The organism is Actinacidiphila glaucinigra (genome assembly GCF_035918135.1).
GTDB lineage: Bacteria > Actinomycetota > Actinomycetes > Streptomycetales > Streptomycetaceae > Actinacidiphila > Actinacidiphila glaucinigra.
Genome location: NZ_CP109144.1, coordinates 1761106 through 1876448, shown reverse-complemented (window position 1 = coordinate 1876448; position 115343 = coordinate 1761106). Strand labels below are relative to the sequence as shown.

General features: G+C 73.8%; 98 protein-coding genes (2 of these 98 only partly in view). 50 read left to right on the top strand and 48 right to left on the bottom strand.

Going from position 1 to position 115343, the window contains the following annotated elements; translation table 11 throughout:
* The 4 genes from OIE69_RS08295 to OIE69_RS08280 form a co-directional block, all read left to right on the top strand.
* On the top strand, positions 1-750 hold the 3' portion of the coding sequence (locus OIE69_RS08295) for an ABC transporter ATP-binding protein (RefSeq protein WP_326571300.1). Its footprint begins 24 nt before the window's first position; 750 of the gene's 774 nt are visible here — the last part of the coding sequence; its start codon lies off the left edge, out of view; it ends in the stop codon at positions 748-750.
* A gap of 5 nt (positions 751-755) precedes the next feature.
* On the top strand, positions 756-3059 hold the full coding sequence (locus OIE69_RS08290) for an FtsX-like permease family protein (protein WP_326571299.1): 2304 nt from the start codon (positions 756-758) through the stop codon (positions 3057-3059).
* 204 nt (positions 3060-3263) lie between these two features.
* A complete protein-coding gene (locus OIE69_RS08285) occupies positions 3264-4349 on the top strand; it encodes an S-(hydroxymethyl)mycothiol dehydrogenase (RefSeq protein ID WP_326571298.1) in 1086 nt (361 codons plus the stop codon).
* On the top strand, positions 4349-4978 hold the full coding sequence (locus tag OIE69_RS08280) for an MBL fold metallo-hydrolase (RefSeq protein ID WP_326571297.1): 630 nt from the start codon (positions 4349-4351) through the stop codon (positions 4976-4978). Before OIE69_RS08285 ends, OIE69_RS08280 begins: the two co-directional genes overlap by 1 nt.
* A 193-nt stretch (positions 4979-5171) precedes the next feature.
* Here OIE69_RS08280 and OIE69_RS08275 read toward each other — a convergent pair whose 3' ends face one another.
* Positions 5172-6116 carry a D-2-hydroxyacid dehydrogenase family protein gene (locus tag OIE69_RS08275; RefSeq protein WP_326571296.1) on the bottom strand — a complete coding sequence of 315 codons (945 nt, stop codon included), beginning with the start codon at positions 6114-6116 and terminating at the stop codon, positions 5172-5174.
* Positions 6117-6214: 98 nt separating this feature from the next.
* Between OIE69_RS08275 and OIE69_RS08270 the strand changes: the two genes are divergently transcribed.
* The gene (locus tag OIE69_RS08270; protein ID WP_326571295.1) at positions 6215-7639 is read left to right on the top strand and encodes a sensor histidine kinase; all 1425 of its coding nucleotides are present in this window, start codon (positions 6215-6217) and stop codon (positions 7637-7639) included.
* Here the strand turns inward: OIE69_RS08270 and OIE69_RS08265 are convergent.
* The 3 genes from OIE69_RS08265 to OIE69_RS08255 all read right to left on the bottom strand — a co-directional run bounded on the left by OIE69_RS08265 (position 7626) and on the right by OIE69_RS08255 (position 12444).
* Complete coding sequence (locus tag OIE69_RS08265; RefSeq protein WP_326571294.1) at positions 7626-8663, bottom strand: helix-turn-helix domain-containing protein; 1038 nt, start codon at positions 8661-8663, stop codon at positions 7626-7628. The genes OIE69_RS08270 and OIE69_RS08265 overlap by 14 nt on opposite strands.
* A gap of 75 nt (positions 8664-8738) precedes the next feature.
* The gene (locus tag OIE69_RS08260) at positions 8739-11660 is read right to left on the bottom strand and encodes a SpoIIE family protein phosphatase (protein WP_326571293.1); all 2922 of its coding nucleotides are present in this window, start codon (positions 11658-11660) and stop codon (positions 8739-8741) included.
* Positions 11661-11718: 58 nt separating this feature from the next.
* Positions 11719-12444 (bottom strand): response regulator transcription factor, encoded by a 726-nt coding sequence (locus tag OIE69_RS08255; protein WP_326571292.1) that lies wholly within the window; start codon positions 12442-12444, stop codon positions 11719-11721.
* 273 nt (positions 12445-12717) lie between these two features.
* Between OIE69_RS08255 and OIE69_RS08250 the strand changes: the two genes are divergently transcribed.
* The 3 genes from OIE69_RS08250 (at position 12718) to OIE69_RS08240 (ending at position 15462) form a co-directional block, all read left to right on the top strand.
* Positions 12718-13080 (top strand): bifunctional 3-phenylpropionate/cinnamic acid dioxygenase ferredoxin subunit, encoded by a 363-nt coding sequence (locus tag OIE69_RS08250; RefSeq protein ID WP_326571291.1) that lies wholly within the window; start codon positions 12718-12720, stop codon positions 13078-13080.
* Positions 13077-14246 carry an NAD(P)/FAD-dependent oxidoreductase gene (locus tag OIE69_RS08245; RefSeq protein ID WP_326571290.1) on the top strand — a complete coding sequence of 390 codons (1170 nt, stop codon included), beginning with the start codon at positions 13077-13079 and terminating at the stop codon, positions 14244-14246. The genes OIE69_RS08250 and OIE69_RS08245 overlap by 4 nt, the downstream gene beginning before the upstream one ends.
* 82 nt (positions 14247-14328) lie before the next feature.
* Positions 14329-15462 (top strand): aromatic ring-hydroxylating oxygenase subunit alpha, encoded by a 1134-nt coding sequence (locus OIE69_RS08240; RefSeq protein WP_326571289.1) that lies wholly within the window; start codon positions 14329-14331, stop codon positions 15460-15462.
* On the opposite strand, the gene OIE69_RS08235 is transcribed toward OIE69_RS08240, so the two are convergent.
* On the bottom strand, positions 15450-16247 hold the full coding sequence (locus tag OIE69_RS08235; RefSeq protein WP_326571288.1) for an IclR family transcriptional regulator: 798 nt from the start codon (positions 16245-16247) through the stop codon (positions 15450-15452). The two genes, OIE69_RS08240 and OIE69_RS08235, sit on opposite strands and share 13 nt — an antisense overlap.
* 209 nt (positions 16248-16456) lie before the next feature.
* Here OIE69_RS08235 and betA point away from each other — a divergent pair, with 209 nt between their 5' ends.
* The 13 genes from betA to OIE69_RS08170 all read left to right on the top strand — a co-directional run bounded on the left by betA (position 16457) and on the right by OIE69_RS08170 (position 35147).
* Positions 16457-18121 carry a choline dehydrogenase gene (gene betA / locus OIE69_RS08230; RefSeq protein WP_326571287.1) on the top strand — a complete coding sequence of 555 codons (1665 nt, stop codon included), beginning with the start codon at positions 16457-16459 and terminating at the stop codon, positions 18119-18121.
* 140 nt (positions 18122-18261) lie between these two features.
* The gene (locus OIE69_RS08225) at positions 18262-19731 is read left to right on the top strand and encodes an aldehyde dehydrogenase family protein (protein WP_326571286.1); all 1470 of its coding nucleotides are present in this window, start codon (positions 18262-18264) and stop codon (positions 19729-19731) included.
* A 20-nt stretch (positions 19732-19751) separates the two neighbouring features.
* Positions 19752-20852 carry a quaternary amine ABC transporter ATP-binding protein gene (locus OIE69_RS08220; protein ID WP_326571285.1) on the top strand — a complete coding sequence of 367 codons (1101 nt, stop codon included), beginning with the start codon at positions 19752-19754 and terminating at the stop codon, positions 20850-20852.
* Positions 20852-22840, top strand: a complete 1989-nt coding sequence (locus OIE69_RS08215) for an ABC transporter permease subunit (RefSeq protein ID WP_326571284.1) — start codon at positions 20852-20854, stop codon at positions 22838-22840. The genes OIE69_RS08220 and OIE69_RS08215 overlap by 1 nt, the downstream gene beginning before the upstream one ends.
* Before the next feature lie 19 nt (positions 22841-22859).
* Positions 22860-23849 carry an ABC transporter substrate-binding protein gene (locus OIE69_RS08210; RefSeq protein ID WP_326571283.1) on the top strand — a complete coding sequence of 330 codons (990 nt, stop codon included), beginning with the start codon at positions 22860-22862 and terminating at the stop codon, positions 23847-23849.
* A gap of 255 nt (positions 23850-24104) precedes the next feature.
* Positions 24105-26546 (top strand): GcvT family protein, encoded by a 2442-nt coding sequence (locus OIE69_RS08205; protein ID WP_326571282.1) that lies wholly within the window; start codon positions 24105-24107, stop codon positions 26544-26546.
* A 60-nt stretch (positions 26547-26606) separates the two neighbouring features.
* Entirely contained in the window at positions 26607-27893 is a 1287-nt protein-coding gene (gene glyA / locus OIE69_RS08200; RefSeq protein WP_326571281.1) for a serine hydroxymethyltransferase, read from the top strand.
* Positions 27890-29122 carry a sarcosine oxidase subunit beta family protein gene (locus OIE69_RS08195; protein ID WP_326571280.1) on the top strand — a complete coding sequence of 411 codons (1233 nt, stop codon included), beginning with the start codon at positions 27890-27892 and terminating at the stop codon, positions 29120-29122. Before glyA ends, OIE69_RS08195 begins: the two co-directional genes overlap by 4 nt.
* A gap of 12 nt (positions 29123-29134) precedes the next feature.
* Positions 29135-32215, top strand: coding sequence for a sarcosine oxidase subunit delta (locus tag OIE69_RS08190; protein ID WP_326571279.1), 3081 nt, complete (start codon positions 29135-29137; stop codon positions 32213-32215).
* Positions 32208-32801, top strand: coding sequence for a sarcosine oxidase subunit gamma (locus OIE69_RS08185; RefSeq protein ID WP_326571278.1), 594 nt, complete (start codon positions 32208-32210; stop codon positions 32799-32801). Before OIE69_RS08190 ends, OIE69_RS08185 begins: the two co-directional genes overlap by 8 nt.
* A gap of 61 nt (positions 32802-32862) precedes the next feature.
* Positions 32863-33312 (top strand): RrF2 family transcriptional regulator, encoded by a 450-nt coding sequence (locus OIE69_RS08180; RefSeq protein ID WP_326571277.1) that lies wholly within the window; start codon positions 32863-32865, stop codon positions 33310-33312.
* Positions 33313-33402: 90 nt separating this feature from the next.
* Positions 33403-34608 carry a globin domain-containing protein gene (locus tag OIE69_RS08175; RefSeq protein WP_326571276.1) on the top strand — a complete coding sequence of 402 codons (1206 nt, stop codon included), beginning with the start codon at positions 33403-33405 and terminating at the stop codon, positions 34606-34608.
* A 17-nt stretch (positions 34609-34625) separates the two neighbouring features.
* Complete coding sequence (locus OIE69_RS08170; protein ID WP_326571275.1) at positions 34626-35147, top strand: NUDIX domain-containing protein; 522 nt, start codon at positions 34626-34628, stop codon at positions 35145-35147.
* On the opposite strand, the gene OIE69_RS08165 is transcribed toward OIE69_RS08170, so the two are convergent.
* Positions 35126-36931 carry an AMP-dependent synthetase/ligase gene (locus OIE69_RS08165; protein ID WP_326571274.1) on the bottom strand — a complete coding sequence of 602 codons (1806 nt, stop codon included), beginning with the start codon at positions 36929-36931 and terminating at the stop codon, positions 35126-35128. The genes OIE69_RS08170 and OIE69_RS08165 overlap by 22 nt on opposite strands.
* Positions 36932-37144: 213 nt before the next feature.
* On the opposite strand from OIE69_RS08165, the gene panD reads away from it, so the two are divergent.
* Both panD and OIE69_RS08155 read left to right on the top strand, forming a co-directional pair.
* On the top strand, positions 37145-37567 hold the full coding sequence (gene panD / locus OIE69_RS08160; RefSeq protein ID WP_026251250.1) for an aspartate 1-decarboxylase: 423 nt from the start codon (positions 37145-37147) through the stop codon (positions 37565-37567).
* A 272-nt stretch (positions 37568-37839) separates the two neighbouring features.
* On the top strand, positions 37840-38952 hold the full coding sequence (locus tag OIE69_RS08155; RefSeq protein ID WP_326571273.1) for a sugar-binding protein: 1113 nt from the start codon (positions 37840-37842) through the stop codon (positions 38950-38952).
* An 81-nt stretch (positions 38953-39033) separates the two neighbouring features.
* On the opposite strand, the gene OIE69_RS08150 is transcribed toward OIE69_RS08155, so the two are convergent.
* The 3 genes from OIE69_RS08150 to OIE69_RS08140 all read right to left on the bottom strand — a co-directional run bounded on the left by OIE69_RS08150 (position 39034) and on the right by OIE69_RS08140 (position 42341).
* Positions 39034-40101 (bottom strand): hypothetical protein, encoded by a 1068-nt coding sequence (locus tag OIE69_RS08150; RefSeq protein ID WP_326571272.1) that lies wholly within the window; start codon positions 40099-40101, stop codon positions 39034-39036.
* A gap of 153 nt (positions 40102-40254) precedes the next feature.
* Positions 40255-41061 (bottom strand): 4-hydroxy-tetrahydrodipicolinate reductase, encoded by an 807-nt coding sequence (gene dapB / locus OIE69_RS08145; protein ID WP_326571271.1) that lies wholly within the window; start codon positions 41059-41061, stop codon positions 40255-40257.
* Positions 41062-41081: 20 nt separating this feature from the next.
* Positions 41082-42341, bottom strand: a complete 1260-nt coding sequence (locus OIE69_RS08140) for an FUSC family protein (protein WP_326571270.1) — start codon at positions 42339-42341, stop codon at positions 41082-41084.
* Between the two features lie 168 nt (positions 42342-42509).
* On the opposite strand from OIE69_RS08140, the gene OIE69_RS08135 reads away from it, so the two are divergent.
* Genes OIE69_RS08135 through OIE69_RS08115 form a run of 5 tightly spaced genes read left to right on the top strand, consistent with a single transcriptional unit; the run spans position 42510 to position 47360 of the window.
* Positions 42510-43781 (top strand): ABC transporter substrate-binding protein, encoded by a 1272-nt coding sequence (locus OIE69_RS08135; RefSeq protein WP_326571269.1) that lies wholly within the window; start codon positions 42510-42512, stop codon positions 43779-43781.
* Positions 43778-44662, top strand: coding sequence for a carbohydrate ABC transporter permease (locus tag OIE69_RS08130; RefSeq protein WP_326571268.1), 885 nt, complete (start codon positions 43778-43780; stop codon positions 44660-44662). Before OIE69_RS08135 ends, OIE69_RS08130 begins: the two co-directional genes overlap by 4 nt.
* Positions 44659-45498: a carbohydrate ABC transporter permease gene (locus OIE69_RS08125; RefSeq protein ID WP_326571267.1), complete on the top strand. Its 840-nt coding sequence runs from the start codon at positions 44659-44661 to the stop codon at positions 45496-45498. Before OIE69_RS08130 ends, OIE69_RS08125 begins: the two co-directional genes overlap by 4 nt.
* Before the next feature lie 10 nt (positions 45499-45508).
* Positions 45509-46708 carry an ABC transporter ATP-binding protein gene (locus OIE69_RS08120; RefSeq protein ID WP_326571266.1) on the top strand — a complete coding sequence of 400 codons (1200 nt, stop codon included), beginning with the start codon at positions 45509-45511 and terminating at the stop codon, positions 46706-46708.
* A gap of 4 nt (positions 46709-46712) precedes the next feature.
* Positions 46713-47360 (top strand): DedA family protein, encoded by a 648-nt coding sequence (locus OIE69_RS08115; protein ID WP_326571265.1) that lies wholly within the window; start codon positions 46713-46715, stop codon positions 47358-47360.
* Here the strand turns inward: OIE69_RS08115 and OIE69_RS08110 are convergent.
* The 4 genes from OIE69_RS08110 to OIE69_RS08095 all read right to left on the bottom strand — a co-directional run bounded on the left by OIE69_RS08110 (position 47357) and on the right by OIE69_RS08095 (position 51805).
* Positions 47357-49591, bottom strand: coding sequence for a xanthine dehydrogenase family protein molybdopterin-binding subunit (locus tag OIE69_RS08110; protein ID WP_326571264.1), 2235 nt, complete (start codon positions 49589-49591; stop codon positions 47357-47359). The genes OIE69_RS08115 and OIE69_RS08110 overlap by 4 nt on opposite strands.
* Positions 49588-50577 carry an FAD binding domain-containing protein gene (locus OIE69_RS08105; RefSeq protein ID WP_326571263.1) on the bottom strand — a complete coding sequence of 330 codons (990 nt, stop codon included), beginning with the start codon at positions 50575-50577 and terminating at the stop codon, positions 49588-49590. The genes OIE69_RS08110 and OIE69_RS08105 overlap by 4 nt, the downstream gene beginning before the upstream one ends.
* Positions 50578-50581: 4 nt before the next feature.
* Positions 50582-51142: a (2Fe-2S)-binding protein gene (locus OIE69_RS08100; RefSeq protein WP_392567479.1), complete on the bottom strand. Its 561-nt coding sequence runs from the start codon at positions 51140-51142 to the stop codon at positions 50582-50584.
* 150 nt (positions 51143-51292) lie between these two features.
* The gene (locus tag OIE69_RS08095; RefSeq protein WP_326571262.1) at positions 51293-51805 is read right to left on the bottom strand and encodes a CGNR zinc finger domain-containing protein; all 513 of its coding nucleotides are present in this window, start codon (positions 51803-51805) and stop codon (positions 51293-51295) included.
* Here OIE69_RS08095 and OIE69_RS08090 point away from each other — a divergent pair.
* On the top strand, positions 51786-52001 hold the full coding sequence (locus tag OIE69_RS08090; RefSeq protein WP_326571261.1) for a hypothetical protein: 216 nt from the start codon (positions 51786-51788) through the stop codon (positions 51999-52001). The two genes, OIE69_RS08095 and OIE69_RS08090, sit on opposite strands and share 20 nt — an antisense overlap.
* Here OIE69_RS08090 and OIE69_RS08085 read toward each other — a convergent pair.
* The 3 genes from OIE69_RS08085 to OIE69_RS08075 form a co-directional block, all read right to left on the bottom strand.
* Positions 51998-52705, bottom strand: a complete 708-nt coding sequence (locus tag OIE69_RS08085) for a type 1 glutamine amidotransferase domain-containing protein (protein WP_326571260.1) — start codon at positions 52703-52705, stop codon at positions 51998-52000. The two genes, OIE69_RS08090 and OIE69_RS08085, sit on opposite strands and share 4 nt — an antisense overlap.
* Before the next feature lie 128 nt (positions 52706-52833).
* Positions 52834-53283 carry a VOC family protein gene (locus OIE69_RS08080; RefSeq protein WP_326571259.1) on the bottom strand — a complete coding sequence of 150 codons (450 nt, stop codon included), beginning with the start codon at positions 53281-53283 and terminating at the stop codon, positions 52834-52836.
* A 74-nt stretch (positions 53284-53357) separates the two neighbouring features.
* On the bottom strand, positions 53358-53573 hold the full coding sequence (locus tag OIE69_RS08075; RefSeq protein ID WP_089223498.1) for a dodecin: 216 nt from the start codon (positions 53571-53573) through the stop codon (positions 53358-53360).
* A gap of 127 nt (positions 53574-53700) precedes the next feature.
* Between OIE69_RS08075 and polX the strand changes: the two genes are divergently transcribed.
* From polX to OIE69_RS08055, 4 genes are all read left to right on the top strand, one after another.
* Complete coding sequence (gene polX, locus OIE69_RS08070; protein WP_326571258.1) at positions 53701-55434, top strand: DNA polymerase/3'-5' exonuclease PolX; 1734 nt, start codon at positions 53701-53703, stop codon at positions 55432-55434.
* Positions 55435-55497: 63 nt separating this feature from the next.
* Complete coding sequence (locus OIE69_RS08065) at positions 55498-55905, top strand: hypothetical protein (protein WP_326571257.1); 408 nt, start codon at positions 55498-55500, stop codon at positions 55903-55905.
* A gap of 152 nt (positions 55906-56057) precedes the next feature.
* The gene (locus OIE69_RS08060; RefSeq protein ID WP_326571256.1) at positions 56058-56840 is read left to right on the top strand and encodes a VOC family protein; all 783 of its coding nucleotides are present in this window, start codon (positions 56058-56060) and stop codon (positions 56838-56840) included.
* Between the two features lie 91 nt (positions 56841-56931).
* Positions 56932-58362: a lipase maturation factor family protein gene (locus OIE69_RS08055; RefSeq protein WP_326571255.1), complete on the top strand. Its 1431-nt coding sequence runs from the start codon at positions 56932-56934 to the stop codon at positions 58360-58362.
* Between the two features lie 147 nt (positions 58363-58509).
* On the opposite strand, the gene OIE69_RS08050 is transcribed toward OIE69_RS08055, so the two are convergent.
* A complete protein-coding gene (locus OIE69_RS08050) occupies positions 58510-58794 on the bottom strand; it encodes an acylphosphatase (RefSeq protein WP_326571254.1) in 285 nt (94 codons plus the stop codon).
* Positions 58791-59528 carry a DUF72 domain-containing protein gene (locus OIE69_RS08045; RefSeq protein ID WP_326571253.1) on the bottom strand — a complete coding sequence of 246 codons (738 nt, stop codon included), beginning with the start codon at positions 59526-59528 and terminating at the stop codon, positions 58791-58793. Before OIE69_RS08045 ends, OIE69_RS08050 begins: the two co-directional genes overlap by 4 nt.
* Before the next feature lie 86 nt (positions 59529-59614).
* Here OIE69_RS08045 and OIE69_RS08040 point away from each other — a divergent pair, with 86 nt between their 5' ends.
* Both OIE69_RS08040 and OIE69_RS08035 read left to right on the top strand, forming a co-directional pair.
* Positions 59615-60904, top strand: a complete 1290-nt coding sequence (locus tag OIE69_RS08040) for a phosphoribosyltransferase family protein (protein ID WP_326571252.1) — start codon at positions 59615-59617, stop codon at positions 60902-60904.
* 48 nt (positions 60905-60952) lie between these two features.
* A complete protein-coding gene (locus OIE69_RS08035) occupies positions 60953-61408 on the top strand; it encodes a Crp/Fnr family transcriptional regulator (RefSeq protein WP_326571251.1) in 456 nt (151 codons plus the stop codon).
* Between the two features lie 286 nt (positions 61409-61694).
* Here the strand turns inward: OIE69_RS08035 and OIE69_RS08030 are convergent, their stop codons facing one another.
* Positions 61695-62120, bottom strand: a complete 426-nt coding sequence (locus OIE69_RS08030; protein ID WP_326581041.1) for a hypothetical protein — start codon at positions 62118-62120, stop codon at positions 61695-61697.
* Positions 62121-62243: 123 nt separating this feature from the next.
* Positions 62244-63107, bottom strand: coding sequence for a DUF6777 domain-containing protein (locus tag OIE69_RS08025; RefSeq protein ID WP_326571250.1), 864 nt, complete (start codon positions 63105-63107; stop codon positions 62244-62246).
* An 89-nt stretch (positions 63108-63196) separates the two neighbouring features.
* Between OIE69_RS08025 and OIE69_RS08020 the strand changes: the two genes are divergently transcribed.
* The gene (locus OIE69_RS08020) at positions 63197-64495 is read left to right on the top strand and encodes a streptophobe family protein (protein ID WP_326571249.1); all 1299 of its coding nucleotides are present in this window, start codon (positions 63197-63199) and stop codon (positions 64493-64495) included.
* Between the two features lie 20 nt (positions 64496-64515).
* Here OIE69_RS08020 and OIE69_RS08015 read toward each other — a convergent pair whose 3' ends face one another.
* The 4 genes from OIE69_RS08015 to OIE69_RS08000 form a co-directional block, all read right to left on the bottom strand.
* Positions 64516-65109, bottom strand: a complete 594-nt coding sequence (locus OIE69_RS08015; RefSeq protein ID WP_326571248.1) for an SH3 domain-containing protein — start codon at positions 65107-65109, stop codon at positions 64516-64518.
* 3 nt (positions 65110-65112) lie between these two features.
* Complete coding sequence (locus tag OIE69_RS08010) at positions 65113-67455, bottom strand: ABC transporter ATP-binding protein/permease (RefSeq protein ID WP_326571247.1); 2343 nt, start codon at positions 67453-67455, stop codon at positions 65113-65115.
* A 92-nt stretch (positions 67456-67547) separates the two neighbouring features.
* Complete coding sequence (locus OIE69_RS08005) at positions 67548-69023, bottom strand: SDR family NAD(P)-dependent oxidoreductase (protein ID WP_326571246.1); 1476 nt, start codon at positions 69021-69023, stop codon at positions 67548-67550.
* A gap of 163 nt (positions 69024-69186) precedes the next feature.
* Positions 69187-69429: a hypothetical protein gene (locus tag OIE69_RS08000; RefSeq protein WP_089223484.1), complete on the bottom strand. Its 243-nt coding sequence runs from the start codon at positions 69427-69429 to the stop codon at positions 69187-69189.
* Between the two features lie 145 nt (positions 69430-69574).
* On the opposite strand from OIE69_RS08000, the gene OIE69_RS07995 reads away from it, so the two are divergent.
* A complete protein-coding gene (locus OIE69_RS07995) occupies positions 69575-71398 on the top strand; it encodes an AMP-dependent synthetase/ligase (protein WP_326571245.1) in 1824 nt (607 codons plus the stop codon).
* Positions 71399-71405: 7 nt separating this feature from the next.
* Here OIE69_RS07995 and OIE69_RS07990 read toward each other — a convergent pair whose 3' ends face one another.
* The 10 genes from OIE69_RS07990 to trxA all read right to left on the bottom strand — a co-directional run bounded on the left by OIE69_RS07990 (position 71406) and on the right by trxA (position 81876).
* The gene (locus OIE69_RS07990) at positions 71406-72275 is read right to left on the bottom strand and encodes a S1 family peptidase (protein WP_326571244.1); all 870 of its coding nucleotides are present in this window, start codon (positions 72273-72275) and stop codon (positions 71406-71408) included.
* 186 nt (positions 72276-72461) lie between these two features.
* Complete coding sequence (locus tag OIE69_RS07985; protein ID WP_326571243.1) at positions 72462-73370, bottom strand: lysophospholipid acyltransferase family protein; 909 nt, start codon at positions 73368-73370, stop codon at positions 72462-72464.
* Position 73371: 1 nt separating this feature from the next.
* On the bottom strand, positions 73372-74154 hold the full coding sequence (locus tag OIE69_RS07980; RefSeq protein ID WP_326571242.1) for a GNAT family N-acetyltransferase: 783 nt from the start codon (positions 74152-74154) through the stop codon (positions 73372-73374).
* A 135-nt stretch (positions 74155-74289) separates the two neighbouring features.
* The gene (locus OIE69_RS07975) at positions 74290-74841 is read right to left on the bottom strand and encodes a MarR family winged helix-turn-helix transcriptional regulator (protein WP_326571241.1); all 552 of its coding nucleotides are present in this window, start codon (positions 74839-74841) and stop codon (positions 74290-74292) included.
* 182 nt (positions 74842-75023) lie between these two features.
* Positions 75024-75986, bottom strand: a complete 963-nt coding sequence (gene egtD, locus OIE69_RS07970; RefSeq protein ID WP_326571240.1) for an L-histidine N(alpha)-methyltransferase — start codon at positions 75984-75986, stop codon at positions 75024-75026.
* On the bottom strand, positions 75983-76738 hold the full coding sequence (gene egtC, locus OIE69_RS07965; protein WP_326571239.1) for an ergothioneine biosynthesis protein EgtC: 756 nt from the start codon (positions 76736-76738) through the stop codon (positions 75983-75985). The genes egtD and egtC overlap by 4 nt, the downstream gene beginning before the upstream one ends.
* A gap of 28 nt (positions 76739-76766) precedes the next feature.
* Positions 76767-78098 carry an ergothioneine biosynthesis protein EgtB gene (gene egtB, locus OIE69_RS07960; protein ID WP_326571238.1) on the bottom strand — a complete coding sequence of 444 codons (1332 nt, stop codon included), beginning with the start codon at positions 78096-78098 and terminating at the stop codon, positions 76767-76769.
* Positions 78095-79372, bottom strand: coding sequence for an ergothioneine biosynthesis glutamate--cysteine ligase EgtA (gene egtA, locus OIE69_RS07955; protein ID WP_326571237.1), 1278 nt, complete (start codon positions 79370-79372; stop codon positions 78095-78097). Before egtA ends, egtB begins: the two co-directional genes overlap by 4 nt.
* A gap of 416 nt (positions 79373-79788) precedes the next feature.
* Complete coding sequence (locus OIE69_RS07950) at positions 79789-81459, bottom strand: AMP-binding protein (protein WP_326571236.1); 1671 nt, start codon at positions 81457-81459, stop codon at positions 79789-79791.
* A gap of 33 nt (positions 81460-81492) precedes the next feature.
* Positions 81493-81876, bottom strand: coding sequence for a thioredoxin (gene trxA / locus OIE69_RS07945; RefSeq protein WP_326571235.1), 384 nt, complete (start codon positions 81874-81876; stop codon positions 81493-81495).
* Positions 81877-82088: 212 nt separating this feature from the next.
* Between trxA and OIE69_RS07940 the strand changes: the two genes are divergently transcribed.
* Positions 82089-83048, top strand: a complete 960-nt coding sequence (locus OIE69_RS07940) for an NADP-dependent oxidoreductase (RefSeq protein WP_326571234.1) — start codon at positions 82089-82091, stop codon at positions 83046-83048.
* A gap of 36 nt (positions 83049-83084) precedes the next feature.
* Here OIE69_RS07940 and OIE69_RS07935 read toward each other — a convergent pair whose 3' ends face one another.
* Both OIE69_RS07935 and OIE69_RS07930 read right to left on the bottom strand, forming a co-directional pair.
* The gene (locus tag OIE69_RS07935) at positions 83085-83540 is read right to left on the bottom strand and encodes a universal stress protein (protein ID WP_326571233.1); all 456 of its coding nucleotides are present in this window, start codon (positions 83538-83540) and stop codon (positions 83085-83087) included.
* Between the two features lie 9 nt (positions 83541-83549).
* Positions 83550-84029, bottom strand: coding sequence for a MarR family winged helix-turn-helix transcriptional regulator (locus tag OIE69_RS07930; RefSeq protein ID WP_326571232.1), 480 nt, complete (start codon positions 84027-84029; stop codon positions 83550-83552).
* Positions 84030-84135: 106 nt separating this feature from the next.
* Between OIE69_RS07930 and valS the strand changes: the two genes are divergently transcribed.
* A complete protein-coding gene (valS, locus tag OIE69_RS07925; protein WP_326571231.1) occupies positions 84136-86697 on the top strand; it encodes a valine--tRNA ligase in 2562 nt (853 codons plus the stop codon).
* A gap of 43 nt (positions 86698-86740) precedes the next feature.
* Here the strand turns inward: valS and OIE69_RS07920 are convergent, their stop codons facing one another.
* Both OIE69_RS07920 and OIE69_RS07915 read right to left on the bottom strand, forming a co-directional pair.
* On the bottom strand, positions 86741-90175 hold the full coding sequence (locus OIE69_RS07920; protein ID WP_326571230.1) for a hypothetical protein: 3435 nt from the start codon (positions 90173-90175) through the stop codon (positions 86741-86743).
* A 418-nt stretch (positions 90176-90593) separates the two neighbouring features.
* Positions 90594-91823, bottom strand: coding sequence for a citrate synthase (locus tag OIE69_RS07915; protein ID WP_326571229.1), 1230 nt, complete (start codon positions 91821-91823; stop codon positions 90594-90596).
* A 71-nt stretch (positions 91824-91894) separates the two neighbouring features.
* Here OIE69_RS07915 and OIE69_RS07910 point away from each other — a divergent pair, with 71 nt between their 5' ends.
* Positions 91895-93094 (top strand): citrate synthase/methylcitrate synthase, encoded by a 1200-nt coding sequence (locus OIE69_RS07910; protein WP_326571228.1) that lies wholly within the window; start codon positions 91895-91897, stop codon positions 93092-93094.
* 100 nt (positions 93095-93194) lie between these two features.
* Here the strand turns inward: OIE69_RS07910 and OIE69_RS07905 are convergent, their stop codons facing one another.
* From OIE69_RS07905 to OIE69_RS07895, 3 genes are read right to left on the bottom strand one after another with little or no spacing between them, the layout of a single operon-like run.
* Positions 93195-93470 carry a hypothetical protein gene (locus tag OIE69_RS07905; protein ID WP_326571227.1) on the bottom strand — a complete coding sequence of 92 codons (276 nt, stop codon included), beginning with the start codon at positions 93468-93470 and terminating at the stop codon, positions 93195-93197.
* 48 nt (positions 93471-93518) lie between these two features.
* Positions 93519-94610: a hypothetical protein gene (locus OIE69_RS07900; RefSeq protein ID WP_326571226.1), complete on the bottom strand. Its 1092-nt coding sequence runs from the start codon at positions 94608-94610 to the stop codon at positions 93519-93521.
* Positions 94611-94632: 22 nt separating this feature from the next.
* A complete protein-coding gene (locus OIE69_RS07895) occupies positions 94633-95532 on the bottom strand; it encodes a lysylphosphatidylglycerol synthase transmembrane domain-containing protein (protein WP_326571225.1) in 900 nt (299 codons plus the stop codon).
* Positions 95533-96146: 614 nt separating this feature from the next.
* On the opposite strand from OIE69_RS07895, the gene OIE69_RS07890 reads away from it, so the two are divergent.
* The 3 genes from OIE69_RS07890 (at position 96147) to pspAB (ending at position 98704) form a co-directional block, all read left to right on the top strand.
* Positions 96147-97109: a quinone oxidoreductase family protein gene (locus tag OIE69_RS07890; RefSeq protein WP_326571224.1), complete on the top strand. Its 963-nt coding sequence runs from the start codon at positions 96147-96149 to the stop codon at positions 97107-97109.
* Positions 97110-97217: 108 nt separating this feature from the next.
* On the top strand, positions 97218-98120 hold the full coding sequence (htpX, locus tag OIE69_RS07885) for a zinc metalloprotease HtpX (RefSeq protein ID WP_326571223.1): 903 nt from the start codon (positions 97218-97220) through the stop codon (positions 98118-98120).
* Positions 98120-98704, top strand: a complete 585-nt coding sequence (gene pspAB / locus OIE69_RS07880; RefSeq protein ID WP_326571222.1) for a PspA-associated protein PspAB — start codon at positions 98120-98122, stop codon at positions 98702-98704. The genes htpX and pspAB overlap by 1 nt, the downstream gene beginning before the upstream one ends.
* A 44-nt stretch (positions 98705-98748) precedes the next feature.
* Here pspAB and OIE69_RS07875 read toward each other — a convergent pair whose 3' ends face one another.
* Both OIE69_RS07875 and OIE69_RS07870 read right to left on the bottom strand, forming a co-directional pair.
* Positions 98749-99990 carry a phosphodiester glycosidase family protein gene (locus OIE69_RS07875; protein WP_326571221.1) on the bottom strand — a complete coding sequence of 414 codons (1242 nt, stop codon included), beginning with the start codon at positions 99988-99990 and terminating at the stop codon, positions 98749-98751.
* Between the two features lie 189 nt (positions 99991-100179).
* Positions 100180-100593 carry a PaaI family thioesterase gene (locus OIE69_RS07870; RefSeq protein ID WP_326571220.1) on the bottom strand — a complete coding sequence of 138 codons (414 nt, stop codon included), beginning with the start codon at positions 100591-100593 and terminating at the stop codon, positions 100180-100182.
* 129 nt (positions 100594-100722) lie between these two features.
* On the opposite strand from OIE69_RS07870, the gene OIE69_RS07865 reads away from it, so the two are divergent.
* Together OIE69_RS07865 and OIE69_RS07860 are read left to right on the top strand one after the other, a co-directional pair.
* The gene (locus OIE69_RS07865; RefSeq protein WP_326571219.1) at positions 100723-101046 is read left to right on the top strand and encodes an ArsR/SmtB family transcription factor; all 324 of its coding nucleotides are present in this window, start codon (positions 100723-100725) and stop codon (positions 101044-101046) included.
* On the top strand, positions 101043-101915 hold the full coding sequence (locus OIE69_RS07860) for an SRPBCC family protein (protein ID WP_326571218.1): 873 nt from the start codon (positions 101043-101045) through the stop codon (positions 101913-101915). The genes OIE69_RS07865 and OIE69_RS07860 overlap by 4 nt, the downstream gene beginning before the upstream one ends.
* A 25-nt stretch (positions 101916-101940) precedes the next feature.
* Here OIE69_RS07860 and OIE69_RS07855 read toward each other — a convergent pair whose 3' ends face one another.
* Together OIE69_RS07855 and OIE69_RS07850 are read right to left on the bottom strand one after the other, a co-directional pair.
* Positions 101941-102807, bottom strand: coding sequence for a helix-turn-helix domain-containing protein (locus OIE69_RS07855; RefSeq protein WP_326571217.1), 867 nt, complete (start codon positions 102805-102807; stop codon positions 101941-101943).
* Positions 102808-103106: 299 nt separating this feature from the next.
* Entirely contained in the window at positions 103107-104684 is a 1578-nt protein-coding gene (locus OIE69_RS07850) for an ADP-ribosylglycohydrolase family protein (protein WP_326571216.1), read from the bottom strand.
* A gap of 418 nt (positions 104685-105102) precedes the next feature.
* On the opposite strand from OIE69_RS07850, the gene OIE69_RS07845 reads away from it, so the two are divergent.
* Complete coding sequence (locus OIE69_RS07845) at positions 105103-106383, top strand: VWA domain-containing protein (RefSeq protein ID WP_326571215.1); 1281 nt, start codon at positions 105103-105105, stop codon at positions 106381-106383.
* Positions 106383-107279, top strand: coding sequence for a hypothetical protein (locus OIE69_RS07840; RefSeq protein ID WP_326571214.1), 897 nt, complete (start codon positions 106383-106385; stop codon positions 107277-107279). Before OIE69_RS07845 ends, OIE69_RS07840 begins: the two co-directional genes overlap by 1 nt.
* 62 nt (positions 107280-107341) lie before the next feature.
* On the opposite strand, the gene OIE69_RS07835 is transcribed toward OIE69_RS07840, so the two are convergent.
* From OIE69_RS07835 to OIE69_RS07825, 3 genes are all read right to left on the bottom strand, one after another.
* Positions 107342-107497: a hypothetical protein gene (locus tag OIE69_RS07835; protein ID WP_326571213.1), complete on the bottom strand. Its 156-nt coding sequence runs from the start codon at positions 107495-107497 to the stop codon at positions 107342-107344.
* A gap of 172 nt (positions 107498-107669) precedes the next feature.
* Positions 107670-108761, bottom strand: a complete 1092-nt coding sequence (locus tag OIE69_RS07830; RefSeq protein WP_392567478.1) for a WD40/YVTN/BNR-like repeat-containing protein — start codon at positions 108759-108761, stop codon at positions 107670-107672.
* 603 nt (positions 108762-109364) lie between these two features.
* Positions 109365-110714: a hypothetical protein gene (locus OIE69_RS07825; protein ID WP_326571212.1), complete on the bottom strand. Its 1350-nt coding sequence runs from the start codon at positions 110712-110714 to the stop codon at positions 109365-109367.
* Between the two features lie 251 nt (positions 110715-110965).
* Between OIE69_RS07825 and OIE69_RS07820 the strand changes: the two genes are divergently transcribed.
* From OIE69_RS07820 to OIE69_RS07810, 3 genes are all read left to right on the top strand, one after another.
* Complete coding sequence (locus OIE69_RS07820; RefSeq protein ID WP_326571211.1) at positions 110966-111928, top strand: hypothetical protein; 963 nt, start codon at positions 110966-110968, stop codon at positions 111926-111928.
* 57 nt (positions 111929-111985) lie between these two features.
* Positions 111986-113530 carry an APC family permease gene (locus tag OIE69_RS07815; RefSeq protein ID WP_326571210.1) on the top strand — a complete coding sequence of 515 codons (1545 nt, stop codon included), beginning with the start codon at positions 111986-111988 and terminating at the stop codon, positions 113528-113530.
* Between the two features lie 104 nt (positions 113531-113634).
* Positions 113635-115343: the 5' portion of a primary-amine oxidase gene (locus tag OIE69_RS07810; RefSeq protein ID WP_392567655.1), read on the top strand. Its footprint extends 250 nt past the window's final position; only the first 1709 of its 1959 coding nucleotides appear in the window; its start codon is at positions 113635-113637; its stop codon lies beyond the right edge, outside the window.

Sequence of the window (115343 nt, the reverse complement as noted above, 5' to 3'; positions counted from 1 at the left end):
GCGGCGCCGCACATGCTCCGGGTCGAGGGTCTGGTCAAGACGCACCGCGTGGACGGCGGCGAGGTCCGGGCCGTGCGCGGGGTCGACCTGGAGGTGCGGCCGGGCGAGTTCGTCGCCGTCACCGGCCCCTCCGGCGCCGGCAAGTCCACCCTGCTGCACCTGCTCGGCGGCCTCGAACGCCCCGACCAGGGGCGGATATGGCTGGACGGGCAGCGGGTCGACCAGCTCAGCGAGGCGCGCTGGGCGGTGCTGCGCCGGCGCGGCGTCGGCATCGTCTTCCAGTTCTTCAACCTCGTCTCCACCCTGACCGTCGCGGACAACATCGAGCTGCCCGCCCTGCTCGCCGGCCGCTCCCCCCGCCAGGTGCGCGCCGCCCGCCACGAGTTGCTGGCCGAACTCGGCCTGGCGGGCAAGGAGGACAGCACCCCCGCCGACCTGTCCGGCGGCGAGCAGCAGCGGGTCGCCCTCGCCCGGGCCCTGGTCAACCGCCCGGCCCTGTTGCTGGCCGACGAGCCCACCGGCAGCCTCGACAGCAAGGGCACCCGTGAGGTGCTGCGGCTGCTGACCCGCTGCCACGAACGCGGGCAGACCATCCTGCTCGTCACGCACGACGCCAAGGTGGCCAGCGCCGCGGACCGGGTGATCAGCCTCTTCGACGGCGAGGTCGTCGACGACATCACCCTCGACGCCGCGCCCTACACCTCGCGTCCCTCCCGTGCCGCCGCCGACGTCGTGAAGCTGCAGGGCTGACCGCCGTGCGCGCCACCGTCCGCTGGGCCCTCGCCGATCTGCGCACGCACCGCGGCCAGGCCCTGTCCATCGTCCTGGCCACCGCCGGCATCACCGCGGCGCTGCTGCTCTCCGTCGCCCTGCTGCTGTACGCCGCCAACCCCTGGCAGCGGATGTTCACCGCCACCGAGGGCGCCCACGTCTGGCTGCGCACGGACGGCGCCGCCGACACCACCGCCCTGTCCCGGATCGGCGGGGTGACGGTCTCCGGGCCCTTCCGCACCCTCACCGTCACCGCGCAGCACGGCCGGGAGAAGGCCGCCCTCGACCTGCGGGCCGCGGGCGCGAGCCCGCCGCAGGTGGGCCGGCCGCTCATGGACCGCGGGCGCTGGCTGCGGGGCGACGTGAACGACGGCATCGTGCTGGAGCGGTCGGTGGCGACCGCGCTGTGGGCCGAGCCGGGGGACGAGATCAGCGTGATCCGCGACGGACGGCCGAGCACCGTCCGCGTGGTCGGCGTCGCCGGGACCGCCGAACCGCTCTACGCCCCGGGAGCCACCCCGGGTGTCGCCTGGGCGTCGCCCGCCCTGGTGAGCAGCCTCGCCACCGGCCCGGCACGGGCGGGGCAGACCGTGGGGCTGAGGCTGGAGGACCCGGCGGACACCGACTTCGTCGTCCAGCGCGCCGTCGACGCCGTCGGCCCGGACCGCGTCATCGGCGTCGCCACCTGGCGGGAGGCCCGCGCCGACGCCGAGGGCGACAACCACCTTCTCGGGCTGCTGCTCGGCCTGTTCGGGCTCGCCGCGCTGCTGGCCGCCGCGATCGCGGTGACCGGGGGCATCGCCACCCGCGTGCTGGCCTACGTCCGCGACATCTCCGTCCTGAAGGCGGTGGGCTTCACCCCGGCCCAGGTGGTCCGGATGTTCCTCGTGCAGCACGCGGTGCTGGCCACCGCGGGCGTGCTGATCGGATCGGTGGCCGCGGAGACCCTCGCGCCGGGCATCCCCGGGCCGATGGGGGACGCCATGGGGCTGTGGCAGGGACTGCCGCAGCACACCTGGGCGCTCCCCGGCACGGCCGCGGCGACCGTGCTGGTCATCGCCCTGGCCACGGTGCTCGCCGCCTGGCGGGCCGGCCGGGTGCCGCCGATCCCCGCCGCGCGGGGGGCCGTTCCGGGCCGCCGCAGGATGTCCGGCGCCGTCCGGGCCGCACTGCGCCTGGGCACTCCGCCCGCGCTGGTCCTCGGCTGCCGCGGCGTGCTGCACCGCCCGGCCCGCTCCGCGGCCGCCGTGGCCCGGCTCGCGCTGCCGATCCTGATGATCACCGTGGCGCTGGGGACCTGGGCCACCCTCGACCGCTTCGAGCACCATCCGGAACAGCTCGGCCAGGCAGGCACGCTCACCGCCCGCCCCAACGGCCTCACCGACGACGCGGTCCGGCGACTGCTCGCGGACCGGACCGATATCGCCGCGGTCCACCCGGGCGTCGAACTCCCCGCGCTGGTCCCGGTCCAGTCGCAGTCCTTCACCCTGCGGGGGATCGGCACCACCGCCGACCCCTACCCCTTCGCCGTCGCCGAGGGCCGGGCTCCCGCCGGCCCCGACGAGGCCCTCGCCGGACAGGGCCTGCTCGACCTGCTCCACATCGAGGTCGGCCACTGGGTCCGGGTCACCGTCGGCGGGACCCCGCACATCCTGCACATCGTCGGCCGCAGCATCGAGACCGGGCACGGGGGACGCGTCATCTCCGCCCCGCTCGACGTCCTGCGGGCCCAGGACGCCTCCGTCCGGCCCTCGTACTACAGCCTGACGCTGCGTCCGGGCGCCGACCGCGCGGCGGTCCGCGGCGCTCTCACCGACGCGTCGCACGGCGCCCTGGAGGTGCGCGAGGTCACCGACCCCGGCGCCGAGCTCTCCCCGGTGCGCGGCGTGATCATCGGACTGGTCAGTGTGCTCGCGCTGATCGCCCTGGCCGAACTGTCCACGGCCGTCGGCAGCGGCATCCGCGACCACGCCCGCGACATGCGCGCCTACCGCGCCGTGGGCCTGACGCCCCAGCAGAGCGTGGCGACCGTCGTCACCGGCGTCGGCCTGGTCGTCCTGGCCGCCGCCGTCGTGGGCGTCACCGCGGGGGTGTTCGCCTCCGACTGGCTGATCGACCTGCAGGGCGGCTCCAGCGGTGTCGGCGCGGGCATCGCCCAGTCGCCGCCCGTGGCGGCGCTGTTCCTGATCGTCGGCGTGTGCGTCGCGGTGGCGGTGTCCGTCTCCGTCCTGCCCGCCGCCCGCGCGGCGGGGGACCGCAACCCGCGGATGCTGCTCAACGCGCAGTGAGGGGGAAGACACCGGACGCGGTGCGCCGCCGAACGGGGCCGCCGGGCATGATCCTCGGTAAGAATGAAGCACGCCGGCCGGCCCGGCTGCGCGGTCCTTGACCGCTCTGTCGGCCGTCGTCGATGCTTGCGTTGCGGCACGTGCAGAATGTGCCGTAATGAGAAACGCCCGCCTCAGGGATCCGTACCAGCCGAGGAGTACCCCATGGCCCACCAGGTCCGTGCCGTCGTCGCCCGGGAGAAGGGTTCCCCCGTCAGCCTGGAAACGATCGTCGTGCCCGACCCGGGGCCGGGGGAGGCGCTGGTGCGGATCCAGGCCTGCGGGGTCTGCCACACCGACCTGCACTACCGCGAGGGCGGCATCAACGACGACTTCCCGTTCCTCCTCGGCCACGAGGCCGCCGGCGTCGTGGAGTCGGTCGGCGAGGGCGTCACCGACGTCGCCCCCGGTGACTTCGTCGTCCTCAACTGGCGCGCCGTGTGCGGCCAGTGCCGCGCCTGTCTGCGCGGACGCCCCTGGTACTGCTTCAACACCCACAACGCCAAGCAGAAGATGACCCTGCTGGACGGCACCGAGCTCTCCCCGGCCCTCGGCATCGGGGCCTTCGCCGAGAAGACCCTCGTCCACGCCGGACAGTGCACCAAGGTGGACCCGTCCGTCTCCCCGGCCGTCGCCGGGCTGCTGGGCTGCGGTGTCATGGCGGGCATCGGCGCGGCCATCAACACCGGCAACGTCGGCCGCGGCGACTCCGTCGCCGTGATCGGCTGCGGCGGCGTCGGCGACGCGGCGATCGCCGGCTCCCGGCTGGCCGGCGCCGCGAAGATCATCGCGGTGGACATCGACCCGCGGAAGCTGGAGACGGCGAAGAAGCTCGGCGCCACGCACACCGTCAACTCCAAGGAGACCGACCCCGTCGAGGCGGTCCGCGAGCTGACCGGCGGCTTCGGCGCCGACGTCGTCATCGAGGCGGTCGGCCGCCCCGAGACATACAAGCAGGCCTTCTACGCCCGCGACCTGGCCGGCACCGTCGTCCTGGTCGGCGTGCCCACCCCCGAGATGAAGCTGGAACTGCCGCTGCTGGACGTGTTCGGCCGCGGCGGCGCGCTGAAGTCCTCCTGGTACGGCGACTGCCTGCCCTCCCGCGACTTCCCCATGCTCATCGACCTCCACCTGCAGGGCCGGCTGGACCTGGACACCTTCGTCACCGAGACCATCGCCCTGGACGAGGTGGAGAAGGCCTTCGAGCGGATGCACCACGGCGACGTGCTGCGCTCGGTGGTGGTCCTCTGATGGCCGCCCGCATCGACCACCTCGTCACCTCGGGCACCTTCGCGCTGGACGGGGGCACCTGGGACGTCGACAACAACGTCTGGATCGTCGGCGACGACACCGAGGCGATCGTCGTCGACGCCGCCCACGACGCCGATGCCATCGCCGCGGCGCTGGGCGGCCGCCGCCTGGTCGCGATCGTCAGCACCCACGCCCACAACGACCACATCGACGCCGCGCCCGCGCTCGCGGCGCGCACCGGCGCGCCGATCCTGCTGCACGGCGACGACCTGCCGCTGTGGAAGCAGACCCACCCCGAGCGCTCCCCCGACCGCGAACTGACGGACGGTCAGGTCATCACGGTGGCGGGCACCGAGCTCACGGTGCTGCACACCCCGGGTCACGCGCCGGGCGCCGTCTGCCTGTACGCGCCCGGCCTCGGCACCGTCTTCACCGGCGACACGCTCTTCCAGGGCGGCCCGGGCGCCACGGGGCGGTCCTTCTCGGACTTCCCGACCATCGTCGACTCCATCCGCGACCGGCTGCTGACCCTGCCGCCGGAGACGGTCGTCCGCACCGGCCACGGCGACAGCACCACCATCGGGGCCGAGGCCCCGCATCTGGACGAGTGGATCGCCCGCGGCCACTGAGCCCCCGTGACCGCCGCACTTGCGGGTGCGGCGGTCATCGCGGCGCGAGCCACCACACGCAGGCGTGGTTGCTCGCGGGACGAACGACGCCGCCGCCGCCGTGCCGCGTACAGCGCGAGCCACCCCGTGGCGGCACGCGGACCGGTGCCTCGCGGGTGGCGGGACGCCGGTCCCGCCGCAACGGCGCCGACCATCAGGCCGACAGCACCCGCAGCGGCGCGCCGTCGCGGAAGGCGGCGACGTCCTCCACCGCCTGCCGGTAGAAGACCTCGTACGTCGCCTCCGTGACGTAGCCCAGGTGCGGGGTGAGCAGGGTGCCGGGCAGGGTCCGCAGGACGTCCCCGGCGGGCAGCGGCTCGGTGTCGTACACGTCCAGCGCCGCACCGGCGATCCGGCGCTCGCTCAGCGCGGCGACCAGCGCCGGGGTGTCGACGAGCGGCCCGCGCGAGGTGTTGACCAGCAGCGCCGTGGGCTTCATCCAGCCCAGCTCCTCGGCACCGACCAGGCCGGTACTGCGCGCGCTGAGCTTGTAGTGCACGGTGACGACGTCCGAGCGGGAGAACAGCTCCCGCCTGCCGACCGCCCGCGCGCCGCACGCGGCGGCGTGCGCCGGGTCGAGGTTGGTGCTCCACGCGAGGACGTGCATCCCGAATGCGGTGCCGATCTCGGCGACCCGCGCGCCCAGCCGGCCCAGGCCCACCACGCCGAGCGTCCGGCCGTGCAGGTCGCCGCCGATCGTGTGCTGCCACTCCCCGCGCCGCATCCCGGCCGTCTCCCCGGGGATGTGGCGGACCAGGGACAGGATGAGGCCCCAGGTCAGCTCGGCCGTGGCGTGCGGGACGCTCTCCGTGCCGCACACCGTCACACCGTGCCGGCGGGCGGCGTCCAGGTCGACGGACGCGTTCGCCATGCCCGTGGTCACCAGCAGCCGCAGCGCCGGCAGCGCCGCGAAGCGCTCCTCGGTGAAGGGGGTGCGCTCACGCATCGCGACCACCACGTCGAAGCCGTCCAGCGCCCGCGCCAGCTCGGCCGTACCGGCGACGTGGTCGTGGAGGAACACCACCTCCGCCCCCAGCGCGTCCCAGTCGGCGAACCGGTGCGCCGCCTTCTGATAGTCGTCCAGGACGGCGATGCGCATGGTGCGGTCTCCTCGGCTCGATCGGTCGCACGGATGGGTCCGGGGCCTGTCCTAGTATCTGCTCGGAAAGCGGCCGGAACCGAACGAGGGGTGGGCACGTGGAGACACCCGGCAGACGGCGCCGGCTGCGCTGGTGGCCCCGCTCGCTGTACTGGCGCCTCGCGCTCGGCTTCCTGGCGATCACCACGATCGGCGTCGCGGCCGCGGACGTCTACGCCGCCCGTGCCCTCGCCGAAGGCCTGCGGAACCGGCTCGACCAGCAGCTCGCCTCCATACGCCAGGACCGCCTGGAAGAGCTGGAGACCAGCTCGGACCTCGAGCCCGCCGGGGCGACCGCCGTGGTGCTGCTCACCGACGCCATCGGCAGGGTCGTGCAGCGCGAGTCCGGCGCGATGGTGGAGCGGGCCGTCATCCGGCTGTCCGGCGCCGACCTGGACCGCATGGCGACCACCGGCCGGTCGGGGGCGGTCGGCCCGACCCCGATGCGGGCGGTCGTGGAGAAACTGCCCGACGGCGGCTACCTGGTGATCGCCGAGTCCACCGCGGACGACGCCGCCACCGTGCACAACCTCGTGGTCATCGAAGCCGTCTCGGGCGTGCCCCTGATCGCCGGCGTCGTGCTCGGCGCGCTCTACTTCAGCCGCCGCACCATCTCGCCGCTCAAGGAGATCACCGCCACCGCCCGCCGCTTCGCCGCCGAAGGCGCACCCTCGCAGCGGGTCTCCGCCCCGGTGTCGACGGCCGAGGTGGAGGCGCTGGCCGACGCCTTCAACGCGATGCTCGGCCGCGTCGACGAGGAGTTCAACCGCCGCCGCAAGGCCGAGGAGCAGCTGCGCGACTTCGTCGGTGCCGCCAGCCACGAACTGCGCACCCCGCTCACCGCGATCGGCGGCTACGCGCAACTGGTGCGCTTCGGCGCCCTCGACGACCCGGCCCGCCTCGACGACGCCATGCGCCGGGTGCAGAACGAGACCCGCAGGATGTCCGTCCTCGTGGACGAGCTGCTGCTGCTCGCCCGCCTCGACCAGGGCCGCCCCCTCGAATGCCGGCCCGTGGACCTGGCCGAACTCTGCGCCGACGCCGTGGCCGACACCCGCGTCACCGCCCCCGACCGGCCGGTGACCCTCGTCGTGGAACCCGGGCCCCACGTGGTGACCGGTGACCCCGACCGGCTCCGCCAAGTGGTCACCAACCTGCTGGCGAACGTCGTCGCGCACACCGCGCACGACGTCCCCGCCGAGGTACGGGTCGGCCGCGAGGGCGACGAGCAGATCGTCGACGTCATCGACGGCGGCACCGGGATACCCGAGGAACTGCGCGAGCGGGTCTTCGAGCGGTTCTTCCGCGCGAGCGGCGGCCCGGCCCGCCCCGCCCTCCGCGACGACACCCCCGCCCCCGGCAGCGGCCTCGGCCTGAGCATCGTCGCCGCGATCGCCGCGGCGCACTCGGGGTCGGTGCGGGTGGAGGCGTCGGAGTCGGGTGCGTGGTTCCGGGTGCGGTTGCCGGCGCTCACTGCCGCATGATCGCGGCGACGGCCACGGCCGTCCGCAGGACCTGCAGGTCGCGAGGGCCGTCGACGCGCCGGCCGGTCAGCTCCTCGACGCGCCGCAGCCGGCGGTCGAAGAACTTGCGGCGGAGCGTGAGCAGCTCGCACGCCAGGTCGGGGTCGCCGTCGGCGGAGATCACCGCGCTCAGCGTCTCCCGCAGCACCCGGTCGTCCAGGACCGGCTGCACCATGCCGACCAGCCGCTGCGCGATGTCGGGCGTCTGCGCGGCCGCGTACTCGACCAGGACGTCGTCCAGCTGGTAGACGCCCGGACCGAAGCCGAGCGCGTCCACCACCGCGCAGATGTCGTCCACCAGCAGCTGACCGGCCGTCACCTCGTTGTACGGCTTCCAGTGCACCGCGAGCCGGGCCGTCCCGCCGAGGTCCCGGTGGATGCGGTTCGCCAGGTCGAGGGACTCCTCGGGGCGCGGGGCGAGGGCGAGCACGTACAGCCCGCGTGTCGAGGCGAGCACGGCCGTCTCGGGGCCGCCGTGCCCGCGGGCCACCGCCTCGACGTCGCCCAGGGGACGGCCGGGCGCGCGCAGCGCCATCACGGCGTAGGCGGGCGGGGCGCAGGACGGCCCGGGCCGAGGCGGTTCCGGGACCGAGGCGGGGGCCTCCCGCCCGGGCTGGGCGAAGAAGCCCCGGTTCAGCTCGCGGGCCACCCGGCGCCCGGCGTCCGCCAGGCGCCGCGCGAACTCGTCGCGGGAGCCGTCGGCGGCGCCGGCCGCCGCGTGCCCGCCGGAGACCAGGATGTGCTCCGTCGTCTCCTGCACGGCGACCCGCAGCGCGCTCACCGGCCCGCCCCGCGCCGCCCAGGCGACCCCCTCGCCACGGATCCGCGCGGCGGTCTGCTCGCTCCACTGCCCCGAGCCGGAGACGACTTCTATGAGGGCGGCGAACAGCTCCCGGCGCAGCGAGGGCTCGCCTCCGCCGGAGTCGGTGAATCCCAGGTCAAGACAGGAATCCAGGCCCGTGGACACCGGTGCGTGGGTGGTCATGCGCGCAAGCCAAGCACCGGAGTATCAGAGTCACATCAAAGCCCGATCAGAGTTGGCGCTGGGTATCGCCGGACGTCACGACGGTTCCGGGATCGACTGCTCGGTCCAGATGCACTTGCCGCCGGGGACGTAGCGGGTGCCCCAGCGCTGGCAGAGCGCGGCCACCAGCTGCAGCCCGCGGCCGCCCTCGTCGGTGTCGCCGGCGTGCCGGATCCGGGGGGTGCTGAGGCTGCTGTCCGACACCTCGCAGACGAGGGTGCGGCTGCGGATCAGCCGCAGGCCGATGGGCCCCCGGGCGTGCCGGACCACGTTGCCGACCAGCTCGCTGGCGATCAGCTCGGTCGTCGTGACGAGTTCCTCCAGGCCCCAGGCGTCCAGCCGGCGTCGCACGTGCTCGCGCGCCTGACCCGCGGAGAGCGGGTCCTCGGGCAGGGACCAGGTGGCGACGTCGTCGGGTGCCAGGGCGTGGGTACGGGCGATGAGCAGGGCGGCGTCGTCCCCGGCGTGCTGCTGGTGGGGGTCGAGGGCCGCGGCGACCTCCTCGCACAGCCTGCCGAGCCGCTCGACCTCGCCCCGGCGGCCTTCCGCGGGCCGCGCGGGCGCCGCGGCCTGCGCGCCGGTGAGAGCCTTCGCCAGCCCGGCCATGCCGGTGTCGATGTCCCGGCGGGAGGACTCGACGAGGCCGTCCGTGTAGAGCACCAGCAGACTGCCCTCGGGGATCTCCAGCTCCACGGTCGCGAACGGCGGCGTGGCCGCGCCCAGCGGGGCGTCCGGCGAGTGACCGGCGAATTGGACGGTGCCGTCGGGCAGCACCAGCGCGGGGGGCGGGTGCCCGGCCCGGGAGAAGGAGAACGTGCGGTTGGCGGGGTCGTACACCGCGTACAGACAGGTCGCGTAGAAGTCGTCCCCGAGGTCGCTGACCAGGTCGTTGAGGTGCGCGAGCAGCTCGTCGGGAGGCAGTTCGAGACCGGCGAACGTGTGCACCGCGGTGCGCAGCCGTCCCATCGTCACGGCCTCGGAGATGCCGTGCCCCATCACGTCGCCGATGACCAGCGCGACCCGGTCGGCGGAGAGCGGGATGACGTCGTACCAGTCCCCGCCGACCGTCGTCCCCTCGACGGCGGGCAGGTAGCGCGCCGCGGCGCTGACCGCGGGCAGTTCCGGCAGGACGCGCGGCAGCAGGCCGCGCTGCAGTTCCTGCGCCCGGCCGTGCTCGGCGTCGTACAGCCGGGCCCGCTCCAGGGCCTGGGCGACCAGCCCGCTGAGCGCGGTCAGCAGGGTGCGCTCCTCCTCGCTGAACGGGCGCGGCTCGGAGAAGGAGACGACGCAGGAGCCGACCGCCTTCCCGGAGACGATCAGCGGGAGGAAGGCCCAGGCGTGCTTCTGGGACCACTCCTGGAGGCGGACGCGGTTTGGGTACGCCTCGCGGAACTCCTTCGCGGAGGTGATGTAGCGGGGCACGCGCTCGCGGATGGCGTCGGTGCTGGGGCTGCCCTCGGTGAGCCGGGTCCGGCTGAGCCGCTCCATCAGGCCCGGGGGGTAGCCGACGAAGCCGACCACGCGCAGCAGGTCGCCCTCCAGCGTGTTGATGATCAGCCCGGTGGCGTCGAACAGGGGCAGTACGCGGTCGGCGACCGCGGCGACGACGTCCCTGACGGTGACGGCCTCGGCGAGCGCGGTGGTGAGCCGGCCGATGTGCGCGGCGCGGTCGGCGGCGGTGCGGGCGGCGTCGGCGCGGGCCTCCTCCGCCAGCCGGCGCTCGGTGACGTCGGTGAGGTAGAGGGTCAGGCCGTCGGGCACCGGCATGACGCGCAGGTGGTAGCGGCGCTTGCCGCCGTCCCACTCGATGTCCGCGCTGACGGTCGCGTCACTCTCGGCCGCCCTGCGGCAGTGGGCCTCGAGCTCCGATTCGTGCACGCCGGGCAGGTCCCACAGCACCTTGCCGACCGGTGGACGCCGCGCCCCGAGCAGCCGTTCGGCCTGCGGATTGGCGAAGGCTATGCGGCCGTCGTCGTCGACCGCGAGGAAACCGTCGCTCATGTGGCGCAGGGCCCGGCCGGCGGCGTCCATCGCGACCCGGGTCTCGGTGCTGTCCCACAGCACTCCGGCCAGCCGCACGGCCTTGCCGTCCGCACCGAGCACACTGCGGCCGCGGGCCTGCACCCAGCGGAAACCCCCGTCGGGCCGCCGGACCCGGTACTCCCAGGCGAAGCCGCCGGCGGCCCGGGCGGCCTCCTCGGCGTCGGCGATCACCCAGGGCAGGTCCTCGGGGTGGACCAGCTCCACCCATGTCTCCAGGCGCCCGTCGTACATCTGCGGGGACATCCCGAAGACGGAGCGCGCGGTCTCGTCCAGGTAGGCCTCGCCGGTGCGGACGTTCCACTCCCAGGTGCCGATGCCCACGTCGGAAGGGGTCTCCCGGGGCCGGGCGCCGGAAGCGCCCTCCGCCAGGCGCCAGCGATCGCGCGACTCGACGGCCGCCGTCCGGCCCAGCCGCTCCGACACCCACGCGGCGATCGCCCGCAGCAGCTCCCACTCGCCGGGGGCCGGCGGCACGGCGGCCGCGCTCACCACCGAGAGCGCGCCGAGCGGGCCGTCGGGGCCGGGGAGCGGTACGGCGGCGAGCCCGGACCCGCCGGGCAGCGGGCCGGGGGTCGTCTCCGTGGTGGGCAGCCACACGGGTTCGCCGCCGGTCGTCGCACGGCCGGGCGCCGTGTCGTCCTGCGGGGGGAGGAAGAGCCAGCCCCGGGTGAGGTTCCGGGGCAGACCGCTGCTCGCGGCCAGGCGCAGCGGCACTCCGCCCCGGGCCTCCTGCCCGCGCAGGTGGACCAGTCCGCCCAAGCCGTTCAGCGCCGCCACGGCCTGCTGCAGCCCCAGTCGCAGCGCCTCGCGCTCGCCCTGGTCGTCGCCCGAGGAGCGGAGCAGCCCGAGCCGCTCCGCTCCTCGCTGCTCGAGCGGCGCTTCAGGCTCCTGGGCGGCGGCTTCGTTCGGGATCATGCCCTCTTCTCGTCGGCTCTTCCTCCGAAGGCCAACATAGCGCCGCGCGCGGGGACCGTCAGCGCGAAGCCGTATCGCCCGCCTGCGCTGCCCGCACCAGGTAGCCCGCCCCCCGAACGGTGCGGATGAGCGACTGGTCGGTGTCGCCGAGCTTCCGGCGCAGGTAGTAGATGTAGGTCTCCACGATCCCGGACTCGCCCTGGAAGCCGCAGCTCCACACGGCGTCGAGGATCTGCCCCCTGGAGACCACCCGGTCCGGGTTCTCCAGCAGGAAGCGCAGCAGCGCGAACTCGGTCGCCGAGACCTGGACGGGCCTGCCGTGCCGCCACACCTCGTGGGTGTCCGCGTCGAGCTCGACCCAGCCCGCGCGCAGCCGGCGTCCGGCGGGCTCGGGGACCCGGCCCCGGCGCAGCAGGGCGTTCACCCGGGCCGCGACCTCGTTGATGTCGAAGGGCTTGGTGACGTAGTCGTCGCCGCCGAGCGCCAGCCCCCTGATCTTGTCCTCCACCGCGTCCCGGGCCGTGAGGAAGAGGACGGGCGCGTCGACCCGGGCGGCGCGGAGCCTGCGGCAGACCTCGAAGCCGTCGAGGTCGGGCAGTCCCACGTCGAGCAGGATCACGTCGGCCGCGCGCTCGGCGGCCGTGCTCACCGCCTCCTCGCCGGTGCCGGCCGTGACCACGTCGAAGCCCAGGAACTGCAGCGCCATCGCGAGCATCGAGGCGATGCTCGACTCGTCCTCCACGACCAGCACACGGGGCTGCTGGGCCGAAATGGTCACGTTCATGCCGGGGGTCACTTCCTCCGGGCCGGATTCCGGCCGTTGTCGTGCACCGTTGTCGTGCAGAAGAGGAACGGATTATGTCATTCGGCTGAACCCGGACAACCCCCGTGACCGAATCGCGACGGTCCCGCCCCCGGCACCCCCGGCGGGCGGTGGATGATCCCCCGTCAGATGAGGGGTCCGGGTGTCCGGGCGACGCCTTGACAGGGGTGGGGGGCACCCCCACACTGATGTTGCGTCAACCGCAATCAGTTCCGCCATACGCACCGAGGTGTCATGATGATTCCCGTGTGCCGGCTCGCGGATCTCCCGCGTGGCGAGGCCTTCCGGCTCGAAACCGACCCGCCCGTCGCGGTGTTCCACACCGAGGAGGGCGAGCTCTACGCCATCGACGACACCTGCACCCACCAGGACGCGTCGCTCGCGGACGGCTGGCTGGAGGGGTGCGAGGTCGAGTGCCCGCTGCACGCCTCGAAGTTCGACCTGCGGACGGGCGCGGTGGACGCGCCCCCGGCCAGGCGGCCCGTACGGACGCACGAGGTCGTGGTCGAGGACGGCGTGATCCACGTACGGCCGGCGCCGGCCGCCCCCGGCCTCCCCCCGTGCGCCGCCGGCCGGCTCGCCGGGGGAGCCGGGTGAGAGCGGTCCTCGTGGTCGGTGCCTCGCTGGCGGGGCTTTCGGCGGCGCGGGCGCTGCGCGCCCGCGGGTACGACGGGCGGCTGGTGCTCGTCGGCGACGAACCGCACCGGCCGTACGACCGGCCGCCGCTGTCCAAGGAGTTCCTGGCCGGCCGGGCCGACGAGGCGGCACTGGTCCTGGAGGCGGACGGCGAGGACCTCGGCGCCGAATGGCAGCTGGGCGCACGGGCCGTGGCGCTCGACCCGGGGACCCGGAGCGTCGGGCTCGCGGACGGCCGCACCGTCACCGCCGACGGAGTCGTCATCGCCACCGGGGCCGTGGCCCGTACGCTGCCCGGCGCGGCGGCCCGGCGCGGGGTGCACACCCTGCGCACCCTGGACGACGCCCGCGCGCTGCGGGCCGACCTGGCGCGCGGCGGGCGGCTCGTCGTCATCGGCGGCGGCTTCATCGGGGCCGAGGTCGCCTCGACCGCGTACGCCCTCGGGCTGGACGTCACCGTCGTCGAGGCGGCGCCCACCCCGCTGTCGGGGCCGCTGGGCGAGACCATGGGCGGCGTCGTGTCGGGCCTCCACGCCGACCACGGCGTACGGCTGTTGTGCGGCACGGGGGTGCGGGGGACCGAGGCGGACGGCGAGGGGCGGGTGGCGGCCGTGGTCCTGGCCGACGGCCGCAGGCTGCCCGCGGACACCGTGGTCGTCGGCATCGGCGCCCGCCCGTGCGTGGACTGGCTCGCCGGGTCCGGGATCGAGATCGGCGACGGCGTCCTGTGCGGCGCCGACGGCCGGACGAGCCTGCCGGGCGTCGTCGCCGTCGGGGACTGCGCCGCCTGGTACGACCCGGCCTCCGGCGCGCACCTTCGCGTGGAGCACTGGACGGGCGCCCTGGAGCGTCCGGCCGCCGCCGTCGCCGCGCTGCTGTCCGACGGCCCGGGCGGGCAACGGGCGCCGCGCCCGCCGTACTTCTGGTCCGACCAGTACGGCGTGCGCATCCAGTTCGCGGGCCGCGCCGCGGGGGCCGACACCGTCACGGTCGAGGAGGGCGCCCCGGAGGGGCGCGACGTGCTCGCGGTCTACCGCAGGGGCGGGGTGCCGGTGGCCGTGCTGGGGATGAACCGGCCCCGGTCGTTCACCCGTTGGCGCAAGCGGCTGGCCGCCGTCACGTCTTGACAGCGCCGGGGCGGCGCCACATGCTGCAGTTGCGCAGTGCACACTCCGTTGCTCATTACACAACGTCCTGCAAGGAGTGCCCGTGACCCCGACCGGTCTGCCGGACAGCCTGATCGCCACCCTCCCCGGCTCCTACTACACGGACCCCGGGATCTTCGCCCAGGAGCAGGAGCGCATCTTCGAGGCGATGTGGTTCTGTGCGGCGCGCTCCTCCGAACTCGGCCGGCCGGGTGCCTTCAGGACCGTGGACGTCGGGCGCGAGAGCATCCTGGTCACCCGGTCCCGGGACCACGCGGTGCGCGCCTTCCACAACGTGTGCCGGCACCGCGGGGCCCGGCTGCTCACCGAGGAGGGCGGCGAGGTCAGGCGGGCGTTCCAATGCCCCTACCACGCCTGGACGTACGACCTGGACGGCAGGCTCGTGGCGGCGCCCAACCTCACCAAGATGCCCGACGTGGGCCGCACCGAGTACGGGCTCGTCCCCGTCCACGTCCGCGAATGGCTCGGCTACGTCTGGGTCTGCCTGGCCGAGGACCCGCCCTCCTTCGAGGAGCAGGTGGTCGGCGCGGTCGTCACCCGGCTCGGGGACGTGGCGTCCCTGGAGCGCTACGGCATCGAGGACCTGAGGGTCGGCCGGCGGATCGTCTACGACGTCCGGGCCAACTGGAAGCTCATCGTCGAGAACTTCATGGAGTGCTACCACTGCGCCACGATCCACCCCGAACTGACCGAGGTGCTGCCGGAGTTCGCCGACGGCTACGCCGCGCAGTACTACGTCGGCCACGGCGCCGAGTTCGGCGCGGACGTCGAGGGCTTCACGGTGGACGGCTCGCCGGGACTGAAACGCATACCGGGGGTCTCCGCGGCCCAGGACCGGCGCTACTACGCGATCACCATCAGGCCCCAGGTCTTCGTCAACCTGGTGCCGGACCACGTGATCTTCCACCGCATGTACCCGGTCGCCGCCGACCGCACGGTCGTCGAGTGCGACTGGCTCTACCTGGAGGAGGTCGTCGCCGGGGGCCGCGACGTCAGCCGCTCCGTCGAGCTCTTCGACCGGGTCAACCGCCAGGACTTCGAGGCCTGCGAGCGCTGCCAGCCCGCCATGGCCTCCCGGATCTACGCCAAGGGCGGGGTCCTGGTCCCCAGCGAGCACCACATCGCCGGCTTCCACGACTGGGTGCACGAGCGCCTCGGCACCGCTCAGCCCAGATAGCCCATGCGGTGGCTGATCTCGGCGGCCCCGGCGACCAGCAGCGGCGCGAGCTCGTGCATGCGCTCCTGGGTGAAGCGGTACGAGGGGCCGGAGGCGCTGACGGCGGCGATGACCTCGCCGTCGCGCGAGCGGACGGGGGCGGCCATCGCGTGCAGGCCGATCTCCAGCTCCTCCAGCGTCCAGGCGTACCCGCGCTCCCGGGCCCCGGCGAGGTTCTTCTCCAGCTTCGTCCGCGAGGTGAGGGTGTGCGGGGTCAGCTTCTCCAGGCCCGCGTCCATGAGGAGTTCCGCGCGCTGCCCCGCGGGAAGGTGGGCGAGCAGGATCTTGCCGCTGGAGGTCGCGTGCAGCGGGGTGAGCTGGCCGACCCAGTTGTGCGCGGTGACCGCCGCCGGTCCGCGCACCTGGTACAGGTTGATCGCGAAGTGCTTCTCCATCACCGCGATGTTGACGGTCTCGCCGATCTCCTCGGCGAGCCGCTCGCACACCGGCCGGCCCTGCTGCGTGATGTCGATGCGGCCGGTCACCGCGCCGGCCAGCCGTACGATGCCGAAGCCGAGCCGGTACTTGCCGCGCTCGCCCGCCTGCTCCACCAGCCCGCGTGCCTCCAGCGCGCCGAGCAGCCGGAACGCCGTCGACTTGTGGACCTGGATCTCGGCGGCGACCTCGCTCACGCCGGCCTCGCCGCGCTGCGCCAGGATCTCCAGCACGCTGATGGCCCGGTCCACGGACTGGACACCGCCCGGCTGTGAACCGCCTGTCTCGGTATCTGCACTGAAGTTGCTCACAGCGAAACTATACGCGCGGTAAACAACAGCGTGGCGGTCCCACCGGGCGGGGTCCGGGGGAGAGGTCAATGCGCGGCCTTGACCCTCAAGTTGCGCCGTTCGCAACCTGGTGCGCATAGCGGCACCGTACTAGCATGCTGCGCCAGTCGACCTGTAGACCGCGCGAACGAGACGAGCAAGACGAGCGAGACGAGTGAGGCGAGACTGACATGGCTCCCGAGCAGTACGACTTCGTCATCGTCGGTGGGGGCTCCGCCGGCTGCGCCCTCGCGAACCGGCTCTCCGCCGATCCGGGCAACCGTGTCCTGGTGCTGGAGGCAGGCCGCCCCGACTACCCCTGGGACGTCTTCATCCACATGCCCGCGGCGCTCACCTTCCCCATCGGCAGCCGCTTCTACGACTGGGGCTACGAGTCCGAGCCCGAACCCCACATGGGCGGACGGCGGATCTACCACGCCCGGGGCAAGGTGCTCGGCGGCTCCAGCAGCATCAACGGCATGATCTTCCAGCGCGGCAACCCCATGGACTACGAGCGCTGGGCGAAGGTCCCCGGCATGGAGCGCTGGGACTACGCCCACTGCCTGCCGTACTTCCAGCGCATGGAGAACTGCCTCGCCGCCGACGCCGACGACGAGTTCCGCGGCCACGACGGCCCGCTCGTCCTGGAGCGCGGGCCCGCTTCCAGCCCGCTCTTCCCCGCCTTCCTCAAGGCCGTCCAGGAGGCGGGCCACCCGCTCACCGACGACGTCAACGGCTACCGCCAGGAGGGCTTCGCGCCCTTCGACCGCAACGTCCACCGCGGCCGCCGGCTCTCCGCCGCCCGGGCCTACCTGGACCCCGTGCGCAGCCGCCCCAACCTGACGGTGCGGACCCGGGCCCTGGTCACCCGGGTCCTGTTCGAGGGCAAGCGCGCCGTCGGCGTGGAGTACGAACGCCGCAAGGGCGCCCGCGAGCAGGTGCGCGCCCGCGAGGTCGTGCTCTGCGGCGGCGCGATCAACTCGCCCCAGCTGCTGCAGCTGTCGGGTGTCGGCGACGCCCGGGAGCTGTCCGCGCTCGGCGTCGACGTCGTCCACGACCTGCCCGGCGTCGGCGAGAACCTCCAGGACCACCTGGAGGTGTACGTCCAGTACGCCTGCACGCAGCCGGTCTCCATGCAGCCGTACCTGGCCAAGTGGCGTTATCCGTTCATCGGCCTGCAGTGGCTGTTCCGCAAGGGCCCGGCCGCCACCAACCACTTCGAGGCCGGGGGCTTCGCGCGGAGCAACGAGGAGGTGGAGTACCCCAACCTGATGTTCCACTTTCTGCCCATCGCGGTGCGCTACGACGGCTCCGCCCCGGCCGGCGGCCACGGCTACCAGGTGCACGTGGGGCCGATGTACTCCGACGCCCGTGGCACGGTGAAGATCAGGAGCAGGGATCCCCGCGAGAAGCCCGCGCTGCGCTTCAACTACCTCTCCACCGAGCAGGACCGCCGCGAGTGGGTCGAGGCGGTGCGCGTCGCCCGCGACATCCTCGGCCGGCCCGCGCTGGCCCCCTTCAACGGCGGCGAGGTCTCGCCCGGCCCCGGTGTCGAGACCGACGAGGAGATTCTGGCGTGGGTCGCCAAGGAGGGCGAGACCGCCCTCCACCCGTCCTGCACCTGCCGGATGGGCACCGACGAGATGGCCGTGGTCGACCCGGCGAGCCTGCGGGTGCACGGCGTGGAGGGGCTCCGGGTCGTCGACGCGTCCGTCATGCCCTATGTGACCAACGGCAACATCTACGCGCCCGTGATGATGATCGCCGAGAAGGCGGCCGACCTGATCCTCGACCGTGAGCCCCTGCCGCCCTCGAAGGCGCAGTACTACCGGCATCGCGACGCCGCCGCCAACTGAGCTCGGACGGCGTTCCGTTCGCGGGGTCAAGATGTGCCGTGCAGACCGTGCGACCCCTTGACGACCGGTGGCCGGTCGGACAGGGTGTTCCACCACAAGCAATTCGATGCGCTATGTGCAACGAAGCGAGGACTCCGCGCGTGGCAGACCTGTACCTGGACGGAGAGTGGCGCGAAGCGGTGGCCGGAGGCCGCCGGGAGATCCGCTGCCCCGCCGACGGAGCCCACGTCGCGACGGTCTCCGAGGCGACCCGCGCCGACGCGCGGGCCGCGGTCGCCGCCGCCCGCGCCGCCTTCGACCACGGGCCCTGGCCACGGACTCCGGAGCGCGAACGCGGCGCCCTCCTGCTCCGCGCCGCCGGCATCGTCGAACGGGACGCCAAGGACTTCGCCCGCGCCGAATCCCTCGACACCGGCAAACGGCTCGTGGAGAGCGAGTACGACGTCGCCGACGTCGTCGCCTGCCTGCGCCACTACGGCGGCATCGCGGGCACTTCCGCCGGACGGGTCGTCGACACCGGCCGCGACGACGCCGTCAGCCGCGTCGAGTACGAGCCGGTCGGCGTCTGCGCCCTGATCACCCCCTGGAACTACCCGCTGCTGCAGGCCTCCTGGAAGGTCGCGCCCGCGCTCGTCGCGGGCAACACGTTCGTCCTCAAGCCCAGCGAGCTGACCCCCTCCACCTCCGTGCTGCTGATGCGGGCCCTGGAGGAGGCCGGACTCCCGCCGGGGGCCGGGAACCTCGTCCTCGGCGCGGGGCCCGAGGCCGGCGCCCCGCTCGCCGAGGACCCCGGCGTCGACATGGTCTCCTTCACCGGCGGCCTGGGGACCGGCAGACGCGTGATGGCCGCGGCCGCCGCCACGGTGAAGAGGGTCGCCCTCGAACTCGGCGGGAAGAACCCCAACGTGGTCTTCGCCGACGCCGACTTCGAGACGGCCGTGGACTTCGCGCTCACGGCCGTCTTCCTGCACTCCGGGCAGGTCTGCTCCGCCGGGGCCCGGCTGATCGTGCAGGACACGGTGCACGACGCCTTCGTCGACGAGGTCGTACGGCGCGCCTCGGGCATCCGCCTCGGCGGCCCCTTCGACCCCGCGGCCGAGACCGGCCCGCTGATCTCCGCCGCGCACCGCGACAAGGTCGAGGCGTACGTCGCCGCCGGGATCGCCGAGGGCGCGGTGCTGCGCTGCGGCGGCGCCCGCCCCGCGGACCCGGCCCTGCAGGGGGGCTTCTACTACCCGCCGACCGTGCTCGACGACTGCGACCAGGGCATGCGGGTCGTCCACGAGGAGTCCTTCGGGCCCGTGCTGACGGTCGAGCGGTTCACCGACGAGGACGACGCCGTCCGCATCGCCAACGACACCGAGTACGGTCTCGCCGGCGCCGTGTGGACGCGGGACGCCGGCCGCGCGCAGCGGGTCGCCCGCCGGCTGCGCCACGGCACCGTGTGGATCAACGACTACCACCCCTACGTACCGCAGGCGGAATGGGGTGGCTTCGGGCACTCGGGCGTGGGCCGGGAACTGGGACCGACCGGCCTGGACGAGTACCGCGAGCCCAAGCACATCTGGCAGAACATCCGACCCACGCCGCAGCACTGGTTCCGCGGCTGAACGCCGAAGAGAGGCCCACCGTGACCCCAGCACCGACCGATGTGCCGCAGCGGCGCGGCGCGTCGCACGACGAGGACCAGGGGCAGGACCGGGACGCGGTCATCTCCGTGCGCGGGCTGTGGAAGGTGTTCGGGCCGAAGGCCGACAGGGTGCCTGAGTCGCCGGAGCTGTGCGGGCTCGGCCGCCGCGAGCTGATGGAGCGCACCGGCTGCACCGCGGCCGTGCGCGACGTCCGCTTCGACGTCGCGCCCGGCGAGGTCTTCGTGGTGATGGGACTGTCCGGCTCCGGCAAGTCGACCCTGGTGCGCTGTCTGACCCGGCTCGTCGAACCCACCGCGGGCGAGGTCGTCCTGGAGGGCGAGGACATCCGCGCCGCCGACGCCAGGCGGCTGCGCGAGCTGCGCCGCAACCGGTTCTCCATGGTGTTCCAGCACTTCGGCCTGCTGCCGCACCGCCGGGTCGTCGACAACGTCGCGTACGGCCTGGAGATCCGCGGCATGGGCAGGGCCGAGCGCACGAAGCGGGCCCTGGAGGTCGTAGAACTGGTGGGCCTGGCGGGCTACGAGAACTCCTACCCCGACCAGCTCTCCGGCGGCATGCAGCAGCGCGTCGGCCTCGCCCGGGCACTGGCCGGGGACCCCGGCATCCTCTTCTTCGACGAGCCGTTCTCCGCGCTCGACCCGCTGATCCGCCGCGACATGCAGAACGAGGTCATCCGCCTCCACCGCGAGGTCGGCAAGACGATGGTCTTCATCACCCACGACCTGTCCGAGGCCCTCAAGCTCGGCGACCGCATCCTCATCATGCGCGACGGCAGGACGGTGCAGTGCGGCACGGGCGACGAACTGGTCGGCGCCCCCGCCGACGACTACGTGCGCGAGTTCGTCAAGGACGTGCCGCGGGCCGACGTGCTGACGCTCCGCTGGATCATGCGCGACCCCCGGCCCGACGACGCCCTCGACGGCCCCGAACTCGGCCCCGGCGTCGTCGTGCGCGAGGCGACGCGGGCCGTGCTCGCCGCCGAGAAGCCGGTCAGGGTCGTCGAGGAGGGCCGGCTGCTCGGCGTCGTCGGCGACGAGGAGATCCTCGCCGTCGTCGCGGGCGGGGAAGGCGGCGCGTGATGGCGGTCGTCGCCTCCGGGACGCGGGAACGGCCCGTACCCCTGCGGCTGCGCCGCCGGGCCGTGGTGGCGGGCATCGTCGTGCTGTGGCTGGTGCTCTTCGCGCTGCTGCGCGGCCGGCAGACGCTCGCCCTGGCGGCCGCAGACCTGACCTCGCTGCACCGCTGGTTCAACGACGTCAACGACACCATCGGAGCGGACCGCAACAGCAACCCGCTGTTCCTCTACTTCTTCAACGAGATCCGGCTGGTCATCGACACCCTGGTGACCTTCGTCCAGACGCTGATCTCGCAGCCGCCCGACGGCCGCCCGGTGCCGCAGATCGGCTGGCTCGGCGTCGTCGCGATCGCCGGCTACGCCTCCTGGGCGCTGGGCAACTGGCGGGTGGCGCTGCTGGCCGTGGCGGGCTTCACCTTCTTCGGGCTGCAGGGCCTGTGGCAGGAGAGCATGGACACCCTGGCGCTCACCCTGTCGGCGGTGCTGGTGGCGCTGCTGTTCGGCATCCCGCTGGGGGTGTGGGCCGGGATGTCGCCGCGGGTCAACCGCGTCGTGACACCCGTGCTCGACTTCATGCAGACGATGCCGACCTTCGTCTACCTGGCCCCGCTCACCCTCTTCTTCCTCATCGGGCCCGCCTCCGCCACCATCGCCACGCTGGTCTACGCGGCGCCGCCCGCCGTCCGCATCACCGCGCACGCCGTCCGCTCGGTCCCGGCGACCACCGTGGAGGCGGCGGAGTCGCTCGGTTCGACCCGGGCGCAGACCCTCACCAAGGTGCTGCTGCCGATGTCCCGGCGCACCGTGGTGATGGGCGTCAACCAGACCATCATGGCGGCCCTGTCCATGGTGACCATCGCGGCCCTCATCGACGCCCCCGGGCTCGGCAAGACCGTCGTCCAGGCACTGCAGTCGCTCGACGTGGGCATCGCGTTCAACGCCGGCCTCGCCATCGTCGTCATGGCCATCGTCCTGGACCGGGTCACCACCGCGGCCGCCGTCAGGACCGAGCGGGCGAAGCGCCCCGGCGGAGGCCCGCGGCGGTGGCGCGGACCGCTGCTCGGCGCGGGCGCGGTCGCCGCGGCGGTCGCGGTCTGGCTGTCCCACACCTACGTCTGGGCCGCGGAGTTCCCTGGCGAGGGCGGAGCGGGACGCTCCCTGGCGAGCGCCGCCGACACCGTCACCACCTGGGCGCAGGACCACCTGTCCGGCGTCACCAACGGCATCCGCGACGTGCTCACCACCACCCTGCTCAACCCCTTCCAGACCCTGCTCACCGACTCCCCGTGGTGGCTGACCGGCCTCGTGCTGGTGGCCCTGGGCGCGGTCCTCGGCGGTATCGGCGCCGGCGCCACCGCCGCGGTGTGCGTGGGGCTGCTGGTGGGCACCGGACTGTGGCAGGACGCGATGACCACGCTCGCCTCGACCGTCGTGGCGACCCTGCTGGTGATGCTGCTCGGGGTCACGGTGGGCGTGTGGATGGGCCGCAGCGCGCTCGCCGACCGGATCGTCCGGCCCGGCCTGGACGCGGCGCAGGTCATGCCGCCCTTCGTCTACCTCGTACCGTTCCTCGCGCTGTTCGGCGCGAGCCGCTTCACCGCGATCGTCGCGGCCGTCGTCTACGCCGCGCCCGTGACGATGAAGATCGTCGCCGACGGCGTACGGGGCGTGCCGGCCACGACCGTGGAGGCTGCGACGGCGGCCGGGTCCGGCACCTGGCAGCTCGTCACCAAGGTCCAGCTGCCGATGTCGCGCGGCGCCCTGGTGCTCGCGACCAACCAGGGCCTGATCTACGTGCTGTCGATGGTCGTGGTGGGCGGCCTGGTCGGCGCGGGCGCCCTCGGCTACGACGTCGTGGCCGGTTTCTCGCAGGGCGAGCTGTACGGCAAGGGGCTGGCGGCGGGACTCGCCATCGTCTTGCTCGGCGTGATGTTCGACCGGATCACCCAGGCCGCGGCCGGGCGCACCACCAGGGTGCCCGGCGGGCGCTAGAGCAGGAGGCGGAAGACACATGGCAACACACCCGACGGCGGCCGGCCGGACCGTGCGATGGCGCGCCGGGGCGGCCGGAGCGGTGGTGCTCGGGCTCGTCCTGACCGGCTGCGGCGGCGCCAAGGTCGGTGGCTCCGACGCCGGTTCCGGCGGTTCCTCCGGCAAGTGCGGCACGTTCAACCTGGCGGTCAATCCGTGGGTCGGCTACGAGGCGGACGCGGCGGTCGTGGCGTACGTCGCCGAGGAGAAGCTGGGCTGCACGGTCAAGAAGAAGGACCTCAAGGAGGAGATCGCCTGGCAGGGCTTCGGCACCGGCGAGGTCGACGCCATCGTGGAGAACTGGGGTCACGACGATCTGAAGAAGAAGTACATCGAGCAGCAGAAGACCGCCGTCGAGGCGGGCTCGACCGGCAACAAGGGCGTGATCGGCTGGTACGTGCCGCCGTGGCTGGCGAAGAAGTACCCGGACATCACGAAGTGGGAGAACCTCGACAAGTACGCCGACAAGTTCCGCACCTCCGAGTCCGGCGGCAAGGGACAGCTCCTGGACGGCGACCCGTCGTACGTCACCAACGACGCCGCCCTGGTGAAGAACCTCGAACTGGACTTCAAGGTCGTGTACGCGGGCAGCGAGACCGCGCTGATCCAGGCCTTCCGCCAGGCCGAGGCCAAGAAGGAGTGGCTGCTCGGCTACTTCTACGAGCCGCAGTGGTTCCTGTCGGAGGTCCCGCTCGCCAAGGTCGAACTGCCGCCGTACGAGGCCGGCTGCGACGCCGACGCGGAGAAGGTCGCCTGCGACTACCCCGTCTACGACCTGGACAAGATCGTCAGCAAGAAGTTCGCCGACTCCGGCAGCCCGGCCTACGACCTGGTGAAGAACTTCAACTGGACGAACGACGACCAGAACCTCGTCGCCAAGTACATCGCCGTGGACAAGATGACGCCGGAGGCCGCCGCCGAGAAGTGGGTGAAGGCGAACCCCGGCAAGGTGGACGCCTGGGTCAAGTAGTCCGCCCCCGCCCCCGCCCCCGCCCCTGCCGCCCCGCCCCGCGCCACCCCGTCCCCGTGCCCGGCGGGCTGTTCCGACAGCCCGCCGGGCACCGTCGTTCCCCGGCCGCAGCCCGGCCCTCCGGGGGCCCCGCGGCGGTCTCCGGAGGGCCTTATCCCGCCTCAGGCGGGCCTCTTGACACCCTCTCCGGCGCCCGGCACATTGAGTTGCGCAACCTGAATCATGTTGCGCTGAAAGCAACTGGGAGGTTTGGCGATGACGGGACCCCGCGTGGTCATCATCGGAGCGGGCGTCGTGGGGGCGGCACTGGCCGACGAACTGTCCTCCGCCGGCTGGACCGACGTCACGGTCGTCGACCAGGGGCCGCTCCCCGCCACCGGAGGCTCCTCGTCCCACGCGCCGGGCCTGGTCTTCCAGACCAACCCCTCCAAGACCATGACCGAACTCGCCCGCTACACCGTCGAGAAGCTCTGCTCCCTCGACGTCGACGGACAGCCCTGCTTCCTCCAGGTCGGCGGCCTGGAGGTGGCCACCACCCCCGAGCGCCTGGCCGAACTGCACCGCCGGCACGGCTGGGTGACGTCGTGGGGTGTCGAGGCCCGGGTCGTCGGACCCGAGGAGTGCGTCGAGCTCCACCCCCTGCTGGACCGCTCGCGCGTCCTCGGCGGACTGCTCGTCCCCACCGACGGCCTCGCCAAGGCCGTCCTCGCCGTAGAGGCGCAGACACGGCGCGCCGCCGAGCGCGGCGTCCGCTTCCTCGAACGCCACGAAGTCCTCGCCGTCACCCAGGACGACGGCCGTGTCACCGGGGTCGTCACCGACCGCGGCGGCGAGCTCGCGGCCGACGTCGTCGTCTGCTGCGCCGGGATCTGGGGCCCCCGGATCGCCCGGATGGCGGGCATGGAACTGCCGCTCACCCCGCTCGCCCACCAGCTCGCATGGACCGGCCCCGTCCCCGCGCTCGCGGGCCAGGCCGCCGAGGCCGTCCGCCCGATCCTGCGCCACCAGGACGCCGACCTCTACTACCGCGACCACCACGACCGGATCGGCATCGGTTCCTACGGCCACCGCCCCATGCCCGTCGCCGCCGACGACATCGCCGCGTTCGGCGAGACGGACGGGATGCCGTCCGTCCTGGCGTTCACCGAGGGCGACTTCGCCGACGCCTGGACCGAGACGCGGTCCCTGCTGCCCGCCACCCGCGACGCCAAGGTCGAGGAGGGCATCAACGGCCTGTTCTCCTTCACCACCGACGGCATGCCACTGCTCGGCGAGTCCTCGCAGGTGAAGGGGTTCTGGGTCGCCGAGGCCGTCTGGGTCACCCACTCGGCCGGCGTCGGCCGGGCGATGGCCGAATGGCTGGTGGACGGCCACTGCTCGTCCTTCGACCTCCACGAGTGCGACGTCAACCGCTTTGAGCCGCACCAGCTCGCACCCGACTACGTACTCGCCCGGGGCTGCCGCAACTTCGTCGAGGTCTACGACATCATCCACCCGCTCCAGCCCACCGGGGACCCGCGCCCCATCCGCACCAGTCCCTTCCACCCCCGCCAGGAGGAACTCGGGGCGTTCTTCCTGGAGGCGAACGGCTGGGAGCGGCCGCAGTGGTACGAGGCCAACGCCGCGCTGGTGGAGGGCCGTTCCATCCCCACCCCGAACGACTGGGCGGCCCGCTACTGGTCGCCGGTCGTCGGCGCCGAGGCCCAGGCGACCCGGGAGACCGTCGCCCTGTACGACATGACCGCGCTCAAGCGCCTGGAGGTCACCGGACGCGGCGCGGCCGCCCTCCTGCAGCGGATCACCACCGGCAATGTCGACAAGTCGGTGGGGTCGGTGACGTACACGCTGCTCCTGGACCACGACGGCGGCATCCGCAGCGACATCACGGTGGCCCGCCTCGGCCGCGACCTCTTCCAGATCGGCGTCAACGGCAACCTCGACCTCGACTGGCTCACCCGCCACCTCCCGGACGACGGCACGGTCGCGGTCCGCGACATCACCGCCGGCACCTGCTGCGTCGGCCTGTGGGGGCCGCTCGCCCGCGAGGTCCTGCAGCCGCTCGCCGACGCCGACTTCTCCGACGCCGGACTGAAGTACTTCCGCGCCAAGCGGGCGCACGTCGGGGCCGTGCCCGTCACGGCGATGCGGCTGTCCTATGTGGGCGAGCTCGGCTGGGAGCTCTACACCACGGCGGACCTCGGCCTGAAACTCTGGGACACCCTGCTGGCCGCCGCCCGGCCGCTGGGCGGCGTCCCCGCCGGGCGCGGGGCCTTCAACAGCCTGCGCCTGGAGAAGGGATACCGCTCCTTCGGCACCGACATGACCTTCGAGCACGACCCGTACGAGGCCGGCCTCGCCTTCGCCGTCAAGGAGGACAAGGACGACTTCACCGGCAAGGCCGCGCTCGCCCGGCGCCGGGAGCAGGTGCGGCGCAAACTCACCTGCCTGACCGTCGACGACCCGGGCGCCGTGGTGATGGGCAAGGAGCCGGTGTACGACGGCGGCCGGCCCGTCGGCTACGTCACCAGCGCCGCCCACGGCTACACGATCGGCAAGGGCATCGCCTATGCGTGGCTGCCGGCGGAGCTCTCCGTGCCGGGGCGGGCCCTCGACATCGGGTACTTCGACCGGCGCGTGGCGGCGCGCGTCGCCGCGGAGCCGCTGTTCGACCCGGCCATGTCCCGCCTCCGCGGCTGACACCGCGCCGACGGCACCTTGCGAGACCTCCGACGCCGCCGCTGAGAGGAAGCCCCGCGCATGAACCCGCTCACCGCCCCCCTGTCCGCGCTCGACCCCGAGGTGCACGCCGCACTGCGCGCCGAACTGGCCCGCCAGCGGTCCACCCTGGAGATGATCGCCTCGGAGAACTTCGCGCCCGCCGCCGTCATGGAGGCCCAGGGCTCCGTCCTGACCAACAAGTACGCCGAGGGCTACCCCGGCCGCCGCTACTACGGCGGCTGCGAGCACGTCGACGTCACCGAACGGCTCGCCGTCGACCGGGTCAAGGCCCTCTTCGGCGCCGCGTACGCCAACGTCCAGCCGCATTCCGGCGCCCAGGCCAACACCGCCGCCCTCTTCGCCCTGCTGCGGCCCGGCGACACCGTGCTCGGGCTCGACCTCGCGCACGGCGGCCACCTCACCCACGGGATGCGGCTCAACTACTCCGGGAAGATGCTCGACGTCGTCCCGTACCACGTCTCCGCCACCGGCCACCGGGTCGACATGGACGAGGTCGAGCGGCTCGCCAAGGAGCACCGGCCGAAGATGATCATCGCGGGCTGGTCCGCGTACCCCCGGCAGCTGGACTTCGCCGCCTTCCGGCGCATCGCCGACGAGGTCGGGGCGCTGCTCATGGTCGACATGGCGCACTTCGCGGGCCTGGTCGCCGCCGGGCTCCACCCGAACCCCGTCCCGTACGCCCACGTCACCACCACGACCACCCACAAGACGCTCGGCGGCCCGCGCGGGGGAGTGATCCTCACCGACGACGCGGACCTGGCGAAGAAGCTGAACTCGGCGGTCTTCCCCGGCATGCAGGGCGGCCCCCTGGAACACGTCATCGCCGCCAAGGCGGTCTCCTTCAAGGTCGCCGCGGGGGAGGAGTTCCGGGAGCGTCAGGCCCGCACCCTGGCCGGCGCCCGCATCCTCGCCGAGCGCCTGACCCGGGACGACGCCGCGCGGGCGGGCGTCTCCGTGCTCACCGGGGGCACCGACGTGCACCTCGTCCTCGTCGACCTGCGCGCCTCCGCGCTCGACGGCCGGCAGGCCGAGGACCTGCTGCACTCCGTCGGCATCACCGTCAACCGCAACGCCGTCCCCTTCGACCCCCGCCCGCCCATGGTCACCTCGGGGCTGCGGATCGGCACGCCCGCGCTGGCCACCCGCGGTTTCACCGAGGAGGACTTCGCCGAGGTCGCCGACGTCGTCGCGCTCGCCCTGCGCCCCGGGCCCGAGCTGTCCGCGCTGCGCGCCCGCACCGAAGCCCTCGCCGCCGCGCACCCGCTCTACCCGCACCTGCCGCAGGACGGAGACGACGCCCGATGACCCCCCGTACCCCGGGCGCCGGCCTCCCGGAGCACCCGGACTTCCTCTGGCGCACGCCCGAACCCAAGCGCAGCTACGACGTGGTCGTCGTCGGGGCGGGCGGGCACGGCCTCGCCACCGCGCACTACCTGGCGCGTGAGCACGGCATCACCGATGTGGCCGTGCTGGAGAAGGGCTGGCTGGCGGGCGGCAACATGGCCCGCAACACCACGATCATCCGCTCCAACTACCTCTGGGACGAGAGCGCCGGCATCTACGAGCACGCCCTGAAGCTGTGGGAGGGCCTGGAGGAGGAGCTGGACTACCCGATCCTCTTCTCCCAGCGCGGAGTCCTCAACCTCGCCCACAGCCTCCAGGACGTACGGGAGGGCGTCCGCCGGGTGGAGGCCAACCGGCTCAACGGAGTCGACGCCCAGTGGCTGGACCCCGGGCAGGTCAAGGAGGTCTGCCCGATCGTCAACACCTCCCCGGACGTGCGCTACCCGGTGCTGGGCGCGACCTATCAGCCGCGCGCCGGCATCGCCAAGCACGACCACGTCGCCTGGGGCCTGGCCCGCTCGGCCGACGCCGCCGGGATCGACCTCGTCCAGAACTGCGAGGTGACCGGCATCGACATCAGCGACGGCCGGGTCACCGGCGTACGCACGAACCTCGGGCCCATCGCCGCGGGCAAGGTGGCGCTCTGCGCCGCCGGCCACACCTCGGTGCTGGCGCGCATGGCCGGATTCGACCTGCCCCTGCAGAGCCACCCGCTGCAGGCGCTGGTGAGCGAGCTGCTGGAGCCCGTGCACCCCACGGTCGTCATGTCCAACGCGGTGCACGTGTACGTGAGCCAGGCCCACAAGGGCGAACTGGTCATGGGCGCGGGGATCGACGCCTACAACTCCTACACCCAGCGCGGCGCGTTCCACGTCATCGAGCGGCAGATGGCCGCCGCGCTGGAACTCTTCCCGGTCTTCGCCCGCGCCCACCTGCTGCGCACCTGGGGCGGCATCGTCGACGTCAGCCCGGACGCGTCACCGATCGTCGGACTCACCCCGGTGGGCGGCCTCTACCTCAACTGCGGCTGGGGCACGGGCGGTTTCAAGGCCACGCCCGGCGTGGGCCAGGTCTACGCGCACACCATCGCCCACGACACCCCGCACGCCCTGGCCGCGCCCTTCTCGCTCGAACGATTCACCACCGGCGCGCTCGTCGACGAGCACGGCGCGGCCGCGGTCGCCCACTGAGGAGCCCGATCGATGCTGCTCATCCCCTGCCCCTGGTGCGGGCCCCGCGACGAGGCCGAGTTCCACTACGGCGGTCAGGCGCACCTCGCCTACCCGCGGGACCCGGCGGCCCTGACGGACGAGGAGTGGGCCCGCCACCTCTTCTTCCGCGACAACCCCAAGGGCCCCTTCGCCGAGCGCTGGATGCACGCCACGGGCTGCCGCCGCTGGTTCGACGCGGTGCGCGACACCGCGACGAACCGCTTCGTCACCGGCGCCTCGGCCCCCGCGCCCGCGATGGCCCCTGCGTCCGCCCCTGATCCCGCTGCGGCCGCCGAAGAGGCGCCCCGCCCCGGTCCGTCCGCGCCCGCCGCGCCGGCCCCCGCCCTTCGCCCCGCGCGCGACCCCGCACAGCCCTTCCGGCTCGCCGAGGGCGGGCGCATCGACCGCGCCACACCCCTGACGTTCACCTTCGACGGCACCGAGTACACCGGCTACCGCGGTGACACCCTCGCCTCCGCGCTGCTCGCCAACGGGGTCATCGCCACCGGTACCGGCATCAGGCTGGGGCGCCCGCGCGGCGTCTTCTCCGCCGGAGTCGAGGAGCCCAACGCCGTGGTGCAGATCGAGGCCCCCTTCCCCGAACCGATGATGCCCGCGACGACCGTGGAGCTCTACGACGGCCTCGTCGCCACCGGCCTTCCCGGTCAGGGCAGGCTCGCCACCGGTCCCGACCCGGCCCGCTACGACGCCGTCCACGCCCACTGCGACCTGCTCATCGTCGGCGCGGGCCCCACGGGACTGGCGGCCGCCGCCACGGCGGCAGGCAGCGGGGCACGGGTGATCCTCGCCGACGACCAGCCCGAACCGGGCGGCAGCCTCCTCGGCAGCGGACGGCACCTGGACTGGGCCGCGCGGACCGAGGCCCTCCTCGCCGCGGAACCCGGGATCCGCGTCCTGCGCCGTACGACGGTTTTCGGCCACTACGACGACAACCACGTCCTCGCCCTGGAGCGCCGCACCAACCACCTCGGCGCCGCCGCCCCCGCCCATGTCGCCCGCGAACGCGTCCACCGCGTCCGCGCCCGCCGGGTCGTCCTGGCGACCGGCGCGCACGAGCGTTCCCTGGCCTTCCCCGACAACGACCGCCCCGGCGTCATGCTGGCCGGCGCGGCCCGCGCCTACGTCCGCCGGTACGGCGTCCTCCCTGGCCGCAGGGCCGTCGTGTTCACCACCAACGACAGCACCGGTGCCGTCGTCCGCGACCTGGCCGCCGCCGGCGTGGAGATCGCGGCGGTCGCCGACGCCCGCGACGGTGTGTACGTCACCGGCACCGAGGGGACGGACCGGCTGACGGCCGTGCTGCTCGGCGACCGGCGGATCGAGGCCGACCTGCTGCTGGTCTCGGGCGGCTGGAACCCCGTCGGCCACCTCTTCGGCCAGGCGGGCGGCGCCGTGCGCTACGACGAGGCCCGCGGCACCTTCGTCCCGGTGCCCGGATCGACGCACCAGGCCGTGGAGTTCGCCGCCACCCCCGCGGAGGGCGTGGCGGCCGCCGCACGGGCGCTCGCGGCCGAGGGCTTCACGCCGGTCCGGCCCCTCCTCCCGCCGGCGGAACCGGGAGACGGGCGCCCGCCGCTCACCCTCTTCGACATCCCCGTGACGGCCCCCGGCCCGCGCTTCGTCGACCTGCAGCGCGACGTCACCGTGGCCGACCTGCGGCGCGCCACGGCGGCCGGGATGCGCTCGGTCGAGCACACCAAGCGGTACACCACCGCCGGCACGGCGAACGACCAGGGGAAGACCTCGGGCGTCCTGGCCTCGGGCGTCGTCGCGGGCCTGCTCGGCGTGGAGGTGTCCGCGCTCGGCACGACGACGTACCGCCCCCCGTACGCGCCGGTGTCCTTCGCCGCGCTCGCGGGCCGTGACCGGGGCGCGCTCCACGATCCGGTCCGGGTGACCGCGCTGCACGACCTCCATGTCGCCGGCGGCGCGGTCTTCGAGGACGTGGGGCAGTGGAAACGCCCCCGGTACTACCCGCGCCCCGGCGAGGGCATGACGGCCGCCGTTCTGCGCGAGTGCCGGGCCGCCCGCGAGGACGTCGCCTTCATGGACGCCTCGACCCTCGGGAAGATCGACGTGCAGGGCCCGGACGCCGCGGAGTTCCTCGACCGGCTCTACACCAACCTGATGTCCACCCTCCGCCCGGGCATGATCCGCTACGGCGTCATGTGCCGCCAGGACGGGATGGTCTTCGACGACGGCACCGTCATCCGGCTCGCGGAGGACCGCTTCCTGGCCACGACGACCACCGGCAATGCCGCGGCCGTCCTGGACTGGATGGAGGAGTGGCTGCAGACCGAGTGGCCGGAACTGCGCGTCCACTGCACCTCGGTGACCGAGCAGTGGGCCACCGTCGCGCTTGTGGGCCCGCGCTCCCGCGAGGTGCTGGGCGCCCTCGCCCCCGGACTCGCCGTGAGCAGGGCCGAGTTCCCCTTCATGGCCTGGCGCGACGCGACGGTGGCGGGGCTGCCGGCCCGGGTGTGCCGGATCAGCTTCTCCGGGGAGCTCGCCTACGAGATCAACGTCCTGCCCTGGCGGGCGACGACCCTCTGGGAGGCGGTGCGGGCCGCCGGCGCCACCCCGTACGGCACCGAGACCATGCATGTGCTGCGCGCCGAGAAGGGGTATCCGATCGTCGGCCAGGACACCGACGGGACGGTCACGCCGCAGGACCTCGGCATGGGCTGGGTCGTGTCGAAGAAGAAGCGCGACTTCATCGGCAAGCGGTCGCACGCCCGCGCCGACACCGCTCGTCCCGATCGCAAGCACCTGGTCGGGCTGCTGCCCGAGGACCCTGGGCTGCTCCTTCCGGAGGGCACCCACCTCGTCGCGGACCCGGTGCCGCCCCGGCCCCCCGCCCCGGCGCTCGGTCACGTCAGCTCCAGCTACCGCAGCGCCGCCCTCGGCCGCACCTTCGCGCTCGCCCTGGTCAAGGGGGGCCGGGAGCGGGTGGGGGAGCGGCTCTACGCGCCCGTCGACGGACGTCTGGTGCCCGTCACCGTCGCCTCCCCCGTCCTCTACGACCCCGAGGGGGCCCGCCGCGATGGCTGACACCGACACCCGCCTCAGTCCGCTGTCGGCCGCGGCCGGCCGCCTCGCCGCCGCGACCCGGGCCTCGGGAGGCGCACTGCGCCTGGCCGAACTGCCCTTCCTCGCGCAGATAGACCTGCGCCTGGACCCCGGGGGCCCGGCCGCCGAGGCCGCCGGGCTCGCCCTGGGCGCGCCGCTTCCCCTGGAGCCGTGCACCGCCGTCCGCACCGGTGACCTGGCCGTTCTGTGGCTCGGTCCCGGCCAATGGCTCGTGGTGGGGCCGCCCGGCGCCCAGGAGGACCTGGAGGCCCGTCTGCGCAAGGCCGCGGGCGAGGCGCACGTCTCGGTCACCGACGTCTCCGCCCAGCGCACCACCCTGCTGGTCTCCGGACCCCGCGCTCGCGACCTGCTGGCGCACGGCTGCTCGCTCGACCTGCACCCGCGGGTGTTCACCCCGGGCGGCTGCGCGCAGACCGCCCTGGCCCGCGCCCAGGTGGTGCTGGTGGCCAGGGCGGAGGCGAGGGCGGGCTTCTGGGTGCTGGTCCGCTCCTCCTTCGCCGGCTACCTCGCGGACTGGCTGCTGGACGCCGCCACGGAGTACGTGTGACGTGGGCCGCACGAACCCCTCTTAACTTGAATCCGGGATTCGTATTATCTAGCCTCAAGGTATGCGCCTGACGAAGTCCACCGACCTCGCGCTCCGCGCGGTGATGGCCCTGGCCGTCAAGGACGAGCCGTCCACCGCCCGGGACGTGGCCGAGGCGATGCGGGTCCCGTACTCGCACCTGGCCAAGGTCGTGGCCCGGCTGCAGCACCTGGGGGTCGTCGAGACCCGCCGCGGCCGCGGCGGCGGCCTGGAGGTCACCCCCGCCGGACGGACGGCCTCGGTCGGCCGACTGGTGCGGGAGCTGGAGGGGGTCGGCGACGTCGTGGACTGCGAGGGCGAGACGCCCTGCCCGCTCGCCGGCGCCTGCCGGCTGCGCGGCGCGCTGCGCCGGGCGCAGGAGGCCTTCTACGCCTCCCTGGACCCGCTGACGGTCGCCGACCTGACCGCCGCGCCCACCGGGCCCGTCCTGGTGGGGCTGGTCGGCTCCGGCCCGCCCGGCCGGCGGGACTGATCCGGGCCACCCGAACCGACCACCCGACGAGGGCGGGCCTCCGTACGCCCTTTAATGCGAATATCAGATACCAAATTAGGGAGCACGTCCATGCTCAGCGAGAAGTCCGCAGCGACCGTCCGCGCCACCCTGCCCGCCGTCGGCGGCGCGATCTCCGAGATCAGCGGGCTCTTCTACGACCGGCTCTTCGCCGCCCACCCCGAGCTGCTGCGGGACCTGTTCAACCGCGGCAACCAGGCGGCCGGCACCCAGCGCGAGGCCCTCGCCGGAGCCATCGCCCACTTCGCCACCGTCCTGGTCGAGCACCCCGGGCAGCGGCCCGACGCGATGCTCTCGCGCATCGCCCACAAGCACGCCTCGCTCGGCATCAGTCCCGGCCAGTACCACATCGTGCAGAAGCACCTCTTCGCCGCCATCGCCGAAGTGCTGGGGGACGCCGTCACCGAGGAGGTCGCCGCCGCCTGGGACGAGGTCTACTGGCTGATGGCGAACGCCCTCATCGCCATCGAGCAGCGGCTGTACGCCGAGCGCGGCGTCCTGACCGGGGACGCCTGGCGCCCCTGGGAGGTCGCCGGGAAGGTGCGGGAGACCGAGGACGTCGTCTCCTTCCGGCTCCGCCCCGCGGACGGCCTGCCGCTGCCCGACTTCGGCCCCGGCCAGTACGTCTCGGTGCGCGTCGAACTCCCCGACGGCGCCCGGCAGATCCGGCAGTACAGCCTCTCCGGCGCCCCCGGCGGCGACACCACCCGGCAGATCACCGTCAAGCGCGAGCGCGGCCTCGCCGGCGACCCGGACGGCGAGGTCTCGGCCCACCTCCACGACCACGTGGGCGAGGGTGCCCGCGTCGAGCTGTCGGCCCCCTACGGCGACATCGTCCTCGCCGACGACGGCGGACCCCTGCTGCTCGCCTCGGCCGGCATCGGCTGCACCCCGATGCTCGCCATGCTGCACCGGCTCGCCGGCGACGGCTACGCCGCGCCCGTGACCGTCGTCCACGGCGACCGCACGCCGGAACACCACGCCCACGCCGCCGACCACCGCGCCCTGGCCGAGAAGCTCCCCGGCGGCAGCACCCACTTCTGGTACGAGGACCTGGGCACCGGCGCCGCCCCCGACGACCGCGCCGGCCGGGTCGACCTGTCCGGCGTCGAGCTGCCCGACGGCCTGCGGGCCTACCTGTGCGGCCCGCTGCCCTTCATGCGCGCCGTGCGCACCCAGCTGCTGGAGCGCGGTGTGCCCGCCTCGGCCGTGCACTACGAGGTCTTCGGCCCCGACCTGTGGCTCGCCCGCGACTGACCGGCCACACTGGTCGGGTGGCGGACAAGGCGGTCAGGCGCAGCGCGGGGATCCTGCTCTTCCGCGGCACCTCGGGCGACGCGCCCGAGGTGCTGCTGGCCCACATGGGCGGCCCGTTCTGGTCGTCCAAGGACGCCGGGGCGTGGACCATCCCCAAGGGCGAGTACGAGCCCGACGAGACCCCCGAGGCGGCCGCCCGGCGCGAGTTCTCGGAAGAACTGGGCCTGCCGGTGCCCGAGGGCGAGCTGCTGCCGCTCGGCGACAACCGGCAGCCCAACGGGAAGGTCGTGACCGTCTGGGCGCTGGAGGGCGACCTCGACACCGGCCTCATGGTGCCCGGCACCTTCTCCATGGAGTGGCCCCGGGGCTCCGGCCGGGTACGGGAGTTCCCCGAGGTGGACCGCGCCGCGTGGTTCCCGCTCGGCCCGGCCGCCCACGGGAAGATCCTCTCAGCGCAGCGGACGTTCCTCGACCGGCTGCGCCTGCTGCTCGACGGGGGCGGCGCGGCCGGAGCCGGTCAGGAGGCCGGAGAGGCGTAGATCGACTCGATCTGCGCCGCGTACTCGCTGACGATGCTGTTCCTGCGGAGCTTCAGGGAGGGCGTCAGCATCCCGTTCTCCACCGAGAACTCGTGCGGCAGGATGCGGAACGCCCGGATCGACTCGGCGCGCGACACCGCCGCGTTGGCCATCGACACCGCCCGCTGGACCTGTGCGTGCACGTCGGGTTCGGCCATCGCGATCCGCAGTTGGACCGTCTCCCGGTCCAGGGTGATCAGCGCCGCGACGAAAGGCCTGTTGTCGCCGACCACGATGCACTGCGAGACCAGCGGATGCGCCCGCAGCCGCTCCTCCAGCACCAGCGGCGCCACACTCTTGCCACCGCTGGTGATGATGATGTCCTTCTTCCGTCCGGTGATCGTCAGGTACCCGTCCGGGTCGAGCGAGCCCATGTCGCCGGTCGCCATCCAGCCGCCGCGGCGCCACACCTGCTGGTTCGCGACCGGGTCGGCGTGGTAGCCGGCGAAGACCGTCGCCCCCCGCACCAGCACCTCGCCGTCCGGCGCGATCCGCACCGCGCTGCCCGGCAGCGGACGGCCCACGGTGCCGAAGCGCACCTTCCCCAGCGGCTGAGCGGTCACCGCGGCCGTGGTCTCGGTGAGCCCGTACCCGTCGTGGATGGTGAGCCCGGCGCCCGCGAACAGCAGCGACAGCTCCCGGCCGAGCGGGGACCCGCCCGAGACCGTGTAGTTCACACGCCCGCCCAGCACCTCCCGGATCCGCGCGTAGACCAGCCGCTCGAACGCCGAGTGCGCCGCCCGCAGCAGTGGTCCCGGCCCCGGCCCGGAGCCCAGCGCGTGCCGCTCCACGGCCTCCGCGTAGCGCACCGCCACATCGGCGGCCCGGTCGAAGACATGGCCCTTGCCGCCGCGGGCGGCGGCGTTCCGCGCGCCCTGGATGATCTTCTCGTAGACGTACGGGACGGCGAGCAGGATCGTCGGCCGGAAGGAGCGGAACGCCGGGAGGAGTTCGCCGGGCGCCAGGTCGGGCTGGTGGCCGAGCAGCACGCCCCCGCGCACCGCGCAGGTGGTCACCATCAGTCCGTAGATGTGCGACATGGGCAGGAACGCCAGCACCGACGGCCGCACCCCCGGCGGGGCGAAGATCGAGCCGTACCCGGCCAGCAGGGTGTCGCACTCCGCGGCGAGGTTGGCGTGGGTGATCAGACACCCCCTGGGCGGTCCCGTGGTGCCCGAGGTGTAGGCGATCACCGCCACCGACTGCGGCTCGACCGCCCAGCGCAACTGGTCCAGCAGCACCGGGTGGACCTGCCGGCCGAGCGCCGCCAGCCACGGGACGCACCCCGCGTCGAGCTGCCAGATCCGGCGCAGCGCGGGCAGCGTGTCGCACACGGCGCCCACCGTCATGGCGTGGTCCTCGTGCTCGACGACGATCGCGACCGCCCCCGAGTCGGCCAGGATCCACCGCACCTGCTCGGCCGAGGACGTCGGGTACACCGGGACGATCCGGGCGCCCACCGACCACAGCGCGTAGGAGAACAGCGTCCACTCGTACCGGGTGCGGGCCATCACGGCCACCGGCTCGCCGAAGCGGATCCCCTCCGCCACCAGGCCCCGGGCCAGTTCGGCCACCTCGTCACGGAAGGCAGCGGCACCGACCTCCCGCCAACGGTCGCCCCCGTGCCCGTCGCGCCGGGCCAGGACGGCCGCGTCAGGGCGCTTGTCGGCCGTCTCGTACACCGAGTCGGCGAGTCCCCCCGACCGCAACTCCGCCGCCCGGGGCGGAAGGCTGAACTCGCGCACGGCGCCCCCTTCCGCGAGCCGGTGCCCCGCCGCAGCGAGACGGCAGGCAGGGAAGATATCCGGCGTTTGGTCCAGTTGCCTAGAGGTGGGGCGGAAACGGCAGTGACTGACGTGAACGGGTGCCTCGGGGCCTGTGGTTCGCGCCGACTACCATGGCCGTATCAGGCGCGTACCCCGCCCGGGACGCGACCCTTCGCGTCAGGAGTGTGAGCCGTGCTGCGCACCATGTTCAAGTCCAAGATCCACCGTGCCACCGTGACCGAGGCCGACCTGCACTACGTCGGGTCCGTCACCGTGGACGCGGATCTGATGGACGCCGCCGACCTGTTGCCCGGCGAGTTGGTCCACATCGTCGACATCACCAACGGCGCCCGCCTGGAGACCTATGTCATCGAGGGCCGCCGCGGTTCCGGGGTGATCGGCATCAACGGCGCCGCGGCCCATCTGGTGCACCCCGGCGACCTGGTCATCCTCATCAGCTATGCGCAGGTCGACGACGCGGAGGCCCGCGCGCTGCGGCCGCGCGTGGTGCACGTCGACGCCGGCAACCGGATCGTCGCGCTGGGTGACGACGCCTCCGAGCCGGTCCCGGGAAGCGGCACCCAGGCGAGCCCGAACGCAGTGCCGGTCGGCTGAACGTCCGTACGAGCGGCTGTGCTATTGTCCGGATCCATTCGAGGTATCCGTCCAGGTGGGGTCCGGTGATCACGGGCCTCGTCGGGACCGGGGGTGCGGCGTGCTGCCGTCGGTCCCCCACAGTACTCCTCGGGCCTGACGCATCAGCAGTTCACCGGGCTCCGGCGGATCGCTGAGCTGCCACGGACCTCCGTGACGGGCCCGGACACTGTCGCTCTCGGGGGTGGGCGATGAGAGCACACCTTTGTTCGGCCCGAAAGGAACTGAGTCCCATGCACGCTGGCGGAGCTGCCAGACTGCGCACCGTGACCCTGGCGGTCCTCACGCTCTCCCTGACGGCCGCGGCCACCGGCTGCGGCAACGATTCGGGCGGGCAGGGCGGCGAGGTCACAGTGGGCATCGCCCTCCCCACCACGAAGCAGACCCGGTGGATCGCCGACGGCAACAACATGGAAAAGCTGTTCAAGGAGCAGGGGTACAAGACCGACAAGCAGTACGCCGAGGACAGCGTCGAGAAGCAGGTCGAGCAGGTCGAGGCGATGATCGACCGGGGCGACAAGCTCCTCATCATCGGCGCGGTCGACGGCTTCGAGCTCGGTGACGCGCTCCAGAAGGCCTCCCGCGCCGGCGTCAAGGTCATCGCCTACGACCGCCTGCTGCTGGGCTCCAGCAACGTCGACTACTACGCCAGCTTCAACAACTACAAGGTCGGCGAGCTCCAGGCCCAGTACATCATCGACAAGCTCGGGCTGAAGAAGGGCGGCAACGCCGGCCCCTACAACATCGAGCTGTTCGCCGGCGATGCCAACGACAACAACGTCCGGGGCTTCTTCTCGGGTGCCATGGACACGCTGAACGAGTTCATCCAGGACGGCCAGCTGGAAGTCCCGAGCAAGCAGACCCGCCTGAGCCAGGTCACCACCTACAAGTGGCAGGCGGACATCGCCCAGGAGACGATGACGACCCGGCTCAACGACTTCTACAAGGGCAGCTCCACCGTGGACGCCGTCCTGGCCCCCAACGACGGTATCGCGCGCGGTCTCATCAAGGCGCTGAAGAAGGACGACTACGGCACCGCCGCCAAGCCGATGCCGATCGTCACGGGTCAGGACGCCGAGACCGAATCGGTGAACGAGATCATCGCCGGCGACCAGTCGATGACGGTCTACAAGGACACCCGCAAGCTCGCCGAGGTCGCCGTCAAGATGGCTCAGGACATCCTCAGCGGCAAGCGGCCCGAGACCAACAGCAACAACAGCGACAGCAACGACAACGGCAACAAGGTCGTGCCGGCGTACCTGCTCGCCCCGGTCAGCGTCGACAAGTCCAACTACAAGAAGCTGCTTGTCGACAGCGGCTACATCAAGGCCTCCGACCTCAACTGAGGCAGGAACTCACACGTACGCGGGGCCGGGAGGAACACAGCGTTCCTCCCGGCCCTCGTCGTACCCGGCGGCAGCCCCGCGTCAGATGAGCACGTTCATCAGACCGTAGTCGTACAGACCTCCGTAACCGCGGTCGAACTTGTCGCTGTAGGTGAAGCCGGAGCCCTTTCCGTAGCCGCCGTGGCCCTTGCCGAGACCGAGGGCGTGGACGCCCTTGCCGAACCCAATGCCATAGCCGTAGCTCACGCTGTACTTGTAGCTGAAGCTGAACCGGTAGCCGTGCTTGTTGCACTGCTTCTTGTGGTGCTTCTTGTGCTTCTTGCCGTGGCCCTTGTCGTGGCCCTTGCCTCCCTTGCCGCCCTTGTCGCTCTTGCCCTTGCTCCCCTTGTTGTTGCCCTTGTTGTTGCCCTTGCTGTTGCCCTGCCCGTTGTCGTCCTTGTCCTTGTAGGTCGCGTTGTCGCCGTTGTCGTCCCCACCGTTGTCGTTGTTGCCGCCGTTGCCGCCGTTGCCGTTGTTCTTGCCGCCGTTGTCGCGGCCGCCACCGCCGCCACTGCCGTTGTCGCGGCCGCCACCGCCGCCACTGCCGTTGTCGTTCCAGCCGGTACCGCCGCCGTTGCCGCCGCCGTTCCAGTTGCCCCCACCGCCGCCGTTGCCGCCGTTGTCGCGGCCGCCACCGCCGCCGTTGCCGCCGTTGTCGCGGCCGCCACCGCCGTCGTTGCCGCCGTTGTCGCGGCCGCCACCGCCGCCCCCGCCGTTGCCGCCGCCCCCGACCCCACCGCCGCGGCCGTTGTCGCCGCTGTCGTCGTTCCAGTTGCCGCCGCCGCCGCCCCCGCCGCCGCTGCCGTTGTCGCGGCCGCCACCGCCGCCCCCGCCGTTGCCGCCGCCGCCCCCACCGCCGCGGCCGTTGTCGTCCCCGCCGTTGTCGCCGTTGTCGTCGTTGCCCCCGCCGTAGCCGTTGTCCCCGCCGTCGTCGCCGTATCCGTTGTCGTCGTCGCCGTAGTCGTCGCTGCCCTTGCTGTGGGAGCTGTTCCTGCCGTCGTCGCTTCCCGGCGTGGCGACGGCGCTGCCGGTCGAGGCGGCCAGTAGACCGGTGGCGAGAAGTCCGGTCGCGACGCCGAGAGCGCTGCGGCGCATCAGCCTGGTTCGCATGAGGGTCCTTCCTTCGGACGCGTGGTGGGCGGCGGTCGCCGCCCGCCCCTGCGATCCAGTCGTACGTCCCGCGGTAAACGGCCGCCCGTCGAGCGGAGCGTCCGGGCGACAGCGTGGCCAAGGAAGTGACGCAGTGCCACGAGGTACGGAACGTCAGTCCCCGCTGAGCAAGAGGGCGTCGAGACCGCGCACCAGACCCCGGCGTGCCGCGGCCGCGCGCGTGGCGAGCAGGGTGCCCGCGACGTAGGGGGCGGGGGAGGCGCCCGCCTCGTGCCGGATCACCAGGCGCTCGTCCGGCAGCCCGAACTGCGCCTCCACGGCGAGGGTGTAGCCCGGCAGCCGCACCGAGTGGACCTGCGTGCCCGCGATCGACGCGCCGCGGGCCTCCGGGTGCCCGGCCGTGTGTTCCGGGTCCACGGCGTACTCGGGCCGCCGTACGGCGGCCAGTTGTTCGGCGAGTTCGCGTGCGGTGCCGCTGGGTGCGTCGGGCTTGGTCGCGGAGGCGTAGTCGATGATCTCCCAGTGGGGCAGATGCCTGGCCGCCAGCCGGGCGGCCGCCTGCGCCAGCGCGGCGGTCAGCGAGAAGTTCCCCGAGGCCACCACGCCGACCCCGTGCTCCTCCGCCAGCGCGGCGATCTCCTCGTAGTCGGCGCCGGACAGGCCCGACGAGCCGACCACGACACCGACCCCCCGGACCACGGCGGTGCGCACATGGCGCCCGACCGCGGTGTGCGAGGTGTAGTCGATCAGCACGTCCACATCGTCCAGCGCGTCGTCGACCGTGCTGAAGACCGGCACCCCGAGCTCGGGTCCGCCCCACACCGCCCCGAGGTCGGCGCCGGCCGCGGACCGTGCCACCGCCGTCCGCAGCCGCAGGTCCGCGGAGTCCAGGACGGCGCGCGCCACCGCCTCCCCGGTCCAGCCGGTCGCCCCGGCGACGCACACGTTCAGCAGGTCCATCCCTCCAGCATGAGGCATGATCACCGACCGTCCAGCCCGGAACCGGTCCTCCCGGGGGACCTGGGGCGCAGCCGGGCCGCGGCGGACCGGGCCTGACGGCGCATCCGGCCGGACAGCGTCGGCGGGCGCGGCGCGGCGGCGATCAGCTGCTCCGACAGCCACAGGGAGCGCTTCTCGAGGTCCAGCTCGTCCAGCAGCCGGTCGATGTCGGCCAGCAGAGCGCCGTACAGGTCCCAGCTCTCCCAGCGCCGCTCCGTCTCCGCGCGCAGCAGCACGGCGATCCGGTCCCGTTCCTCCCGGCCGCGCCGCAGGGCGTCCTCCAGCCGGGCCTCCGCCTGGTCGGCGCCCTCCGTGACCTGGGCTGCGATCAGCCGGCCGAAACTGTCGACGGCGTCGGCCATGTCGGCGAACAACTCGTCGATGCCGGCGGCGAGCTCACCGGTGAACAGCGGCTCCCGCGCGCCGCGCTCGCGGTCCAGCTCCGTCAGCGAGCGGCACAGCGTCCGCAGCAGGACGGTCGAGACCTCCAGGGTGTCCAGCCCGCTGCGCAGCAGGAGCCGGGTCATCGCGCCCTCCGCCGGTTTCACCCGCGGGTTGAGCCGGGTCCCCTCCTCCGCCCTGCGCAGCGAGGCGTCGAACCGGGCGACCTCGTTGTCCAGCCGGCGTGCGTCCATCAGCCAGGAGCGGGCCTGCCCCGCGGTGGCGCCGGCGCGCACCTGACGGCCCATGCGGAGCATCAGCGCCCGCATGTGCTCGGCCAGCTCGCGCACCGCGTCACCGGCCGGCTCCACGAAGGCGGGGGGCGGCACGACGACGTTGAGCAGCACCCCGACGCCGGCCCCGACCAGGGTCTCCAGGACGCGGTCCAGCGCCTCGCCGGAGGGGGCGGGGACGGCCAGGATGAGCATCGCGCTGATCGCGACCTCGGCCACGAACTCGTCCACCCGGATGAAGTGACCGATCACCAGCGACGCCAGGATGATCAGCCCGAGGCTCCACCAGGTCAGCCCGATCAGCTCCGCGAAGCCCACCGCGATGAGGACGCCGGCCACCACGCTGACCACCCGTCGGATGCCCGTGGTCACCGTCGTGTAGAGCGTCACCTGCACCACGAGCAGGGCCGTCAGGGGCGCCGTCAGCGGCGCGGGGTTGGGCAGCAGGCGGACGGCCACGGCGTACGACAGCACCGCGGCCACGGTGGAGCGCGCCGTCTGCACGACGATCGGGTCGTTGGTGCGCCGCAGGAGGTCGGCGAGCGGGGCGGGGAGGGCGCCGGGCACCCTGCCAGTCTCCCCGGGCGCGGGACGCCGGCACCGGGGCAGCGGGTCCGGTTGCGCCGACCGCGTGAATACCCGCCCCCGACACGCCCCTGAGGCGCCGTCGGCGGCCCCGGCGGGGGCTTCATGGTCCGGGGCCGGAGTGTGTCCGAGCAGGGGAGCGAGGTGCCTATGGCGTGCGCGGTGCGGCGCTTCCGGGCCCTTGCCGCGGTGCTCGTCCTCGCGGCCGCCGCGGTCGCGTGCGGCGGCGGCGCGTCGCGGACGTCGGGACGGGCGACACTCGACTGGTACAACTTCCCCGACGACTCCGGGGCGCTGCAGCAGGCCGCCGACCGCTGCAGCCGGGCCTCCGGCGGACGCTACGTCATCCGCTACAACAAACTCCCCCGGACGGCCGACGGCCAGCGGCAGCAGCTCGTACGCCGGCTGGCCGCACACGACCCCGCGCTCGACATCCTCGGCCTGGACGTCACCTGGGCCCCGGAGTTCGCAGAGGCCGGCTGGATCCGCCCGTGGACCGGCACCCGGCGCGCCGAGGCCGTCCGGGACACCCTCGCCGCGCCGGTGCGCACGGCCACGTGGAAGGGCCGCCTCTACGCCGTCCCGTACAACACCAACGTCCAGCTGCTGTGGTACCGCGCGGACCTCGTGCCGGAGCCGCCGACGACGTGGGCCGGGATGCTCGACGCCGCCCGCGCCCTGGCGAAGGCCGGCAAACCCCACCGGATCGAGGTCCAGGGCGCCCAGTACGAGGGGCTCACCGTGTGGTTCAACACGCTCGTGGCCAGCGCGGGCGGTTCGATCCTCAACGCCGACGCGACCGCGCCCTCGCTCGGCGCGCCCGCCGTCCGGGCCGCGGGCATCATGCGCGACCTGGCGGTCTCGCCCGCCGCCGACCCGTCGCTGTCCAACCAGACGGAGGACCAGAACCGGCTCGCCATGGAGTCCGGCAGCGCCGCCTTCCAGGTGAACTACCCCTTCGTGTATCCGGCGATGAAGGCCGACAACCCGGAGCTCTTCCGGCACCTCCGGTGGGCCCGCTACCCCCGGGTGGACGCCGACCGCCCCGCACGGGTCACCATCGGCGGCATCGACCTCGCCGTCGGCGCGCACAGCCGCCGGCCCGAGCTCGCCTTCGAGGCGGCGCTGTGCCTGCGCGACCGGGACAACCAGCGGGCCGCCGCGCTCCGCGGCGGCCTGCCGCCGACCCTGCGCTCCCTCTACGACGACCCCCGGATCGAGCGGAGCTACCCCTTCGCCCAGGACATCCTCGCCGAGCTGGAGAACGCCGCCCTGCGTCCGCAGACCCCCGCCTACCAGAACGTGTCCATCGCGGTGTCCCACACCCTGTCACCACCCGCCGAGATCCGGCCGGCCGATTCCGTCCGGGACCTGCGGGGGCAGATCGAGGACGCCCTGCAGTCCAAGGGGCTGATCCCGTGACACGGCTGTCGGAGGGCGCCCGGCAGGAGCGCCGGCTCGGCTGGCTGCTCTGTGCCCCCGCCGTGCTCGTCATGCTCGCCGTGACCGCCTACCCCGTGCTCTACGCCCTCTACCTCTCCCTGCACCGCTACGACCTGCGCTTCCCGCAGCTGGCCCGCTTCGTGGGCCTGGACAACTACGCCGCGGTCCTGAGCTCGGGGTTCTGGTGGGAGGCGTTCCAGGTGACCTGCCTGATCACCGTGGTCTCCGTGGCGGTGGAACTGGCCCTCGGCATGGGCCTGGCCGTCGTCATGCACCGGGCGATCCTCGGCCGCCCGGCGGTGCGCACCGCGGTCCTGCTGCCGTACGGCATCGTGACCGTCGTCGCCGCCTTCTCCTGGCAGTACGCCTGGACCCCCGGCATCGGCTACCTCGTCGACTCGGCGGGGGAGGCCCCGCTGACCGACCACTGGAAGGCCATCGGGCTGATCATCCTGGCCGAGGTCTGGAAGACCACGCCCTTCATGGCGCTGCTGCTGCTCGCCGGGTTGGCTCTGGTGCCCGAGGAGACCCTGCGCGCGGCCATGGTCGACGGCGCCACCCGGTGGCAGCGCTTCCGGCTCGTCACGCTGCCGCTGATGAAACCCGCCATCCTGGTGGCGCTGCTGTTCCGCACCCTCGACGCGTTCCGGATCTTCGACAACATCTACGTGCTCACCCAGGGCTCCAACGGCACCGGCTCCGTGTCGATCCTCGGCTACGACAACCTCTTCACGGCGCTGAACCTCGGCATCGGCTCGGCGATCTCCGTGCTGATCTTCCTCAGCGTGGCGGTCATCGCCTTCGCCTTCATCAGGCTGTTCGGCACGGCCGCCCCCGGATCGGAGGACACCGGACGATGAGCACGAGCCCGGCGCAGCGGCGGCGGATCGCCCGCTGGAGCGTCGTCAACACCGCCGTGGTGCTGTACGCGCTGTTCCCGGTGTGGTGGATCGTCGCCCTGTCCTTCAAGGACCCCGCCACCCTCTCCGACGGCAGCTTCGTCCCCCGCGTGTGGACGCTGGAGAACTACCGCGGCATCTTCGCGACCTCCGAGTTCACCCGCGCGCTGCTCAACTCCATCGGGATCGCCCTGATCTCCACCGTCGTCGCCGTCACCCTGGGCACCATGGCCGCCTACGCCGTGGCCCGGCTGCGCTTCCCCGGCAAGGGGCTGCTGATCGGCACCTCGCTGCTGATCGCGATGTTCCCGCCGATCTCCCTGGTGTCGCCGCTGTTCGACATCGAGCGCTTCCTCGGCCTGTTCGACACCTGGGCCGGGCTGATCATCCCGTACATGACCTTCTCGCTGCCGCTGGCGATCTACACGCTGTCGGCGTTCTTCCGGGAGATCCCCTGGGACCTGGAGAAGGCGGCCAAGGTCGACGGGGCCACCCCCGCACAGGCCTTCCGGCTGGTCATCGCGCCGCTCGCGGCACCCGGGGTGTTCACCACGGCGATCCTGGTCTTCATCTTCTGCTGGAACGACTTCCTCTTCGCGATCTCGCTGACCTCCACCACCGCCGCCCGCACCGTCCCGGCGGCCATCGCCTTCTTCACCGGCAGCTCCCAGTTCCAGCAGCCCACCGGATCGATCGCCGCGGCCGCCGTGGTCATCACCGTCCCGATCGTCGTCTTCGTGCTGCTGTTCCAGCGGCGCATCGTGGCCGGACTGACCTCCGGCGCAGTGAAGGGCTGAAGGACCGCACATGGCCGAGATCACCCTCGAAGGCGTCACCAAGCGCTACCCCGACGGCGCGGTCGCCGTCCGCGACGTCAGCCTCGCCATCGCGGACGGAGAGTTCCTGATCCTGGTCGGCCCGTCCGGCTGCGGGAAGTCCACCACCCTCAACATGATCGCCGGGCTGGAGGACATCACCGAGGGCACCCTCCGCATCGGCGGCCAGGTCGTCAACGACAAGGCCCCCAAGGACCGCGACATCGCCATGGTCTTCCAGAGCTACGCCCTCTACCCCCACATGACCGTCCGCCAGAACATGGGCTTCGCCCTGCGGCTGGCCCACGTGGACAAGGCCGTCATCAGGGAGAAGGTGGAGGAGGCGGCCCGCGTCCTCGACCTCACCGGGCACCTCGACCGCAAGCCCGCCAACCTCTCCGGCGGGCAGCGTCAGCGCGTCGCGATGGGCCGCGCCATCGTCCGCGAGCCCAAGGCCTTCCTGATGGACGAGCCGCTGTCCAACCTCGACGCCAAGCTGCGGGTCCAGATGCGCACCCAGATCGCCCGGCTGCAGCGCCGCCTGGGCACCACCACGGTGTACGTCACGCACGACCAGACCGAGGCCATGACCCTCGGCGACCGCGTCGTCGTGATGCGCGGCGGCCTCGTCCAGCAGACGGGATCGCCGCAGGAGCTGTACGACCGCCCGCGCAACCTCTTCGTCGCCGGCTTCATCGGCTCGCCCGCGATGAACTTCCTGCCCGCCGCGGTGGAGGAGGACCGGCTGCGCACCCCGCTCGGCGACCTGCCGCTAGACGACCGCCTCCGCGCCGCCCTGGCACGCCGCGGCGCACCGCGCGAGGTCATCGCGGGATTCCGCCCGGAGCACTTCGAGGACGCCGCGCTCGTCGACCCGGAACGCGGCGGCGCCACCGTCACCGTCACCGTCGACGTCCGCGAGTCCCTCGGCTCGGATGTCTACGTCCACTTCGCCCAGGAGGGCGGCGCGGCCGCCGCGGAGCAACTGGCCGAACTCGCGGCCGACTCCGGCCTCGCCGACACCGGCGCCGGCGGGCCCGAGATCGTCGCCCGGCTCTCCGCCAGGACCCGGGCCCGCGAGGGCGAACGCCTGCGCCTGTGGCTCGACACCGCGCAGGCCCACGTCTTCGACCCGGCCACCGGCGACAACCTCACGCTCCCCGAACGCCCCCGCGACACGGCCGCGGGGTGAGCCCATGGCCCCGGCCCCCGTCCCGCCGCCCCTCCCCGGACCCCTCGCGCACCTTGCCCCAGTCCTCGACGACTGGGGCTACCTGGCGGTCGGCGTCCTCGTCCTGCTCGACAACGGCGGGATCCCGGTGCCCGGCCAGACCGTCCTCGTCGTCGCGGCCGCCTACGCGGGCACCGGACGGATGGACATCGCCGCCGTCGTGGCGGTCGCCGTCGTCGCGGCCGTCGCGGGCGACTGCCTCGGCTACCTCATCGGCCGCAGCGGCGGCCGCGCCTTCGTCCACCGCTGGGGCCGCTACGTCCTGCTCACCCCGGAACGCTTCGAGCGCGGGGAGGAGTTCTTCGCCCGCCGCGGCGACCTCGTCGTCCTGCTCGCCCGCTTCGTGGACGTCCTGCGCCAGACCAACGGCATCATCGCCGGCACCGCGGGCATGCCCTGGTGGCGCTTCCTGCTGTGCAACACCCTCGGCGCGGTCCTCTGGGTCGGCGTCTGGGCCGCCCTCGCCTACGCCGCCGGCACCCGCCTCGGCACGCTCTACGCCTGGCTCACCCGCTTCCAGCTCTACGCCCTGATCGCCGTGGCCGTGATCGCCGCCGCCCTGACCGCCCGCCACATCCGCCGCCGCCGTCTGCGCCGCGGCGACACGGCCTAGAGCAGGTCCTCGATGGTGATCGGCATCTTGCGGACGCGGCGGCCCGTGGCGTGGTGGACGGCGTTGGCGATGGCGGCGCCGGCGCCGACCTGGCCGATCTCGCCGACGCCCTTGACGCCCAGGGGGTTGACGACGGTGTCCTCGACCTCGACGAGCTCGACGTCGACGTCCGGCGCGTCCGCGTTGACGGCGACCAGGTAGTCGCCGAGGCTCGAGGCCGCCCAGCGCCCGGTGCGGGCCTCCATGTGGTTGGCCTCGAGGAGGGCCTGGCCGAGGCCCCAGATCATGCCGCCCATGAGCTGGCTGCGCGCGGTCTTCGGGTTGAGGATCCGCCCGGGGGCGAAGGCGCCGACCATGCGGCGGACCCGGACGAGACCCAGGTCGGCGTCGACGGCGACCTCGGCGAACTGCGCGCCGAAGGTCATCAGGGCGTGTCCGTTCGTGCCGGAACCAGGGCTCCAGGAGCCCAGGGCCTCCAGGTCCGGCAGGAACTGGCGGTGCATCATCTGCGCGTAGGTCTCGCCCGTGCCGGGGTCGTCCCGGAGCACCATGCGCCCGCCCCGGAGCTCGACGGCCCCCGGGTCCGCCCCGTGCAGCGGAGACTCGGCGTCGGCGACCGCCCGCGCGACGAGCGCGTCCCGCAGGGCCGTGGTGGCCGTGTGGACGGCCGCGCTGATCATGCCGGCACCGGCGGAACCGACGGCCGCGGCGATCTGGGGGAGGGCGGTGTCGCCGTTCTCGAAGCGGCACCGCTCGACGGGCAGCCCGAGGGCGTCGGCGGCGACCTGCGTCATGGCCGTGGCCACACCGGTGCCGAAGTCCGGGGTGGCCGCCTGCACCAGCACCGTTCCGTCGGCGTACAGGCGCGCGCGGGCGCGCTGCGGTGTGACGGGCTGGGCGACGGGGTAACCGGCGCTGGCCATGCCCGTGCCGATCAGCCAGTGCCCCTCGCGCCGGGAGCGCGGCCGCGGGTCGCGGCCGGCCCACCCGAAGCGCTCAGCGCCGCGGCGGTAGCACTCCTCCAGTCCCCAGCTCGACCACGGATCGCCGGTCATCGGGTCGGTCGCCGTGATGTTGCGGAGCCGCAGCTCCAGCGGGTCCATCCCGAGGCGCTCGGCGAGCTCGTCCATCGCGCACTCCATGGCGAACATGCCCGAGGCCTCGCCGGGCGCGCGCATGAAGGTCGGCGTCATGGTGTTCGCGCGGAAAAGCCGGTACTCGCCCTCGTAGTGGGGGCACCCGTAGATCTGCGAGGCGACGCCCAGGGAGGGCTCGGCCCACTCGTCGAAGTGCGAGGTGGGGGAGAGCTTGTGGTGGCGCAGCGCGGTGAGCCGCCCGTCCCCGGCCGCGGCGAGCATGATCGTCTGCTCCTGCTCCTCGCGGTGCCCCATCGAGGTGAACATCTGCTCGCGGGTCAGCGCCAGCTTCACCGGGCGGCCCACCGCCCGGGAGGCGATCGCGGCGAGGGCCGGATGGTGCCAGATCATCGCCTTGCCGCCGAAGCTGCCGCCCGTGTAGTGCCCGACGACCCGCACCCGGGAGACCGGCAGGCCGAGCAGCGCCGCGACCGTCTGCTGGGTGGAGGTGATGCCCTGCGTGGCGTCCCAGAGGGTGAGTTCGCCTCCCTCCCAGGACGCGGTGGTCGCCGGCGGCTCGATGGGGTTGTGGTTGTTCGCGGCGTAGGTGAAGGTGGCGTCCAGCCGTACGTCGGCCTCGTCGATCCCCTTCTGCAGGTCGCCCCGGCTCATGCGCCCCGGCATGAAGCCGCCGAAGATCGCCTCGGGCACGTGGGCCAGGTCCCGGCCCTGGTCGAGGGTGGTGACCGAGGGCTCCTCCGCGTACCGCACGTGCAGCAGGCTCGCCGCGTGCTGGGCCCGTTCGTGGGTGTCGGCGACGACGACGGCGATGTGCTGGCCCGCGTAGTGGACGACGTCGTCCTGCAGGGGGAAGAAGGTCTGGCCGGGGGCCGCCGTCCCCGCCAGGGAAGGGAGCAGCGGGGGCTGCGCCGCGATGGGCGGGGTGTTCTCGTGGGTGAGGACCGCGAGGACCCCCTCGGCGGCCTCGGCCTCGCCGGTGTCGATCGAGGTGATCCGCCCCGCGGCGATGTGGGCCCCGACGAGCGCGGCGTACGCCATGCCGGGCAGCGGTATCTCCGCCGAGAACCGCGCCGATCCGGTGACCTTGGGCCGGCCGTCGACCCGGTCCATCGGCTGTCCGACCGCCGGGGTCACGACGGGCTCCCGGTGAGGGTCTCGAGCGCGCGGACCACGGTCCGGCAGGCGAGTTCGACCTTGAACGCGTTCATCGACGTGGGGCGCGCCGCGGCCATTTCGACCCGCGCGGCCTCGTGGAAGTTCTGCGGGATCGCCGGCGCCCCGAGCAGGAACTCCTCGGCGCGTTCGGCCCGCCAGGGCCGGGTGCCCACCCCGCCGAGCGCGAGGCGGACGTCCAGCACCAGCCCGTCCGCCAGCGCCAGCGCGGCCGCCACCGAGACCAGGGCGAACTCGTACGACTCACGGTCCCTGACCTTCAGATACGTGGAGTGGCGGGCGATGGGCACCGAGGGCACCTCGATCACGGTGATCAGCTCACCGTGCTCCAGCGGGTGCTCCCGGTCCGGGGTGTCGCCGGGCAGCAGGAAGAACTCCTCGAAGGAATAGGAGCGTTCACCGCCGGGCCCCTCGGTCCGGATCCTCGCGTCGAGTGCCGCCAGGGCCACGGCGACGTCCGAGGGATGGGTGGCGATGCAGTGCGCGCTCGTGCCGAGGACCGCGTGCCCGCGGCTCGTCCCCTCGATCGCCGCGCAACCGCTGCCGGGCACACGCTTGTTGCAGGCCGACGCGGTGTCGCGGAAGTAGCCGCACCGCACGCGCTGCATCATGTTGCCGCCCATGGAGGCCATGTTGCGCAGCTGGGCCGAGGCGCCGAGTTCCAGCGCCTGGGCGATCAGCGGGAAGCGCTCCCGTACGACGGGCGCCTCGGCGACCTGGGTCATCCGGGCCAGCGCGCCGATCCGCAGCGAGCCGTCGGGCATCCCCTCCACCCCCGTCAGGGGCAGGTCGTTGATGTCGACGAGCCGGCGCGGCGCGAGCACGTTCTGCCGCAGCAGGTCGACCTCGGTGGTGCCGCCGGCCAGGAAGTGGCTCCGCGGGTCGGCGGTGACGGCCGCGATCGCGTCCGTCGTGCCCGTGGCGCGGGTGTAGCTGATGGGCCGCACGATGTCACGCTCCAGTGCCGGTTCCGGGGGCGGCGTCCGGGTCCGCGTCGCGGACCGCGCGGATCGCCGCACGGATGTTGGGGTACGCGGCACAGCGGCAGATGTTGCCGCTCATCCACTCCTTGATCTCCTCGTCGTCCCCGGCGTGCCCCTCCCGCAGCAGCGCCACCGCCGACATGATCTGCCCCGGGGTGCAGTAGCCGCACTGGAAGGCGTCGTGCGCGATGAACGCCTCCTGCATCGGGTCGAGTCGGCCCTCCCGGGCCAGGCCCTCGATGGTCGTGACCTCGCGGCCCTCGCACGTGATGGCGAGCGTCAGGCAGCCCAGCACCCGCCGCCCGTCCACCAGCACCGTGCAGGCCCCGCAGGCGCCCTGGTCGCACCCCTTCTTGGCGCCGGTCAGGCCCAGGTGCTCCCGGAGCGCGTCGAGCAGGCTCACGCGGGGCTCGATGTCCACCGCCCGCCGCTCCCCGTTGACGTGCAGGGTGACCCGGACGGGGTCCGGTCCGCGCTCCGGCAGGACGTCGGACTCCGCCGCGGTGTTCGCCGAGACATGTGAGGACACCGGTCCACCTCCAGATCGGTCTCCCTTTCATGCTGTTTCGCCCGTCAACGACCCGCAACCGGGATCATGCCTCCGCGCGGCGGCACACGGGGCGGACCGGTTCGCCGGGCCGTGCCCGGGTGCTCCCGGCTCCGGGTCCTCGCGGCGCGGCTACCGCTGCCGGGCCGCGTACGCCCGTGCCTTGTTGCGGTTGCCGCACACGCGCATCGAGCACCAGCGGCGGCTGCGGTTCCTGGAGACGTCCCAGAAGACCCAGCCGCAGGTGTGCTCGGCGCAGCGCTTGAGGCGCGCCGCGTCGCCGGTGGTCACCAGCGCGCTCCAGGCCAGGGCGATGCGGGCGAGCGCCCCGTCCACGGGCGGCAGCCCCGGCGCGGGGGACAGCACGGACCGGTCCCCGCCGACCGCGACGTGGACGGGCAGCCCCCGTAGCACCTCTTCGGCGGCCGCGACGGCCCCGGGGTCGGGGGTGTCGCCGACGTTGGCGCCCAGCACCTCGCGGATGCCGGCCCGCAGGCGCAGGGCGCGGTCGTGCTCGCCGGGCGTGACCGGCGTGCTGTCGTCGAGCAGGCCGCGGGAGGCGAGGAAGACGGACAACCGGTCCGGTGCGGCCAGGGCGTCCGTGCCGAGGTCGAGGTCGACGGTGTTGGCGAACGCCCAGGACATCGTGCCGGAGCACATGATGGGCCGCTACAGCGCGGTCAGCAGGCTGTTCAGCTGGGGTGCCATGCCGCTCGGCGCGGCCCTGGCCGGCGTCCTGGCCGAACTCGGCGGCCCCCGACTGGTGTTCGCGGTCCTCGCGGTCGTCGCGGCCGCGGCGCTCGTCCCGTTCCAGAGGATCGCCGGCCCGGCACGCGCCTAACGCTGAGCGTCTTCCAGCTGCCGGACGACCGCCTCCGCGACCGCACGGGCGCTGCCCGGGTTCTGACCGGTGATCAGCCGCCCGTCCTCGACGACGTAGGTGTCGAACGGCCGCCTGGCCATGGAGTAGTCGGCGCCGAGCTTCTTCAGCTCGTCCTGGAGGCTGTACGGCACCGCCTCGGCCCGGTGAGCGAGTTCCTCCTCGGGCCACGAGAACCCGGTCACCCGCCTGCCCCGGACCAGCGGTTCGCCGCTGCTCAGCGTCACGTTGAGCAGACCCGTCGCACCGTGGCAGACCGTGGACACGATCCGGCCCGACTCGTAGAACCTGGCCATCAGGTCCTCCAGTTCCCGGCTCTGCGGGAAGTCGAACATCACGCCGTGGCCGCCGGTGAGATAGATGGCATCGTAGTCCTCGAGGTTCACGTCGGCGACCGGCACGGTGTCCTCGAGGAGGTCCATGTACTCGCGGTCGGCGTAGTGCCCGCCGGTGCCGAGCTCCCCCAGCACCTCGTGGGAGAGGCTCTCCGGGTCGAGGGGGACCTTGCCGCCGGCCGGACTGGCGATGTCCATGGTGTAGCCGTCCTGCTCGACCACGTCCCAGAAGTGCGTCAGTTCCCCGAGCCACAGCCCGGTTCGCATCCCGACCTTCTCGTACTCGTCGACGTTGGTCACGATGACCAGGATCTTCTTGGTCACAGGCATGCCAGTGCCCTCTTCCCCGCGGGATTCGGTGCTCGTCGCGGCGGTCGACACCGCTGTGGCACCCCGTCGGTTCGAGCGTAAATGGGCCATTTGGGGCAGGCAAGGCGGTCCGGCGGGCCGGGCACCGGCTACGCCACGCAGAACTCGTTGCCCTCCGGGTCGCGCATCACCACCCCGTAGTGGTCCACGCCCGGTTCGGCGAGCACGCGCAGGCGCGAGGCCCCCGCCGCGACCAGCCGGCCGGCCTCGGCCTCGACCCGCTCCCTGCGCGTCTCCAGGGGCACCTCGGCCCGCTCGCCGCCCACCTTGACGTCGAGGTGGAGCCGGTTCTTGACCACCTTGCCCTCGGGCACCTGCTGGAACCAGATCCGGGGCCCGTCACCCGCCGGGTCCACGATGGAGTCGCAGCAGTCCCCCTTGCCGAGCTCCTCCTCGGGCACGCCGACGGAGAGCCAGTACTCCCGCCAGGTGGGGAAGCCGTCCGGCGCGTCCTCGAGGCGGTAGCGCAGCGCGTCCGCCCAGAAGCGCGCCTGCGCCTCCGGATCCGCGCAGTCGATCGTGAGCTGGAACGCGACCATGGTGTGCCTCCGTCGAAGTGGCCCGCCCGGTGCCTGCACCGGTGGGGCCATGCTGCCCGACGGGTACGACAGTCTCAGCCGTTCTCCTCGATCCTGAAGCCGACCTTCAGCCCGACCTGGTAGTGCCCGACCTGCCCGTCCGCCAGGTGACCGCGGATCTGCGTGACCTCGAACCAGTCGAGGTTGCGCAGGGTCTCCGAGGCCCGGCTGAGCCCGTTGCGGATGGCGGCGTCCAGGCCCTCGCTGGACGAGCCGACGATCTCGGTCACCCGGTACGTGTGGTCGGTCATGGGGCCTCCCTGATCGGTGGGACGGGCGGTTCCGCCGCCCCTCCACGGTGCCTCATCACCCGTCGGGCCGCGAGAGGAAGGGGCCCCGGGGCGTTAGCCCGCGGCGTGCCGCGGGAAGGGGCCCCACATGGCCAGGGCGAACGACGAGGTCGAAGCCCTGCTCCGCGAGTACGCCGACCTCATCCGCATCACCGGCGGCGACGCGTTCAAGGCGCGCGCCTACGAGAAGGCCGCCCGCGCCATCGGCGGCCACCACGAGGACGTCTCCCGGCTCGACGACAAGGAGCTGCGGAAGATCCCCGACGTGGGGAAGTCGGTGGCCGGGAAGGTCGCCGAGTACCTGCGCTCCGGCACCGTCCCCGCCCTCGAGGAGCTGCGCTCCCGCATCCCCGCGGGCGTACGGGAGATGACCGCGATCCCGACGCTCGGCCCCAAGCGGGCCATGATGCTCTACGAGGAGCTGCACATCGCCTCGGTGCGGGAACTCGCCGACGCCATTCACCAGGAGCGCCTGCGCGGGCTGCCCGGCTTCGGCGCCCGCACCGAGGAGAACATCCTGCACGGCATCGGCCTGCTGCAGTCCTCGGGCGGCCGGGTCCCGCTCGATGTCGCCACGGATGTCGCCGAGGAGGTCGTCGCCGAGCTCTCCGCGCTCCCCGGGTGCGAGCGCTGCACGTACGCCGGCTCGCTGCGCCGCATGCGGGAGACCGTCGGGGACGTCGACGTCCTCGTCGCCGCCGAGCGGTCCGGGCCCTTCATGGAGGCGTTCGTCCGGATGCCCGTCACCGCGGAGGTCGTCGTGCGGGGAGCGAAGAAGACCTCGATCCGCACCGCCAAGGGCCTCCAGGTCGACCTGCGGGTGGTGCCGCCGGACTCGTGGGGCGCGGCGCTGCAGTACTTCACCGGCTCCAAGGCCCACAACATCCGCGTCCGGGAGCTGGCCGTCCACCACGGCCTCAAGCTCTCCGAGTACGGGCTCTTCGACACCGCGACCGGCGAGCGGGTCGTCTCCCGGACCGAGGAGGAGGTCTACGCACGGCTCGGCCTGCCCTGGATACCGCCCACCCTGCGCGAGGACCGGGGCGAGATCCAGGCGGGACTGGCCGGGGAGCTCCCCGAGCCCCTCGCCCTGCGCGCCGTCCGCGGCGACCTGCACACCCACACCGACCTGACCGACGGCCTCGCCGGGCTGGAGGAGATGGTGGCCGCGGCGGCGGCGCGCGGCTACGCCTACTACGCGGTCACCGACCACGCGCCCAATCTGTACATGCAGCGCATGACCGACGCGAGGATCCTCGCCCAGCGCGAGCAGGTCCGCCGCCTGGACCGCTCGCACAAGGGCATGCGCGTCCTGCACGGCACCGAACTCAACATCGGCCCCGACGGGGACGTGGACTGGCCGGACGAGTTCCTGGCCGGCTTCGACCTGTGCGTCGCCTCGATCCACTCGCACTTCAACCAGGACCGCGACGCCCTCACCCGGCGCCTGGTGCGCGCAGCCGAGAACCCTTGCGTCAACATCATCGGCCACCCCACCACCCGGCTGCTGGGCAGGCGCCCGGGCGTCGACGCCGACCTCGACGAGGTCTTCGCCGCCTGCGCCCGCACCGGCACCGCGCTCGAGGTCAACGCCCAGCCCGACCGGCTCGACCTCGGCGACGAGCTGATCCTGCGGGCCCGCCGCCACGGCGTGCGGTTCGCCGTCGACAGCGACGCGCACTCCACCGTCCACCTGGACTTCATGCGCTACGGCGTCGGCACCGCCCAGCGGGGCCGGCTCACCGAGGACGACGTCGTCAACGCCTGGCCGCTCACCCGGCTGCGGCGCTTCCTGCGCAAGGGCCGCCGTACGCATCCGTGACCGTACCCGGGGTAGGCGCAGCGTGAGGGCCCCGTACCACGCCCCGACATCGAGGAGGACACGATGCTGCTGCTGGGATTCGTGCTCATGGGCGCCACCGCCGCCTTCACCGGGCTCCTGATCGCGGAGAACCTCGGGGGAGGCCCCGACTACACCGTGACGTTGTTCGGCTCGGACATCGCCACCGTCAACACGCTCGGCGCGTTCCTCGCCGGTCTCGCGCTCGCCCTGGTGTTCTGCCTGGCCTCGGTCATCGCCCTGGCCGGCGCCGGACGCGAGCGCAGCCGCCGTGCGGAGCTGCGCCGGCTGCGCCGCCGGGCCCGCGCCGCCGAGACGGCGCCCGACACCACCACCGCCGGCACCACCGCCCCCGCCGCCGGTACCGCCAGGACCGACGACGAGGCGGCCACGACGCAGAAGACCCCCTCGGCGTCGTCGCGCCGCCGGGGCATGCACCTCTTCGGCCACTGACCCACTGACCCACTGACCCACCGACCCACCGCCCCCCGACCCATAGAGCCGGGGCGCCCGGCCACCACCGGTACGTACGACGGACCGCCGAAGATGCCTCCCGGACCCGCTGCCGCCATTCTTGGAACGGGGCAGGACAAGGAGGCCGGTACGTGTCCACCGCGAAGATCTGCTGTGTGGCGGGCGCCCCGTGCTGGGTCAGCCTGATGGCACGCGACCTGGACGTGGCGAAGGCGTTCTACGGACCACTGCTCGGCTGGGAGTTCGAACCCGGGCCCTCACGCTGGGGCCCGTACGAACGCGCGCTGGTGAACGGCACGGAGGTGGCCGGCATCGGCGCCATCGCCCGCGACTGGGAGACCTCGGTGTCCTGGACCACCTATTTCGGGGTGGAGAGCGCCGACGCCACGGCCTCCGACATCCGCGACCGCGGAGGCACGGTGGCCGTCGGCCCGCTCGACTTCGACGCCGGGCGGCTGGCGCTGGTGGCCGACTCCATGGGCGCCTCCTTCGGTATCTGGGAGGGCGAGCACGGCCCCGCCCGCAAGCTGCGCATGCACGGCGCCCCGTCCTGGATCGAGCTGCGCACCCGCGACGCCTTCGCCGCGGCCCTGTTCTACGGCGAGGTCTTCCACTGGGACCGGCGGGGCCCCCGCTACGTCGTGGAATGGGAGAACGACCGCGTCGTCCTCTACGTCGACGGGCACAGCGTCGCGGGCATCCGCGGCGGGGGCGTCGAGGCCGCGGCCGACCCCAAGGTCCGGCCGCGGTGGCACGTTTTTTTCACCGTCGCAGATGTCGACGAGGCCGTCCGGCGCGCCAAGGACCTCGGCGGCGAGGTGACCGGCGAACCCCTCGACAGCGCCTACGGCAGGGTCGCGGGCATCCGCGACCCGGAGGGCGGACTGCTCTCCCTCGTCGCCGACCACCAGTAGCACGCGCCCGCCGCGTCCCATCGGATGAACCTCGCCCCGCCATCGTCCCGCCGGGTCGCGGACACCCCGGCGGGGCACTAGAGAAGCGGCCATGGAGTGGTTCACGGCACCCGACTACTGGCTGAGCCGCGTCGTCGTCCAGCGCGGGCTGGGCGTGCTCTACCTGGTCGCCTTCCTCACCGCCGCCGGCCAGTTCCGCGCCCTCATCGGCGAGCACGGGCTGCTGCCCGTCCCGCGCTTCCTGCGGGACGTGCCCTTCCGTCACGCGCCCAGCCTGTTCCACCTCCGCTACTCCGACCGTCTCTTCGCGGCCGTCGTGTGGGGCGGTGCCGCGCTGTCCGCAGCCGTCGTCGCGGGCGCCACCGACCTCGTGCCGCTGTGGGCCGCCATGCTGATCTGGGCGGTGCTGTGGCTGCTCTACCTGTCGATCGTCAACGTCGGCCAGACCTGGTACGCGTTCGGCTGGGAGTCCCTGCTGCTGGAGGCCGGCTTCCTGGCGGTGTTCCTCGGCAACGACGACACCGGGCCGCCCGTGCTGATCCTGTGGCTGATGCGCTGGCTGGTCTTCCGCGTCGAGTTCGGCGCCGGACTGATCAAGATGCGGGGCGACGCCTGCTGGCGCGATCTGACCTGCCTCTACTACCACCACGAGACGCAGCCCATGCCCGGCCCGCTCAGCTGGTTCTTCCACCACCTGCCGCGCGGGGCGCACCGGGCCGAGACCGCCGCCAACCACTTCGCCCAGCTGGTCGTGCCCGTCGCCCTGTTCACCCCGCAACCGGTGGCGGGCGTCGCCGCCTGCGTCGTCATCCTCACCCAGCTGTGGCTGGTGCTCTCGGGCAACTTCGCGTGGCTGAACTGGCTGACGATCGTCCTCGCCGTCGCCGCGCTCGACGGCTCGTACGCGGCCGCGCCGCCGCCCGCGGCGTCCGTTCCCCCGCCCGCCTGGTACGCGGCCCTGGTGATCGCCGCCACCGCCCTGGTGGCCGTGCTCAGCTACTGGCCCGCCCGCAACCTGCTCTCCCGCGGCCAGATGATGAACGTCTCCTTCAACCGGCTGCACCTGGTCAACTCCTACGGGGCCTTCGGCAGCATCAACCGGATGCGCCTGGAGGTCGTGGTCGAGGGCACCGACGCCGCCGAACCCGGCCCCGGCACCGTGTGGAAGGAGTACGGCTTCAAGGGCAAGCCCACCGACCCGCACCGGCTGCCCCGCCAGTTCGCCCCGTACCACCTGCGGCTGGACTGGATGATGTGGTTCGCCGGGATCTCCTCGGCCTACGCGTGGAGCTGGTTCATCCCGTTCGTCGGCAAGCTCCTGGAGAACGACCCCCGCACCCTGCGGCTGCTGCGGAGCAACCCCTTCCCGGACGCCCCGCCCACCTACGTCCGCGCCCGCCTGTACCACTACCGCTTCACCGACTGGCGCACCCTGCGCGCCACCGGGGCCTGGTGGGAGCGGAGCCTGGTGCGCGAGTACCTCCCGCCGGTCGACCGCGAGGGCCTGCGCCGCCATGGCTGACGACGTCCGTGCGTCCCGGCCCCGGCCCCGGCCCGGACACGGCCTACGGCGACGGTCTCGACGGCGCGACGACGGCGGCGGGGCCGCGGCCACGGGGCCGACGTTCACGGCGTCCTCGACCGGTTGGCCCGCGCCTGGCACCGGCCCTCAGTCGCGCCACGGGGTGGGACGGATCTCGAAGCCGGTGAGCCCCTCCGGCTCCTCCTCGACGACCTCCACACGGTCCACGATGGACAGCGGCGAGCCCTCGTGCGACCAGGCCACCATCTCCGCCACCGCCTCGGGCGGGCCCTCGAAGACCGCCTCGACCGTGCCGTCCGGCCGGTTGCGGACCCAGCCGGCGACACCGGTCCCGCCCGCGGTCGTGCGGCAGGTGTCCCGGAAGTACACCCCCTGGACGTCCCCCGTCACCACCACCCGCCGCCGGATCACGACGGCCGCACCTGGCGGATCGCGTCGCGGAAGGCGTCGGCGTCCAGGACGGCCGCCCCACCGGGGTCGTTGTTGAAGTACACGAACACGTCGGAGCCCTCCGGCCAGGTGTCCACGATGCGGTGTGCCCAGGTGGTCAGCGCCCGGGACCCGTAGCGGGGCCACGGCCGGGCGATGCCCTCATGGAAGCGCACGTATCCCCAGTCCGCGGTGCGCCACAACGGCGTCGCCGGGCGCGCCCGCCGGTCGGCCCAGCACAGCGCGGCGCCGCGGCGCTTCAGCAGCGCGCGGATCTCGGGGGTCCACCAGGAGGCGTGCCGCGGCTCGACGGCCACCCGCACACCCGCGGGGAAGCAGCGCAGGCACGTCTCCAGGACGCGGGCGTCGGCCCGGAGGTTCGGCGGCAGCTGCAGCAGCACGGGGCCCAGCCGGTCGCCGAGCCCCTCCGCGTGTGTGAGCAGCCGCCGCACCGGCTCCTCCGGGTCGCGCAGCCGCTTCATGTGGGTCAGGTAGCGGCTGGCCTTGACCGCCATCACGAAGCCCTGGGGCGTGTGCTCCCGCCAGCCCGCGAAGGTCTCCCGGGACGGCAGGCGGTAGAAGGCGTTGTTGCTCTCGACCGTGCCGAAGCGGCGCGCGTACTCCTCCAGCCACAATCGCTGCGGCACCTGGGGCGGGTACAGCACGCCGCGCCAGTCCCGGTACTGCCACCCCGAGGTTCCCACGAGCACGGACATCGCGCGGCCCTGCCGGTTGCTTGCTGGTCCCTATTCAGGGTAGGTCGTAAGGAGTCCTGCATCTCCCCGCTCGCGGGGGTGGAACCATGCACTTCACAGACCGTGCCGATGCCGGACGGCAGCTCGCCGAGCGGCTGCGGCATCTGGAATTCGACAACCCCATCGTGCTCGGCCTGCCGCGTGGCGGCGTGGTCGTCGCCTACGAGGTGGCGCAGGCCCTGCACGCCCCCCTGGACGTGATCGTCGTCCGCAAGCTGGGTGTCCCGTACCACCGGGAGCTGGGCTTCGGCGCCATCGGCGAGGGCGGCGCCAAGGTGCTCAGCGACGACATCGTCCGCATGGGCCACGTCTCCCGCGCCGACATCGACACCGTCGAGCACCGGGAGGAGGCCGAGCTGGTCCGGCAGGCGCACCGCTTCCGCGAGGGGCGGCCGCGCACCTCGCCGGCCGGCCGTACGGTGCTGATCGTCGACGACGGCGTCGCCACCGGCGCCACCGCCCTCGCCGCCTGCGAGGTGGCCCGCGCCCAGGGCGCGGCCCGGATCGTGCTCGCCGTGCCCGTGGCCTCGCCGCAGTCGCTGCCCGCGCTGCGGCACGCCGCCGACGACGTGGTGTGCCTCTCGGCGCCGACCGCCTTCTTCGCGGTGGGGGAGTGGTACCACGACTTCTCCCAGACCGCCGACGACGAGGTGTCCGGGCTGCTCAAGCAGGCCGCCGCCCGGGAACCGCGGACCACCGAGGTGGACCTCGCCGTGGGCGGCGGGGCCGGGGCGCGGCTCGCAGGCACGCTGACCATGCCCGCCGACGCGAGGGCCCTGGTGCTCTTCGCCCACGGCACCGGCAGCAGCCGGCACAGCCCGCGCAACCGCGCCGTGGCCGCCGCGCTCCACCAGGCCGGCCTCGGCACCCTCCTGTTCGACCTCCTCACCTCCGCCGAGGCGGCGGACCGGGCCAACGTCTTCGACATCGAACTGCTCGCCGGCCGCCTGGCCGACGTCACCGAGTGGGCCCGCGGGGAGAACCTGCCGCTGGCCTACTTCGGCGCCAGTACGGGCGCCGCCGCCGCCCTGTGGGCCGCTGCCGACCCCCGGGCCGCCCCGTACGTCTCCTCGGTGGTGTCCCGGGGCGGCCGCCCCGACCTGGCCGCGCCCCGGCTCGGCGAGGTCAGGGCACCCACCCTCCTCATCGTGGGCGGCCGGGACACCACCGTCCTGGAGCTGAACCGGCGTGCCCAGGAAGCGCTCGGCTGCCCCAGCCTGCTGCACGTGGTGCCCGGCGCGACCCATCTGTTCGAGGAGCCCGGAGCCCTCGACGAGGTGGCGCACCTGGCGCGCGACTGGTTGGCCGGTCACCTCCCTGCGACGGCCGGTCCGTGACCGTACCCTGAGGTCAGGGGGTGTGGAAGGGAGTAGGAGGATGCGCCGATGAGCAGCACGTTGACCATGCTGGACTCACTTCCGTCGGCCCACCGCCGGGCCTTCCTCGAACACGCCAAGAAGGTCAGCTTCCCGCAGAGCTGGCGCATCTGCGACGAGGGCAGATTCGCCGACCGGTTCTGGGTGGTCGAGTCGGGGGCCGTCTCCATCGACATGGACGTGCCCGGCCGCGGCGCGGTCTCCGTCGAGACCCTCGGCCCCGGCGAACTCGTCGGCTGGTCCTGGCTGTTCCCTCCCTACCGCTGGCAGGTCGGCGCCCACGCGCTGGGCTCGGTGGGGGCGTACGAGTTCAGCGGGGCCGAGATCCGCGACCTGTGCCGGGACAACCCGGTGCTGGGCCAGGCCATCGTGCTGGCCGCCGCGCAGACCATCGCCCAGCGGCTGGGCTCCGCCCGGGCCCGGATGCTCGACATCTACGGCCCGCGTCTGCAGGAGCACTCCTGAGGGCACGGCCGACCCTCGGGGATGCGCCCTGAGAGCCCCGGCCGGCCAATGGGATTCGGCCACGTGCGTGGGACGCGGCGGCTCGCCGCCGAGCGCGGCGCGGTCGGCGTCCGCGCCCAGGAGAGCGGTCACTACGGACTCGGCCTCGGGCGCGTGGGGTGCCACGCCGCGCTCCCGCGCCTGGCCCACGAGGCCGACGACCTCGCGTGCGAACCACACGGACGCGCCTGGCGCCGGGTGCTGCGCCGCGTTGCTCTCCACGACGGTGCGCATGTGGCGGCGGAAGTCAGGGTCGCGGACCAGTTCGGCGAGTTCCCCCCAGCCGTCCACCTGCTCGGGCGTGGGGTCGTCGGGAAGGTCGGCGGGGGTGCGCCGCACAGGGGCCTCGATGTCGGGGCCGGCGTCGAGCCCTTCGGAGACCTCGTCCACGAACTCCTCGACGATGCGCCGCCGTTCGTCGGCCGACAGCCGTGCCGACTGGTTCAACAGGGTCATCTCCTCGGTGTCCGACTGCCGCTTCGCCACGGTGCCGAGCACCGCGCGGCGCAGCCGCAGTGTCCTGATCTGCGCGTGCAGCGCCTCCAGGTGGACGACGGCGACGGCCGTGACCGTGGTCTCCAGCCGCGCCACGGAGGCGGCGTCGTACAGCCGGTGGTCGCCGCCGCTGCGGCCGGCCCGGCGGCAGCGCGCCGATGTCATACCAGTGACGCATGGTGCGCGCCGGCATGCCGGTACGACGGGAGAGCCGCCCGATGGTGAGCAGCTCCTGGTCGTCGCTCATGCGGCCGAGTCCGGACCTTGCGGCGGCTGGAGGCGCAGTCCCCTGGCCTCCGTGTCACCCCATCCACGTGTCGTCGGCGCCCCTTGTGCCCACCGGGCGGCGGAAGAGTTCGTCGCGGTCCGCGTCGTACAGGACGAACGACCGGTGCGCCTGTGGTGCGGGGCGTACCGCGACGACCTCCGACGCGCGGAAACCGGGCCACGGCTGCCCGCTGTGGCCGGCGCCCTCGGCCGCCTTCGGCGCCGACAGCGGATTGCCGCCCGCGCACCGCACCCGGGGGACGCCGCGGTCGTCGACGAGCACCGCCGTGCCCGCCTCCAGCACCGCCGCGAAGGAGGTCGCGGAGCCTTCCGCGTAGCCGTGGTCGGTGACCCGGGTGTCGGCACGCAGCAGCGCCGGGGTGAGCGACTTCAGGTACTGCCCGATCCCGTCGGCGTCGATGACCGCCACCTGGGCGAAGGCGGCCGCCTTGCCGGGGTCCTCGGTCAGGTACCGGGTCTGCTCGGCGACGTCGCACGAGGCCCTGCCCTTGGTGCCGCCGTACAGGGCGCGCGTACCGCCGGAGACGCTCGGCGCCCCGTACCCGGCGGAGGGCTCGGGCGTCAGGGTGGGTGCCGGGGCGTCCGCGGGAGGGAACTCGGCGGCCCTGCCGGCGGTGAAGGCGTCGAGACCCGCCACCTGGGCCGGCTGCAGCACGATCCGCGGCCTGGCGGGCGAGGGGCTTCCCTCCGGCGCGCCGGTGCCGCCGCCCCCTCCCCGCGTGGCCAGGAAGACCGCCAGGACGAGCGCAGCGGCCCCGAGCGCCGCCAGTGCGGACAGCCCGGCGCTCGACGTCCACCACCTCCGGCGCGCGTGCGCGGGAGGGTCCTGGCCGGGGTCGGAGGCGCCGGGTGGGTTCCGGGGCGGGGGCGGGGTCACTCCCGCATTCTCCGTCCACCCTCCGACCGGGCCGCAAGCCGGGGCATTCCGGACGGGCGGGCTGCCGCCGGGCTGCTTAGCCTGACACCGTGACCCGGCATCCGCCCTCCGCCCCGCCCCCCGCCCCGGGGCTCGCCCACGGCTGGCTGCACGCCCTCGCGGCGGTTCTGGCCGGGTACGCCGTCATGGTGGTCGTGGCGGCTCTGGGACTATGGCTGGCGGGGGCCTCGGAGCTGCCGCAGGGCGCGTTCCTGCCCGTCATCGCGGCCACCGTGGTCATGGCCGTCGGCGGCCGCGTCGGCCTGGAGGGCGGCGCGGGCACCATCGCCCGGTCGGACGCGGCGGTGACCGTCTTCCCGCTGTCCGTCGCCCTCGCCGGGGCCCTCGTCACCGCCTACGTGGTCGTACGGCCGCTGCGCCGCCACGCGGTGGTCCCCGGGCGCCGGATGCTGTGGCTCTTCGTCCGTACGGCCGTGCTGTGGGCCCTCGCCACGCTGTTGATCGCCCTCGGCGCACGCCACACCTTCACCATCTCCACGGGCGAGGAGTTCCTCAACGACCTCGGCGACCTGCTCGGGGTCACCCCCACCATCGGCTTCCGCGCCGACGTACCGGTCACGGTCGTCGCCGGGCTGCTCTGGCTGGCGGTTGTCCTCGTCCTGGCCTTCGCCGTGTCACGGAGGGCGCCGCTGCCCTCCCGGCTGGTGCCCGCGCACACCGTCGTCCGGCCGGCCGCCCGCGCCATGGTGGGCGTGCTGCTCGCCTACGTGGTCGCCGGCGCCGTGATCGCGGTGGTCACCGCCTTCACCCGCGCGGAGCCCGCCGACGGCTTCGCCGTGGTCTTCCTCGGCCTGCCGAACGTGGCCTGGCTCGCCCTCGGGCTCGGGATGGGCGCCTCGTGGCACGGCAATGTGCAGGGGGCGCTCGGCGTGCCGATGCCGGAGGCGCTGGCCGCCGTGCTGCGCAGCGGGGACGGTGACGTCACGCTCGACCTCGCGGCGCTGTCCGAGCACGACGGAAGGGCGTGGTGGCTGGTGGTCGCCGTCGCCGTCGCCATGCTGGGCGCCGGCTGGGCCACCGCCCGGCGCGCGCCGCCCGGCACGGGGCACGTGCGCAACGCCGTCCACCTGGCCGTGGCGTCCGCGGTGGCGATGCTGCTGATCGGCGTGCTCACCCGGATCGACGCGCACTACGGCCTGTCCCTGTTCGGCATCGGCGACCCCTCGGACACCGGCGGCCTCGGCGGTTCGATCGTGCTGCTCCCGAACCTGCTCCCGGCGATCGGCGTCGCCGCGCTGTGGGGCGTGGCAGCCGGTCTCCTCGGCAGCATGGCCGCCCACCTCGCGGCCCGCGCCCGCCCCGCCCGACCGGGCGCCCCGGCCTCCTGACGCCGCCCTGTGCACGTGACTCAGGCTTCACCCGTCCACGTGATCGGGTGGGTCTCGGTGGGGGAGGAGTCGCCGCCGATCGGGGGCTTCGCCGGGGGCGGGGGGCCGGGGTCGCCCGGGCGCACGGCGGGCGGTGAGGAGGCGGCGTAGGTCGCCATGCGGGTGCCGTCGCAGTAGCACCAGCGGTCGTGCTCGGCGTCGAAGAGCCAGACCGCGTCCCCGTCGACGACGGCGCCGATCCTGATGCCGCTCGTGCCGCGGTCGAAGGTCTCCAGGTCGATCCGGCCGGCCGCCAGGTCCTGCACCAGGGAGCGGTACGAGCCGAGCGCCTCCACCAGCCGGCCCAGCAGGGGCCGGGCGTCCGCCGTGCGGGCCGGGGAGCCGCCGACGGCCGGAGGGCCCTGCGGGACCGTGATCAGCAGGCGTCCGTCCACCCAGGCGGACCAGCCGTTGGAGCACACGATCCGCGCCCAGTCACCCCGGTGCTCGGTCACCCGCACCGGCAGCAGCGGATCCAGCCCGGCGGAGGGGCTGGAATCGTCCGGCGCCCGCCAGGTGGGGAGCCCCGCGGACGGGGCGACGTGGGTCGGGACGAACTCCGGCTCGTACACCACGGCCTACCTCCGCATGACGGCCGGCTCCTGGCGCCGCAGCAGCCTGGTGACGACGAGTCCGAAGACCGCCGACAACACCACGAGCATGCCCATGCCCAGGAGCCACATCGAGGGTACGGACCGGAAGAGCGGGTCCGACGTCACGGTGCTGGGCGTGATGGCGTGCAGGTCCAGCGTCGCGGCCATCGCCCCCAGCGCCCAGCGCGACGGCACCAGCCAGGCCAACTGCTCCAGGCCCGGGACCCCGTGCAGGGGGAGCAGCGCACCGCAGAAGACGACCTGCACGATGGCGAGCAGCACCAGCAGCGGCATGGTCACCTCCTCCTTGCGCACCAGGGCCGAGATCAGCAGCCCGAGCATCATCGAGGTGAACGCCAGCAGCGCCACCGCCAGCGTGATCTCCAGCAGCGGCGGCAGCAGGACCCCGCTGCCGCCCTGGGGTCTCAGCCGCACGCCGACCAGGGCCACCATCGTCAGCACCACCGCCTGGGCGATGGTGACCAGTCCCAGCACCACCACCTTGGACGCCAGGTACGCCGAGCGGGACAGGCCGACGGCCCGCTCCCGCTGGTAGATCACGCGCTCCTTGACCAGCTCGCGGACCGCGTTGGCCGCCCCGGTGAGGACCGAGCCGACGCACAGGATCAGGAGCACGTTGAGCGCGTTGTTCCGGCTCAGCGCGCCGCCCGCCAGGGCGCGCGCCATCCCGCCCATCACGAAGGGCAGCGCCACCATGATCGCCAGGAAGGTGCGGTCGGCGGCCAGCGACGCCGTGTAGCGGCGTACCAGCGTCCACAACTGGCCGCCCCAGCCCTGGGGCTTGGGCGGCTTGAGAGGTTCGAGCTCCGTCGGGGCCTCGGGGCGCGCGGGCTCCAGCGCCGCCGCGATGTACTCGTCGTAGAGCGGGGAGGCCTCGTACTGGCCCGTCCAGTCGCGGTTCTCCTGGTGCTCGAACGCCTCGAAGGCCTCCGGCCACTGCCGGAAGCCGAAGAAGGGGAGGGTCTTGGAGGGCGGCCCGTAGTAGGCCATGCGCCCGCCGGGCGCCATCACCAGCAGACGGTCGCAGACCTCCAGGCTGAGCACGCTGTGCGTCACCACGATGACCGTGCGGCCGTCGTCGGCGAGTTCGCGCAGCATCGTCATCACCGAGCGGTCCATCCCCGGGTCCAGGCCCGAGGTCGGCTCGTCCAGGAAGAGCAGCGAGGGTTTGGTCAGCAGCTCCAGGGCGACGCTCACCCGCTTGCGCTGGCCACCGGAGAGCGTGTGGACCGGCTGCCGCACCCGGGCCTCCAGGCCCAGTTCGGCGATCACCTCGTCCACCCGGGCCTGCCGCTCCTCCTTGGCGGTGTCGCCGGGGAAGCGCAGTTCGGCGGCGTACGACAGGGCGCGGCCCACGGGGAGCTGCTGGTGCAGGATGTCGTCCTGCGGGACGAGGCCGATGCGCTGACGCAGGTCCGCGTACTCCCGGTACAGGTCGCGCCCGTCGTAGAGCACCGTGCCCTGGTCCGCCGGACGCAGCCCGGTCAGCGCGTTCAGCAGCGTCGACTTTCCGGAGCCGCTCGGCCCGACCACCGCCAGCAGGCACTTCTCGCCGACGGGGAAGCTGATGTCGTCCAGCAGCACCTTGCCGCCGTCGTCCACCCGCACCGACAGGTCGCGTACGTTGAGCGAGACCTCGCCGGTGTCGGTGAACTGCTGCAGCTTGTCGCCGATCAGCCGGAACACCGCGTGGCCGACGTCGATGATGTCGCCCTGGTGCACGACCGCCCGGTCGACGCGCTGGCCGTCCAGGTAGGTGCCGTTGTGGCTGTGCAGGTCCACGATCTCGTAGCCGCCGTCCGGCAGCGACCGCAGCTCGGCGTGGTGGCGGGAGACGAGCAGGTCCGAGACGACCAGGTCGTTGTCGGAGGCGCGCCCGATGTGGATCGTGCGGTGCGGCAGCGACCGGACCGACGTCGGGTGACGGAAAGTGCCCGTCGCCGCGGGGGAGGCCACGGGCGGCGCCCGGTAGACGCCGGTGGGGGCCTCGGCGCTGCTCAGCCGGGCGCACGGCCCCTGCTCGGCGTGCCCGAAGCGGATGACGCTGCCCGGGCCGACGCCCCACTGCCGGACCTGCCGGCCGTTGACGAAGGTGCCGTTGGTGCTGCCCATGTCGTGCAGCATCCAACTGTCGCCCGCGGGGCGGATCACCGCGTGGTGCCACGACACCCGGGGGTCGTCGAGGACGACGTCGCCGTCGGGGTCGCGACCGACGTGGTAGTCCCGACCCGGGACCAGGATCCGGGTGTCCCCGTCGGTCTCGAGCACGAGCTTGGGCGCGGTGGGCGCGGAACCTCGCTCGGCCACGCTTCGATCGTAGCCGCGGACCGGCCGCCCCGCCTGTCCCACCTGTCCCGCAACGGGCCGTCACATGGCCCTGAGGGACGGCGCCGGGGCCCTCACCAGTCGGTCGGCGCGTAGTCCTTGAGGAACACCCCGAACAGGTCCTCGCCCTGCTCGCCGCGGACGATCGGGTCGTACACGCGGGCGGCGCCGTCGATCAGGTCCAGCGGGGCGTGGAAGCCCTCCTCGGCCATGCGGACCTTGTCCGGGTGCGGGCGCTCGTCGGTGATCCAGCCGGTGTCGACGCTGGTCATCAGGATGCCGTCGGTCTCCAGCATCTCCCGGGCGCTGGTGCGGGTCAGCATGTTGAGCGCGGCCTTGGCCATGTTGGTGTGCGGATGGCCCGCACCCTTGTAGCCGCGGGTGAACTTGCCCTCCATCGCGGAGACGTTCACCACGTACTTGCGGCGGGCGGCGGCAGCGGCCATCGCCGGGCGCAGCCTGCTGACCAGGATGAACGGCGCGGTCTCGTTGCACAGCTGCACTTCGAGCATCTCGACCGGGTCGACCTCGCCCACGGCGCGGCTCCAGCTGTTCTCCGCGTCCAGGTCGGGGATCAGCCCGCCGGCGTCGATCGCCGTGCCGGCCTCGATCCGGGCGAGCGAGGCCGAACCGCTGACCAGTGCCAGGTCCGTGACCTCCCGGGCCCGGGCGGCCAGCTCCGCGCGCGGGGCGGGCAGCGAGGGCTGGGCGCCGCTGCCGAAGGCGCCGAAGACCTCCGAGGCCGGCAGGGCCCCGGCCGGGAGCGGGGCGGACTCGGCGGCCACCAGCTCCGCGTACGCCGCGGGGGACCGGCGTACGGTCTGCGCCGCGTTGTTGATCAGGATGTCCAGCGGGCCCTCTGCGGCCACCGAGTCGGCGAGCGCCACCACCTGGGCCGGGTCGCGGAGGTCGACCCCGACGATCTTGAGGCGGTGGATCCACTCGTCGCTGTCCGGCATCGCCTTGAAGCGCCGGATCGCGTCCGCGGGGAAGCGCGTGGTGACGGTGGTGTGGGCGCCGTCGCGCAGCAGCCGCAGCGCGATGTACATGCCGATCTTGGCCCGGCCGCCGGTGAGCAGGGCGCGCCGGCCGCTCAGGTCGGCCCGTGCGTCGCGCCGGGCGCGGTTGGAGGCCGCGCAGTTCTGGCACAGCTGGTGGTAGAAGGCGTCGACCTCGACGTAGCGGCCCTTGCACACGTAGCAGGAGCGCGGCCGCTGCAGGATGCCGGCGATCTCACCGATGGTCGAGGAGGACGGCAGCAGCCCCTGGGTCTCGTCGTCGATGCGTTCCGCGGAGCCGGTGGCCGTGGCCTCGGTGACGGACTTGTCGTGGGCGGTCTTGGCGGAACGCCGCTCCTGGCGGCGGCGCTGCTTCACCGTCCGGTAGATGCCGGCCGTGGCCCTGCGCACGGTGATCGCGTCGGGGTGGTCCAGCGGCAGCTCGTCGAGTTCCCTCAGCACGCTGAGGCACAGTTCCAGGCGTACCGGGTCGATGCCGGGGATGCCGTCCCAGGCCGTGGCCGTGCTCTGCTCGTTCTCGGTCGCCGTCATGCCCGCCGTCGTTCCCTGGATCGTGTGTTCCCGCTGGTGTCCTGCGGAACTCTACGGAGGCGGCGGCGCCCGGCCAAAACGGCGGCTTTCACCCGTGCCGGGTCCGGCGGCCGCGGGAGGTGCCCCGGGGCGGTCCCGGAGCGGTCCGCGGTGCGCCGGTGGGTCACTCCAGGGGGGCGGTGGCCTCGCTCTCGTACTCGTAGTCCCACGGCTCGTCGGCCATGTGCTCGAGGCGCTTGTAGTACGCGGCGCTGTCCGGCCACGCCTGGTGCACCCCGGCGTCCTGCACGCTGATGGCCAGCGGGTCGTACAGGATGCCCTCGGGGGGCTGCCCCCCGGCTCCCAGGGCGATGCCGAGGGTGAGACCGTCCCCGGGGCCGCCGTGGAGTCGGATCCTGGTGGTCATGGAGGTCACCTCCTGTATCCCATGATCTCTCGCCGGGGGAGGTTTGGTGAAGAAGCGGGACGATCACCGGCCGTCGGCCGACAGCGCGTGAGAGATCCGTTACGTTACGCTTCTCCGCCCGCCACGACCCCCACGAGGTGCCCGCGTGCGCGAATTCAGTCTGCCCGCGCTGGTCCCGGCCACCCTCGCCGGCGGCCTCGCCGACGTGGTGTTCGAGACCGCGGCGCAGGCGCCCGACGAGGTGCGGCTGGGCCGCAAGGAGGACGGCCGCTGGCGGGACGTGACCGCGGCCGAGTTCCGCGACGAGGTGATGGCCCTGGCCAAGGGACTGCTCGCGCACGGGGTGCGGTTCGGGGACCGGGTGGGGATCATGTCGCGCACCCGCTACGAGTGGACGCTCTTCGACTTCGCGCTGTGGACCGTCGGGGCCCAGCCGGTGCCCGTCTACCCGTCCTCCTCCGCAGAGCAGCTGCGCTGGATCCTCCACGACACCGGCGCCGTCGGCTGCGTCCTGGAGCACGAGGACCACGCGATGACGCTGGGCTCGGTGATCGACCGGCTGCCCGCCGTGACCCGCGTCTGGCAGCTGGACTCCGGAGCGGTGAAGCAGCTGGTGGCGGACGGGGAGCGGATCTCCGAGGACGTGGTCCACCGGCACCGGCTCGCGGTCACCCCCGACGCCGTCGCCACCGTGATCTACACCTCGGGCACCACGGGACGCCCCCGGGGCTGCGTACTGACCCACGGCAACTTCATGTGCCAGACCGACAACCTCATCGCCGGCTGGCGACCGGTCTTCGACAGCGGCACCTCCGCGCAGCCGTCCGTGCTGCTGTTCCTGCCGCTGGCCCATGTCTTCGGCCGCATGATCCAGGTGGCGGCCGTGCGGGCGAGGGTGCGCCTGGGCCACCAGCCCGAGATGACGGCCGCCGAACTCCTGCCCGACCTGGCACTGTTCCGGCCGACCTTCGTGCTCGCCGTGCCGTACGTCTTCGAGAAGGTCTTCAACTCCGCGCGCGACAAGGCGGAGGAGGCGGGCCACCTCGGGGTGTTCGACAAGGCCGTCGAGGTGGCGGTGCGCTTCGCCGAGGCCCGCGAGCGGCGTGCGCTGGGCACCGGCCCGGGCCCGAGCGCGGCGCTGCGCGTGCTGCACCGCTTCTACGACCGGATGGTGTACGCCAGGGTCCGTGAGGCGCTGGGCGGCCGGGTCCGCAACGCGGTGAGCGGCGGCTCCACCATGGGGCGGCGGCTCGGGCTGTTCCTGGAGGGCGCGGGGGTCACGGTGTACGAGGGCTACGGGCTCACCGAGTCCACCTCGGCGGCCACCGCCAACCCGCCCGGCCGGGTGCGCTACGGCACGGTGGGCCACCCCGTGCCCGGGACGGCGGTCCGGATCTCCGACGAGGGCGAGATCCTGCTGCGCGGCCCGGCGGTCTTCTCCGGCTACCTCGGCGATCCCGAGGCCACGGCGCAGGCCCTGAGCGACGGTTGGCTGTACACCGGCGACCTCGGCTTCCTCGACGAGCACGGCTATCTGACGATCACCGGCCGCAAGAAGGAGATCATCGTCACCACCAGCGGCAAGAACCTCTCCCCGGCCGTCCTGGAGGAACGGGTCCGCGAGCACCCGCTGGTCGAGCACTGCCTGGTCATCGGGAACGACCGGCCGTACGTGACGGCCCTGGTGACCCTGGACACCGAGGCGACGGCCCAGTGGCTACGGCTGCGCGGCAAGGCCGAGGCCGGGCTGCAGGAGCTGGTGCGCGACCCGGACCTGGAGACCGAGGTGCGCAGGGCGGTGTCGGCGGCCAACACGCGGGTGTCGAGGGCGGAGTCGATCCGCTCGTTCCGCGTGCTGGCCGCCTCGTTCACCGAGGAGCGGGGGCTGGTCACCCCCTCGCGCAAGCTCAGGCGCCGGGCGGTCGAGGAGGCCTACGCCGCCGAGATCGACGCGATGTACCGGCGCTGAACCGCGGTCACGGCTTGGGGAGCCCGCACCCCGGCAGGGTGAGGTCGAAGCGGTTGCCCGTGGTCACGCAGGCGCCGATCCCGTAGGTCTGCTCGGCGTAGTTGATGCCCCGGCGGACGGTGACGGTGCCGTTCTCGTCCACCTCGCAGGGGTTGTTGAGGGTGCAGCGGCCGCCGTCCTCGTTGCCCGTGTTGTTGATGGCGACGACCTTGCCGGTCGCGGTGTCGATGACGGGCGAACCCGAGGTGCCGCCGATGGTGTTGCACGAGGAGGTGTAGCGGACCGAGTCCTTCCAGGTCCAGTCGCCCTCCTTGAGGAGGTGGACGAAACCGTCGATGCTGCAGCTGTAGATGGTCTTCCAGTAGCCGGAGACGACCTTGATGGCCGTGCCCTGTACGGGGTGCGTACCGGAGACCTCCAGCGCGGAGATCCCGTAGGAGGACTGGATCTGCGCGTAGGTGCGGCCCAGCTGGTACACCGAGATGTCGGTGTCGGTCATGGTCGCGTACGCGAGCTTGGTGGCGCGCAGCGTCGCGACCGAGCGGCCCGAGGCGTTGAGCAGCCCGAAGGTGCGTGTGGACGCCTGATTGACCAGCACCTCGCCGGGGTCGAGGAAGCCGCTGGTCAGGCAGTGCCCGTTGGAGAGCACCAGGGCGGGGTCGGTGGACGCGGAGCCCGGGAAGCGGATGAGCGACCCGGAGCAGTTGCTGAGCGACACCGTCCCGGCGAAGTCGACGGTGACCGCCGCGCCGGCCTGCGGTGCGGCCACGGCGTCCCGGCCGGTCGCCGAGGAGGGGGCGGCGGACAGGCCGAGGGTCGCGACCGCGGCGAGGGCCGTGAGGGCGGCCGCGAAGAATCCTCTGAGAGGTCGTTTCATGTGGGGGGTCCTCTCGAGACCGAAGTTCTTTCGGTTTTGGCATGCACATTGTTATGACTCGAGAGGGTGGTCACAAGAGGGCCCCGAACCCGCCGTACAGCCGGACCGCCGTACAGCTGGACCGCCGGACCGCGCCCGGCCGGTGCGCAGGAGGGCTGCCGGTGGGCGCGGTCCGATGACGGGCCGTCAGCCGGGCAGTCCCGCGACCCGGTCGCCGGTCCGGAGGGCGGGAGCGCCGATCCGCACGCCCGTCCCGTGCTCGTGGGGACGGGCCTGGACCGGTACGGCCGGGCGCGGCGCCGGGGCGTGGTGGGCTGCGCTCGCCAGCGAACGCCGGTCCGGCAGCGAGTCCGCCGCGAAGCGCGGGAGCGCCGCCACCTCCGCGGTGAGGCCGCGGGCCGCCACCACCCGGCGCACCGAGTCCATCAGGGTGTCCTCGCCGAGGAACGCCGCCGCGGTGCCGGGCCGCCCGTCGGCGTCCCGGTAGCGGACGAGCAGCGGCTGAACGTCGGCGCCCGCGTCCAGCGCGGACTGGAACAGCGCCCGGCGGTAGCGGCCTTCCTCGCGGCCGCACCAGGTGCTGCCCTCCGGGAAGGCCACCACCGTCGCGCCCGAGCGCAGCGCCTGCGCGACCTCGGCCACCGTGTCCGGCAGCGAGCGGATCCGCTCGCGGTCGATGAAGATCGTGCGGCCGCGCACGCACAGCCGCCCGATCACCGGCCAGTCGCGGATCTCCCGCTTGGCGACGTTGCGGCCCGGGAAGACCGCGGCGATCAGCAGGATGTCGAGCCACGACACGTGGTTGGCGACCACCAGCAGGCCGCGGCCCGGCTCCCGCGGCGCCGGTTCCGGCAGCCGCACCCGGATGCCGAAGGCGGCGACCACGGAGCGGGTCCACCGCCGAATCAGCCGCTCGCGCCCCGCCGGGCCGCACAGCGCGCCGAGCGGCACCGACAGCGCGACGCCGAACAGCAGCACCGCAGCCGCGGCGGCGTACCGCAGCATCCGACGGACCCGGCCCACCACCGGACCGTCGCCGGTCACGCACGCCTGCGGGGTGCAGGACGAGACCGGTGACCACCACGTCGTGGCCATCTCAGACCGACCCGAGCGAGCCGAGGGCGCCGAAGTGGCGCAGGTAGCGCTCGTCGGTGCGCTCCAGCGAGAGCAGGATGAACAGGTCGGCGACACCGAAGTCCGGGTCGTGGGCGGGCTCGCCGCACACCCAGGCGCCCAGCCGCAGGTAGCCGCGGAGCAGCGGGGGCAGCGTGGTGCGGGCCGGGCGGGCGATGCCCGCCGGGTCCCAGGGGCGGTGCGGGGAGACCCGGTACGCCTCGGGGGCCAGGTTCTTGACGGAGACCCGGTCCCACACGCCGGCCGCCATCGCGCCGCCGTCGTTCAGCTCCACCGAACAGCAGCCGGCGACCCAGTTGTGGCCGGTGGTCGCCATGTAGCGGGTGATGCCGCCCCACATCAGGGCGACGACGGCCCCGTCCCGGTGCGCGGGGTGCACGCACGAGCGGCCCACCTCGACCATGTCGTGCTGGATCGGGGCGAGCCGGCTCAGGTCGAACTCGGACTCGGAGTAGGTGCGGCCGGCGCGGCGGGCGTTGGCCGGGGTGAGCAGCCGGTAGGTGCCGACGACCTCGCCGGTGAGGTCCTCCTTCACCAGCAGGTGGTCGCAGTGGGCGTCGAGGGCGTCGACGTCCAGGCCCGGCTCGGGGGTGTCCAGCACGGCCCCCATCTCCCCGGCGAACACCTGGTGCCGCAGACGCTGCGCGGCCCGCACCTCGGCCTCGTCCTGGGCGAGGCTCACCGAATAGCGGGGCCGGTCGGTCGGGGTGTCGACGACGGGAGCGAGTTCGTACGAAGCGGTCATGGCGCGATTCCCTGGTCAGGGGGACGGGGACACCCTTAGATGTCCCGTCGCGGCCTTGCCTTGGCGTGTCGTCGACGGAGCGAGCAGATGTGCGCTCGCTGAAGTGCCGGTGCCGTGGGCCGCAGGCCGCCCGCTTCACCCGGAAAGCGCGCCCAAGCGGCCTTCGAGCAGCAGCAGGAGCTCGCCGAGGATGCCCGCCAGCTCCTCACGGCGGCCCTCCGGGAGCCCGGACACCAGCCCGGTCTCGTAGGCGAGCTGCTCGGGCAGCACGCGGTCGACGAGCGCCAGGCCCTCGTCGGTGAGCCGCAGGTGGGAGACCCGGCGGTCACGGCCGTCCGGGCGGCGGGCCACCAGGCCGCGCTCCTCCAGCAGCTTGATCCGCTTGGTGACCGCGGCCCCCGAGGCGAAGGTCTCCCGGGCCAGCCGGCCCGGTGTCAGTTCGCCGCCGACCCGGCGCAGGGCGATGATGATGTCGTACTCCGGGCGGGTGAGGCCCTCGCGGCCCAGGGGCGTCTCGGTGACCTGCTGCAGCAGGGCGGCGCAGCGGTTCAGCCGGCCGATCACGGCGACCGGCCCGAAGTCCAGATCGGGGTAGACCTCCTGCCACTGGCGCAGCACCGTCGCGACGGCGTCCTCCACGCGAGTCGTCCTTCCTCCGTACGCCGGCGGCTCCGGCGGCGTCCGCATGATCGTACGCGTCGTCACGGCACGGCGACGGACCGGCCGTCCCCCGCGCCGACCTGCGGGCATCAGGTGCCCGCACTCCTTCACGGTGGATGCTTTACGCGTGAAGGATCTGCCCGCCGCGCGGTGCAACCGACGCGGTGGCCGGCCCCGCTCCGGGACCGGCCACCGCGGACGCGCACGGATCAGGCGGGGAAGGCCAGCGACAGCGCGAACCGGCCCTCGGCGTCGGTCCACCAGTGCCGCAGGGCGAGACCGGCGGCGGCCAGCTCGGCCCGCACCCCCTCCTCGCGGAACTTGGCGGAGACCTCGGTGCGCATCGTCTCTCCGCGGGTGAAGTCCACGGACAGGTCGAGCGCGGGGACCTTCACGGTCACGTCGGCGCGCGCCCGCAGGCGCATCTCGATCCACTCCTCCTCGCGGTCCCACACGGCGACGTGGTCGAAGTCGTCCGGGTGGAAGTCCGCGCCGAGCTCGCGGTCGATGACCGACAGGACGTTCTTGTTGAAGGCGGCCGTGACGCCCTGCGCGTCGTCGTACGCCGCCACCAGCGTCGTCTCGTCCTTGACCAGGTCGGTGCCGAGGAGCAGCGCGTCGCCCTGGGAGAGCAGCGCGCGGACCGAGGAGAGGAAGCGGGCCCGCTCCTGCGGCAGGAGGTTGCCGATGGTGCCGCCGAGGAAGGCGACGAGCCGGGGGCCGGGCGTCTCCGGCAGGGCGAGCCCGTGCTGGAAGTCGGCCACCAGCGCGTGCACGGACAGGTCGCGGTGGTCGGCGAGCAGGGCCTCGCCAGCACCGGTGAGCGCGGACTCGCTGACGTCGATCGGCACGTACGTCAGCGGCCCGCCCAGCGCGCCGATCAGCAGCCGGGTCTTCTCCGAGGAGCCGGAGCCCAGCTCGACCAGGGTGCGGGCACCGGTCGCCTTGGCGATCTCCGGAGCGCGCGCGTGCAGGATCTCCCGCTCGGCGCGGGTCGGGTAGTACTCGGGCAGCCGGGTGATCTCCTCGAACAGCTCGCTGCCACGGGCGTCGTAGAACCACTTGGGCGGAAGTTGTTTGGGGCTGCGGGTCAGCCCGTGGGCCACGTCGGCGCGCAGCGCGGCCGCGGTGGCGTCGGCGGGCAGGGTGCGGGTGAGGGTGAACGGGCTCACAGGTGCGGCTCCTTGAGCGGGATCAGCAGGACCTCGGTGGGATCGCCGTAGAGCAGGTGGCGGTCGGGGACCTCGGTCCAGCGCGGACTGTCGTCGTACGGCTCGGAGGCCACGACGAGGGAGCGGCCGGGCGTGTCCAGGTACCAGAGCGTGTCGCCCCAGGCGGTGCCGGCGATAGCCAGGCCGTCGGTCAGCAGGAAGTTGAGCCGTGAGTCGGGGGTCAGCGCGGCCAGCCGGCCGACGGTGTCGGCGAGCGCCTCGTCCGCCGGGGCGCCGGCCCGCAGCCGGTGCAGGGTCAGCGCCCAGGCCAGCGCCGAGTCGCAGCGTGCCTCCAGGGTCAGCAGCTCCTCGGGGGGCAGGGCGCGGGCCGCCTCGGCGACCGAGTGCGGCCAGCCGCGCAGCGCGCCGTTGTGGCTGAACAGCCAGCGGCCCGCCGTGTACGGGGCGGCGGCGGACTCGTCGGCCACCGAGCCCTCGGTGATGTCGCGGACCGCGCCGAGCAGCGCCCCGGAGCGCGTCACCCGGCACACGTCCGCGAAGGACGGGTCGTCCCAGATCGGCCCGGCGCGCCGGTAGCGCGCGGGCAGCGGGTCCCCGTCCGCGTACCAGCCCAGGCCGAAGCCGTCGGCGTTGACCGTGCCGTACTTCTGCCGGCGCGGCGCCCACGACTGGCGGTACAGCGAGTGCGGCGGGTCGATGACGAGTTCGCGGAGCGCGACGGGCGGACCGACGTACGCCAGGTGCCGGCACATCAGCCGCGCCTCCGTCTGCCCGGGGCCCTCACAGCTGCTCCGGGCGGGCGTCGCGGGCGGTGCGGAAGCCGGAGAAGATCTGCCGCCGGACCGGGTAGTCCCAGTTGCGGAACGTGCCCCGGCAGGCCACCCGGTCCACGGCGAAGGAACCGCCGCGCAGCACCTTGTGGTCGGGGCCGAAGAAGACCTCCGAGTACTCCTTGTACGGGAACGGGGCGAAGCCCGGATACGGCAGGAAGTCGCTCGCCGTCCACTCCCACACGTCGCCGACCAGCTGCCGTACGCCCAGCGGCGAGGCGCCGGCCGGGTAGCTGCCGACCGGGGCCGGCTGCAGGTGCCGCTGGCCGAGGTTGGCGTGCTCCGGGCCGGGGTCGGCGTCGCCCCACGGGTAGCGGCGGGAGCGCCCGGTCGCCGGGTCGTGCCGGGCCGCCTTCTCCCACTCCGTCTCCGTCGGCAGCCGGCGGCCGGCCCAGCGGGCGTACGCGTCGGCCTCGTACCAGCACACGTGCAGCACGGGCTCCTCGCGCGGCACCGGCTCGGTCACCCCGAAGCGGCGGCGCAGCCACGCACCGCCCTCCCGGTGCCAGAACAGCGGGGCGGCCAGGCCGTGCTCGCGGACGTGCGCCCAGCCGGCCGGGGTCCACCAGCGCTCGTCCTCGTAGCCGCCGTCCTCGACGAAGGCGAGGTACGCGCCGTTGCTCACCGGCACGGTGTCGATGAAGAACGGCGCCACCTCGCGCAGGTGTGAGGGGCGTTCGTTGTCCAGCGACCACGGCTCGGTCGAGGTGCCCATGGTGAACGGACCGCCGGGGACGAGGACCTCGGCCGGCAGCAGCGCCGTGTCCGCGGGTGCGGGCGGCGGCGGGGGCGCGGTCAGGGCCACCGGGCCCCGACGCAGCTGATGGGTGATCAGCATCGTCTCGTCGTGCTGCTGTTCGTGCTGGGCGATCATGCCGAAGGCGAAGGCCGCGTCGGTCAGCGGTGTGCCGTGCAGGGGCGCCCGCTCCAGGATGTCCAGCACCCTGCCGCGTACCTCGGCCGCGTAGGCGTGCGCCTCCGCGGGCGGCAGCAGCGGCAGCGTGGGGCGCTCCGAGCGCGGGTGCTCGAAGGCGTCGTAGATCGGGTCGATGTCGGGCCGCAGGGCCTCACGGCCGCCGACGTTCCGCAGCAGCCACTGCTCCTCCTGGTTGCCGATGTGGGCCAGGTCCCACACCAGGGGGGACATCAACGGGGAGTGCTGGGCGGTGAGTTCACGGTCGTCGACGCACGTGGTGAGCGCCCGGGTGCGCTCACGCGCGGTGGTCAGGGCGTCCAGCGCCCGCCGACGCAGGGCTTCGGGGTCGAGCGCGGGTGCGGTCACGTGCGGCTCTCCTTGCGTAGAAAGGCGTCGAGCATGTCGTCGGCGGGACAGCGGCCGCGCTGGACGTAGCGCTCGGTGAAGTCGTCCACCGCCCCCTGCACGGCGCGGTCCGCCCCGAGCCGGGGCAGGGCCTCGCGGGCCGCGGCGAAGCAGGTCATGGCGATGGCGTGGAGTTCGGGGTCGGCCAGGCCGTGCCGGGCGGCGCGCCGCCACAGCGGGTTGCGGGGCGCCGGGTCACGGCCCGCCGCGTCGGCGAGCGGCTTGACCGCCCGGTAGGCGACCTCGGAGGCGGCGGCGTCGTCGAAGAGCGCCACGGCCACGGCCAGCGGCACGATCCAGCCGTCCCGCCCCGGCTGCGCGTCGATCATGCGCAGCTCCAGGTAGCCGCGCGGCCGCACCGGCGGGAAGAGCGTCGACAGGTGGTAGTCCAGGTCGGCGAGGGTCGGCCGGCGGTGCGACCCCCGACGGATCCAGTCACGGAAGGTGAGCCCGTCGGGCACCGTCCAGGGCGCCTCCTCGCCACGGATGCACAGCACCGGGGCGTCCAGGGCGTAGGCCGTCCAGGCCGTCCGCGGATCGGTCCCGGCGGGCGGGGCGAGGGTGCGTCCCGGGTCCAGGGCCGCCCACACCGCCTGCCGGGTGGACCGCCAGCCGGTCGGACGGCCCGTGCTGAGCGGCGAGTTGGCGAACGCCGCCACCAGGACCGCGCCCAGCAGGTGCGCCAGCAGCCAGCGTCTGCCGAGCCCGAAGGGGCCAGGCACCTCGGTGCCCGAGTCCAGGCAGACCTGGACGGAGGCCGTGGAGCACATCATGGCCCGGCCCGCGGGTCCTGAACGGTCGAAGTACGTCTCCATGGCCGCGTACCGGGGCTCGTCCAGCAGCCGGCGCGGCCGTCGCCAGGGATCGTGGCCGTGGCCCGCCAGAGCCAGGCCCTCCCGGCGGAGCCGGTGGCGTACGGAGCGGAGGTCCGCGGCCGCGGCGTCGACGCACGCGGTCAGAGAGGGGGCGGGCAGCGAGCTGAGCTCAAGCTGTCCGCCGGGCTCGGTCGTGAGCCGGGAGCGGAGGTACAGGTCGCGCAGTCCGGCGACGGCGGCGCCGAGCCGTGCGGGGCCCATCGGGCGGGCCGGGTCGTGCGCATCGTGAAGGAACCATTCCAGTTCCACGCCTATGCGGCGCGGCGGGCCGGTCTTGAAACAGATGCCCTGGATATGCTCCTCCGCCGCTGTCTCGCTGATCGGTTCGGACGTCTCCGTCCGCTGACTGGTGCCGGGCATGGCCGGGACCTCCCGTCGAAGGCGGTTCTCCGTGTCCGCCCGGCCGCGGCCGGGCGGTGTCCGTACCACCTAAGCCCTTCGGCGCGGGGCACTCAAGAGCGCCCCGGACGAACGGCCGAGGGACGGCAGGTGACACCCGTGTCGAGGGCGGCCTCTGCCGTCCGGTCCGAATCAAGAGTGGACCGCCACCTCGCGGCCCGCATCTCCGGAGCACATCCGTGCAGGTCAGAGGGTTGGTGCCAGACCCTTCGCGACGACGGTCCGGCCCACGCCGGCCATCGCGGCGGTACGGCGCCGCCCGCGGGCCGGATCCGCCGGCCCGGTCGCCGGAGGGGTGCGCGGCACATGCGCTGCGTCTGCCCGGACGGACCCGTGGCAAACGGCCGCCCCTCGGGGCGCGGGCCCGGAACGCGGGCTCAGCGGTCCAGGAGCCCCACGCGGTCCTGGGCGCGGTAGCGCTCCAGCAGGGTGGCGAGGTCGTCGGCGGCGAAGGGGCGGTACGCCGTTCCGCACGGTCCGTCGCCGGGCGGCGACCACCACACGGGGTCGGGGCAGCGGAAGCCCTCACGGCGCAGTGCCGCGCGCCGCACCTTGTGGGTGGCGGTGACCGGCATGCGCGGCACGATGCGTACGAAGCGAGGGGCCGACTTCGTGCCGAGGTCGGCCTGCGCGGCCAGGAAGGCCGCGAAGGCGCCGGGGTCGAAGGCGGAGCCCTCGCGGAGGGCCAGGGCCGCCATGACCTGGTCGCCCGAGACGGGGTCGGGGACGGCGTACACGGCGACGGCCGCCGCCGCGGGGAAGCGGGCCAGGACGTTCTCGACGACCGCGGCGGCCAGGTTCTCGCCGTCCACGCGCACCCTGTCGTCGGCGCGGCCCGCGAAGTGGAACCAGCCCTCGGTGTCGCGGAAGAACAGGTCGCCGGTCCAGTACCAGCCGTCGCGGGTGCGGGCGGCGACCGCCTCGGGGTTGCGCCAGTAGCCCTCGAAGCGGGAGGGGCCGCGGTTGACGAGCTCGCCGATCGCCTCGTCACCGTTGAGCAGCCGGCCCGCCCCGTCGAGCAGCGCGCGGGGCCGCTCCGCGCCGCTCGCCGGGTCCACCACGGCCAGGTCGGCGCCGGGCGCGGCACGCCCGACCGCGCCGGGCGGCGTGCCGGGGGAGCGCTGTATGGCGGCGCCGCCCTCGGAGGAGCCGTAGCCCTCGGTGAGGGGCACGCCGAAGCGCTCCGCGAACCGGGCCGCGTCCACGGCCCCGGCCTCGGTGCCGAAGCCCCGGCGCAGGCGGTGGTCGCGGTCGTCGGGCCGTTCGGGGGTGGCGAGCAGATACTGCACGGCCCGCCCGACGTAGGTGAAGTACGTGGCCCCGTAGGCGCGTACGTCCGGCAGGAAGCGGGAGGCGGAGAAGGTCCGGCGCAGCGCCACCGCGCCGCCGCCCGCGAGGGCGGGTGCCCAGCCGGCCATCACGGCGTTGCCGTGGAAGAGCGGCATGCACAGGTAGTGGACGTCGTCCGGCCCGAGGCCCAGGAAGCGGCTGAGGGCGGCGCCCGCGTCGGCGAGCCTCCCCTGGGAGACGATCACGGCCTTGGGGGCGCCCGTCGAGCCGGAGGTGAAGTAGAGCAGCAGCCGCGTGCCGGGGCCTGTCCGCCCGCCGCGCGGCGGGCCGGCGTCCTCGTACGGGCTCAGCAGCGCCGGGTACGCCGGGTCGTCCACGACCAGGACGCGCTCCGGGGGGAGGGGGAGCGCCAGCCCGCGCAGCGACGGCAGGTGCGCGCGCTCGGTGACCAGCACCGCGCATTCGGTGTGCGTGATGTCCCGGGCCAGCTCAGCACCGCGCCGGGTCGGGTTGACCCCCACCACGGCGGCCCCGGCGTACGCCGCGGCGCCGAGCCACAGCGGGAACTCCGGGACGTTGCCCAGGAGCACTCCGACGTGCGGTTCGGCGCCGTGCGGCAGCAGGTCGGCCAGGAGCGCCGCGCGGGCGGCGGAGGCGGCCGCGACCTCGTGGCGGCTGAGCCCGCGCTCCCCGTACAGCAGCCCGGGGCGCGGATCGCCCCACTGGCCCTCGACGAGCTCCGCCACGGTGCGTCCCATGGGGCCGCACCATAGCTGACGCTCCGTCAGATGTCAGGCCTTCGGGGCCTCCTGGTCCGCGCCCTGCTCGGCGATGGACTTGCGGACCTCGTCCATGTCCAGGTCGCGGGCCTGCTTGATCAGGTCCTCGAACGCGGGCGCCGGCAGCGCGCCGGGCTGGGAGAAGACGGCCACCTTGTCGCGGATGATCATCAGCGTCGGGATGGACTGGATCTGGAACGCGGCGGCCAGCTCGGGCTGCGCCTCCGTGTCGATCTTGCCGAACACGAGGTCGGTGTTCTTCTCCGCGGCCGCCTCGTAGACGGGGGCGAACATCCGGCACGGGCCGCACCAGGACGCCCAGAAGTCGATCAGGACGAAATCGTTGCTGCCCACGACCTCGTCGAAGTTGTCCTTGGTGAGCTCAACAGTGCTCATGCTTCCCTTACCTGCTTCCGGGTGCCGTCGGTCGGGACCCACTGACCGTAACCGAAGGCAGCGCTGCGCTATTCCGAACGCCGTCCCGGCGCGTCCTCCCGCCGCCGCCCGCGGAACGGGATGCCGGGAGCCGGGCCGGGCCGGATGCTGGAGGGGGCGGGAGCGTCCGCTGCCCCCGCCGGGCAGGCGCGGAGCGACCACGGGAGCGGTCGATGGTGACGACGATGCACGCCGTACGGGCCCACCGGCGCGGCGGACCGGAACAGCTCCGCTACGAGACCGCGCCGCGCCCCGAGCCGGACCCGGGCGAGGCCCTGGTCGCGGTGCGGGCGGCCTCCGTGACCGCGGGGGAGCTCGACTGGGACGCGACCTGGACCGACAGCTTCGACGGCTCGGGCCGCGACCGCACCCCCACCATCCCCTCGCACGAGGTCTCCGGCGTGGTCGCCGACGTGGGGCCCGGGGTCGTCACCCCGAGGGTCGGGGAAGCCGTCTACGCGCTGATCCCCTTCGTCCACGACGGCGCCGCCGCCGAGTTCGTCACCCTCCCCGCGGGCATCCTGGCCCCCAAGCCACGGCGGATCGACCACGACGCGGCCGCCTCGGTCCCGCTCGCCGCGCTCACCGTCTGGCAGGCGCTCGCCCGCCACGCCGGGGTCACCCCCGGCCGGCACGTCCTCGTCCACGGCGCGGCGGGCGGCGTCGGTTCCTTCGCCGTCCAGATCGCCGCGGCGCTCGGCGCGCAGGTCACGGCGACCGCCGCCGCGCGCGACGCCGGCTTCGTCGCCGGACTCGGCGCGGGGCGCGTCGTCGACTACGCAGGCAGCCGCTTCGAGGACGAGGTGGCGGACGTGGACGTCGTCTTCGACGCCGTCGGCGGCGCCACGCAGGACCGCTCCTGGTCGGTGCTGCGCCCGGGCGGCCTCCTGGTGAGCATCGTGTCCCCGCCCGACCCGGAGATCGCCCGCGCGCACGGCGCCCGGGGCGTCTTCTTCGTCGTCGAGCCGGACCGGGCGGGCCTGGAAGCGGTCTCACGGCTCGTCGACGGCGGCAAGCTCACCCCGCGGGTCGACCGCGTGGTGCCGCTCACCGAGACCCGCGCCGCCTACGAGGCGCTGGAGCACGAGCACCGCCGCGGCAAGGTCGTCATCCACGTCGCCGACGGGACCTGACCGCCGGGACCGCCCGGGACGGGGTGCCGGCGGAGCCTACGGGACGACGGTCACCGGCCAGCGGCCCGCCTTGACCAGCCGTACCGCCACCGAGCCCACGATCCGGTGCCCGGCCTTCTCCGAGGCGCCCACCACGACCGCGTCGGCCTTGAGTTCGTTCGAGGCCTGCGACAGCCCGCTGAACGGGTCGCCCACGAAGGTGTGGAACTCCCAGCGCAGGCTGGACACCGACTGGAAGCGGGCGGCGGCCTTCTCTATCTCCGCCTTGAGCTGGTCGGCGATCTCGGCGGTCGCCTCCGCGACCGGGGCGCCGAAGGCGGCTCCCGCCGCCAGGACCGGCTGCACGTAGACGATCGCCAGCAGCGCGTTCTGGCGCCGCGCCAGCCCCGCCGCGTACGCCACGGCGCGCCACGACGGCTCCGATCCGTCCAGTCCCGCCACGATCACCTTGGGACCGTCCGTGCCCCGCTCGAAAGGCGCCTTGTCGCTCACGTTCCGAGCCTACTTGCGCGACTGGCGCGCGCGCCGCACCGGACGCGGGGAATCCCCGGCCGCGGCGAGATGGCCGTCCACCAGCCGCTGCAGCGCGGAGGCGAAGACCGTCCGCTCGTCCTCGGGGAGGGCCGCCAGCAGGTCGCCGTGGACGCGCGCGGTGATCTCCCTGCCGCGGGAGACGAGCTCCCGTCCGGGTTCGGTGACGGTGATGATGCGGGCCCGGCGGTCCGTGGGGGAGGGGTGCCGCTCGGCGAGGCCGGCCCGCTCGAGCTCGTCCATGGTGACGACCATCGTGGTCTTGTCCTGCTGGGAGATCTCGGCGAGTTGAGCCTGCGTCAGCTGCCCGGGGAGCGCGTGCAGCAGCACGCAGTACCCGCGGGGGCTGAGCCCGACCTCGGCCAGGGCGGCCGCCAGCCGGTTCGTCATGGCGTGGCTGGCGAACTGCAGCAGCCCGGTGAAGTCGGGCGCGGATGCCGTGGAACCCATGGTCCGAGCCTAGCAAAAAGGTCCGTTACCGAATCATCGGTGACGCGAATGATTCGGCGGATAAATCGTTCGGCCGCACGGGCCGGGCTGCCTAGCATGAGACGGCATGAACCCCCCGCCTCGTCATCACGACGTCCCCGGCAAGCCCTCCCTCGACGGGCTCGAAGCGAAATGGTCGCGGCGCTGGGACGAGTCGGGCGTACACCGCTTCGACCGGTCGAGGCCGCGCGAGGAGATCTTCTCCATCGACACCCCGCCGCCCACGGCCAGCGGATCGCTCCACATCGGACACGTCTTCTCGTACACCCACACCGACACCGTCGCCCGCTACCGGCGCATGCGCGGGCAGACCGTCTTCTACCCCATGGGCTGGGACGACAACGGCCTGCCCACCGAGCGCCGGGTCCAGAACCACTACGGGGTCCGCTGCGACCCCTCGCTCCCCTACGACCCCGGCCTCACCCCGCCCGAGCACCCCGGCACACACCAGCGGCCCGTCTCCCGGCGGAACTTCATCGAACTGTGCGAGGCCCTCACCGCCGAGGACGAGAAGGCCTTCGAGGAACTGTGGCGCCGCCTCGGCCTGTCGGTCGACTGGACGCTCACCTACCGGACCGTCGGCGCCCGTTCGCGAGCCGCCTCCCAGCGCGCCTTCCTGCGCAACCTGGCGCGCGGCGAGGCCTACTCGACCGAGGCGCCCACCCTGTGGGACACCACCTTCCGCACCGCCGTCGCCCAGGCGGAGCTGGAGGACCGCGAACGTCCCGGCGCCTACCACCGGCTGGCCTTCCACCGCCCCGGCGGCGGCCGGGTCGTCGTCGCCACCACCCGGCCCGAACTCCTCCCGGCCTGCGTCGCCCTGGTCGCGCACCCCGACGACGAGCGCTACCGGGACCTCGTCGGCACGACCGTCACAACGCCGGTCCTCGGCGTCGAGGTCCCCGTCCACGCCCACCGGCTGGCCGACCCGGACAAGGGCACCGGCATCGCCATGGTCTGCACCTTCGGCGACACCACCGATGTCACCTGGTGGCGCGAACTCCGGCTGCCCACCCGGCCGGTCCTCGGCCGCGACGGGCGCTTCCTGCCGGCGCCGCCGGCCGCCCTGGGCACGGCGCAGGCCCGCGAGGCGTACGGACGGCTGGCCGGCGCCACCGCGCACACCGGCCGCGAGCGGCTGGTGGAGATGCTGCGCGAGAGCGGAGAGCTGGAGGGCGAGCCCGAACCGGTCGTCCACGCCGTCAAGTTCTACGAGAAGGGCGACCGGCCGCTGGAGATCGTCACCACCCGCCAGTGGTACCTGCGCAACGGCGGCCGCGACGAGGCCCTGCGGGACCGGCTGCTGGAGCGGGGCCGCGAGTTGCGCTGGCACCCCGAACGGATGCGGGTCCGCTACGAGAGCTGGGTCGAAGGGCTCAACGGCGACTGGCTGATCAGCCGCCAACGCTGGTTCGGCGTCCCCGTCCCCGTCTGGTACCCGCTCGACGAGGCCGGCGAGCCCGTCCACGACGAGCCGCTCGTCCCGGACGAGTCCGCGCTGCCCGTCGATCCCGGCACCGATGTCCCCGACGGCTACCGCGCGGAGCAGCGGGGCGTGCCCGGCGGCTTCACCGGCGACCCGGACGTCATGGACACCTGGGCGACCTCGTCGCTCACCCCGCAGATCGCCGCCGGATGGGGCACCGACGACGAGCTGTTCGCCAAGGTCTTCCCGATGGACCTGCGACCGCAGGCGCACGAGATCATCCGCACCTGGCTGTTCGGCAGTATCGTCCGCGCCCACGCCGAGCAGGACGTCCTGCCGTGGCGGCACGCGGCGATCTCCGGCTGGATCCTCGACCCGGACCGCAAGAAGATGTCCAAGTCCCGGGGCAGGGCGGTCACCCCCGGGGACCTGCTGCAGCAGCACGGCTCCGACGCCGTCCGCTACTGGGCGGCCTCCGCCCGGCCCGGCACGGACACCGCCTTCGACACCGGGCAGATGAAGATCGGCCGCCGCCTCGCCGTCAAGGTCCTCAACGTCGGCCGCTTCGTGCTCACCTCCGGCGCGAGGCCCGACGCGGGTGCCCCGGAGGTCACCGCGCCGCTGGACCGCGCCCTCCTTGCGGCCCTCGCGTCGACCGTCCGCGCCGCGACCGACGCCCTGGAGGACTTCGACCACGCCCGCGCCCTGGAACAGGCCGAGTCCTTCTTCTGGGACTTCTGCGACGACTACGTCGAGCTGGTCAAGGGCCGAGCGTACGACGGCGACACCTCCGCCCTCGCCACGCTGGCCACCGCCCTGTCCGTCCTGCTGAGGCTGCTCGCGCCCTTCCTGCCCTTCGTCACCGAGGAGGTCTGGTCGTGGTGGCGCGAGGACTCCGTCCACCGCGCCGAGTGGCCCGACGCGGACGCGCTGCGGGCACTCGCCGACGACGGCGACCCGCGCGTCCTGGCCACCGCCCGCGACGCGATCACCGCGGTCCGCAGGGCCAAGTCCGAGGCGCGGATGTCGATGCGGTCGGAGGTCGCCCGCCTCGTCGTCACCGGCCCGGCCCCGGAGCTGGCGTTCCTCGCCATGGCCGAGGACGACGTCCGCGCCGCGGCCCGCGCGGCGGCGGTGGAACGCGTCCCGGCGGCCGGTGACGGGCTGGCGTACGAGGTGCGTCTTCCGGAGGTGGCCTCCTGACCTGGTGACGGCCGGTCCGTTCCGGCCGGCCGTCACCACCCGGCTACTCCGCCGCGGTCGTCAGTGCCAGCGCCGCGTCCCGGACGTCGGGATCACCGTGGCGCCGCACCGACCGCAGGAGCGTGCGCCACTCCTCCGTCCAGCCGGTGCGCCGGCCGAGCGCGCCGGTGACGGCGACGGCCAGCAGGCCGGCGGCGTGGCCGCCCTCCGCCGCGAGCCGTTCGGCGGCGAGGAGCAGTACGAGCGGGTCTCCTGGGGGGCGCCTCACGCCGAGGCGGTCGCGGAGGGCCGCCGCGGTGCGCACCGCCAGCGCCGGGCGTCCGGAGTGCAGCTCCACGAGTCGTTCCAGCCCGTCGAGGAGTGCCGCCGCGGGGGCGTCGAGGTCGAGGGCCTGGACGGACAGATGGGCGGCCTGAGGCACGAAGCCGTCCGCCCTGCCCAGCAGTCCGGCCGCCCGGACGGCCGTCGCGCGATGCTCCCCCGCGACGCCGGCCGTCACCGCGGCCGAGAGCCGTGCCACCACGTGGGCGATCCGCTGCCGGGCCGGACGGTCCCGCTCGCCCTCCGCGTCGGGCCGGACGCCGGTCTCCCCGTCCTCTTCCTCGGCCGCGACGAGGCGAGCCAGCGCCTGCAGGAGCGGCTCGGCGCCGCCCGCGGAGGCGCCGAGGGCCACCAGCCCGTCCGACGCGGCACGCCAGGACGTGCGGTTGTCCAGGTCGACGGCGGCCGTGAGCAGCAGGTTCCCGGCCTCGGGGTACCACGGTGACCAGCCCGCGAGCAGTGCCGTGGCGGCGTCGGCGGTCTCCCGGTGAGCGCTGCCCGCGACCTGTCCGACCAGCCGCCCGTAGCGGCTCCGGTCGTCCTGCCCGAGCAGGTACGGCGGGACACGGAGGACCGCGGCCCGGGTGACCGGCGGGCCGCCGGCGGCCTGTTCGAGCAGTCCCCAGGCGGCCGGTGCCGGCAGCAGACCGGTGGCGGCGGACACACAGGCCGCCTGCACGTCGGGATGCTGCCCCGGCTGACCGGAGACCGCGGAGAGGATCGCCGCCGCGGTGTCCAGGGACAGCCGAGAGGCGGCGAGCCGGACGAGTTCCTTGCGACTGGTGACCTTGGCGGTGGGAGCGGACGAGGCGTCATCGGCGGGGAGCAGCGTGGAGCGCAGGACCGCCTCGAGCCGGGAAGGGGCCACGAACGACGTCACCCGGGAGGCCGCGTAGAGCGCGACCCGTGCCCTGTCGTCCGCGGCGCGGGCGAGGAGGAGGGGGAGCGCCTCATTGGGACGGTCCGTCCAGGCGAGCGAGCCGAGGGCGGCCTCGGCGAGGACCGTGTCGGTGGACCCGAGGTAGCGGCTGACGAGCCGGAGGCCCAGTTCGGGGACCCTGGCCGCCGCGCGGATGTGCCCCGTCCGCTGGGAGGCCGGCAGCGAGGCGTCACCCGCGGCCCGGGCCAGCAACCGGCCGGCGGCCGCCTGCTGGCGGGGCAGCCAGGCTCCGATGGCGTCGACGGGCGGCACCCAGCGGCTGCCGGGTGTCAGGAAGCGCCCATAGGGCGGTGTCTCGCCGAGGACGAGGTCCAGCAGATCGGTTCGCCGCCGGGTCAGTACCGACAGCACGCGGGGCAGTACGGCGGCCGACGCCTCGAACTCCACGACCCGGCCGACCCGTTCCTCCCGCGTCGACGGGTCGTCGAGCCACAGGTCCACGGCGCGGATCACGGTCGCGTTGTCGCCGGACCGTACGGCCCGCCACAGGAGTTCCTGGAGTTCGGGCAGACGCTGGGCACGCCGCCCGAGGGCCCGCGCCAGGGCGAGGGTCAGCGAGTGGTCGGCCTTGTCCGCCCCGGCTTCCAGCCACGGGCGGAGTGCGTCGAGGACCTGCACCTCCTGTCCCCGGCGCAGCGTCGTGTCGAGACGGCCCATGGAGGCGCCCCCGGTGAGCCCGCAGATGCGCTCGAGCGTGGACAACGCCCATTCGCACAGAGCGCGTTCACCGGTCACCGCGTGTTCCCTCAGGACCGTGAGCGCCAGCTCGGACAGTGCCTGCCGGCTCCGCGGTGAGCTGTCGCGTGCCTCGACGGCGTCCGTCGTGATGCGGTCGAGCAGCGGGGCGTCCGTTCCGGAGAACAGCCGGGGCGGGGTCGAGGCGAGGGCCACGAGCGCCGGGGAGCGGACGGGATCCTGCTCGTTGCGGAGCCGCTGCAGATCGTCGAGCACCTGAGCGACGGCCGCGCTCTCGCCGGAGCGGGCCGCGTTCCGGACCAGCAGGGCGTACGCCGACGCCCGGTCCTCCGCCGCCGGTCGGCGCGTGTCGGCGAGCAGGCGCGGCCGGGCCTCGGCGGGGGACAGGTGAGCCACGGCGGACAGCACGACGACCCGGGCGGCGCCCCGCTCTTCGGCCTGGACGGCCATCCGCCGCGCTTCGCGCCGCGCCCTGTCGCGGGGCAGAGCCTCGAGGAGGCTGTCGCCGAGGGTGTCGTGGCCCGGATCCCTGCCGTCGTTCACGGCGTCGTAGAAGACCTCGCGCCTGCTCGGCGGCAGAGCCCGCAGCAGACGGGCCAGGGAAGGCGGCACGTCGCTCCACGCCCGGCCGAGGCCGACCAGCTCCTGCGGAGCGAGCCGTCGGGCGAGCCGGACCAGGGCCGACCGGGACAACGGTCCGTGCGCCGGGGGACCGTGCCGTTCCGGTGCCGTGAGCAGGCGGACGGTCCTGCCCGGTGCGGCCTTGAGCAGGGGTGCGAGGCCGGCGCTCACGGGGCGGGGCAGTTGCGGTGGGCAGTGCTCTTCCAGCAGGTCCAGGACGCGCAGCGGACGCTGCTCCGCGGTGACGGTGAAGACCTCCGCGTTCCGCCACCACCAGGAGTGCCGGGACTGCGCCGGCAATGTGGCGAGCTGCCGCGCGACCTCGTCGAGCACCAGGTCGGGATGGCGGAGGGCGAGCGCGTTCCAGCGGGTCACCGCGAGGAACAGGTCCGGCAGGAGCCGCTCCACGGTCGCGGCCCCGCACGCGGGGAGCAGCCGCGCGGCCTCCGCGTCACCCCATGCCTCCCGTACGGGCTCGATCAGCCGCTCGGCGAGTGTGGTCCGCCCGCCCGCCACGACGACGTCGGCGATCTTCCGTCGCACGGCGGCCGGGGCGTCGTCCATGGCCCGTTCGAGCGCCGCGTCGCCGATGGGGAGGCGGAGGGAGGCCTGCAGCGCATGGCCGCGGACGACGGGGTCGGGGTCTGTGAGCCGGGCCTCCAGGAAGGCGACGTCCCGTCCGACGGCCGCGGCGATGCCGGCGAGCCGGCGCTCGTACGTCCCGCGCGCGTCCAGTTCGTCGAGGAGCGGACGGAGCGGGCTCCCGCCGCGGTCCTCGTCGCGGACGACGGCCCGCACCCAGGCCGCGAGGGCCCTCATGCGGGCGGGGTAGGCGAGCGGGTCGAGGGCGGCGCAGAGGCCGTCGACACCGGCGCGGACGCTGTGGGGCTCGATGGGCATGCCGGTCATTGTGCTGCCACCGGGCTGCCGGGTCGTACGGGTTTTCGTACGCCGCGGGCGTCCGCCGCGACCTGCGTCTGCGGGAGATCGGGCTCGCTCACACCGGCATTGACGGTGGAACAGAGCCGGATGCCGGGGAATCACCCGCAGCCGCCGGTTGCGGCGGGCGCGCGCCACCCACGAAGGGCGGGCGTGGCCACCGGCCATCTGCACCCGCGGACGGCAACGAGACCCAAGGCACCGGAAACACCACCCGCTCCGGCGCCTGAACCCCAGCCACCCACCCACCGCACCGCGTCGAGAGGGCCGCCCCACCCTCCCCAGCCGCAGCCCGCCGCGTTGCGCCCGAAGGGCGCGAGACGGCGGGGCAGCCGAACGCGGGCAGGCCGCCACACCAACCCCTCCCCGACCAGAATGGCTACGGCACCGGTTGCGGGGGCCGCGGCCCCACATAGTGGCCGCTCGGGCGCATGCGGAGCGGGGGTTCCTCGTACTCCTCCAGGGCGTGGGCGATCCAGCCGGCGGTCCGGGCGACCGCGAAGGCCGTCTCGCCGGCCTCCGGGACCATGCCGGCGGAGACGGAGAGCACCGCGAGGGCCAGGTCGACGTTGGGGTGGGCCGGGGCATGACGGGCCGTCGTCGCGGCCACCTCGTGGGCGGCGGCCAGCGCTCGGGCCGCGTACGGCACGTCCTCGAGCAGTCGGAGGAGCATGGCCGCGCGTGGGTCCTCGGCCCGGTAGAGGCGGTGGCCCAGCCCCGGGACGGGGCCGCCCGCGCGCAGGTGGTCGGCGACGACGGCCGCCGCGCTGCCGCGCACGAGGACCTCGGCCAGCATGCGGTGGGCGAGGCCGCTGGCGGCGCCGTGGAGGGGGCCGTCGAGGGCGCCGAGTCCGGCCGACACCACGGCGTACGGGTGGGCGCGGGCGGAGGCGGCGATGCGCACGGCGAGCGTCGAGGCGGCCAGGTCGTGGTCGATGAGCAGGACGAGGGCCGCGTCAAGCACCCGCAGTGACGCCTCGTCGGCCGGCCGGCCGGTCAGCCGTGACCACAGCCGCCAGGCGAGCCGGCCCTCACCCCGGTGCGCGGTCCCGGCCGCCGGGAGGGCGCGCACCAGCGTGGGGATCAGGCCGCGGGCGGCGCCGAGCACGGCTTCGGGGGAGAGGTCGAAGCGCAGCGGGTCCGCCACGGCCGCCGCGACGGCGGTGGCCCGCAGCCGGTCCATCGGGCCGCTGTGCCCGGGCAGCGCCGCGACCGCACGCCGGGCGGCGGCCAGTGCCTGCGGCGGCGCGGTGAACCGCACGCCGCGGCTCAGGTCGCCGGTCCACAACCACTCCGCGACCTCCTCGTAGCCGTACCGCTCCGCCAGGGCCGTCGCGTCGACCCCGCGGAAGTAGTGGCGGTCCCCGTGGATGAGGGTGACGGCGGTGCGGACGGCGCTCGTGGCGTCGTCCTCGGGAGGCTGCTGCGCGGCGCGCCGGTTGCGGCGCGCGAGGGCGTCGACCTCGCCGGGGTCGAAGGTGCTGCCCCGCCCGCCGGGCGCGCGCCGGCTGCCCAGCAGGCCGCGGCTGACGTAGGCGTACACCGTCTCCGGCTTGACCCCGAGCCGCTCGGCCGCCTCGCGGGTGCTCAGCCGTTCCTCCGTCGTCATGACTCCATCCCATCACACATTGACTGAATCAATATTGACGAGGATTGAATCAATGGTGGATGGTCTGGTCAATGTCGAGTCGTACGCAGCAGGACCGGAGGACCACCGTGACCGTCACCCCCGCCACCCCCGTCGCCCCCGACGTACCCCGCGGCCTGAAGGGAGTCGTCGTCACCGAGACCGCGCTCGGCGACGTCCGCGGTACCGAGGGCTTCTACCACTACCGTCAGTACTCGGCCGTGGACCTGGCGCAGAGCCGCACCTTCGAGGACGTCTGGCACCTGATGCTGCTCGGCACGCTGCCCGACGCCGCCGGGCGCGCCGCCTTCGCCCGGCGCGTCGCCCCGCTGCGCCGGCTGCCCGGTGCCGTCCGCGACGCGCTGCCGGCCGTCGCCCGCGCCGGCGCCCTCAGCGGTCCCCTCGCCGGGCTGCGTTCCGCGCTGTCCCTGCTGGGCGCGGCCGAGGGTTTCCGCCCGCTGTACGACGTCGAGCCGGAGCGGCGGCTGTCCGACGCCCTCGCCGCGACCGCCGCCGTGCCGACGCTGCTGACGGCCCTGCACCGGCTCGGGCAGGGCATGGAGCCGGTCGAACCGCGCGACGACCTGCCGTACGCGGCCAACTACCTGTACATGCTCACCGGCGAGGAGCCCGACCCGGCCCATGCGCGGGCCGTCGAGCGCTATCTGATCTCCACCGTCGACCACGGCTTCAACGCGTCCACCTTCACCGCCCGCGTCATCGCCTCGACCGGCGCCGACCTCGCGGCGTGTCTCACCGGTGCCGTCGGGGCGCTGTCCGGCCCGCTCCACGGTGGCGCGCCGAGCCGCGCCCTGGACACCCTCGACGCCATCGGCACCCCGGACCGCATCGACCCGTGGATCCGTGAACGCGTCCTGGCGGGCGAGCGCATCATGGGGTTCGGCCACCCCGTCTACCGCACCGAGGACCCCAGGTCCCGGATGCTCAAGGGGATCGCCCGCTCCTTCGGCGGCCCGCTCGTCGACCTCGCCGTTCAGGTCGAGGCGCGGGTCGAGGCGATACTCGCCGAGCTGAAGCCCGGCCGCGAACTCCACACCAACGTCGAGTTCTACGCGGGCGTCGTCATGGAGTTGTGCGGCCTGCCGCGCGAGATGTTCACCCCGACCTTCGCCTGCGCCCGCGTCGTGGGCTGGTGCGCCAACGTCCTGGAGCAGGCCGAGGACAGCAAGATCATCCGCCCGGCCGCCCGCTACGTCGGTCCGGTGCCGCCCCAGCCGGTGCCGGCGGCGTGAGCGTTGCGTGGCCGGCCGCTCGGGCCTGCGCGGCGAACGCGTCGAGGAGGAGGCGGCCGAAGCCGCGGCGCCGCAGGGGCGGGCAGGACATGGATGCCGATCAGCGTCGCCGTGCCGTCCGTGCCGTCCGTGCCGTCCCTGTATCCGTGGGCGTCCACATCATCGAGCCGCCCGGTTCTCCGTCGGCTTCCAGGACCAGGGCGCGGTCCAGGCACTCCACCCGCAGGGCCAGGTTGCGGCCGATCGCCCCGGTCCAGGCCGCCTCGGCGGCCGGTTCGGCGGTACGGATGCAGTCGCGCTCCCACCGCAGCAGATGCGGCAGGTCGGCGGGCCGTGCGGGGCGGGTGACGGCCGCCGGTCCGGGGCTGCCGGGCATGGTGCCACCGTAGGACCCATGCCCCGCCGGCCGGCGACCGGGCCTCCGCTACTCCCGGCCGGCGGGTTTGCGGTCGACGGGGGTGACCGGGGTGAGGGTCTCCTCCTGGGTGCGGCGGGGGCCGGACCAGGGCGCGGGGACCGCGTCGAAGAGGTAGGCGAAACGGTAGGCCAGGTCCTCGTAGTTGACCCGCCAGCCGCGGAAGTGCGGCCACGCCTCCTCGGCGGTCCGCTCCAGCGGGTAGCCGTTGGCCGCCGCGTGGGCGACGGCCGCGGCGAACTCCTCGTACGGCAGCCGGATGGCCGCGTCGGGCGAGGGATCGGCGTCGTACGGGATCCGCCAGATCCCGGCGATGTCCCGCAGGCAGACGAAGCCCGCCCGCAGGGCCAGCCGGGCCTCGGCCTGCGGGCGCCCGGGGTTGAGGGCGAGCTGCATGGCGGCGGCGTCCATGACGGCCAGCAGGGCGATCAGCCAGCTGCGGTCGGGCTGCGGGGAGCGGAACCGGCTGAGCACCGTGTAGCTGGTGTGGCTCTCGCTCACCTCGGCCGCCCACCGCTCCCAGTTGCGGAACAGTTCGGTGAGGCTGTCGGTGAGCCCGATCTGGGCGTAGCGGGCGAGGATCTCCGGCCCCCAGGGCGGGTTGCCGGCCCGGGCCTGCAACAGGGTCACCTCCGCCTCGCGGCGGGAGTACGCGGCGTACAGGGTCGGCAGGTAGCCGATCTGGAGGCCGATGGTGATCGGGCCGGTCGCCGCGGCGATGAAGTCGATGACGGTGAGGTCGACGTGGTGGCTGCTGGCGAAGCCCAGCGTGAACAGCGACGAACCCGCCTCCCGCAGCGCGTCGAGCGGGTCGAGGTCGCTGACGGCGGCCTGCAGCATGGCGTAGCCCGCCCAGAACGCGACCAGCCAGCCGATGAGGTTGGCGAGGATGGACACCGCGGCCACCGGTACGAGGACGCGGTCCTTGGCCTCGGGCGTGCGGCAGCGGTCCGCGACGAACTGGAAGGGCAGGTGGACCGCCATGTGCACCAGGCGCGTGAAGCTGGACCGGGTGGGCCGTGGGATCACCAGCGTGCGCAGCACCGACGAGAAGGTGCCGGCCACGAGGAGCGCGCCGAGGAGACCGGTCAGGACACGCACGGGAGTTCCCTCCCCGGCCGGTTCACAGCACCCGCCGGCGGACCAGCGCCGCCAGCACCAGCACACCGGGGAGCAGGGGCAGCCATACGGTGACGATGCGGTACGCCAGCACCGCGGAGGTCGCCGCCACCCCGGTCGCCCCGGCGGTGACCAGCGCCAGGACCAGGGCCACGTCCAGCGAGCCGAGTCCGCCCGGCGTCGGCAGCAGGGCCGCCGCCACGCTCCCCGCCAGATACGCCACGGCCACGTGCGCGGCCGGGACCGGAGCGTGGAGCGACCGCACGACCGCGACCAGCACCGCGGCGTGCATCACCGGGAAGGCCAGGGAGCCCGCCCACAGGGCCGCCACCCGCGCGGAACGGCCGTGCACGGCCCGGACGTCGGTGGCGACCGTACCGAGGAACGAGCGCACCGTGCGGCGGATGTGGCGCACCGACAGCAGGACGACCAGGACCAGGCAGAGCGCCGTTCCGGCCACCAGCGGGAGGGTGAGGCCGGGCCGCCCGGGTACGACCTTGCGCATGTCCAGGGCGTGCGGGAAGGCCGCCAGCAGGACGACCAGCAGCCCGATCCGCACCACACAGGCCGCCAGCGCTCGCACGGTCAGCGCGGCCGCGGAGCGGCTGGGCGACAGGCCGCAGCGCAGCAGGAAGCGCAGGTTGACGGCGTTTCCGCCGACGCCCGCGGGGAGGATGTGGTTGGCCGCCGAGGCCGCGAACTGGGTGGCCAGCAGGCGTCCCGGGGGCAGTTGCTCCAGCACCGCACCCTGCTGCGCGGCCGCCGAGCACACCCAGGCGAGCAGTGTCGCGGCGCCGGCCGCCAGCAGCCACTCGGCGTCGGCGGAACCCAGCCGGTCGGTACCGGCGTCGACCATCGGCCACTGCCGCAGGACGATCAGGGCCACCACCAACAGCGGTGCCACACCGACGATCTGACGCACTGGGAGGCGCCGCCACATGCCGTTCGTGCCCTTCCGGTCGCCGCGGTCGCCCGCGCTGCCGTGAGGCGCTCCCCGGCGCAGCCCCTGCCGTACCTACGCATGACCATACGGTGCGGCGACCCGTACCGCTCATCCGGCGGCGCGTCCGGCCCTCCCGTGGTACTGGACGGGGCGGACGCGCCGACCGCGTGGACGGCCGGAGCGGCCTCCTGGAGCTGTAGCGGTGGCTCGCGCCGGGGGCGCGACTCGTCGTCGAACCACGCCGCGCCGGTGGCGAGGTAGCGGAAGCGGCGCACACCGGCCGGGTTCCCAGCCGTTGAAGTCGCCGACCACGCTCACGGTGCCGGGCGGTCGGTCGGCGGGCAGGGCGAAGGTGATCCGCGTCTTGTGGCCGAACGGCTCGGTGCGCCTGAGCATGGGCCCTCCCTGCGGTTCCGGACGAGGACGGACGAGGGGCGGACGAGGGGCGGAGGACGGCGTACGGTGCTCGGGCGCACCCGTTCTTCCGGTGTTCCGGTGAACCTCACATACCGACTGGTCGGTGTTACGGGATATCGTGGCCCGGACGACGTAGGACGTACGCGGAGGGAGTCGCGGTGCGCGCGATCCAGATCACCGAGTTCGGCGGGCCTGAGGTGCTGCGGCAGGTCGAACTGCCCGAACCCGTGCCGGGGCCGGGGCAACTGCTGGTCGAGGTCTCCTCGGCGGGCGTCAACTACGCCGACACGCACCTGGTGGAGAACTCCTACCTCTCCAAGGCCACCCTGCCCCTCGTGCCCGGAGCCGAGGTGGTCGGGCGTACCGCCGAGGGCCGCCGCGTCGTCGCCCTCACCGACAACGGCGGCTACGCCGAGCGGGCCGTCGTCGAGGAGTACCTCGCCCACGACGTGCCCGAGGGCGTCACCGACGGCCAGGCGCTCGCCCTGGTCGTCCAGGGACTCACCGCCTGGCATCTGCTGCGCACCTCCGCCCGCATGGCCGAGGGCGAGTCCGTGGTCGTGCACGCCGCCGCGGGCGGCACCGGCTCGCTCGCCGTACAGCTCGCCAAGGAGTTCGGCGCGGGACGGGTCATCGCCACCGCCTCCTCCAAGGAGAAGCGCGACCTCGCTCTGGAGCTCGGCGCGGACGTCGCGATCGAGGCGGACTCCACGGACGCGGCGGGGCTCAAGGAGCGGCTCGTCGAGGCCAACGGCGGCAGGAAGGTCGACATCGTGCTGGAGATGACCGGCGGCCCGGTCTTCGACGCCTCGCTGGCCGCCCTGGCCCCCTTCGGCCGCCTGGTGACCTACGGCCTCGCCTCCCGGGTCCCCCCGACCCCGGTCCAGGCCGCGCAGCTCATGGGCCGCTCCCGGGCCGTCGTCGGCTTCTGGCTGATGCACTGCCTGGGGCGCCCCGGCATGTACCGCGAGCCGATGGCCGAGCTGCTGGCCATGACCGCAGACGGACGGCTGAAGCCCCAGGAGGGCGGCAGCTACCCGCTGTCCGAGGTCGCCCGCGCCCACGAGGACCTGCGGGCCCGCCGTACTTACGGAAAACTGACGCTCGACCCGGCGGGCTGACCGCTGCGGGCCGGCCGCGCCCGCGCCCCGCCGTTCGCCTCCGCGCGGAGGCACAATCGACAGCGGAGCACGAAGCCGCGGCCGGCGGCCCGAGGAACGGGAGGGGCCATGGACAGGACCCGCTTCGCCCCCGACCGGGGGCTGACCACTCGCATGGTGGTCACCATGTTCATGATCGGGCTGCTCTACGTCGTGTTCGTGGGCGTCCTGCTGGCCCTGCTGCGGGGTGCCTGGCCGCTGATCCTGATCGTCGCGGGCGGGCTGTTCGTCGCCCAGTTCTGGTTCAGCGACCGGATCGCCGCCTTCAGCATGGGCGCCCGCGAGGTCACGCCCGAGCAGGCCCCCGAACTGCACGGCGTCGTCGACCGGATCTGCGCCCTGGCCGACATGCCCAAACCCCGCGTCGCCATCGCCGACAGCGACGTCCCCAACGCCTTCGCCACCGGGCGTAACGAGAAGGCGGCCCTGGTGTGCGCCACCACCGGCCTGATGCGCCGGCTGGAGCCCGAGGAGCTGGAGGGCGTGATCGCCCACGAACTCTCCCACGTCGCCCACCGGGATGTGGCGGTCATGACGATCGCCTCCTTCCTGGGCGTCCTCGCCGGGGTGGTCACCCGCATCGGCCTGTGGGGCAGCCTCGGGCGCAACAGCCGGGACCCCGGCACCGCGATCGTGGTCATCCTGATCCCGCTGGTCAGCGCGCTCGTCTACTGCGTCAGCTTCCTGCTGACCCGGATGCTGTCCCGCTACCGCGAGCTGTCCGCCGACCGCTCCGCCGCGCTGCTCACCGGGCGGCCCTCCGTCCTGGCGTCCGCACTGACCAAGGTCTCCGGCCAGATGGCCCGCATCCCCACCGAGGACCTGCGCAAGGCCGAGCCGTTCAACGCCTTCTACTTCGTCCCCGCCCTCACCGGCGGCCAGAGCCTGGCCCAGCTGCTCTCCACGCACCCCACTCTGGAGCAGCGGCTGCAGCAGCTCGGCCGGATCTCCGTCGAGTTGGGACGCCGCTGATGGGGTTCCTGGACGCGCTGCTCGGCCGCAGCAAGCCCGTCAGGCCCGACCTGGACCAGTTGTTCGGGCTCCCCTCGGCGGCCGTGACCCTGGAGGCCGCTGCCGGATTCCGTCCCACCGGTGTGGGCTCGGTGTGCTTCGCCGCCGTGGAGGGGGGCGCGTTCGCCGAGGTCCAGCAGGACGTGCGGGCGCTCCTCGACATGGACACCGGCCAGGGCGCCGTCCCGGTGGAGTCCGTCCGTGACGCGTACGGGTACAGCTGGCTGGTCGTCCGGCGCCCGGCGCAGGACCTGCCGGTCCTGGTCGGCGACCTCCACGCGGTCAACTCGGCGCTGGAGGGGCACGGCTTCGGCCCGCAGCTGCTCTGCTCTCTGGCCGCCTTCCGCGACGGGGAGGGGCGCTCCCTGGCGCTGGTCTACCTCTACAAACGCGGCTCGTTCTATCCGTTCGCCCCGCTGGCGGGGGAGAAGCGCGACAACCCTCTGGAGCTCCAGGTCAAGGCGCTGCTCGGCAACGACCTGCGCCTCGAGGAGGACCTCGGCCGCTGGTTCCCGCTCTGGGGCGCGCCGGGCCTGGGCGACTGAGGCCACGGGCGGGAGGCGCCGGAACCGCCCCGGGGTCGGGGGCCTCAGCCTCCGGCGAAGACACCGATGCCGTTGGCGACGAGGCGCTCCGTGCCGCCGGCCGGGTGGTTGCGGACCTTGACGGCGGGTGCGCCGGGGGCGCGGGTGACGAGGGTGGAGGAGCCGCCGCCGTCGAGGTTGACGGCCGCCTGGGCGCCGATGCCGGACATCAGGGAGGCGAGTTCGAGGACCGTGAGGCCGGCGCCGGACTCGGCCTTGCCGTCCAGGGCCAGCAGGTACATCACCTGCCCGCCCGCGCCGTAACCCGCCGCCGTGCGGGTCGCCGCGACGCCGTTCTCCAGCCCGGCCAGCGGAATTCCACCGCGCAGGATCGGACAGCCCCCGACCGCGAAGCGGTAGCCGCCGCCGTACCCGGAGGCCACCAGTCGCTGCCGCACGTCGACCGCGTCGCCGGGCTCCAGCAGGCGCAGCGCCTCCGCGCCCGCCTCCCGCCCGACGAGGACCACCGCGTCGGGCGGGATCTCGCCCTCTCCCGGCCGCTCGGCGACGTCCACGACCTCGCCCTGGCTGACCGTGACCTCGTAGGTGTCGTCGCTGCACGGCGCCCCGCGCTTGATGTCGTCGCCGCAGGCGGCGCGGAGCCGGGAGGCGCCGCCCCAGTCGGAGGTGTACGCGCCCACGCCGCCGACCGGCAGCGCGTACTGGTTCAGTCCGTCCAGCGCCACCGTGCCCTCCTCGAAGCCGACCGAGCCCGCCAGCCGGAGCCGGTCGAGCCGGGCGACCCCGTCGGTGCCGACCGCGAGGACGTCCTCGGTCGACGTGCCGGGCGGGAGCCTGGGCCCGAAGCGCTGGCCCAGGGGCACCGCCGACTTCAGGGTCCGACCGGCGGCGATCGCCGGGCCGACCGGGGCACCGGTCGCGGGCACCCCGGGGTGCTGGCTCTCGCTCATGTTGAAGAAGTCGGCGTTGATGCCGCCCACGGCTCCGGCGGCGTTCGCGAGCCCCGAGACCTTGCCGCGGCCGGCGACGACGCCGGGGTGCAGCAGGTCCACAGTGACACCGGGACTGCGCAGGTCCACCGTCAGCAGATGCCCGCGGGCCGTGCCGTGGGCGCCCCGGTAGGTGAACGTCCGGTAGTCCACACCCGGGACGAGCAGGGTGGTCGCGCCGTAGCGCAGTCCGTCACCGGCGACCGCGGCGACGGCGCCGCTCGTGCCGCCGAGCAGCGCGCTCCACGCCAGCACCACCGAGATCGCCAGGCGCACCCGGCGGGGTCGTCGAGTCACGTCGCTCCAGCCCGGAAACCGATTACCTGACGAAAGGTCAATGGTTGCCCGGACCGGCGGGGTTGTCGCACCACCACGCCGTGTACGAGGGGATCCGACTCGATACGGTGAAAAGCCGGAGGGAAAGGGGCAGGCCGAGCGGGGTCCGGCGGCCCTTTCGCACAGACCGCCCCGGTCGCCCCGGTCGCCTCAGCCGGGGAAGGCGTAGACCGTGGTCGCGTGCGCCGCGGGCTCGCCGGCACCTTCCGGGGTGAGTTCGATGTCGATGAACGCCAGCCGCCGCCCGAGCTTGGTGACCCGCGCGGTGACCAGGACGTCGGTGCCCATGACGGCCCGCTGGAAGGTCGTCGACTGCTGGACGGTCGTCATGGGCCCGTAGCCGCCGCGCGCCGCCGACACCGCGATCACGGTCGCCGTGTCGGCGGCGGCCATCAGCGCCTGGCCCGACAGCGCGCCGCCCTCCCGGGCCAGCCGGTCCGACCACGGCAGCCGCAGCACGGCGTGCCGGTCCCCGGTCTCCTCGACGGCGAGCCCCAGGTCCTGCACCCAGGGCGCGAAGTTGTCGGCCAGGACCTTGTCCGCCTCGGCGGTGGTGATCGTCACGGCGGACATTCTGACCCACCGTCGGGGGCGCGCACCAGGGCGCGAGGGGCCACGGGCGCGTCCGGCCGCTCGTCGCATGCGGCGTACATGCCGTTGCGGGTATATAGCCTCGGGAGTATGTTGGGGAACGTGTCCATACCCTTCGACGTGCTGGCCGAGCCGACGCGGCGGCGGATCCTCGATCTGCTCCTGGAGCGCCCCCGTCTCGTCGGCGAGCTCACCGAGCACCTCGGCCTCAGCCAGCCCGGTACGTCCAAGCACCTGCGCGTGCTCCGCGAGGCGGGCCTGGTCCGCGTGCGCGCCGAGGCGCAGCGCCGCTGGTACGAGCTGCGCCCCGAGCCCCTGCGGGAAGTGGACGCCTGGCTCGCGCCCTACCGCAGGCTGTGGGGCACCGGCCTGGACGCGCTGGAGCGGCACCTGGACGCCATGCCCGACGAGATGGAGGAGCCATGACCACGGACACCGGCGAGACGCTGACCACCGCGGGCGGCCGGACCGCGCTGCGGATGGAGCGGCGGCTCGCGCACCCGCCGGAGAAGGTGTGGCGGGCCCTGACCGAGCCCGGGCACCTGTCGAAGTGGTTCCCCTCCGACGTGGAGATGGAGCCGCGGGTGGGCGGCAAGGTCCGCTTCCCGTTCCGGCACGGAGAGGGCGAGACCATGGAAGGCGAGGTCGTCGAGTGGGACCCGCCGCACGTCGTCGCCTACACCTGGGACGAGGACGTGTTGCGCTGGGAGCTGGTGCCGGAGTCCCTGGGCTCCGTGCTGATCCTGACCCACACCTTCGCCGACCGCCCCGGTGCCGCCGGCTTCGCGGCCGGCTGGGACGCCTGCATCGCCGGCATCGACCCCGAGCTGGCCGGCGAGCCCCTGCCCGCGCCGGGCGACATGAAGGCGGCCCACGAGCGTTACGTCAAGGAGTTCGGCCTCGACCGCGGCACCGCCGAGGAGCTGCCCGTCGGCTGGCAGGTCCGCTTCGAGCGGCAGCTGACCCAGCCCGTGGCGACGGTGTGGAAGACCCTGCTCGGCGGGGTGGCCGCGCCCGAGGTCGGCGGACCCGTGCCGCGCGGCTTCGTCGTGGGCGACTTCGCCGCCGGGCCGGTGAGCGAACTGCGCCCGCAGGAGGTGCTCGCCTACCCCTGGGACCTCCACGGCCGCCACGAGGGCACCGTGCGCTGGGAGCTGACCCGGGGCACGGGGCACGGTGCGCGGCTCGTCCTCACCCAGACCGGTGTGCCCGAGGTGCCCGCCGCCCTCGCGCTGGACGTCTGGCGGGACCGCGTGGAGAGCCTCGCGGCGAAGCTGGCCGCGATGCCCCGCTGACCGGTGGACGGCACGGCGCCCGCCCTCACAGGCGGTCCCGTGCCTCCTCCAGGAACTCACGCGTGGGCCCCGCGGGCAGCGCCTGGGCGCTCATCCGGTCCAGGGCCTCGCGGAACCGCGAGACGTCCTCGCGTTCGTCGAGGTAGACGGCGCCGATCAGGCTCTCCGCGTACGCGATGTCCGGCAGCTCCGGCAGCGGGAAGCGGAAGATGTGGAACGGCCCGTACATCGCCGGGTGCGGCCCCGAGGCGAAGGGCATCACCTGCAGCCGCACCTGGGGCATTCCGCACGCCTCGATCAGCTTGTCGATCTGCCGGCGCATCACCTCGGGCCCGCCGATGGGACGTCGCAGCACCGTCTCGTCCAGCACGACCCACAGCAGCGGCGGGTCGTCGCGGGTGAGCAGCGCCTGCCGCTGCATGCGCAGCGCGACGCCGCGCTCGATCTCCTCCTGCGAGGCGTGCGGCCGGCCCGCGCGCAGCACGGCCTCCGCGTACTGCGGGGTCTGCAGCAGCCCGGGGACGTAGTGCGGCTCGTAGGCGCGGATCAGCTCGGCGGAGCCCTCCAGGCTGACGAAGGCGCTGAACCACTCCGGGAGCACGTCGCGGAAGCGGTGCCACCAGCCGGGGCGGTTGGCCTCGCGGGCCAGCTCCAGGAAGTTGGCGATCTCGGCGGGCGCGGTGACGCCGTAGGTGAGGAGCAGCTTCTCCACGTACGGGATCCGCAGGCCCACCTCGGCCTTCTCGATGCGGCGCACCGTGGCATGGGTGACGTCCAGGGCGCGGGCCGCCTGCTCGTAGGAGAGCCCGGCCCTCTCCCGGAGGTCCTGCAAGCGTCTGCCGAGTACCACCCGCAGTACGGTGGGAGCGCTTGCCGCCCGCGCTTCAGTCACGGTCAATCTCCTCCAACACCGCTGATCCCCGCGTAGTTTGTCATGACGTCAGGGCGCCGCACAGCATGTTGGCGACGCTTTGCAAAGCGCAGAACGCGCCACGCCGCGGCGTCGTGACGGAATTGACGGGGCATCAGGCGAGTCGGGCGCGGCCGCGGACCCACCCATGACGGGTTGACGCCGGGCGCGGCCCTCGGGCAGGACCGTTCGGGCGGCAGCCGACGTACGCGCAGTCGGCCACCGCCCCGGCCCCGGTAGCACGCGGGACCCGGGCCGGGGGTTCTGGCGCGGGGCGCGGCTCACCAACCGGGGGGTTCGAGATCGGCTGCCTCCTGCCCGCCCCGGTCGGTCCGCGCTCCGGCGGCCACCGTGGGGGCGGTCAGATCGTGGACCGCGGACCGGAGTTCGGGGTGCGCGTGGAGGTGCCAGCCACCGGTCAGCGCCCGGCGGAGATCCCGCAGCGCGCTCTCGGCGTCGGTGCCCCTGGCCAGGTGGCTGTAGACGGCGGCGACGGCCGGGGTGCGGCTCTGCCCGGCATGGCAGTGGAGCAGGACCCGCTTGCCCTCCTGGCGCAGCCGCAGCACCTGGCGGGCGGCCTGGTCCACGACATGGTGGAGGTTGGCGTTCGCTCCGTCGCTGTCCACCAGCCAGACCCGGACCTGCTCGACGCCGGTGCCGGGCAGGAGCGGGTCGGAACCGACACGGCAGAGCGAGACCACGGCGTCGACGTCGACCGGCTCGGTGCCCTGGGCCAGGGCCAGGTTGCCCAGGATCACCCCGTCATCGTGCGGGTGGGGGATGGCGAAGCCGGGGTGACCGCCGGCCGGAAGACGCGGGGCCGAGGGCCAGCCGGCGTCGTCGTCGTTCCCGCCCCGGGCGGTGAGCACCGCCAGCCGGACCAGGTCGGCACCTGTGAGGCCCGGCCAGCCGTTGACGGCCCGCTGCCACTCCAGAGGGATGCCGGAGCAGCCCCATCGCGCGCCGAGCAGGGCACCCGCGATCGCCGCGACGGTGTCGGTGTCGGTACCGGCCCGCACCGCCGCCTCCAGGGCGAGGCGCAGGTGCCGGGCCGGGAAGCCGCCTTCGGCGGGGTTCAGTTCGGGAACGGCGGTGCGGGTGATGGCCGACCATGCGGCCTGGAGCGCGTGGACGACCCAGCCGTTGTTGACGAAGTGGTGCGGCGGGTGGGCCTCCGCCTCGTCCAGCCGCTTCGCCCACGTCTCCCGGCGCTCGGGCGGGAGCAGGGCCAGGCCGTCGCGCACGCCGTCGAAGGTGCCGTGCAGCACCGCGGTGCGGATGCCGGAGCACCACAGCACGCAGGCGTCGGCACAGTCGGGGTCGGGGTGGGTGAGCGCGCCGACGGCGATGGCGGCCTCGGCCATCGCGGCGGGGTCACCGAGGTGCGCGAGCGCCACGATCCCGGTCCGCATCAACGAGCCGTTCCCCGCGCTGCGCGCGTTGCCGGCGGTGTACTCGCGGGCGGCCTCCCGCAGCGCCGCGCCCGCCGACCCGGGTGCGCGGGCGGCGATGCTCAGGACCAGACTGGTCTGGTTGCCGACGTCGCTGGCGCCATCGCTCAGCCAGCGCTGGAAGTTGGCGGCGATCGCGTCCAGGGCCTCCGGGTCGCGCAGATCCGCTCCGGCCGCCGCCACCTGGGCGATGCAGACCTGCATCTGGGTGTCGTCGGAGTACTCGCCCGGCTGGTACGGCCCCAGGCCGCCGCCGATCATCCGCGGCTGCTCATCCTCACTCAGCGTCGCCTTGAACTCGTACGGCACGCCCAGCGCGTCGCCCACGGCCGCGCCGAGCAACACCCCGGCGGCCCGGTCGGCGGCCCGTGCGTCCAGGTGGGGATGGGGTACGGGGGCGTGGGCCACGGGTGTCCTCCAGGAGATCCGGCGGCACGTGCGGGACGGGCCGAACGGCGGGTGCCGGGGCGAGCGCCGTCCTGGTTCGAATGCGGCGGTTCCGGGGCATCCCCGGACTGCCGGTTCAGGAGGGATCTCCGGCGTGATGCGGCGTCAGCCTCGCATGAGGACCCCCTTATCGTCAATGGGACACTATGGATGCCGGGGGTGGCCGGCATGGTCCTGCGAGCCTGGCGGTGGCGGGGTGGACGTCTTGTCTGACGACCCATCGGATCGCTCGGTCGAGCCGGACGAGAGGGGTGACCGCGGACGTTCGCTGGTCGGCGGCGTGTCCCGGGCCCGAGGCGCGGTCCGCGTCGGGGAGGGTCAGGGAAGAGCGGTCCGGGCCGAGTTGGGGGCGGCGGCGGATCTTCCATAGGATCCGCCAATGATCATAAGCAAACGGCTGGCGGTGGGGCTCTGCGGCCTCGCGGCCACCCTCGCCACCGCGCTCTTCCCGGCCGCGGCGCCGGCCGCCGCGGACGACGGGCCGGAGACCGCTCCCGAGCCCCCGAAGGTCGAGCTCGTGCTCGACGTCAGCGGCTCGATGCGGGCCAACGACATCGACGGCAGGTCCCGCATGTCGGCTGCCAAGCAGGCGTTCAACGAGGTCATCGACGCGGTACCGGACGAGGTGCAGCTCGGCATACGCACCCTCGGCGCCAACTACCCCGGCAAGGACAAGAAGGTCGGCTGCACGGACACCGAGGCCCTCTACCCGGTCGGCAGCGTCGACCGCACCGAGGCCAAGACCGCGGTCGCCACCCTCGCCCCCACCGGATGGACGCCGATCGGCCCCGCCCTGCAGGCCGCGGGCAAGGACCTCGCGGGCGGTGACGGCACCCGCCGCATCGTGCTCATCACCGACGGCGAGGACACCTGCCAGCCGCTCGACCCCTGCGAGGTCGCGCGCGAACTCGCCGCCGAGGGCACCCACCTGGTCGTCGACACCCTCGGCCTGGTGCCCAACACCAAGATCCGCGAGCAGCTCAGCTGCATCGCCGAGGCCACCGGCGGCACCTACACCGCCGTCGACCACGCCGACCAGCTGTCCGACCGCATCAAGCAACTCGTCGACCGCTCGGCCGACAACGTGGTCGTCACCCCCACCGTCACCCAGGGTGCCGACCGCTGCGTCGACGCCCCGCTGCTCGGGGCCGGCGTCTACAGCGACCGCGAGGCGTTCACCGAGCACCGCTGGTACCGGGTGAGCGTCACCGACGGCCAGGAACTGCGGGCCTCCGTCAGCGTCGGCGCCGACCGCGCCGTCAACCGCGACTACGGCGTCCTCGTACGGGCCGTCACCAGCGGCGGCCGGGAACTCGTACGGGGCTCCGAGGCGAGCAGCGGACGCACCGACGTCATCTCGTCCGGCCTGCGCTACGCCTGGCCCGAACGCGACGACTCCGACGCCGCGACCGCCCGCACCGTGTGCATCGAGGTCAGCAACTCCTTCTCCGCCCCGGACGCCGTCAAGCGCACCCCGGGCCTGCCGCTCGAACTCAGCGTCGACCTGGTCTCCTCGCCCGACGAGCCCTCCGACGTCGCCTCCTTCGGCCTGGGCCGCGGCTGGTGGCTGCTGGCGCTGATGGTCGTGACCGGCCTGGTCGCCGGTGTGCTGTGGGGCTGGATCTCGCGCTGGCGCGTCGCCGTCTGGAGGACCAACTGATGCGTACCATCCGAACGGCGCGCCGGGCGGCCGCCGTCCTGCTCGCGGGTGCGGCCCTGTTCGCCGCCGGAGCGGGCACCGCCGCCGCCGACGACGCCACGCCCAGCCCGGGCGCGAGCGGCACGGGGGCCACCGAGGAGACCGTCCAGCCCGGCACCGGGTTCCGCACCGCGGGGAACCTCCGGCCGGGGGTGCGGACCACCCCGGCCAGCGCCTCCACCGGTGACTACCTGTACTGGGTGTTCCCCGCCGCCGCGGGCGAGGTGCCCACGGTCTCCGCGACCGTCACACTGCCGGAGGCCGCGAGCCGGCACGGCAACCAGACCTGGCAGCTCGACGTCTACGACGGCCTGCGCCGCCGTCAGGCGTGCGCCTCGGGCAAGCCGACCAGGACGGCGTCCGCGCAGGACACCCAGCTGGAGCTGAGCTGCCGGCTGCGCACCGTCCGCGCGTGGTCCGAGGCCTGGGCCGACGACCCGCTGCCGGGCGCGTACTACATCCGCCTGACCGTGCTGCGGCTCCCGGACCAGGACCTCGGTCTGCCGGTCCAGGCGCAGATCGGCACCACCTCGACGGACGCGGGCGGCTCCAAGGCCGTCGACGGTGAACTCGCCGCCCCGCTCACCCCCGTCGCCAAGGCCGGGGCCACCCTCGACCCCAATGCCGTGCCCTCCGCCTCCGCCACGGAGGAGTCCGACGAGGCGGCGGACGACGAGGCCGACCCCAGCGCCTCCCCGGTGCCGGCCGGTCTGGCCCAGCCCGAGGACGGCTGGGGCGGCGGCTGGTGGTCCGACCGCTGGATCTGGACCGCGGCCGGAGGCGTGCTCGCCGCGCTCGCGGGCGTCGCCGGCTACAGCCTCACCCGTGGACGGGGACGCGTCCGCCCGGTCGCCTGACCCGCGGGACCTTTCACGCGCCGGTACGGAGCCCCGGCGGCTCCGTACCGGCGCGTCCGCGTTCACCCCTGCCCGGCGGCCGCCCTCCGCGCCGCCGCGCGCAGCGGCTCCGCCGTCCCCGGGTGCGGGCCGCGTTCCGCCCACTCCAGCGGGGTGAGCCCCGTGCCGTGGTCCTCATGCAGCCCGGGGTCGGCGCCGCGGGCCGGCAGCCGGCGCACCGTCTCCTCGTCGCCGTGGTCGCGTAGAGCGGGGTCGTGCCGTCCGGGTCGGCGTGTTCGGGGGACGCCCCCGGCGCAGCAGCTCCCCGGCGGTACGCAGGGCGCCGCTTCCCGCCGCGTTGACCAAGGCCCGGCTCGGCTTCTCGCGGCGTCTGCGGTTCGCCGGGACAGGTTACGGGGCGCCCGCCCCGCCCCGGCCGATCCCCAGGCGGGCGACGCGGCCCTGCTCGCCGGCGGCCCAGCAGCCCAGGTCCGGGGCGCAGTCGACGGTGTCGTAGGACCCGGTGTCGAACTGCCGCCAGGTCCGGCCGCCGTCCAGGCTCAGGTCGCTGCCGGACGGGCCCACCGCGATCGCCGCGCGCGAGGAGTACGGCAGCCAGGCCACGCCCGAACGGTAGGCGGCCGGGGGACGTCCGGAGCCGGACCAGGTCGTGCCGCCGTCGCGGGACACCGCGGCGGCCTCGGGGGAGGCCTGGTCGGGGCGGTAGTCCCCGCCCACGGCGATCCCGTGCCGCGTGTCGCGGAAGGCCAGCGCGAACACACCCTTCGCCGGGTCGCCGGCGGGCAGCGTGGACGCCGCCACGGTCCAGGTCAGCCCCCGGTCACGGGAGTGCAGGACACGGGCCTGCGACGCCCCGCCGGTCGCCAGCCACACGTCGCGCGGGCCACGGCTCACCAGGCACTGACCGCTCGCCGCGAAGGAGGCCTCGCCGGCGAGCGCGGGCGGCATGCCGGCGGAGGGCAGCACCCGCCAACTGCGGCCGCCGTCACCGGTGGACAGCATCCGGTACCTGCCGTCGACCGGGTCGCTGACGGCGAGGCCGTGCCGGTCGTCGAAGAAGGTGACGCAGTCGTAGAAGGCCCGGGGGTCGGAGTTGCGGAAGGTCTCCGTCCAGGTCGCGCCGCCGTCCTGGGTGCGGAACACGCGGGACGCCTCGCCCTCCCCGATCGCCAGCACCACCGCGCGCCGCGCGTCGAACGCCTCGATGTCACGGAACTGCAGCTCGGCGGCACCGGGCGGCGACACGTCCGCCCAGTGGCGTCCGCCGTCCGCCGTGCGCAGCACCTTGCCCTCGGAACCGGCCACCCAGGCGGTGTCCCTGCCGACCGCCGACAGCCCGCGGAACCGGGCCGTGCTGCCGGTCTCCTTCAGCTCCCAGCGCGGACCGGGCCGTTCACCCGTCGCGCGGGCCGGGACCGCCGTCAGCGCGGCGAGCGCCGCCCCGCACAGCACGGCCGTCCACACCCGTCTCATCGTCCCCATCGGCGTCATGGCGCGGCAACCTAGCCCACCGCGGGGCACCGCACCAGACCGCCTCCGGCGCACCGCGTCGTTCCCGGTCCGCGGTCGACGCGCTTGTGCCGCGACGGCTGAGCCGCGCGGGCGCCCCGAGCGGGCGGGAGGCCCGCGGACCTGCGGCCGCGACGCCAACCGCGGTCGTCGGGCCGCGGGTCCGCGTGGGCGCCGGGTTGTCCCCGCCGCCGGGCGGTCCGGTCACCGGCGGCGGGAACGGGTGGTGTCCCGGCGAGGTCGGTCCGGTGCGGTCGGCCCGGTGTCCGCACTCCCTCGTGGGCGGGTCTTCCGGGAGTCTGCGGACCGCTGCCGTTTCAGGGCGCCCGGGGTTTGCGGACCGGCGGCGCGATGTGCCGTGCGGACCCGAGGCCTGCGGTCGCGCCGCCGACAGCGGCCGCGCCGGGTCGTCCGGCGCGGTCCGCCCGTGTGTCCGAACTCCCCTCGTCGGGCGGGTCTTCCGGGAGTCCGTGGACGGCCTGCCGCCCACGGCACCGCACTGCGGGGCGCGCGGCTGCTGAGACCCTGGTTCGGCGGGCCGCAGGGCCGCCGTGCCGGTCCGGCAGGGCCGGATCGTCAACGGGCCGGCGTCAGCGCCGTCCTGGCCTGCTCGACGGCGATGGCCACCCGGGGGGACCCGCAGTCCCGGGCGAGTTCCACGGCGTCCCCGGTCAGGGTGCGGGCGGTGTCGAGGTCGCCGGTCAGGGCGCGGGCGAGCGCGGCACGCGCGGTGTAGAGAGTGCGGTCGCGCCGGTAGAGGGGGTCCTGGATCGCCAGAGCCTTCTCCAGCAACGGGGCGGCCTCCTCCGCACGGCCGAGGTCCAGCAGCGCGATCCCGCTCTGCGCGCACAGCTCCGCCTCGTCGAACCAGTAGATCCAGGACGGGTCGTCGTCGCCCGGCGCGGTGTCCAGCAGCCGCCCCGCCTCCTCCAGCGACCGGCGGCACGCCGAGTCCTCGCCGAGCCCCGCGTGCGCCCGGGCCCGGCGGGTGGCGAGCATCGCCCGGGTGCGCGAGGTCGCCCCCGCCGCGGCGGACTCCGCGGCCCGGGCCGCGGTGAGGGCGTCGTCGTGGCGGCCCGCGAACACGGCCTGGAGGCTCAGTCCCGCCCACAGGTTGGCGGCCTGCGGGCGGTCCTGCGCGCCGTGCGCGAGGCGCAGTCCGGTGAGGAAGTGCCGCTGGGCCGCCCCGTGCCGTCCGCAGTCCGTGGCGGACCAGCCGCCCAGCTGGGCCAGCCCTGCGGCGGCGCGCAGCAGGCGGGCGTCGAGTCCGCCCCGGGACGGCCCCCGGCGCAGCAGGTCCAGGGCGATCCGCAGATCGGCCTCGACCCGGTGCCGCACGGCCGCGCCGCCGAGCCGGTCGTCCAGCCGGCGCAGGCCGAGCACACCGCGCTCCAGCCAGGCCACGGTCTCCTCGTCGGCCGCCTGCCCCTCCCGGCCGGCGACCGCGCCGCCCGGCGACGGCCCGCCGCCCCGCGCGCCGTCCGTCGCGGCCGTCCAGTCGGTGACGGCGTCGCGGAACTCCGGTCCCTCCAGCACGGGGTGGCCGCGCGGGTCGCGTCCCCCGCCGTCCAGGAGGGCGTCCAACGCGTCGAGACCGCCCGCCCGGGTCCACGGCAGCCCGTCGGGGATGCCGGCGAACGTCGGTAACCAGCCGGGCCACGGACGGGCGTCGACCTCCCGCAGCCGTACGCCCAGCGCCCGGGCGAGGGCGCGCTGGCTGTCCCTCTCCGGCACCACGCCCCAGTGTTCCCAGCGCCACACCTTCTCCCGCCGGGCCGCCATGGGTACGCCGAGGGCACGGGCGTTGTCGGCGACGACCCGGGCGAGGTCCTGGTAGCTCCAGCCGTGGCTGCGCCGTACGGACGCCAGGGGATGGGGAGGTGCCGGCGCGGTGTCGTCCGCCACGGCGATGCTCCTTCGTCTCATATTCGTACGTTCGAATATCAGGCGCGGCGCATGCCGCGCAGGCGATCGCCGCGATCCGTCCCGATCCGTGTCCCGCGGCGCCCGCCCGTGCCCGTACACACGTGCGGGACTACATCGAGACAACAGAACCGGACTTGAAGTGGACCTGCTCATACCGGTTGGCTTTGTGTGATCAAGCGATCACCGGACGCCGAACGGGAAGCCCCGCCCCGGGCCGGACCTCACGTGCGCGCCGTGGAGGCACCCCGAGGATGACTCCTCCTCCACCGTTCGGTTTCTCCCGCTCCCGGGACGACCTGCGATTCGATCCTGCCCTGGACGACGAGGCACTGGCCGACGCCCGCGCCGCGCTTGCCCAGGGACGCTGGACGGCCGCCCGCAGCCTGCTCGCCGAGACCGGCGACGACTGGGACCGTCGCGGGCACCGCCTGGTCGTCCTCGGCGAGGGCGGCGCCAGCGCCACCTGGGCCCGCGAGTGGCAGCTCGCCGAACCCGGCAGTTCCGACGCGGCCGCGCTGCTGGCCGCCGCCACGGTGTTCCGCGCCGTCGCGGGCAAGGAGAAACCCGAACGGGCCCGTGAGGCCTGCCTCGCCGCCGCCGCGCTCACCCCGGCCGACCCCACACCGTGGCTCTGCCTGCTGATCCTGGCCCGCCACACCGGCAGCGACGACGAGCAGATACGCGCCTTCGACCAGGTCCGCGGCCGCCACCGCAGCCACCACCACGGGCACCACCTGATGACCGCCTGCCTCGCCGAACGCCCCCAGGCCGCCGCGGACGGCGGGGCCTTCCACGAGGTGTACGAGTTCGTCGACTGGGCCGCCAGCGAGGCGCCCGCGGGCTCACCGCTGGCCGTCCTCCCGGTCGTCGCCCACGCCGAGCTGTACCGCGTCCAGGCCGCCGCCGGCACCCTGCCCGCCGACCCCGCGGCCTCCGGGCACTGGGACGGATGGCGGGCCCGGCAGGCACTCAAGCGGGGCTTCGACTGGTGGCTGGAGTTCGACGGCGACGGGCACGACCACCCGCGCCTCCACCTCGACCTCAACTTCCTCGTCCACGCGCAGTTCCTGCACGGCCGCACCGCCGAGGCCGCGGCCCTGTTCAACCGGATCGGCGGTCACGCCACCCGCATCCCGTGGGCCTATCCGGACCGCGACCCCAAGAAGGCCTTCCGCGCCGCGCGAGAGGCCGTCCTCGGTCCCGGCTCCCCGTAGGGCCCGCCCCACATGACGCACCAGCACCACCCCCACCCCTCCCAGGAAGGAACCGCCATGCTGACGGGCAACAGCGGGATCAGCACGTTCAAAGGCGAGGAGAGAGCCCTGAGGGCCGACCGCCTCGGCATGTCAGGCCTGCTCCTGTCCGTGGTCGCCGCCAGCGCGCCGCTGATGGTGGTCGCGGGCGTCATGCCCACCACGTACGGCGTGATGGGCATCGTCGGGCAGCCGCTGCTGTTCGTCATCCTCGGCGTGGTCCTGCTCCTCTTCAGCGTCGGCTACGCCGAGATGAGCCGCCACGTCCACAACGCGGGCGCCTTCTACGCCTACATCGCCCGCGGGCTCGGCGGCACCGCGGGCGCCGCCGCCTCGCTCGTCGCCCTGGTGTCGTACAGCGCCATGCAGTTCGCGGTCTTCGGCCTGTTCGGCTTCGAGATCTCCGGGCTCTTCCAGACGTACCTCGACATCACCGTCGCCTGGTGGATCCCGGCCGTGCTCGGCGTCCTCGCGGTCGGCGCGCTCGGCTGGCTCAAGATCGACGTCAACGCCAAGGTCCTCGGCGTCCTGCTGGTGATCGAGATCGCGCTCGTCGTCGTCTTCGACGTCGCCGCCATCGGCAGCCCCGCCAAGGAGGGCCTGTCGCTGCACGCCTTCGACCCGAGCACGCTCAGCGGCGCGGGCCTGGGCACCGCCCTGTGCTTCTGCATCGCCAGCTTCGTCGGCTTCGAGCAGTCGCCGGTCTACGCCGAGGAGACCAGCCGTCCGCAGGTCGTGGTCGCCCGGGTGACCTTCCTCGCCGTCACCTTCGTCGCGGTCTTCTTCGCCATCAGCTCCTGGGCGCTGAGCATCGCGGCCGGCCCGTCCCAGATCGTCGAGGAGTCGCAGAAGCAGGGACCCGGGCTGCTCTTCGGCCTCAGCGAGTCCATCATCGGGGCCACCTTCACCGACGTCCTGCACGTCCTCTACGTGACCGGCATGTTCGCCTGCCTGCTCAGCTTCCACAACGTCGTCGCCCGCTACGCCTTCGCCATGGGCCGCGAGGGCCTGCTGCCCTCCGCCTTCGGCCGCACCAACCCCAACAGCGGCGCCCCCGCCTTCGGCTCGCTGCTGCAGACGCTGGTGTCCCTCGGCTTCGTGGTCGCCTTCGCCGTCACCGACAGCAGCGCCGCGGCCGACCACGACCCGACCGCGCCCGTGCTGAAGCTGTTCACCTGGTTCGGCAACGTCGGCGCCCTGGGCGTCATCGTGCTGCTGGCGACCGCGTCCTTCGCCGTCATCGGCTACTTCGTCCGCCGCGGCGCGCTGCGCACCCAGGCGCCGCGGATCGCCGCCTCCGCGCTCGCGGGCATCGCGCTGATCGTCATCGCCGTCTACGCCGTCAAGGACTTCGACGTCCTGGTCGCCGGCGACGGGTCCGCCGTCTCCTGGGTGCTGCCCGGCATCATCGGCGCCGCCGTCGTCGGCGGCCTGGTGTACGGGGCGGTGCTGCGCGCCACGCGTCCCGAGGTGCACGCCCGCATCGGCCTCGGCAACGAGGCGTTCCGGATCGAGCAGGCCCGCGAGACCGCCGACACCGACGCGGAGACCGCCGCCTCCTGACCCCGTCCGGCCCGTCGCCCCTCTGGCCCGGGGGGCGGCGGGCCGGTTCCATGTCCGTAGCACCCGTCCGCGCAACGACCAACGTCCACAAGAGGGTTGTCCCGATGTCCTCCTGCTGCCACACCGACGCAGACGCCGCGCCCGCCGCACCCCACCCCCTCGACCCGCTGACCGCCGACGAGATCTCCGCCGCCCGCCGCATCCTGACCGAGGAGGGCAGGGTCACCGACGCGACCCGCTTCCCCCTCGTCCTCCTCGACGAGCCCGACCGGCACACCGCCGACGCCCACCGCGACGGGGACCCCGTGGTGCGCCGGCTGCGCGTCACCCTCCTCGACTCGGTCACCGGCGCCGCCGCCGAGGCCCTGGTCGACGTCACCGCGGGCGCCGTCGTCGCCCACCGCGCACTCGACACCGAGCAGGAGGGCCAGCCACCGGTCACCTTCGAGGAGTACGAGATCGTCGAGCAGGTCGTGAAGGCCGACCCCGGCTGGCGCAAGGCCATGGCCGAACGCGGCGTCACCGACCTCGACCTCGCCGTCGCCGCCCCCCTCGGCGCCGGCCCGCTGCGTTTCGAGGACCGGCCCGGCGCCCGCCTGATGCGCTCCCTAACCTGGCTGCGCTGCGACGCCTCCGACAGCCCCTGGGCGCACCCGGTGGCCGGGCTCGTCGCCGACGTGGACGTCATCGAGCGCAAGGTCGTGCGCCTCATCGACACCGGCGCCGTGCCCATCCCCACCGAATGCGGCCGCTACGAGGCCGAGTTCAACGGCCCGGCCCGCACCGACCTGCGCCCGCTGGAGATCACCCAGCCCGAGGGGCCGTCCTTCGCCCTGAGCGGCCGGCTGCTGACCTGGCAGAAGTGGCGCTTCCGCATCGACTTCAACGGCCGCGAGGGCCTGGTCCTGCACCAGATCGGCCACGAGGACGGCGACCGCGTCCGTCCCGTGCTGCACCGCGCCTCCCTGGCCGAGATGGCGGTCGCCTACGCCGAGCCCGGCGACGACCGCAACTGGGTCGCCTTCCTCGACGCGGGCGAGTACTCGCTCGGCCGCAACGCCAACGCTTTGAAGCTGGGCTGCGACTGCCTCGGCGAGATCACCTACCTCGACGCCGTCCTCTCCGACGACCTCGGCAACCCCGAGACGCTGCCCAACGCCATCTGCATCCACGAGGAGGACTACGGCCTCCTGTGGAAGCACACCGACATCTTCAACGACATGGCCGCCGAGAGCCGCCGCGCGCGCCGCCTGGTCGTCTCCTACATCGCCACCGTGGGCAACTACGACTACGGCTTCTACTGGTACTTCCACCAGGACGGCACGATCGGCTTCGAGGCCAAGTCCACCGGCATCGTGCAGACCTCCGCCGTCGAGCCCGGCACCGCCGACGCGGTCGGCACGGAGGTCGCGCCCGGCCTGCTCGCCCCGTTCCACCAGCACCTGTTCTGCGTACGGCTGGACGCGGCGGTCGACGGCCACGCCAACACGGTGGAGGAGGTGGACGTCGTCCCCGTCCCGAGCGGACCGGACAACCCCAACGGCAACGTCTTCACCACCCGCGTGACCCCCGTCGCCGACAGCGCCGAGGGCGGCCGCCTCGCCGACCCGCTGGCCGGCCGCCGCTGGCGGATCACCAACCCCGGTTCCCTCAACCGCATGGGCAAGCCCGTGGCGTACACCCTCGTGCCGCAGCCCGGCCCGGTCGTCCTCGCCCAGCCCGACTCGGCGGTCGCCCGGCGCATGGCCTACGGCACCAAGCACGTGTGGGTCACCCGCCACCGCCCCGAGCGGCGCTTCCCCGCGGGCGACTA

Coding starts and splice junctions, on each gene's coding strand:
- OIE69_RS08045 (WP_326571253.1), bottom strand. CDS start 59,528: ATGTCCGTGCTCGTGGGAACCTCGGGGTGGCAGTACCGGGACTGGCGC.
- OIE69_RS08280 (WP_326571297.1), top strand. CDS start 4,349: ATGGCCGCCCGCATCGACCACCTCGTCACCTCGGGCACCTTCGCGCTG.
- OIE69_RS07930 (WP_326571232.1), bottom strand. CDS start 84,029: ATGGGTTCCACGGCATCCGCGCCCGACTTCACCGGGCTGCTGCAGTTC.
- OIE69_RS08205 (WP_326571282.1), top strand. CDS start 24,105: ATGACGGGACCCCGCGTGGTCATCATCGGAGCGGGCGTCGTGGGGGCG.
- OIE69_RS07920 (WP_326571230.1), bottom strand. CDS start 90,175: ATGCCCATCGAGCCCCACAGCGTCCGCGCCGGTGTCGACGGCCTCTGC.
- OIE69_RS08150 (WP_326571272.1), bottom strand. CDS start 40,101: ATGCGAACCAGGCTGATGCGCCGCAGCGCTCTCGGCGTCGCGACCGGA.
- OIE69_RS07840 (WP_326571214.1), top strand. CDS start 106,383: ATGCGTACCATCCGAACGGCGCGCCGGGCGGCCGCCGTCCTGCTCGCG.
- OIE69_RS08115 (WP_326571265.1), top strand. CDS start 46,713: ATGGCCCCGGCCCCCGTCCCGCCGCCCCTCCCCGGACCCCTCGCGCAC.
- OIE69_RS07980 (WP_326571242.1), bottom strand. CDS start 74,154: ATGACCGCTTCGTACGAACTCGCTCCCGTCGTCGACACCCCGACCGAC.
- polX (WP_326571258.1), top strand. CDS start 53,701: ATGGCCAGGGCGAACGACGAGGTCGAAGCCCTGCTCCGCGAGTACGCC.
- OIE69_RS08120 (WP_326571266.1), top strand. CDS start 45,509: ATGGCCGAGATCACCCTCGAAGGCGTCACCAAGCGCTACCCCGACGGC.
- OIE69_RS08275 (WP_326571296.1), bottom strand. CDS start 6,116: ATGCGCATCGCCGTCCTGGACGACTATCAGAAGGCGGCGCACCGGTTC.
- OIE69_RS08095 (WP_326571262.1), bottom strand. CDS start 51,805: ATGTCCTGGGCGTTCGCCAACACCGTCGACCTCGACCTCGGCACGGAC.
- OIE69_RS08210 (WP_326571283.1), top strand. CDS start 22,860: ATGGCAACACACCCGACGGCGGCCGGCCGGACCGTGCGATGGCGCGCC.
- OIE69_RS07985 (WP_326571243.1), bottom strand. CDS start 73,370: ATGGCCACGACGTGGTGGTCACCGGTCTCGTCCTGCACCCCGCAGGCG.
- OIE69_RS08265 (WP_326571294.1), bottom strand. CDS start 8,663: ATGACCACCCACGCACCGGTGTCCACGGGCCTGGATTCCTGTCTTGAC.
- OIE69_RS08000 (WP_089223484.1), bottom strand. CDS start 69,429: ATGACCACCAGGATCCGACTCCACGGCGGCCCCGGGGACGGTCTCACC.
- OIE69_RS07845 (WP_326571215.1), top strand. CDS start 105,103: ATGATCATAAGCAAACGGCTGGCGGTGGGGCTCTGCGGCCTCGCGGCC.
- valS (WP_326571231.1), top strand. CDS start 84,136: ATGAACCCCCCGCCTCGTCATCACGACGTCCCCGGCAAGCCCTCCCTC.
- OIE69_RS08080 (WP_326571259.1), bottom strand. CDS start 53,283: ATGGTCGCGTTCCAGCTCACGATCGACTGCGCGGATCCGGAGGCGCAG.
- OIE69_RS07825 (WP_326571212.1), bottom strand. CDS start 110,714: ATGAGACGAAGGAGCATCGCCGTGGCGGACGACACCGCGCCGGCACCT.
- OIE69_RS07815 (WP_326571210.1), top strand. CDS start 111,986: ATGCTGACGGGCAACAGCGGGATCAGCACGTTCAAAGGCGAGGAGAGA.
- OIE69_RS07940 (WP_326571234.1), top strand. CDS start 82,089: ATGGTGACGACGATGCACGCCGTACGGGCCCACCGGCGCGGCGGACCG.
- OIE69_RS08250 (WP_326571291.1), top strand. CDS start 12,718: ATGATGATTCCCGTGTGCCGGCTCGCGGATCTCCCGCGTGGCGAGGCC.
- OIE69_RS08155 (WP_326571273.1), top strand. CDS start 37,840: ATGCACGCTGGCGGAGCTGCCAGACTGCGCACCGTGACCCTGGCGGTC.
- OIE69_RS08005 (WP_326571246.1), bottom strand. CDS start 69,023: ATGACGGCGACCGAGAACGAGCAGAGCACGGCCACGGCCTGGGACGGC.
- OIE69_RS07860 (WP_326571218.1), top strand. CDS start 101,043: ATGACCACGGACACCGGCGAGACGCTGACCACCGCGGGCGGCCGGACC.
- OIE69_RS07820 (WP_326571211.1), top strand. CDS start 110,966: ATGACTCCTCCTCCACCGTTCGGTTTCTCCCGCTCCCGGGACGACCTG.
- OIE69_RS08255 (WP_326571292.1), bottom strand. CDS start 12,444: ATGAACGTGACCATTTCGGCCCAGCAGCCCCGTGTGCTGGTCGTGGAG.
- OIE69_RS08180 (WP_326571277.1), top strand. CDS start 32,863: ATGCGCCTGACGAAGTCCACCGACCTCGCGCTCCGCGCGGTGATGGCC.
- pspAB (WP_326571222.1), top strand. CDS start 98,120: ATGGGGTTCCTGGACGCGCTGCTCGGCCGCAGCAAGCCCGTCAGGCCC.
- OIE69_RS08175 (WP_326571276.1), top strand. CDS start 33,403: ATGCTCAGCGAGAAGTCCGCAGCGACCGTCCGCGCCACCCTGCCCGCC.
- OIE69_RS07905 (WP_326571227.1), bottom strand. CDS start 93,470: ATGCCCGGCAGCCCCGGACCGGCGGCCGTCACCCGCCCCGCACGGCCC.
- egtA (WP_326571237.1), bottom strand. CDS start 79,372: ATGCCCGGCACCAGTCAGCGGACGGAGACGTCCGAACCGATCAGCGAG.
- dapB (WP_326571271.1), bottom strand. CDS start 41,061: ATGGACCTGCTGAACGTGTGCGTCGCCGGGGCGACCGGCTGGACCGGG.
- trxA (WP_326571235.1), bottom strand. CDS start 81,876: ATGAGCACTGTTGAGCTCACCAAGGACAACTTCGACGAGGTCGTGGGC.
- egtC (WP_326571239.1), bottom strand. CDS start 76,738: ATGTGCCGGCACCTGGCGTACGTCGGTCCGCCCGTCGCGCTCCGCGAA.
- OIE69_RS08055 (WP_326571255.1), top strand. CDS start 56,932: ATGGAGTGGTTCACGGCACCCGACTACTGGCTGAGCCGCGTCGTCGTC.
- OIE69_RS08285 (WP_326571298.1), top strand. CDS start 3,264: ATGGCCCACCAGGTCCGTGCCGTCGTCGCCCGGGAGAAGGGTTCCCCC.
- OIE69_RS08190 (WP_326571279.1), top strand. CDS start 29,135: ATGCTGCTCATCCCCTGCCCCTGGTGCGGGCCCCGCGACGAGGCCGAG.
- OIE69_RS08195 (WP_326571280.1), top strand. CDS start 27,890: ATGACCCCCCGTACCCCGGGCGCCGGCCTCCCGGAGCACCCGGACTTC.
- OIE69_RS08030 (WP_326581041.1), bottom strand. CDS start 62,120: ATGCGTCACTGGTATGACATCGGCGCGCTGCCGCCGGGCCGGCCGCAG.
- OIE69_RS08135 (WP_326571269.1), top strand. CDS start 42,510: ATGGCGTGCGCGGTGCGGCGCTTCCGGGCCCTTGCCGCGGTGCTCGTC.
- OIE69_RS08215 (WP_326571284.1), top strand. CDS start 20,852: ATGGCGGTCGTCGCCTCCGGGACGCGGGAACGGCCCGTACCCCTGCGG.
- OIE69_RS07990 (WP_326571244.1), bottom strand. CDS start 72,275: ATGAAACGACCTCTCAGAGGATTCTTCGCGGCCGCCCTCACGGCCCTC.
- OIE69_RS07950 (WP_326571236.1), bottom strand. CDS start 81,459: ATGGGACGCACCGTGGCGGAGCTCGTCGAGGGCCAGTGGGGCGATCCG.
- betA (WP_326571287.1), top strand. CDS start 16,457: ATGGCTCCCGAGCAGTACGACTTCGTCATCGTCGGTGGGGGCTCCGCC.
- OIE69_RS07830 (WP_392567478.1), bottom strand. CDS start 108,761: ATGGGGACGATGAGACGGGTGTGGACGGCCGTGCTGTGCGGGGCGGCG.
- OIE69_RS07915 (WP_326571229.1), bottom strand. CDS start 91,823: ATGACGACGGAGGAACGGCTGAGCACCCGCGAGGCGGCCGAGCGGCTC.
- OIE69_RS08085 (WP_326571260.1), bottom strand. CDS start 52,705: ATGCCTGTGACCAAGAAGATCCTGGTCATCGTGACCAACGTCGACGAG.
- OIE69_RS07910 (WP_326571228.1), top strand. CDS start 91,895: ATGTCGAGTCGTACGCAGCAGGACCGGAGGACCACCGTGACCGTCACC.
- OIE69_RS08040 (WP_326571252.1), top strand. CDS start 59,615: ATGCACTTCACAGACCGTGCCGATGCCGGACGGCAGCTCGCCGAGCGG.
- OIE69_RS08260 (WP_326571293.1), bottom strand. CDS start 11,660: ATGATCCCGAACGAAGCCGCCGCCCAGGAGCCTGAAGCGCCGCTCGAG.
- OIE69_RS08065 (WP_326571257.1), top strand. CDS start 55,498: ATGCTGCTGCTGGGATTCGTGCTCATGGGCGCCACCGCCGCCTTCACC.
- OIE69_RS08125 (WP_326571267.1), top strand. CDS start 44,659: ATGAGCACGAGCCCGGCGCAGCGGCGGCGGATCGCCCGCTGGAGCGTC.
- glyA (WP_326571281.1), top strand. CDS start 26,607: ATGAACCCGCTCACCGCCCCCCTGTCCGCGCTCGACCCCGAGGTGCAC.
- htpX (WP_326571223.1), top strand. CDS start 97,218: ATGGACAGGACCCGCTTCGCCCCCGACCGGGGGCTGACCACTCGCATG.
- OIE69_RS08185 (WP_326571278.1), top strand. CDS start 32,208: ATGGCTGACACCGACACCCGCCTCAGTCCGCTGTCGGCCGCGGCCGGC.
- OIE69_RS08035 (WP_326571251.1), top strand. CDS start 60,953: ATGAGCAGCACGTTGACCATGCTGGACTCACTTCCGTCGGCCCACCGC.
- OIE69_RS07975 (WP_326571241.1), bottom strand. CDS start 74,841: ATGCGGACGCCGCCGGAGCCGCCGGCGTACGGAGGAAGGACGACTCGC.
- OIE69_RS08075 (WP_089223498.1), bottom strand. CDS start 53,573: ATGACCGACCACACGTACCGGGTGACCGAGATCGTCGGCTCGTCCAGC.